Source organism: Streptomyces sp. NPDC058579 (assembly GCF_042718575.1).
Lineage (GTDB): Bacteria > Actinomycetota > Actinomycetes > Streptomycetales > Streptomycetaceae > Streptomyces.
Genome location: NZ_JBHXPI010000012.1, coordinates 1 through 113,792, shown reverse-complemented (window position 1 = coordinate 113,792; position 113,792 = coordinate 1). Strand labels below are relative to the sequence as shown.

Sequence of the window (113,792 nt, the reverse complement as noted above, 5' to 3'; positions counted from 1 at the left end):
GCATGCCGTCGATGTTCTCGTCGAGGGAGGTGGTGGCGGAGCGACGGTTCCAGGGGTGGGCGGCGAGGAGGTGCGGGGGGACGCCGCGCTCGGTGAACCAGGTGGTGAGGGGCCAGTTGCCTGCGGCGCGGGCGAGTTCTCGGATGGCGGGGAGGGGGAGCTTCTCGACGGGCTTGCCGAGCAGGCAGCCGGCGGCGCGGCCGAGCCAGGCGGCGTGCAGCCGGTCGCGGAGGGCGTGGTTTTCCCCCACCCCGCCCCTCCCCGAAACCCTGACGAGACCGGGGGCTCCGCCCCCGTACCCCTGGGGGCGCGGCGCTTCGCGCGCGGGGGTGGGGGCGGGCCGGGGTTCGGCGGGCCGCGGGGCTTCGTGCGTGGGGGCAGTGCGCGACGTCGTGGCCGGTGGGGTGGCTCCGGACGCCAGGGGGTGGGGCGGGGTGGAGGTGTGCGTCTCGTCGGGGGAGATCGGTGGCTGGTCGGCGGACTTGCCTGGGGGGAGGGCTGCCAGTTCTGTCAGGAGGGATTCCGCCAGGGGGCGGAGGTCTGGGCGGGGGATGGGGGAGGCGCCTGCTGTGGAAGGGGGTGGGGGGCCGCCTGCTGCTTGCCAGCGGGCGGCGATCGTGGTGGCGTCGCGGCCGTCCTCCGCCGCCTGGCGGAGTTCGTGGCCGACGAGGTCCTCCGGCTGGACCCAGGTGAGGCGTACGTTCATCGGACGTTCGTCAGGGTCGTGAACGCCGACTCGTGGGCCCGGCGGCGGGCCGTGTCGTGGGCGAAGACCTCGTGCGCGACCGCCGTCAGTGCCCGCGCCGGAGCGTGCAGGTCCAGGCGGCTCGCCTCCGCCACCTGCTTCGCCCAGGTGGAGGGGATCGCCGACTCGCCCGCCAGCGCGCCCACGAGCGCGCCCGCCATTGTCGCGATCGAGTCGCAGTCACGGCCGTAGTTGACCGCGCCCAGGACCGTGTGCCGGTAGTCGCCCGAGCCGACCAGCAGCATCCCGAGGGCGACGGGGAGTTCCTCGATCGCGTGCAGGCGTGACGGGCGGCGCGCGCCCAGGCCCGGCGCGCGGTACTCCGCGCCCACCGTGTCGAACGGGGTCACCGCCTTGCGCAGGGGGATCAGCGCCGACTCGAAGTCCGTGTGTCCGGAGGCCACTTCCGCCACCGCTTCGATCGCCTCGCGTGTGCCGTCCTTTGCGAGGGAGAGAGCCGTCTGCACCACCGAGTCCGGCGTCGCGCCTGGCTCGCACGCCGCCGATACCGCCGCCGCGAACACACCCGCCGCCTCACGGCCGTACGACGACTGGTGGGGCGCCGCTACGTCCAGGGCCTCCGCGTACGCGCCCCCCGGGTTCGCCGCGTTGACCAGGCCCACCGGCGCCATGTACATCGCCGCACCGCAGTTGACGATGTTTCCGCTGCCCGCCTCGCGCGGGTCCACGTGGCCGTAGTGGATGCGGGCCACCAGCCATTTCTCCGCCAGGAAGATCCGTTGGAGGGGGAGGGCCTCCGCCTCCAGTTCGGGGATCCAGACCGGGGTCGAGATCAGCTCGGGGACCAGGTGGTCCGCCACCGCGTACGCGTCGAGGTGATCGCGGACCTTCTCGTACACCCTGATCAGCGCGTGGGTCATCAAGGTGTCGTCGGTGACGTGCCCGTCGCCCTTGTGGTACGGCGCGATGGGGCGTGCCGTACGCCAGTCGTCGCCGTTCCAGGGGCCGACGATGCCCGTGACGCGGCCGCCGTGGCGTTCGACGATCTGGTCGGGGGTGTAGCCCTCGACCGGGCCGCCCAGGGCGTCGCCCACGGCGGCCCCGACGAGGCTTCCGGTGATGCGGTCATCGAGTGGTGGTGTGGGGGTCATGTCGGAATTGTCTACCCCTGGTGGTCAGTTCCGTGGCTGCGAGGAGCCCGGCGAGTTCGACCAGATCCGTGCCCGCGAGGCGGGGGAGCGCGCAGCCGGCGAGCGTGCGGCAGGCGTCGCGCCAGGTCGCGGGGAGGGAGTCGGCGCCGCCGAGGGCGCCGGTGAGCGCGCCCACGAGCGCGGGGGCGGAGTCCGCGACACGCGACAGGCACGCCGCGGCGGGCACCGCTCCGGACGCTTCGCCGCGCGCGGCGAGGGCGAGCGCGAGGGCCACCGGTACGGTCTCGGCGGCGGCGATGCCGTAGCTGTAGACGTGGTCGACGATCTGGTGCTCAAGGAGGGGGACGAGTTCGAAGGCGCTCGTCGCGTCCTGGGCCATCTTGACGGCCTGTTGGGCGTTGCGGCCGATCTCGGTGGCGGGCGGGAGTTGGGCGAGGGCCGCCTCCACGGCCTCGTCCACGTCCGCGCCGCCCAGGGCGACGGCGACGGCGGCGGCCATCGCGCGGGCGCCGTGGACGCCGTCGCCGTCCTGGGTGTACCGGGCGTCGAACTCGGCGAGTTCGGCGGCGGCGGCCGGGTCACCGGGGTGGACGAGGGCGAGGACGGCGGCTCGGACGCAGGCGGCGTCGTCGAAGTAGTGCGGGTTGTCGTGGCCGGTGGCGGGCGGGCGGAGGCCGGTGGCGAGGTTGCCGAGGCCGGCGCGTACGGAGATCCGTGCGCGGAGGGGGAGTACGGCGGACTCGACCTCGGGGGCGCGGTCGGCGGCGGCGGCGACCTGGCTCGCGAGGGAGTTCCAGGCGAGGTCGACGGCGGCACGGAGGCGGCGCTCCGGCGGGAGGGTGCCGAAGAGGGGGCCGGCGGCGGCGAGGACGGCCTCGGCGGTGAAGACCGCCCATTCGGCGTCGTCGGAGGGGCCGAGGCGGAGGGGCTCGGGGGGCTGGTTGAGGGCGATGGGGACGGGGAGGGTGGTGGTGGCGTTCTGCTCGGCGAAGGTGTCGAGTTCGCGGGTGAGGCGGCGGGTCCATTCGGGCATGCGGGCGGCGCGGTGTCTGGCGGCGGGCCAGCCTGCGGCGTCGCCTGCGGCGAGGCCGAGCAGCAGGCCCTCGACGGCCTCCCGCGGCGCGGGCCTTGGGGCGGGGCCTTGGATTCCGGGTACGGCGCCGGCCCCGTGCGCGGCCATGAGGCCCACGTGGGCGCCGGTCCTGTCCGGGGCGGGGCCCTCGGGGCGGGCGGCGGTTTCGGGGGCGGCCCCGAGGGCCGCCCTGTGCGCGGGCTCGTTGTCCCGGGCGCCCGGTCTCGTGGGCTGTGCCCACCCGTCCTGCCCTGCGGGACGATCGCCCACAGCGGTAGCGGAGGCAGGCGTGGGGCGGGAGCCCACAGCGGAGGCGGCGGGAGTGGGGCGGTCGTTGCCCGTGGTGGTGGTGGTGGCGGCGGCGGCGGTGGTGGCGGTGGTGACGGTGTCCGCCGTGGTGGAGGTGGACATGCTCGGGGCCGGGTCTGTTGCGGTCATGCGTCCGTCTCCTCGTCCGTTGTCAGCAGGTCCGCGATGTCCAGGACGTGGTAGCCGCGCATCGACGGGAGGCAGCTGCCCGTGACCGGGGCGATGGCCGTGGCCCACTCCTCCGGGATCGCCGAGACGCCCGAGGCCGCGCCCGCCAGGGCGCCCGCCACCGCGGCCGTCGTGTCGGCGTCGCGGCCCATGTTGACCGCGGTCAGGACCGCCGTACGGAAGTCGCCTCGGGCCGCCGCGAAGGCGCCGAAGGCGAGGCCCACCGCCTCCGGGGCCAGGTCCGTCCAGGGGTAACCGCCGATGACGACCGCCGAGCGGACCGTGCGTTCGCGGAGCAGTGGGTCCGGCTCCACCCGTTGCGCGGCCACCACCGCCCGGCGCATCGAGCGCGCCGTCCACGAGTCCATCGGGACCACCGAGAGGGCCGCCGCGATGACCGACGTCACCGACGCGCCGCCCATCGCCGCCGCCACGCCCGCCGCGACCGCCTGGCCGCCGTAGATGCCCTCGCCGTCGTGGCTGACCGTGCCGTCGATCGCCACCAGGCGGGCGGCCTCCGCAGGGCGGCCCGCCGCGAAGACCCCGAACGGCGCCGCCCGCATCGCCAGGCCGTCCGACCACGCGTGCCGGTGCTGGGCCGAGATCGGCGCCGCGAGCCCCCTGCGGAGGTTCTCCAGCGTGCCCCGCTCGCTGAAGCCCGCGCCCCGGAACGGGCCCTCGTCCAGGTCCGCGATCCAGTGGTGCCAGGCCCGTTCCACGTGCTGGACCGTCAGCGCCGAGCCGTGCCGGGCGAGCAGCAGCCCCGAGAAGATCGCGTACTCCGTGTCGTCCGTGCCCGCCGGACTGTCCGTCACGAAGCCCTCGATCCGGCCCCATCGGCGCCGGATCTCCGACGGGCGCATGTTCTCGGCGGGCGCCCCGAGCGCGTCACCGACCGCGAGGCCGAGGAGCGCGCCCCTCGCGCGCTCGCGCGTATCGCATGCAGTCGTTCCCGTCTCGCTCACCATCTCGCACCCCTTTCGCGGTTCCTGGATCTGTGCCACGTGGGGGAGGCGATGACGTCGAAGAAACGTCTCTGTCACCCGGCTGACACCCCGCCAGAAGTGGTTGCACACAGCAAGGTCAGCCTTAGTAAGTACGGCCTGCCTTGCTGGCGAGCCCCTTACATCGCGCGTATTTTCGAGGGTGTTGGGGGCGGCGGGTGCGACCCGGCCCGCCGGACGGAACAGGGGAGAACCATGTCCATCATCGAAGCTCAGGCGCCACTGCACGAAGCCCACCGCGACAACCACACGCACCGCGATGTGAACGGTGGCTGGCTGCGCCCCGCGGTCTTCGGCGCGATGGACGGACTCGTCTCCAACCTCGCCCTGATGACCGGTGTCGCGGGCGGCGCGGTCTCGCAGCAGACCATCGTCATCACCGGCCTCGCCGGACTCGCCGCCGGCGCCTTCTCGATGGCGGCCGGCGAGTACACCTCCGTCGCCTCGCAGCGCGAGCTCGTCCAGGCGGAACTGGACGTCGAACGTCGTCAGTTGCGCAAGCACCCGGTCGACGAGATGGAGGAGCTCGCCGCGCTGTACGTGTCGCGCGGCGTCGAGCCCGCGCTCGCCCGCGAGGTCGCGATGCAGCTCTCCCGCGACCCGGAGCAGGCTCTGGAGATCCACGCGCGCGAGGAGCTGGGCATCGACCCCGACGACCTGCCGTCGCCGACGGTCGCCGCCGTGTCGTCGTTCGCGTCCTTCGCGCTCGGCGCGCTGCTTCCCCTGCTGCCGTACCTGCTCGGTGCGAGCGCCCTGTGGCCGGCCGTGCTGCTCGCCCTCCTCGGGCTCTTCGCCTGCGGCGCGCTGGTGGCCCGGGTGACCGCCCGCAGCTGGTGGTTCAGCGGGCTGCGCCAGCTCGTCCTCGGTGGCGCCGCCGCGGCCGTCACGTACGGGCTCGGGATGCTCTTCGGCGCCGCGCTCTGACCTGCGCGGGCCCCCGGCCTGCTCTTGAAGGCCCTCGCCATGCGGCGGGGGCCTCTGAGCCGGTCCGTGCCCGGTTCGCCCACCTTCACCCTGCGCAGGGGCTCTGAGCCGGGCCCGTACCCGCTCCGAGACGCCCTCGCCCCGCCACGGGGCCTCTGAGCCGGTCTCCGTACCCGCTCCCGAGGGCCCTCGCCCCGCCAGGGGGGCCGCTCCCGCCCTGCGCCGAGCGCCTTCCGCGTGCATGCTGGCTGTGATGTATATCCCCTGGGCGGATCGGCCGGCCAGTGAGACACTATGCACAGCGCGACATATGTAGCCGTAACCCGGCGGTTTCGAAGGCTTAACCACCGGGCATGAGGCGTAAGCGCCGCGGGCAATGAGGCTCGCTCTGCGATGGGTCCTCCGACCCCCCCCTGAGATCCATAGAGATTCACCCGGATTCACCCCCAGAACCACCCTGAGATCCACCAGTTCACGCGTGAACCACCATCACCGCTCCGTGTCAGCGGTGTCCGCATGTTGGAATGAGCTATCCGCTTCGCGAGAAGCCAGCCATCATGTAACCTGCACGAAATTTCGCGGAGGGCCAACGTCGTCCCTCGGCAGCTGCATATGCCACGACGACGACGGGAGAGCCGATGCGTTCCGACGCCTGGTCGCCCATGGACGGTCGCCCCGCTCCGCAGGGGATGTACGACCCCCGTAACGAACACGACGCCTGTGGTGTCGGGTTCGTGGCCACCCTGACCGGTGTTGCCAGCCACGCACTGGTCGAGCAGGCGCTGACCGTACTGCGCAATCTCGAGCACCGCGGCGCCACCGGCTCCGAGCCCGACTCGGGAGACGGCGCCGGCATCCTGTTCCAGGTCCCCGACGCCTTCCTGCGCGAGGTCACCGACTTCGACCTCCCCGCCGCCGGCGCCTACGCCGTCGGTATCGCCTTCCTCCCTGCCGACGGCTCCGCACAGGCCGTCTCGCAGATCGAGACGATCGCGTCCGAGGAGGGTCTGAACGTCCTCGGCTGGCGCGACGTCCCCGTCGCCCCCGAGCTGCTCGGCGCCTCCGCCCGCGCCACCATGCCCGTCTTCCGCCAGCTCTTCGTCGCCGACGGCAGCAGCGAGGGCATCGCGCTCGACCGCAAGGCCTTCGTGCTGCGCAAGCGTGCCGAGCGCGAGGCCGGGACGTACTTCCCGTCGCTCTCCGCCCGCACCATCGTCTACAAGGGCATGCTGACCACCGGCCAGCTGGAGCCCTTCTTCCCGGACCTGTCGGACCGCCGCTGCGCCACCGCCGTGGCCCTGGTCCACTCCCGGTTCTCCACCAACACCTTCCCGAGCTGGCCGCTGGCCCACCCGTACCGCTTCGTCGCGCACAACGGCGAGATCAACACGGTCAAGGGCAACCGCAACTGGATGGTGGCCCGCGAGTCCCAGCTCGTCTCCGAGCTCTTCGGTGAGGGCAGCCTGGAGCGGATCTTCCCGATCTGCACGCCGGACGCCTCCGACTCCGCCTCCTTCGACGAGGTCCTGGAGCTGCTCCACCTCGGTGGGCGTTCCCTCCCGCACAGCGTCCTGATGATGGTCCCCGAGGCGTGGGAGAACCACGACTCCATGGACCCGGCCCGGCACGCCTTCTACCAGTACCACTCCACGATGATGGAGCCCTGGGACGGCCCGGCCTGCGTCACCTTCACCGACGGCGTCCAGGTCGGCGCGGTCCTCGACCGCAACGGGCTGCGCCCCGGCCGCTACTGGGTCACCGACGAGGGCCTCGTCGTCCTCTCCTCCGAGGTCGGCGTCCTCGACATCGACCCCGCCAAGGTCGTCCGCAAGGGCCGCCTCCAGCCCGGCAAGATGTTCCTCGTCGACACCGCCGAGCACCGGATCATCGAGGACGACGAGATCAAGGCCGGCCTCGCCGCCGAGAAGCCGTACGCCGAGTGGCTCGAGACCGGGGAGATCGAGCTCTCCGACCTCCCCGAGCGCGAGCACATCGTGCACACCCACGCCTCGGTCACCCGCCGCCAGCAGACCTTCGGCTACACCGAGGAAGAGCTCCGCGTCATCCTCGCCCCGATGGCCCGCACCGGCGGCGAGCCGCTCGGATCCATGGGCACGGACTCGCCGATCGCGGCCCTGTCCGAGCGCCCCCGGCTGCTCTTCGACTACTTCACCCAGCTCTTCGCGCAGGTCACCAACCCGCCGCTGGACGCGATCCGCGAGGAGCTGGTGACCAGCCTGCGCTCCTCCCTCGGCCCGTCGGGCAACCTGCTCGAGCCGACCGCCGCCTCGTGTCGCAGCGTCACCCTGCCGTTCCCGGTGATCGACAACGACGAGCTGGCCAAGCTCATCCACATCAACGCCGACGGCGACATGCCCGGCATGAAGGCCGCGACCCTCTCCGGCCTGTACCGGGTCTCCGGCGGCGGCGACGCGCTCGCCGCCCGCATCGAGGAGATCTGCGCCGAGGTCGACGCGGCGATCGAGGGCGGCGCGCACCTGCTCGTCCTCTCCGACCGGCACTCCGACGCCGAGCACGCGCCGATCCCGTCGCTGCTGCTCACCGCGGCCGTCCACCACCACCTCATCCGTACGAAGCAGCGCACCCAGGTGGGTCTGCTCGTCGAGGCCGGCGACGTCCGCGAGGTCCACCACGTGGCCCTCCTCATCGGCTACGGCGCCGCCGCCGTCAACCCGTACCTGGCGATGGAGTCCGTCGAGGACCTGGTCCGCGCCGGCACCTTCATAGACGGCCTGGAGCCCGAGCAGGCCATCCGCAACCTGATCTACGCGCTCGGCAAGGGCGTCCTCAAGGTCATGTCCAAGATGGGCATCTCGACCGTCGCCTCCTACCGCGGCGCCCAGGTCTTCGAGGCCGTCGGCCTCGACACCGCCTTCGTCGAGAAGTACTTCAACGGCACCGCCACCAAGATCGGCGGCGCCGGTCTCGACGTGGTCGCCAAGGAGGTCGCCACCCGGCACTCCAAGGCGTACCCCGCCTCCGGCGTTCCCTCCGCGCACCGCGCGCTCGACATCGGCGGCGAGTACCAGTGGCGCCGCGAGGGCGAGCCGCACCTGTTCGACCCGGAGACCGTCTTCCGCCTGCAGCACGCCACGCGCAACAAGCGGTACGACATCTTCAAGAAGTACACGGACCGGGTGAACGAGCAGTCCGAGCGCCTGATGACGCTCCGCGGCCTCTTCGGCTTCACCTCGGACCGCCCCTCGATCTCCATCGACGAGGTCGAGACGGTCGCCGACATCGTCAAGCGGTTCTCGACCGGCGCCATGTCGTACGGCTCCATCTCCCGCGAGGCGCACGAGACCCTCGCCATCGCCATGAACCAGCTGGGCGGCAAGTCCAACACCGGTGAGGGCGGCGAGGACCCGGACCGCCTCTACGACCCGGCGCGCCGCTCCTCCATCAAGCAGGTCGCCTCCGGCCGCTTCGGCGTGACGAGCGAGTACCTGGTCAACGCGGACGACATCCAGATCAAGATGGCCCAGGGCGCCAAGCCCGGCGAGGGCGGCCAGCTGCCCGGCCACAAGGTCTACCCGTGGGTCGCCAAGACCCGGCACAGCACGCCCGGTGTCGGTCTGATCTCTCCGCCGCCGCACCACGACATCTACTCCATCGAGGACCTGGCTCAGCTGATCCACGACCTCAAGAACGCCAACCCGGCCGCGCGCATCCACGTGAAGCTGGTGTCGGAGGTCGGGGTCGGGACCGTCGCGGCCGGTGTCTCCAAGGCACACGCCGACGTGGTGCTCATCTCCGGGCACGACGGCGGTACGGGCGCCTCCCCGCTCACCTCGCTGAAGCACGCGGGCGGTCCCTGGGAGCTCGGTCTCGCCGAGACCCAGCAGACGCTGCTGCTCAACGGCCTGCGCGACCGGATCGTCGTGCAGACCGACGGCCAGCTCAAGACCGGCCGTGACGTCGTCATCGCCGCGCTGCTCGGCGCCGAGGAGTTCGGTTTCGCGACCGCGCCGCTCGTCGTCTCCGGCTGCGTCATGATGCGCGTCTGCCACCTGGACACCTGCCCGGTCGGCATCGCCACCCAGAACCCGGTCCTGCGCGACCGCTTCTCCGGCAAGCCCGAGTTCGTCGTCAACTTCTTCGAGTTCATCGCCGAGGAGGTCCGCGAGATCCTCGCCGAGCTGGGCTTCCGTACGCTCGAAGAGGCCGTCGGCCACGCCGAGCTGCTCGACACCAGCCGCGCCGTCACGCACTGGAAGGCGCAGGGCCTGGACCTGGCCCCGCTCTTCTACGTCCCCGAGCTGCCCGAGGGCGCGGTCCGCCACGCCCTGATCGAGCAGGACCACGGCCTGGAGAAGGCCCTCGACAACGAGCTCATCGAGCTCGCCGCCGAGGCGCTGGGCGCGGCGACGGCCGAGGAGGCCCAGCCGGTCCGGGCACAGGTCGCGATCCGCAACATCAACCGGACGGTCGGCACCATGCTCGGCCACGAGGTGACGAAGAGGTTCGGCGGCGAGGGTCTGCCGGCCGACACCATCGACATCACCTTCACCGGCTCCGCCGGCCAGTCGTTCGGCGCCTTCCTTCCGGCCGGTGTCACGCTCCGTCTGGAGGGCGACGCCAACGACTACGTCGGCAAGGGCCTCTCCGGTGGCCGGGTCGTCGTCCGCCCGGACCGCGGCGCCGACCACCTGGCCGAGTACTCGACGATCGCCGGCAACACCATCGCGTACGGCGCGACCGGCGGCGAGCTGTTCCTGCGCGGCCGCACCGGCGAGCGCTTCTGCGTCCGCAACTCCGGCGCGCTGGTCGTCTCGGAGGGCGTGGGCGACCACGGCTGCGAGTACATGACCGGTGGCACGGCCGTCGTCCTCGGCGAGACGGGCCGCAACTTCGCGGCCGGCATGTCGGGCGGCGTCGCGTACGTCGTCGACCTCGACCGGGACAACGTCAACTCCGGGAACCTGTCCGCCGTAGAGGCGCTCGGTGACTCCGACAAGCAGTGGCTGCACGACGTCGTGCGCCGCCACCAGGAGGAGACCGGATCGACGGTCGCGGAGAAGCTCCTTGCCGACTGGGACGCGAACGCGGACCGCTTCAGCAAGATCATCCCGTCCACGTACAAGGCAGTGCTCGCCGCCAAGGACGCCGCTGAGCTCGCCGGTCTCTCCGAGGCCGAGACCACCGAGAAGATGATGGAGGCGGCGACCAATGGCTGACCCCAAGGGCTTCCTGACCACCGGTCGCGAGGTCGCCAAGACCCGTCCGGTGGGCGAGCGAGTCAAGGACTTCAACGAGGTCTACGTTCCCGGCTCCCTGCTGCCGATCATCAGCAAGCAGGCCGGCCGCTGCATGGACTGCGGCATCCCGTTCTGCCACAACGGCTGCCCGCTCGGGAACCTGATCCCCGAGTGGAACGACTACGCCTACCGCGAGGACTGGTCGCAGGCCTCCGAGCGCCTCCACGCCACGAACAACTTCCCGGAGTTCACCGGCCGCCTGTGCCCGGCTCCGTGCGAGGCGGCGTGCGTGCTCGGTATCAACCAGCCGGCCGTCACCATCAAGAACGTCGAAGTCTCCATCATCGACAAGGCCTGGGACGCCAACGACGTCAAGCCGCAGGCGCCCGAGCGGCTGTCCGGCAAGACCGTCGCCGTCATCGGCTCGGGCCCGGCGGGTCTCGCCGCGGCGCAGCAGCTGACGCGGGCGGGTCACACGGTCGCCGTCTTCGAGCGCGCGGACCGCATCGGCGGCCTGCTCCGCTACGGCATCCCCGAGTTCAAGATGGAGAAGCGGCACATCAACCGCCGCATCGAGCAGATGCGCGCGGAGGGCACCAAGTTCCGTACGGGTGTCGAGATCGGCCGCGACATCACCGCGCGGGACCTGCGCAAGCGGTACGACGCCGTGGTCATCGCCGCGGGCGCCACGACCGCGCGTGACCTGCCGGTCCCCGGCCGGGAGCTGTCCGGCATCCACCAGGCGATGGAGTACCTGCCGCTCGCCAACAAGGTCGTCGAGGGCGACTTCGTGGCCCCGCCGATCACCGCCGAGGGCAAGCACGTGGTGGTCATCGGCGGCGGTGACACGGGCGCGGACTGCGTGGGCACCGCCCACCGCCAGGGCGCGGCCTCGGTCACGCAGCTGGAGATCATGCCGCGTCCGGGCGAGGACCGGCCGGCCGGCCAGCCCTGGCCGACGTTCCCGATGCTGTACAAGGTCACCTCCGCGCACGAGGAGGGCGGCGAGCGGGTCTACTCCGTCTCCACGACCCACTTCGAGGGCGACGAGGACGGCAACGTCCAGTTCCTGCACCTGGTCGAGGTCGAGTTCGTCGAGGGCAAGCTGACGCAGAAGCCCGGCACCGAGCGGAAGATCCCGGCGCAGCTGGTGACGCTCGCGATGGGCTTCACGGGCACGGACGTGGAGAACGGTCTGGTCGCGCAGTTTGGTCTAGACCTCGACGAGCGAGGTAACATCGCTCGCGACGCGGACTTCGCCACCAACGTCGGTGGTGTGTTCGTGGCCGGTGACGCGGGTCGCGGCCAGTCGCTGATCGTCTGGGCGATCGCCGAGGGCCGCTCGGCGGCCCGAGGCGTCGACCGCTTCCTGACGGGCGCGAGCGACCTCCCGGCCCCGATCCGCCCGACGGACCGTTCCCTGACGGTCTGACCGTCCCGTCCCAAGACGTCCCGTACAACGACGTACGGAACTGAGCGCGGCGCCCCCCGAATGTCCCCGACCGGACGACTGGGCGGGCGCCGCGGTGCGTCTGACTCACGGGGCCGAGCGGTGCGAGATCGGCGGGGAGGAACGGGTCCGGACGACTGGGCGGGCGCCGCGGTGCGTCTGCCTCACGGGGCGGGGGTCACGTGCTGCTCGGGGCGATCCAGGTCACGAGCGCGGCGGCGGCCACCGCCAGCACGCCCAGCAGGCCCATCCAGCGGGCCCAGTCCGTCATGCGCCGGACCGTGATCGCGCGGTCCCTCTCGTAACGGAGGATCTGGACCGCGCCGAGGGGACGTGTCCTGCCGGGGCGTTCGTGAACCGCGGAGACCATCATCCACGAAGCGACGAGCAGCAGCAGGAACGCCCCGGCGAGCAGACCGATCACGGCCCACTTCGGACCGGGAGTCAGCTTGCTCAGGTTCTCCTGCCCCTTCAGCACGAAGATCGCCGTGAGCAGACCGGTGAGTGTGGTGAGAAAGTTGCGGTACCCCTCCGCCTGGTGGAGCGCCGCCTTCAGCTGCTGCGGCGGGGTCGCCAAGACCTCGGCCCGCGCGTCGGCATCCCTGAGCTCCTCAGGGGTGAACTCGCTCACCGTGGCAGCCCGTTGGGCGGAAAGGCGATCCAGAACCCGGCGCCGCACCCACGATCGAGGCCGTCCGGCCTGTTCACATGCCACGACGCGCAGGTGCACTTGGTGTACCAGGGGCCGTCGTCGTCATCGGGCCGCTGCCTGCGGCTGAAGGGCCCCTTGGCGGTGGTGTGCTGACCGTACGGCCACACCTTCGTCATCGGGCACCGGCACGCGGGGCACTCGCCCGTCACCTCGTATCGGCCCTCGCCGTCAGGGCGGTACTCCCAGAGGAAGTGGGCCGCGACGTCGGTGACCGGCAGGTCCCGGCCGACGTACGGGACGGTGGAACTCATGCCGGCTGGCCTCCTGAGGTCGGGGGAAGTTCGAGGGTGAAGAGGCGGGCGTAGCGTCGAAGCCGGTCCATGACGCCCGCTTCGTCGAGATCGGTCTCCTCGGCGCAGAGCACGATGTGGTCCGGGTCGACGGTGCCCGAGAGTGCGGGGGTGCGGCCGGTCAACCGGGTCGTGAGGATGATGACATCGCGCCAGTCCGGCACGATACCTGCCTCGTCGCCATCGGGTTCCGGCACGGTGACATCGAGCCCGAGGCACTGGAAGGGCGCGTAGCGCTCGTACGTCGATCCCAAGCTCCATCCGAACCGGCCCGCGACGAGGACGAGTTCGAGGGCACCGAGGGTTCCGGCTCCGAGGAGACTGGAGCCGAACGCGGCCAGGTCGAATTCGTCGGGAACGAAGTCCTTCAAGGCCTCCGCGTCCTGTCCGGCGAAGGGGCCCGGAAGGGCGGGGCCGCCGAGGGGCTGGTACGCCCGGACGTTGGCGACGGCGGCTCCGAGGGTGGGCTGGGCGGAGCCCACGCAGGTGAGCAGTTGTCTGAGGGGGAGCAAGGTCAGGAACCCCTGGCGTTCCCCGAGAGAGTCCTCTTCCTGAAGCAGGCTGACTTCGCGGTAGCTCGGGGTCAGGTCTCGGCACTCCTCAGGGAGGGCTGGAATCTCCAGCGGGAGCGGCGAGGGAGACTCCAGAAGCTGATCGAACAGCTCACCCATCGACGTACTTCGCCGCGTCGCGAGGTCCATGAGCAGAGCCGGATCGGGACCGCCGGCGTCGAGGTCCCACCGGCAGTCCCTGCTGAAGGACCACTCGGGATAGCACAGACTCAACAGGTCGAGGAGCGCAGGAGTGAGCGCCTTGGAGTGAGCGACGAGTTCGTCCTCGAGACCGGCACAGGCCGCCGAGAAGGCTCCGCAGGCCTTCATCATGGCGAGGTCGCCGTCCAGGTCCCCGCCGGACAGGGCGGAGTTCGCGCGCTGAAGGAGCGCGAGCAGCCGCCAGGGACCGATGGGGGACATGAAGGGGTCGTCGCCCATGTACTCGGGGACGAGCCACGATGGCGGGGTCCACTCCACGGCCTCGGGGGGAATCTCTGCGGTGGTCACACCCGTCACCTGAGACAGCTTGTCGATCTGAGCGACGGCAAGGCCCAGGGGAAGCCCGGTGAACGCGGCTCGGTGCACGAGTTCATGGACTTCGAGGTGGCGATCCTGGAGCAACGGCCGTCTGCCGTTGCCCCTGAGGGACAACAGACGTAGCTCCGCCCCGCGCAGCCCCCGATGGGTCAGCAACTCCGTCGACTCGGGAAGGCGGAGAGAGAAACCGAGAGGCTCGAGTGCGGTGAGCAGCTCGACCAGGCTGCCTCGCTCCTTCGGAGAGGGGGCGCGGCAGAGCAGTTCGAGCCCATTCACCTCGGACCCGCGCCAGTTCCAGTCTCCGTGGACGCTTCTGGGGCGGCGGGTTGCGACGAACAGCAGGGTCTCCGTCTCGGAGATCCTCATGTCGAGTGGGACACGCTCCAGGCCTGAGGGATCCGGCACGACCGGATTCACGAGCGCCAGCTCCCGCAGGGCCGGAAGGGCTTCCGCCGGGGCGATCCTCCGCTGGGCGGAGACGGCGAGCAGGGGTGCGTGGGCAGCTGGATGCGTGTGTCGTCCATCGGTTCGCGCACGCTCCGCGTCCTCGTACGCGAAGGAGAGATCGGCCATGACCGAGGTCGGCCGGACGGCGTGCAGGGCCCGGACGTCATCCGTCGCCGGGACGTGGATGCCCGTGATCGCGTATCGGCGCAGAGCACGTACTGCTGAGCCGAGCGACACCTCTGCCAGGGCGGCGGCCCTCGTGGGCTCCGACCACCCGCCATCAGGGAGGCCGTCGAGGAAGAGCAGCGCGTCCATCCCCTCGGGCATCGGATATCCGCTCGGCATGAACACCTGATGCCGGGTCATCAGACCGAGCACCGACCAACGCCACAGCCTGAGAAGTCGGGTTTCGCTTCCCCGCTGGTGACCGAGGCTGATGTCGCTTGCGTCGCGCAGGATCATCTGCTTGTCGAACGGCAGACAGCCGGCTCTGTGGAACGGTATGTGCGTGGATGCCAGGCTGTGCTCTTCGTGGGTGGTCTCCAGCCGACCCGTTGTCCCGTCGGGCAGCATGTCCAGCAGCTCGACCGCCAGCCGCGGCTCCTGCTCGGCCAGATCCCACAGCCACCGCAGCGACACCTTGTCCAGCCGCGGAGCCGCGTCCTGGAGGTGGCCGAAGAGCTCCTCGTCCACAGCCTCCCTGTCGTACGACAGCAGCCCGTTGCGGTCGACGGTCGGCACCGGCTGATGCTTCTCGCGCAGGTTGACGACGAAGCCGTGCACCGGGGGCGCGTTCTTGACCAGGACCCCATCGAGCAGCAACTGCCCCCTGCCCTGGACGATCCAGGCGTCTGGGCCGGCCTTCAGAGCCGGTGCGGGCCAGTCGGTCGGGGCCTGGAGCTCTCCCGGGGTCCACTCCGCCGAGCGGATCTCATTGCCGTCGCGGTCGAGTTCGACCGCCTTCACCTCGTGGTCGCTGACCCACAGCAGTGATCGCAGCGTTTCCACAAGTGATGGCGGTGCCTCGTCGTGCGCACTCAGGTAGAGCCGGACTCGGGTTCCGCCACGGCTTGGCGCGTCATCGGAGGGGCGGATCTGGAGCAGTCCCGAACCGGACTGAACAGTCGCCTGGAGGGGGCGTTCCTCGCGGGCCGGGACGCCGAAGAGGTCGACCGCGCTCGTCGACACCATGACTTCCTCGGCCAGCATGAAGTAGCCGAACACCCCGATGCCGAAACGGCTGTTGAAGGGGACGGGGTTGATTTTCGCACGACGCCAGTTGCGGCGCTCCTGGACGAAGTCGGGGTCCTGCTCGTAGCGCTTCCCCGCCCGGGCGAACATCGTGGTGAGCTTCTTCCCGCTCATGCCCGTCCCGTTGTCCTCGCACTCGATGTACGGGCGGCCCTCGTCGTCGAAGCCCTGCGTGAACCGGATCTCCGGCTGCCAGCCGATGTCCGGCCGGCCCATCCGTCCGCCGTACTCCACCCTGAGTCCCCGGTGACGGCAGGCGTCCAGTGCATTCTGGTAGAGCTCCCGTACGGCGAGCATCCTGTCGCCGTACAGCTGCGTGCCCATGAGGAGCGGACGGATCTCGTCCTCGGCGAGACGGAAGCGCTCCAGGGGTTTGGTGTACTGGCTGTCGAGCGGTTCGAGGAACTCCGTGGTCACCTGCTGTGGGACACCGCGCAGGAGGTCGGGCGGGGTGGTGCGGGCCTCCTTCCAGCGCTGGTGGAGGGCGCGTACGGAGGCGTCGGCCGTTCCCGCCAGCTCCTCCATGGCAGCGTGGAGCGCCGGGTGCGGGCACCGGAAGCTGACGGCGAGGCTGTACTCCGTGCCGGGGGGGGCGTCCGCGTCCCTGCGGACCGGCTCCAGGTCGAAGTCGGCGAGGGCGTGCACGACATGGCCCGGGTCCAGCGGCCGGTGGGCGCCCAGGTGGTCGACGAGGACGCTGGACATACGGCGCGGGTCGGCCGCGAGGAGGGACGCGAGCCAGATCAGATAGGCGAGGTCCCAGCCGCGCCATTTGTTGCCGCGGACCGTGCGGGAGTCGCTCCAGCGCGGGTCTTTGGTGTCATTGATGCGGGGGCTGCTGCCGGGGGCGACTGTCATGTGGGGCAGGACCTGGCGGAGCTGCCGGTCGATGAGGAGGGGAGTCTGGGGCGAGGGCGTGGCGAGCGCGGTGCCTTCGGCACCGGCCGCGACCGCGGCGATGACCATGTCGAGGAGGCGGTCGATCGCCGTGTAGTCGCCCGTGCGGTCCCACAGCCGGTCCCAGTCGGCGATGAAGCGGTGACGCAGCCAGTGATCGGCGGCGGTGGCCGACTCGGACATCCGGCGCCGGCGCAGAGTCTCCGCGGCGAGGCTGACCTGGGAGTGCGCCCGGCACACGTCTCGGGCCGCGTCGCACACCAGGTGGTCGTGGTCAGTGACGGCGCCCCGCCCGCGCCCTTCCTCCAGCCGGTCGAGCCGGTCCGGGCGCAGGGCCGCGAGCTCGCTGAGGGCGACGGCGACGGCGCCCTCGTGCATCAGGGGTGCGGCGAGCAGAGCGGCCGTCTCGGCGGGGGAGAGTCGTTCGTGCCCGGTCAGGGCGGCGTGTTCGACCAGGAGGCCGAGCCGGTCGACGACACGGATCGGGTACTCCGGGTCGTACCACGGGGTGGCGAGAGCGGAATCCGTGCCGAGTCGGCTCTTGGCAACCTCGCTCGCGAGGTCGCCGAGCCGGTTCTTGACCCGCTCGTGCACTGCCGGGTCTCCGGAGGTGTGGGTCCAGAGGGCGGAGCGGGTCAGGGCATCCGACCAGCGGAGGGTTTCCTGCGAGCCCTTGCACAGGACGAACTCCGCAGCCGACTCCCCACGGCCCTTCGGGTACTCCGGCTCGACGGTAGGCGCCGGCTCGGTGAGATGTGCGGTGAGCCGTCCGATGCGACTGGCGACGAAGGCGTGCACCTCGCCGAAGGTCTGCGGCGGGCTGTGCGGCGAGACGGCCTCGGAAAGCGCCAGTCCGAAGTAGCTGCCCTTGTCGGGATCGGCGTAGGCGGGTTGGCCACGGCCGCTGCTACGGAGCCACAAGACGTTCTCGTACCCGGGCCCGGTCCATTCGGTGCGCTCCTGACGATCGGCGGGAGCCGGGGTGTCGGTGCGACAGGTGTCGAGGCAGACGACGACGGTCACCCCCGCGGGCACGCCGTCGAGGAAGTCCTGTGGAGCGGTCTCGACGAGCGTCTTGGCGATGAGTGTGCCGTCTCCGGAGCGGAACTGCGCATCGGACGGGACGACGTACTCGCGGCCACGGATCGAGACCCCGTGGCAGGAGAGGTAGACGAACGCGGTGTCGCCAGGCGAGCAGGCGCGGAAGAACTCCTCCAGGGCGTGCACGATGGCACCCCGGGTGGGGTGGCGACGGTCCGCGTCGTCGTGACCGGGATGGAGGGACTCCACCTCGTACCCGGAGCCGGAGAGGGCGGAGCCCACGAGTTCGACATCGCGGGTGGCACAGGCGAGCGGGGCATAGCGGTCGGCGAGGACAGGATCCCTGGCGAGGAAGTCGGTACGGTCCACGCCGATGAGCAGCGCCCGGCGGCGACCGGGCCGGCCGGCGATCGGCATCCCGATGTCCGTCGTTCCCATGCGCCCCCGCCTCCGCCAATACGCCGTCAACCCATCCATGATTCCAGATGAGTTGACCGAATCCGTCGGCAATCGGGCATGTCCGCGTTACTGGCTGCTCATGCGGTGAGGGTGGGTCGGGTTCGTTGGGCAGGTGAAGGCTCGGTATTCGTCGCGGGACGCGCTGATGCCTGTGGGGCCGTACAGGGACGGGGGTGTCGTGCCGTCCCACGTCCTCGCCGCCTCGTCGTACGGGAGCCAGCTCGGCGCGCCGCCGCCCGAGTCGATGGTCAGCAGGAGGCGCATCTCCGTGGCGCACTCCCCGCAGAACACCCGGACCAGGTCCGTTCGGTGCCAGGAGTCCCAGCCGCCGATCTTCCAGCCGGGTGCGAGGGACAGGTCGTACTGGTAGAGCGGGGCCGCGTCTCCGGCGCGTTCCGTGAAGGCGTCCTCCCAGGCCTGGATCCGCTCGTCCAGTTCCTTCGGCAGGTAGTCACCGAAGGGGTAGTCGACGACCCGTTCCGGGGAGAGTACGCACGGGTTCGGTAGGAAGTGCTTCCGCTCCACGATCGGTGGTTCCGGCTGGTCCCGCAGACGCTCCGTCACCTCCGCCGCCTGTCGCCATACCAGCCGCGTCGACGGGCCGTAGTCGCCGTCGGGAGCGTCGTCGTGGCCCGTGAACGGGCACCACAGGACCTGGAGCAGGTCCGTCCCCGGCGGCGCGAAGGGCGCCAGGTCCGGGATGTCCCGGGCGTAGAACTGGGCGACGGCGAGCAGCGGGAGCGGGGAGCCGTCGTGGCGGTCCGGTTGGTACCCCGCGTCCGACATCTCGGCCAGCTCCGCCAACTCCGCCTCGGTGTACGGCAGACCCTCCGCGTCCGCCGGCCGCGGGCGCGCGTACGCCGCCTCGACCATCCGCTCGTACCGCCGTGCCCGCTCCGGCCGTACCCCGTACACCCGCCCGTGCGCCGTCCCGCACACCGGCCACGCCTCGTCCGCCGGCCACAGCAGCGGGCCGCCCACCGAGCTGTCCGCCGCCGTCGGCGTGCCCCGGCGCGGGTGCAGCAGGGTCGCGGTGCGGGCGTGGGCGGCCAGTTCGGGGAACGGGATCGTGATGTCGAGAGGGCGGTACGGGGTCGTGGGCCGGGCTTCGGGAGTCACCCGGCCACGTTAGCCACCCAGGCCGCCGCCCCGGCCAGCGCCTTTCCCGCTTCGGGCAGGACGCCCCGCGCCCCCAGGAAGCCGTGGAAGACCCCGGTGTGCAGCTGCACCTGGGCCTGGACCCCGGCCGAGGAGAGGCGGCGGGCGTAGGCCAGGCCCTCGTCCCGCAGGACGTCGCAGTCCGCGAGGACCACGAGGGTCGGGGGGAAGCCGGTGAGGTCGGGGGCCAGGCCCGGCGAGGCGGCGACCGGGTCGCCGGCCGGGCCCACGTACTGCTCCCAGTACCAGCGCATGTGGGCCGTCGTGTGGAAGAAGCCCTCGGCGTACGCCTCGGCGGAGGGCGTGTCCAGGCGGTGGTCCAGGGCCGGGTAGAAGAGGAGCTGGCCCGCGACCGGCGGGCCGCCCGCGTCCCGGGCGCGCAGGGCCGCACCCGCCGCGAGGTTGCCGCCGCTGGAGTCGCCCGCCAGGAACAGCGGGCCGCCGTACCGCTCGGCCGCCCACTCCACGACCGCGTACACGTCGTCCTCGGCGGCCGGGAAGCGGTGCTCGGGGGCGCGCCGGTAGTCCACGGAGACCACGGACGCGCCGGTACGGGACGCCAGTTCGCGGCAGAGGCCGTCGTGCGTGTCCAGGTCGCAGAGGACCCAGCCGCCGCCGTGTGCGAAGACGATGACGGGGGCGGGCGAGCCCTGGACGGGTCCCGGGCCGTAGAGGCGTACCCGTACGCCGTTCGCCGTCTCCTCCCGGGGCGGCGGGATCTCCCGTACCCCCGCCCGGGCCGCCGCCCGCAGCTCCTCCGGGGAGCCCGGGCCGGGGAAGCCCGCCGACATCGCCTCGCACAGGGCCCGGGCCGCCGGGGTCAGTGGATCCGTCATCCGGTCGTCAGCCCCCCGTCCACCGTGAACTCCGCGCCCGTCATGTACGAGGAGGCGTCCGAGACCAGGAAGGCGATCAGGCCCCCGACCTCCTCCGCCCGGCCCATCCGGCCGAGCGGAACGTGCGACCAGTCCCTGTCCGCGACCTCCGCCGTCATCGGCGTGTCGACGGCCCCCGGGTGCACCGAGTTGACGCGGATCCCGTACGGCGCGAGGTCAAGGGCCGAGGACCGGGTCAGGCCGCGCAGCCCGAACTTGCTCGATCCGTACGCCGCGTGACCCGGGATGCCGACCAGGCCGGCCGTCGACGACACGTTCACGATCGAGCCGCCGCCCGCCTCGCGCAGCGCCGGCACGACGGCCTGGATGCCGAGGAACGGGCCCAACAGGTTGACCCTGAGGAGGAGTTCGAAGTTCTCGTACGTCTCCGACTCCACCGGAGCCGTACGCCACAGCGCCGCGTTGTTGACCAGCGCGTCCACACGGCCGTACGCGGCCAGGCCGCGCGCGACGACCTCCCGCCAGTCCTCCGCGGAGGTCACGTCGTGGCGGACGAACACCCCCGCGTCGCCCAGCTCCGCCGCGACCGCCCGGCCCTCCTCCTCCCGTACGTCCGTGAGGACAACCCGCGCGCCCTCCGCCACCAGGAGCCGGGCCTCGGCCGCGCCCTGGCCGCGTGCCGCACCGGTGACCAGGACGACTTTGCCTGCCAGGGAGCTCACTTGGCCGCCTCCAGCGCGCGGAAGTGCGGGATGACCTTCTCGCCCCACTGCCGGATGGTCTCCATACAGACCTCCTGGGGGACCGTCCCCATCTGGATCAGGCACATCACCTCGTCGACCCCGATCTCGCGGAGCTGCTCCACGTACGCGATGGCGGTGTCGGCGTCCCCGTAGGCGTGGTCGGTGTTGTACGTGCCGGTGTCGACCGGGCGGGCCGGGATGTTCGCCTCGTGGAGGCGGGCGACCAGCTCCTCGCGGCGCCGCTCGAGGGCGCCCGTGTGGTCCTCGTCCTCCGCGTAGCCGGTCGGGGCGGGGGAGTTGCCGTACCAATGGGCGATCGACTCGGCGAAGAAGCGCTGGCCGCGCGTGCCGAGCCGGAGGGCGCGCTCGGCGTCGTCCAGGACGATCGTCGGGCAGAGCGCCGAGAAGTGGTCGTTCACCTCGGAGGAGACGAGCCGGGAGCCGTCGCGTACGGCGATGGCCTCGTCGTACACCTTCCGCATCGCGCGCACGTCGTCGGCGCCCGCGAAGCCCATCACCAGGGCGCCGATGCCGAGTTCGGCGGCGAGCTTGAGGGTGTCGTGCTTCGAGCAGGCCATGAAGAGCGGCGGGTGCGGGTCCTGCACAGGGCGGGGGAGGATCGCGCCGGGGCCGATGTCGATCGAGCCGTGCCACTCGAACCGCTCCTCGCGCCAGGCGTGCGAGAAGATCCGCAGCGCCTCCTCCATCTGCGGGTACGTGTCCTCGGGGCGCACGCCGTACATCCGCATCTCCTGCCGGGTCGCGCCCCGGCCGGCGCCGATGTCCACCCGGCCGCCGCTGAGGACGTCGAGCATCGCGGCGCGCTCGGCTACCCGCACCGGGTGCTGGTAGCCGAAGGGCATGGTGACGACGCCGTGGCCGATGCGGATGCGTTCGGTGCGGGCGGCGACCCAGGTCAGGAAGATCTCGGACGCGCTCATGTGCGCGTACTGGGTGAGGGAGTGGTGCTCGACCGCCCAGACGCGGTCGAAGCCCATCTTCTCGGCGTGGACGGCCTGTTCGACGCAGTCGTGGATGACCTGGCGCTCCCGCTCGGGGGTCGGGTCGACGAGCTGGGCCTCGAAGATCATGGAGAACTTCACGGTGGACTCCTCTCCTCTTCTATTTCTAATAGGAATACTTCTAGCAGTCATACTTGGGGCGGGGAAGGGGGCCGTAGACTTCGGTCCGTGGCGGACAAGAAGAGGGCAGGTCAGGAAGCAGGTCAGGAAGACGTTCCGGAGATCCCGGGGTTCCCGGCGACCAGCTGGGCGGTGCTCGGGTTGCTCTCCTTCGGGAAGGAGCTGTCCGGCTACGACCTGAAGAAGTGGTCCGACTGGTCGCTGCGCTTCTTCTACTGGAGCCCGTCGTTCAGCCAGATCTACAGCGAGCTGAAGCGTCTTGAGAAGGCCGGTTACGCCACCTCGCGGACGGTCGCCCAGGAGACGGGCAGCCGTGACAAGCGGGTCTACCGGATCACCGACGAGGGGATGGCCGCCGTCCGCACGTGGGCGCGGACCGCGCCCGTGGATCCGCCCGTGCTCAAGCACGGGCCGATGCTCCGGCTCTGGCTCGGGCATCTCCTCGAACCCGAGCAGCAGCGTGAAGTCCTCGCCCGGCACCGGGAGTTCGCCGAGACCATGCGGCTGCGCGCGGAGGCCGACGTGGAGGGGGCGAAGGTGGAGGAGGCGTGGGCGTACCCCACGCTCACCCTCAAGTGGGCCGAGCGGTACTACGCCTCAGAGCGCGATCTGGCGGACGCCATGCTGGCCGACATCGAGGAGTTGGAGAAGGAGCGCGCCCGTGCGGCCGCCGACTCCCCCGAGGGCAAGCGCCCGTAGGTGCGGCGGAAGTAGAGCAGCGGGCCGGTGTCCCGGTGCGCGGTCAGCGCGTCGACCCGGCCCAGCGCGATGGCGTGGTCGCCGCCGTCCAGTACCGCGTCGAGCGTGCACTCGATCGTCGCGAGCGCACCGTCGAGCAGTGGGGCGCCTGCGGCGCCGGGCCGCCAGGCCGTGCCCGCGAACTTGTCGCCGCCGGTCACCGCGAAGCGCCGGCAGAGCTCCTCCTGGTCGGCCGCGAGCACGTTCACCGCGAACCGGCCCGCCGCGCGGATCCGCGGCCAGGTCGTCGAGGTGTGCGCCGGGCAGAAGCAGACCAGGGGCGGGTCGAGCGAGACGGACGAGAAGGACTGCACCGCCATGCCGACGGGCCGTCCGTCGGCGGGGTCGCGGGCGGTGATGACGGCGACGCCCGTGCAGAAGCCCGCCAGCGCGGCCTTCATGTCGGTCGGATCCGGATCCATGGGACCTCCTGAGGAATGTTTCTACTAGGTATATGCCTAACCGAAACACCTGTGATTGGATACCGGCCACGCTCGCACGTCAAGTAGGGAGGGTCAGTGATCAGCCCCCAGCAAGTGCCACAGCAGCCATCGGGTCAACTGCCCAGCACCATCGCCGAGTTGCCCGACTGGGCGGCGGCCGCGCATGCCGATCCGGCCCTTGAGGCGCTCGTCGGAGGCGGGGCCGGCGGAGCCGACGGCGAGGTCCGCTGGGGCTTCGCGCGGCTCCGCGACGAGATCGCCGCCGCCGCGCGCGCCGCCCTCGCCCACGGCGTACGGCACGGCGAACGGGTCGCGATCTGGGCCCCCAACAGCCGCCGTTGGATCACCGCCGCACTTGGCGCGGTCGCGGTCGGCGCCGTCCTCGTACCGGTCAACACCCGCTACAAGCCAGCCGAGGCCGCCGACATCGTGCGCCGCAGCGGCGCCCGGTTCCTCCTCACCGAACACGACTTCCTCGGCACCGACTACGCCGCCGCCCTGCACGGCTCCGGGGAGGACCTCGGCGCCCTGCGCTCCACCCTCACCCTGCACGGACCCGACTGGGACGCCTACCTCGCCGCCGGGGCCACCGTCCCCGACAGTGAGCGGATCGCCCGCGCCGCCGCCGTACGCCCCGACGACTTCTGCGACATCCTCTACACCTCGGGCACCACCGGCCGCTCCAAGGGCGTGATGACCACCCACGGCCAGACCCTGCGCGTGTACGCCGACTGGGCCCGGCTCGTCGGACTGCGCGCAGGCGACCGGTATCTGCTGGTCAACCCCTTCTTCCACGCCTTCGGCTACAAGGCCGGGGTGCTCGCCTGCCTGCTGACCGGCGCGACGATGCTCCCCGAGGCCGTCTACGACGCCGACCGCGTCCTGGAGCGGATCGCCGCCGAGCGCGTCACCTGCCTCATGGGGCCGCCGACCGTCTTCCACGGCCTGATCCACCACCCGCGCCGCGCGGCGCACGACCTCTCCGCGCTCCGGCTCGCCGGGACCGGCGCGGCCACCGTGCCCGCCACGCTCGTCGAGGAGATACGGGACGAACTCGGCGCGCCCGACGTCTTCACCGCGTACGGGCTCACCGAGTCCTGCGGCGTGGTCTCCGTCTGCCCGACGGACGCCGACGCCGAGACCGTCGCCCACACCGTCGGACTGCCGCTGCCCGGCACCGAGATCCGGATCGCCTCCCCGCTCGGCGCGGTGCTCGGCCCCGGGGAGCCGGGCGAGATCCAGGTCCGCGGCCACCACGTCATGCGCGGCTACCTCGACGACCCGGCGGCCACGGCCGAGGCGGTCGTCGACGGCGGCTGGCTGCGCACCGGGGACATCGGCACCCTCGACGAGCGCGGCTACCTCGCGGTGACCGACCGGCTGAAGGACATGTACGTCGTCGGCGGCTTCAACGCGTACCCGGCCGAGATCGAGCACGTCCTGCTGCGCCACGAGGCCGTGCGCGACGCCGCCGTCGTCGGCGCGCCGGACGAGAGGCTCGGCGAGGTCGGGGTCGCGTTCGTCGTGACCGACCGAGCCCTGGACGAGGGCGAGTTGACCGCATGGGCCCGCGAGCGGCTCGCCAACTTCAAGGTCCCGCGCCGTTTCGTCGTCGTACCGGAGCTGCCGCGCAACGCCGGAGGCAAGCTCCTCAAGGGCGAACTGCGGCGCGCGGCGAGAGGAGAGGACGCATGAGGACGACACCTGAGCAGGACGAACTGCGAGCGGCGGTACGGTCCGTGCTCGACCGCCACGAGGGCGCGGCGGCCTGGGCGCCGCTGGCCGGGCAGATCGGCGTGGCGGCCCTCGCCGTACCGGAGGCGTACGGCGGGCTCGGCTGCGGGCTGCCGGAGATCGCCGTGGTGGCGGGGGAGTTGGGGCGGGCGCTCAGCCCGGTCCCGTTCCTCGGTTCCGCCGTCCTGCCCGTGACCGCCCTCCTCGCCGCGGGCGACTGGGACGCCTGCGCCCGCCTCCTCCCCGGCCTAGCCGAGGGCACCCGGTCCTGCGCGCTCGCCTGGGCGGAGGGGGGCGGCTGGGAGGCGGGGGCGGTCACGACGGTGGCGGAGGAGGGCGGCTGGGGGTCGGGGGCGGTCACGACGGTGGTGGACGTCGGCGGCCGGGAGGTGGGGGCGCTCACGGCGACGGGTGACGAGGGCGCGTACCTCACCGGCCGCAAGGAGTACGTCCTGGCCGCACCCGAGCGCCCGGACCTGTGCCTGGTCTTCGCCGTCGACTCCCGCACGGGCCGCCTGGGCCTCTACGAACTGCTCGACGAGAACTGGGAGTTCGCTCCCGCCTCCACCCTCGACCGGACCCGCCCCCTCGCCCGGATCCGGCTCGACCGGGCGCCCGCCCGGCTCCTCTCCGCCGACGGGGAGGCCGTCCTCGCCCGGGTGCGCGACGTGGCAGCGACCGTCCTCGCCGCCGAGCAGGTCGGGGGCGCCCAGCGGGCCCTGGAGGACACGGTCCGACACGTCGGCGAGCGCGTCCAGTTCGGCCGGCCCATCGGCTCCTTCCAGGCCGTCAAGCACCGCCTGGCCGACCTGTACACCACCGTCGAGTCCGCCCGCTCCCTTGCCCTGGCCGCCGCCCACGCGGACGCCGAACCCCTCGCCGCGGCGGCCGCGCGGGCGGTGTGCTCGGAGACGTACGAGACGGTCGCGGGCGAGATGATCCAGCTCCACGGCGGCATCGGCGTGACCTGGGAACACCCGGCGCACGACCACCTCAAACGCGCCCACCAGTGCGCCCGCCTCTTCGGACCGGCCGCCGCGTACCGGGGGCGTATCGCCGCCGCGCTCGGCCTCGTCCCCGCACCCTGATCACGTACGCTCGGCACTCCGGGGGGAAAGGGGTCCCCTCTTCGTAAGGGGGAGGGGAGCCGCCCGTGGGACTGAGTCTGCGCAAGGTCGAGGAGACCGCACCGGCGCTGGTGAGCCTGTACAAGTCGGCGGGGGTCTCGCTGCGCAAGCACGGGATGGACGGGCAGCGGGTGGCCGTCTACCTGGTGCTCGACTACTCGGGTTCCATGAAGCCGTACTACAAGGACGGCAGCGTCCAGGCCCTCGCCGACCGGGTGTTGGGGCTCTCGGCCAACCTGGACGACGACGGGCGGGTGCCCGTGGTCTTCTTCTCCACCGACATCGACGCCGAGACGGACATCGAACTCGCGGGCCACCAGGGGCGGATCGACCGGATCGTCGCCGGGCTCGGCCACATGGGCAAGACCAGCTACCACCTGGCGATGGACGCGGTCATCGACCACTACCTTGACAGCGGCGCGACCGCCCCCGCGCTCGTCGTCTTCCAGACGGACGGCGGACCGATCAACAAGCTCGCGGCCGAAAGGTACTTGTGCAAGGCGGCCGAGCTGCCGATCTTCTGGCAGTTCGTCGGCTTCGGCGATCCGGGCAGCCGGCAGTTCGAATTCCTGCGGAAACTGGACGAGTTGGCGGTCCCGCAGAAGCGATGCGTCGACAACGCCGGGTTCTTTCACGCCGGGATGGACCCGCGTACGGTCCCGGACGCCGAGTTGTACGACCGGATCGTCGCCGAGTTCCCGGCGTGGCTGTCCGCGGCTCGGGCGCGGTCCATCGTGGGGTCGTGACGGCGGTCGAAAACTGCTGGCCGGGCGCGGGCGGGCGGGTGATAGTGGGCCCATGGCATCTCTTGTGCGACATGTGACGATCGACTGCGCCGACGCGTACACCCTGGCGACCTTCTGGGCCGCCGCCCTGGACTCCAAGCTCGCGGACGACGACAATCCCGGTGACCCGGAGGCGCTGGTCGAGACGGCCGGGGGCGCCCTGCTCTTCATCCAGGTGCCGGACGCGAAGTCGGTCAAGAACCGCGTCCACCTCGACCTCCAGCCGCAGGACCGCAGCCGTGACGAGGAGGTCGAGCGGCTGCTCGCCCTCGGCGCCACGATCTTCGAGGACCACCGGAAGCCGGACGGCACGGGGTGGGCGACGATGGCGGACCCCGAGGGCAACGAGTTCTGCGTCGAGCGGAGCCGGGCCGAGCGGGATGCCACGGCGGCCTCGGTGGTCTCGGCAGCCTCGGAGTAATCCAGACAGAGGATGTCCGGTATCCGGTGTTCACTGGAGTCATGGGACACACCAGCACCGGATCCGGAACCTCCTGGGCGGCCTTCGCCGCCGCCGAGCCCGAACTCGCCTCGACCGTACGGGAGCGCTTCGGGCAGTTCACCCACCACGTGCTCGGCACCCTGCGGAAGGACGGCTCGCCCCGGCTCAGCGGGATCGAGGCGGACTTCCGCTGGGACGAGCTGTGGCTCGGCATGATGCCGAACTCCCGCAAGGCCCTGGACCTGCGGCGCGACCCCCGTTTCTCGCTGCTCGCCAACCCGGGCTCGGGTACGGACATGGGCGGCGGGGACGTCCGGATCTCCGGCCGGGCCGTGGAGATCTCCGAGCCGGCGGAGCTGGACCGGTACGCGGAGGCGGTCGGGATGCCGATGCCCTTCCATGTCTTCCGGGTCGAGCCGATGGAGATCGTCCGCACCTACGTCGAGGGCGACGACATGGTCATCCGCTCCTGGAGGCCGGGACGGGCGGTGCGGACGATCCGGCGCGGTACGGACGACAGCCCGCCGCGTGAGACGTCATGACCTGTCGTCGCTGTCATCGCCGTAGCCGTCGTACGTGTCCATGACCCTTGCCCGGCACCAGGACGGGGTGCCCCAGGCGTCCCGGAGCGGACGGGCCTTGCGCAGCCAGAGGGAGAGGTCGAGCTCCTCGGTGTAGCCGACGGCGCCATGGATCTGCAGGGCCGTACGGGCGGCGGTGTACGCGGCCTCGCCCGCGGCGACCTTGGCGGCGGCGAGATCGGTGCTCCGGAACGTGACCGCTGCTCCGAAGAGGAGGGGGCGGGCGAACTCCAGGGCGATCAGGGTGTCGGCGAGGCGGTGCTTGACCGCCTGGAAGGAGCCGATCTCGGTGCCGAACTGCCGGCGCTGCTTGGCGTACGCGACCGTCCGGTCGAGGAGCGTGAGCCCTACGCCGAGGGCTTGCGCGGCGGTCGCGAGCATGGCCCAGTCGCGTGCGTGCGCGGCGGCGGCGGTGACGGCGGGCCCGGACGCCAGCAGCTCCCCGCCGGGGGTGGGGCGGGCGAGGCGGCGGGCGGGGTCCGGTGAGTTGCGGACCGGCTCGTGGCCGGGGGCCAGACGGAGTTCGTCCCCCTGGACGACGAGGATCACGTCGGCGACGTCCGCGTCGAGGGCGAGCACCCCCGTTGTGGGCAGTCGTTCCGCTGGGGCGGAACGGGTGGGCACAACGGAACGGCGCCCTTGCCGGGCCCAGGCTCCCGTGCCCCCGGTCACCACGGGTGCGGCGCCGTCGTGGGTTGTGCCCACCCGTTCCGCCGTGCGGAACGCCTGCCCACAACCTGCTGGGGGATCAGGGGTGGGAACCGGCCCCCTGGGCACAGCCCCCGCGGGAACCGGCCCCATGGGCATCGTCAGGGTCGCCACCGTCTCGCCCGACGCAAGCCCCGGCAGCAGCCGTTTCGCCGGGGCCGCCTCGCCCAAGCGCGCCAGCTCCGTCAGGAGCGCCGCCACTGCCACCGTCTCCACCACCGGGCCCGGGACCCCGTGCCGGCCCAACTCCACGAAGGCCGTGGTCAGTTCGATCGGGAGGGGGCCCACGCCCTCGTGTTGTTCCGGGATCGCCAGGGCGAAGACGCCCGCGTCCGCGAGGCGGGACCACAGGGTGCGGCCGGGAGTCGGGTCGCCCGTCGCCCAGGACCGTATCGCCGTCGGCGTGTCCGCCGCCGTCAGCATCGCGGCCAGGGAGCGCGCGAAGTCGCGCTGCTCCTCCGTCTGAAGAAATCGCATCAGCGCCGCCCCTTCGGCAGGCCGAGCAGCCGCTCGGCGATGATGTCGCGCTGGATCTCGTTCGTGCCCGCGTAGATCGGGCCCGCGAGCGAGAAGACGTACCCCTCGCCCCACTCCCCGTCCGCCGGCTCCGTCTCGTCGCCCAGCAGATCGAGCGCCGTCTCGTGCAGCGCGATGTCGTACTCCGACCAGAAGACCTTGTTCAGGCTCGACTCCGCCCCGATGCTCGCCCCCGCCGCGAACCGCGACGCGCCGCCCGCCGTGAAGAGCTGGTACGCCCGCGCGCCGATCACCGCGTCCGCGACCCGGTCCCGTAGCGACGGGTCCGCGCCCGTCTCCCGCCACAGCGCCACCAGCCGGTCCGCCGCCGCCAGGAAGCGGCCCGGGGAGCGGAGCATCAGGCCGCGTTCGTTGCCGGTCGTGGACATCGCGATCCGCCAGCCCTGGCCGGGCTCACCGATCACGTCCTCGTCCGGTACGAAGACCCCGTCGAGGAAGAGCTCCGCGAACGCGGGCTTCCCGTCGAGCCGGCCGATCGGCCGGACCGTCACCCCCGGCGCCCGCAGGTCGAACATCAGGTACGTCAGCCCCCGGTGCGGCCGGGCCGGGTCCGTCTCCGGGTCGGTGCGGAAGATCCCGAAGGCCCGGTCGGCGAAGGCGGCCCGCGAGGACCAGGTCTTCTGGCCGGTCAGCAGCCAGCCGCCCTCCGTCCGTACCGCCCGCGACGAGAGCGACGCCAGGTCCGAGCCCGATTCCGGCTCCGACCAGGCCTGCGCCCAGACGACCTCCCCGGTCGCCATCGAGGGCAGTACGCGGGCCCGCTGTTCCTCCGTCGCGTGGTCGAAGAGGGTCGGGGCGAGCAGGTTGATGCCGTTCTGCGAGACCCGGCCGGGCGCCCCCGCCGCGTAGTACTCCTCCTCGAAGACCAGCCACCGGAAGATGTCGGCGCCCCGGCCCCCGTACCGCTCCGGCCAGGACACCACCGACCAGCGGTCGGCGGCGAGTTCGGCCTCCCAGGCGCGGTGCGCGGCGAAGCCCTCCCGGGTCTCCAGGGACGGCAGCGGCTCCGCCGGGACGTGGGCCCGCAGCCACTCCCTCGCCTCCGCGCGGAACTCCCGTTCCTCCCCGCTGTACGACAGGTCCATCAGACCCCCGCCTCCTTCATCGCCGCCACGTCCATCCCGCCCAGCGGGTCCGCCGCGGTCTCCGCGTTGTGGGCGTGGGCGAGATGGTGGAGCCCGAAGACCGAGTCCATCCCTGCGTGCAGGCCCTGGAGGTCCTCGGCCTGGTTCACCGCCCGCTTGGTCAGGGCCAGCCCGAGCCGGGGCATCTCGGCGATCCGGCCCGCCAACTCATCGGTTGCCGAGGACAGTTCCCTCCGTTCCACCAACCGATTCACCATGCCGATCTCGTACGCCCTGCGCGCCGTCATCCGGTCGCCCGTGAACAGGAACTCCTTCGCGATCCGGGGCGGCATCACCCACGGGTGGGCGAAGTACTCGACGCCCGGGATGCCCATCCGTACCACCGGGTCGGCGAAGAACGCGTCCTCGCTCGCCACGATCAGGTCGCAGACCCACGCCAGCATCAACCCGCCCGCCACACAGGCCCCTTGGACGGAGGCCACCACCGGCTTGGGGAGTTCGCGCCAGCGCCTGCACATGCCGAGATAGACCTCTGACTCGCGGGCGAAGCGGGACTCGGCGCCGCGCTTGTCGGAGTGGTCCCACCACAGTCTGGCGCGGCGGTCGAAGGGGAGATGGGCGTCGCGCTCGGGAGTGCCGATGTCGTGGCCCGCCGAGAAGTGCTCGCCCGCTCCGGCGAGCACGACAACCTTGACCTCGGAGTCCTCGGCCGCCCGGTAGAAGGCCTCGTCCAGGGCGTAGGTCATCGCGGAGTTCTGGGCGTTGCGGTAGCGGGGGCGGTTCATCGTCACGTACGCGACGGGGCCGCGACGCTCGTACAGCACGGGCATCTGCATCCTTCGACGCTCCTTCCCTAACAAGTGTTTGGTAGGTTAACGTACGGCCATGAGCAGCGCCATGAGCAGCGTCGAGGAGTTCCGCACCGAGGTACGGGACTGGCTACGGGCCCACCTCAGTGGCGAGTTCGCCGCCCTCAAGGGCCTCGGCGGACCGGGCCGCGAGCACGAGGCCTTCGCCGAACGCCTCGCCTGGGAACGGCACTTGGCCGCCCACGGCTGGACCTGCGTCGGCTGGCCGAAGGAGCACGGCGGGCGCGGCGCGAGCATCGAGGAGCAGATCGCCTTCCACGAGGAGTACGCCCTCGCCGACGCCCCCGCCCGCGTCAACCACATCGGCGAACAGCTCCTCGGACCCACCCTCATCGACCACGGCACCGAGGAGCAGAAGGCCCGCTTCCTGCCCCCGATCCGCGCCGTCGAGGAGCTCTGGTGCCAGGGCTACAGCGAACCCGACGCCGGCTCCGACCTCGCCGCCGTCCGCACCCGCGCCGCCCTCGACGGCGACCAGTGGGTGGTGAACGGCCAGAAGATCTGGACCTCGCTCGCCCACGAGTCCCAGTGGTGCTTCGTCGTCGCCCGCACCGAGCAGGGCTCGCGGCGGCACGCCGGGCTCTCGTACCTGCTCGTCCCCATGGACCAGCCGGGCGTCGAGGTCCGCCCGATCGTCCAGCTCACCGGCACCAGCGAGTTCAACGAGGTCTTCTTCGACGGCGCCAGGACCGACGCCGCGCACGTCGTCGGCGCGCCCGGCGACGGCTGGCGGATCGCCATGGCCACCCTCGGCTACGAACGCGGCGTCTCCACCCTCGGCCAGCAGGTCGGCTTCCGGCGCGAATGGGAGGGCCTCGTCGCGCTCGCCCGGCGCAACGGCAGCCTCGCCGACCCGCTGATCCGCGACCGGCTCGTCCGCGCCTGGACCGGGCTCCAGGCCATGCGCGCGAACGCGCTGCGCTCCACCGACCCCTCCATGGCCAAGCTCTACTGGTCGCACTGGCACCGCGACCTCGGCGAACTCGCCATGGACATCTGCGGCGCCGCCGCCACGGTCGTCGCCGCCGAACCGTACGAACTCGACGAGTGGCAGCGGCTGTTCCTCTTCTCCCGCGCCGACACCATCTACGCCGGATCCAGCGAGATCCAGCGCAACCTCATCGCCGAGCGGGTGCTCGGCCTCCCGAAGGAGCCGCGCCCATGACGCCACCCCCCTACGTCCCGGGGCACGGCCTGCTCGCCGGCCGTACCGCCGTCATCACCGCCGCCGCCGGAGCCGGCATCGGCGGCGCCACCGCCCGCCGCTTCCTGGAGGAGGGCGCCAGGGTCCTCATCAGCGACGCCCACGCCCGCCGCCTCAAGGAGAGCGAGGCCGCCCTCGCCGCCGAGTTCGGCGCCGACCGGGTCGACGCCCTGGCCTGCGACGTCACCGAGGAGAGCCAGGTCCAGGCCCTCTTCGCCACCGCCGTACGGCTCCACGGCCGCCTCGACGCCGTCGTCAACAACGCGGGCCTCGGCGGCACCGCCGCGCTCGTCGACATGACCGACGACCAGTGGGGGCGCGTCCTCGACGTCACCCTCAACGGCACCTTCCGCTGCGTCCGAGCCGCCCTGCGCCACTTCCGGGGCGCGGACCACGGCGGCGTGATCGTCAACAACGCCTCCGTCGTCGGCTGGCGCGCCCAGGCCGGGCAGGCCCACTACGCCGCCGCGAAGGCCGGCGTCATGGCCCTCACCCGCTGCGCCGCGATCGAGTCGGCGGCGTACGACGTCCGCGTCAACGCCGTCTCCCCGTCCCTCGCCATGCACCCGCACCTGGTCAAGGTCACCTCCGCCGAGCTGCTCGCCGAGCTGACCGAGCGCGAGGCCTTCGGGCGGTACGCCGAACCCTGGGAGATCGCCAACGTCATCGTCTTCCTCACCAGCGGCTACTCCTCGTACATGACCGGCGAGAACGTCTCCGTCAGCAGCCAGCACGCGTAGGACCAGAATGGACGTGTGCCGAAGACAGCCAGCAAGAAGAAGACCCCGGTGACCGCCTCGCCCGAGCGGCGCCGCGAACTCCTGGACACGGCGGCCGAGGTGTTCGCCGCCCAGGGCTACAACGCCACGACCGTCCGCAAGATCGCCGACGCCGCCGGCATGCTCGCCGGCAGCCTCTACTACCACTTCGATTCCAAGGAATCGATGCTCGACGAGATCCTCTCCACCTTCCTGACCGAGCTGTGGGAGGGGTACGACGCCGTCCTCGCCGCCGGACTCGGCCCCAGGGAGACCATCGAGGCCCTCGTCACCGAGTCCTTCCGGGAGATCGACCGGCACCGCGCCGCCGTCGCCATCTACCAGAAGGAGTCCAGGCACCTCACCGACCAGCCCCGCTTCCACTACCTCATCGACTCGCAGCAGAAGTTCGAGAAGGCGTGGCTGGGGACCCTGGAGCGGGGAGTGGAGGCCGGCACCTTCCGGGCCGACCTCGACATCCGGCTCACCTACCGCTTCGTGCGCGACACCGTCTGGGTCGCCGCGTCCTGGTACCGCCCGGGCGGACAGCACAGCCCGGAGGAGATCGCCCGCCAGTACCTGTCGATGGTCCTGGACGGTATCGCCGTACGCACCTAGCCCTGCGTTTCGCAGACGTCTGGAGGAGTTGTCATGGCCGAGGCCTACATCGTCGAAGCGGTCCGCACCCCGGTGGGCCGCCGCAAGGGAGGCCTGGCCTCCGTCCACCCGGCGGACCTCGGAGCCCATGTCCTCAAGGCCCTCGTCCAGCGCTCGGGCGTCGACCCCGCCGCCGTCGAGGACGTCGTCTTCGGCTGCCTCGACACCGTGGGCCCGCAGGCCGGCGACATCGCCCGTACGGCCTGGCTCGCCGCCGGACTCCCCGAAGAGGTCCCCGGCGTCACCATCGACCGCCAGTGCGGCTCCTCCCAGCAGGCCGTGCACTTCGCCGCGCAGGGCGTCCTCTCCGGCACCCAGGACCTCGTCGTCGCCGGCGGCACCCAGAACATGTCGATGATCCCGATCGCCTTCGCCTCCCGGCAGGCCGCCGAACCCCTCGGCCTGACCGAGGGCCCCTACGCCGGCTCCGAGGGCTGGCGGGCCCGCTACGGCGACGCGCCCGTCAACCAGTTCCACGGCGCCGAGCTGATCGCCAAGAAGTGGGGCATCACCCGCCGTGACCAGGAGGAATTCGCCCTCCGCTCGCACGAGCGCGCGCTGCGCGCGATCGACGAGGGCCGCTTCGACCGCGAGACCGAGGCCTACGGCGACGTGACCGCGGACGAGGGCCCGCGCCGGGACACCACCCTGGAGAAGATGGCCGGCCTGAAGCCCGTCGTGGAGGGCGGCACGATCACGGCGGCCTGCTCCTCCCAGGTCTCCGACGGCGCCGCCGCGATGCTCCTCGCGAGCGAGCGGGCCGTACGGGAGCACGGCCTCACCCCGCGCGCCCGGATCCACCACCTCTCGGTGCGCGGCGAGGACCCGATCCGGATGCTCTCCGCGCCGATACCGGCGACCGCGTACGCCCTGAAGAAGACCGGCATGACCATCGACGACATGGACCTCGTCGAGATCAACGAGGCCTTCGCCCCGGTCGTCCTCGCCTGGCTGAAGGAGACCGGCGCCGACCCGACGCGCGTGAACGTCAACGGCGGAGCGATCGCCCTCGGCCACCCGCTGGGCGCGACCGGCGTGAAGCTGATGACCACGCTCCTGCACGAGCTGGAGCGCACGGGCGGCCGCTACGGCCTCCAGACCATGTGTGAAGGCGGGGGCCAGGCCAACGTGACGATCATCGAGCGGCTCTGAGGCCCTACCGAGCGGTATGTGACGTGCGTCGCCGCCCTGCCCATTCGGGTGGGGCGGCATGCTAAGGTTCCCTGTGTTGCTAGTTGGTACCCATGAACTTTATGTGCGCCTGACGGGAATGTTCCTCAGGCGCAATTTTGTTTTCCGGACTCTCCGGGATGGGACCCTTACCTATTCAGGAGAAAACATGGCTACCGGAACCGTGAAGTGGTTCAACGCCGAAAAGGGCTTCGGCTTCATCGAGCAGGACGGCGGCGGCGCCGACGTCTTCGCCCACTACTCCAACATCGCGACCTCCGGCTTCCGTGAGCTGCAGGAAGGCCAGAAGGTCACCTTCGACGTCACGCAGGGCCAGAAGGGCCCGCAGGCGGAGAACATCCTCCCCGCCTGATCGCCGTACGCGATTCTCGCAGCCGGGACCCGCACCGCGCAGGTGCGGGTCCCGGCTCGCGCTGTGCTCAGGCACTCTGCTCGGGCGCTCTGCTCAGGCCAGGAAGGCATTTCCCATGACTCGCTCCGAACAGCGGCCCCGCCGGGCCGCCGAATCCCGCTCCGGAACCACGTCCGGAAATTCCCGCCGTGGCTCCGCCGCCCCCAGGGGCAACGGCAGGCCCAAGGCCGCCGGGCGCGGCCGTGGACCGGCCACGCCTCCGCCGCCGCGCGAGTTCACCCTGCCTGAGACGCTGACGCCCGCGCTCCCCTCCGTCGAGTCCTTCGACGCCCTCGACATGCCCGCCGCCCTGGTCAAGACGCTGAACGCGCAGGGCGTCACCGAGCCGTTCCCGATCCAGGGCGCCACCCTGCCGAACTCGCTCGCCGGCCGGGACATCCTCGGCCGCGGCCGCACCGGCTCCGGCAAGACCCTCGCCTTCGGCCTCGCGCTCCTCGCCCGCACCGCGGGCCGCCGCGCCGAGCCCAAGGCGCCGCTCGCCCTGGTCCTGGTGCCCACCCGCGAGCTCGCCCAGCAGGTCACCGACGCGCTCTCGCCGTACGCCACCTCGGTGCAGCTGCGGCTCGCCACCGTCGTCGGCGGTCTGTCGATCACCAAGCAGTCGAACTCCCTGCGCCGTGGCGCCGAGGTGCTCGTCGCCACGCCCGGCCGTCTCAAGGACCTCATCGAGCGCGGCGACTGCCGGCTCGACCAGGTCGCGATCACGGTCCTCGACGAGGCCGACCAGATGGCCGACATGGGCTTCATGCCGCAGGTCACCGCGCTGCTCAAGCAGGTCGAGCCGAACGGCCAGCGGATGCTGTTCTCGGCCACCCTGGACCAGAACATCGACCGGCTCGTGAAGATGTTCCTCACCGACCCGGTCGTGCACTCCGTCGACCCCTCGGCCGGCGCCGTCACGACGATGGAGCACCACGTGCTCTACATCGCCGACGAGACCGACAAGAAGGCCGTCACCACCCGCATCGCGGCGCGTGACGGGCGCACGATCCTCTTCCTGGACACCAAGCGGGCCGTGGACCGGCTCGTCAAGCGGCTCCTCGCCAGCGGCGTCCGGGCCTCCGGGCTGCACGGCGGCCGCTCGCAGCCGCAGCGCAACCGCACCCTGGACCAGTTCAAGACCGGCCAGGTCACCGTCCTGGTCGCGACCAACGTGGCGGCCCGCGGCATCCACGTCGACGACCTCGACCTGGTCGTCAACGTCGACCCGCCCATCGACCACAAGGACTACCTGCACCGCGGCGGCCGCACCGCCCGGGCCGGCGAGTCCGGCAGCGTCGTCACCCTCGTCCTGCCCGAGCAGAAGCGCGACATGAGCCGGCTGATGTCGAACGCCGGGATCAGCCCGCGCACGGCGCAGATCAAGTCGAGCGACGAGGAACTGACCCGCGTCACCGGCGCCCGCGAGCCCTCGGGCGTCCCGGTCGTCATCGAGGTCCCCCAGCCGACCCAGCCCGCGAGCGCCCGCAACGGCGGATCGCGCTCCCGCCGCGGTGGTGGCGGTGGCGGAGGCGGCAACGGTGGGGGCCGTTCCCGCTCCGGTGCCAACGCCCGTACGGGTGGTTCCGGGGCCAACGCCCGTACGGGTACGGGTGGTTCGCCCACCCGTACCCGCAGCGGAGGCGGAGGCGGCGGTCGTGGCCGCCGGTCCGGCGGCGCCGCCTAGGACTCCGGCTAGTCGACGAGCCGGTCCTGGAGCTGTGCGAGTGTGCGCGGCTCCAGGGCCAGGCCGTCGGTGAGATAGCGGAGCAGGCTGCCGTAGCGGGTCTTCGCCTCGGCCAGCGCGGTGTTCAGGTACTCGGTCCGTACCTCCTGCATCGGGATGAGCAGGTCCGGGTTCTGCATCAGCCCGGCCTGCTTCAGGCCCGCGCGGAGCTGGGCGTCGTAGGCGGCCCGGAAGGTGTTGGAGGCCAGGAAGTCCTCCACGGCGTACCGCTCGGGCACCCCGAGGACCGTCAGCAGCAGGTAACTCAGCCAGCCCGTACGGTCCTTGCCCGAGGTGCAGTGGTACAGCAGCGGTCCCGCGCCCGGGCGGGCGATGTCGCGGATCGTCGCGGCGAACCGCGCCCGGTTGTCGGCGCTGGTGACGAACGAGCGGTAGACCTCCGCCATGAACGCGGGCGCCCGGCCACCGCCCAGCATCTCCTCCTGCTTCACCGGGTCCCGGGACCCGATCGCGGCCCGGATCAGGGCGTTGAGACCGTTGTCGGTCACCGCCCGCGACACCGGGACGAGTCCGCCGGGCAGCCGGTCGGCGCCGTCGGACTGGACCTCGAGCGGGATCCGGAAGTCGACCACCGTGGCCAGGCGAAGCCCCGAGAGCGTGGTCAGGTCGGCGTCGGTGAGCTTGCCCAGGGCGTCGCCCCGGTAGACCAGGCCCTGGCGCACCCGATCGCCGGTGTACGTGAGATAGCCGCCCAGGTCGCGGACGTTGACCGCGCCCTGGAGGGGGACGTGCCGGACGGCCGAGGCGCGGAGCCGACGGCGGGGCGCCGCGACGGCCGGGGAGGCGAGCGAGACGAGGGCGGTGGCGCCGGCGGTGCTCAGCAGTGCGCGTCTCGATAGGGGCATGACTGAACTCCCAGTGCTGGAACTCCCGTAGGGGGAGAGCGGGTTCACCCTGGTGTGGGCAGGGTGCGGAGCACTTTCTCTGCCTCGGACATGACGCGCAGGACGAGTTCCTCACAGCTGGGGAGGTCCTCGATGATCCCCGCGACCTGTCCGGACGCCATGACACCGAGGTCGGTGCGGCCCTCGACCATGGACGCTTTGAGGAGCATGGGGGTGTTCGCGGCGAGCAGGACCTGGCTCCATGACAGGTCCTTGCCGTGCTTCATCGCGAGGCCGTCGCGGACCATGTCCGGCCACGAGAGCCCCGAGAGCCTGCGGAAGCCCGCCGCCCGGCGGACCGCCTGCGCCAACGCCCGTACCCGGCCCGCCCGTTCGAGGGCGGCGACCATCTCCGTACGGAGCATCCGGTGCGGCAGCCCGTCGACGGCCGTCGTCACCGTCACGTCCTTCACCGTGGCGGCGAGGTACTTCGCCTTCACGGCGTCGGGGACGGTGGAGTCGGAGGTGAGGAGGAAGCGGGTGCCCATGGCGATGCCCGCGGCCCCGTAGGAGAGCGCGGCCACCAGGCCGCGGCCGTCGTGGAAGCCGCCGGCGGCGATCACCGGGATGGAGACCGCGTCCACGACCTGCGGCAGCAGGACCGTCGTGGCCACGTCGCCGGTGTGCCCGCCGCCCTCGCCGCCCTGCACGATCACCGCGTCCGCGCCCCAGGCCGCGACCTTCTCGGCGTGCCGCCGGGCCCCGATCGAGGGGACGACGACCACGCCGGCGTCCTTCAGCTCCGCGATCAGCTCGCGGGACGGCGCGAGCGCGAAGGAGGCGACGCGTACGCCCTCGTCGACGATGATCCGCACCCGCTCCCGGGCGTCGCCCGCGTCCGCGCGCAGATTGACCCCGAAGGGCCGGTCCGTACGGGACTTCACCTCGCGGACCGCCGCGCGCAGCTCCTCGACGGTCATCGTCGCCGAGGCGAGGATGCCGAGCGCACCCGCCTCCGCGGTGGCCGAGACGAGGCGGGGCCCGGCGACCCAGCCCATGCCGGTCTGGACGATCGGGTACCGCACCCCGGTGAGCCGGGTGAGCGCCGTCTCCATCAGACCCGTACCTCCCGGTCCCGCAGCCCCTTGGGGTCGATGACCTCGCGGATCAGCCGCAGCTCCTCGGCGGTCGGCTCCCGGGTGTACGGGACGTCGTCCCCGATCACCAGGTCGAAGCCGGTGGCCTGCCGGACCTGGACCACGGTGACGCCCGGGTGCAGGGAGGCGAGCCGCATCGAGCGGTCGGGCGTCTCGAAGTCGAAGACGCCGAGGTCGGAGACGACCCGGGGGATCCGGTGGAACCGCTCCGCCCCGGCGGCCGCCGCCCGGTCGTAGCCGACGCCGCTCACCATGTCGACGCGCTCGACGAAGACCCGGGGCGAGTGCTTGGGGATCCAGTAACTGACCGGGTTGTTGAGGGTGTTGACGGGCGCGCCGCGTACGCCGAGGAGCTGGCGGGCGGGGCGGGACCAGTCGCCGATGCAGGAGATGTTCTGGTTGCCGTGCCGGTCGATCTGGCTCGCGCCCATCATGACGTGCCGCTTCCCGCCGGTGACCATCGTCAGATGGCGGCGGTACGGCAGCCAGCCCTCGGGCTCCCCGTCGAGGCCGACGAGCATCGCCTCGCCGTCGGTCAGGAGAAGGTCGGGGGCGAAGGAGCGCTTGGCGAGCCGGGCGCCGAAGGAGGAGACGGGGGCCATCGCGGCGGCGAGGACCTCGCTGTTGTCGCGCCAGGCCTCGGCGCAGGCGACGACGCAGTACTCGGCGCGGGTGACGGTTGTGGCTGTGCTCGTGGTCGCGGGCGTCGTGGTCACTGCTGCTCCTCGTGCCAGGTCCGTACGGCCTGCTGGTAGTCGTCCTCGCTCTTGCCTGAGAGGAACCGTTCGGCGAATTCGGGCCAGGGGGTGGTCGCGTACAGCTTCTGGAAGGGCTCGTCGCGGCCGTGGTCGGGGACGCAGGAGGTGAAGTGGGCGCCGTTCGGGGTCTCGACGACGCCTGTGACGCTGTGCCGGCTGACGAGCAGGGACTGCGGGGCGGTGTCGGCGTCGAACCGGTCGACGAGCCGCTCGCAGGAGACGTACGCGGTGTCGGCGGCCTCGCAGAAGAGGTCGTCGAAGTACGGGTCGGGGCCCAGGTACTGGCCGTTGCCTAGCCGGTCGGCGCGGTTGAGATGGACGAAGGCGGCGTCCATGCGCAGGGCGGGCACGGCGACGAAGGTCTCCCCGTCGTCGTACGGAGAGGTGACCGTGCGCAGCTCGGGGTTGACCGTCATGACGTCCGAGCCGAGACCTGCGCGGACGGGCATGAAGGGCAGCCGGTTGGCGGCGGCGTGCAGGCCCCACATGAACATGGCCTCGTCGAGCTCGGTGAGGGCGAGGTCGCCGCGTTCGCGGGCCGCGCGGTAGTGCGGTTCGAGGGGGATGGAGTCGAGGGTGGTGAAGGCGGCGACGAGCCGGCGGATCCGGCCGGCGGCGGCGAGGAGGCCGACGTCGGGGCCGCCGTAGGAGATCACGGTGAGATCGGTGATCTCGGACCGGAGCAGCGCTCTGACCAGGGCCATCGGCTTGCGGCGCGAGCCCCAGCCGCCGATGCCGAGGGTCATGCCGGAGCGGAGGCGGCCCACCACCTCGTCGGGGGTCATGGTCTTGTCGGTCACGGGGTGCCCTCCTTGGCCTTGTTTCCGTCCTTGGCCTCGTCACTGCCGAAGGTGTCGCGGACGCGGTCGGCGACGCCGCTGAGGTTGGCCTCGAAGGTGAAGCCCTGCTCGAAGCGGTAGCTGCGGCGCACGTCCACGGGGTCGATGCCGTTGATGGCGGCCTTGGCGAGCCGGATCAGATACCCGTCCTTGCGGGCGATCTCGCCCGCCAACTCCAGGGCCGCGTCGAGGAGTTCCGCGCGCGGTACGACCTTCCAGACCGAGCCGTGGGCGTGCAGTTCGGCGGCGGTGGCGGTGCGGGAGGTGTAGTAGAGCGCGCGCATCAGGTGCTGCGGGACGAGCCGGGCGAGGTGGGTGGCGGCGCCGAGCGCGCCCCGGTCCAGCTCGGGCAGTCCGAAGGTGGCGTCCTCGGAGGCGACGATCGCGTCCGCGTTGCCGACGAGCCCGATCCCGCCGCCCAGGCAGAAGCCGCCGACGGCCGCGACGACCGGCACCTCGCAGTCGTAGACCGCCGCGAACGCCTCCGCGCAGCCGTGGTTGGCGCCGATCAGGCTCGCGTGGCTGGGGTCCCGCTGCATCTCCTTGATGTCGACGCCGGCGTTGAAGCCGCGGCCCTCGGCGGCGAGCACGACACAGCGGGTCTCGGGATCCCGGCCGGCCGCGCGGATCGCGTCGGCGAGGTCGTACCAGCCCTGTACGGGAAGGGCGTTGACGGGTGGGAAGTCGACGGTGACAAGGGCGATGCCCTTGCCGGGGCTTGCGGTGGAGACACCCATGAGCGGATCAGCTACCTTTCCACCAAACATTTGTTAGGTGACTGCTTGGTCAGGAAAGGTAGCAGCCGATGGAGCTGGACGGGAGGGTGGCCGTCGTCACCGGTGGCACACGGGGGGTCGGCGCGGGCATCGCGCGGGCCTTCCTCAGGGCGGGCGCGCGGGTCGTCGTCTGCGCCCGCAGGCCACCGGACGAACCGGTGCGGGAGGCGGGCCGGGAGGCCGAGTTCGTCCCCGTCGACCTGCGGGATCCCGCGGCGGTCGGCGACCTCTTCGCGGGGGTCGGCGAGCGGTACGGGCGGCTCGACACCTTGGTCAACAACGCGGGCGGCACGCCGTACCGGCTGCTCGGAGAGGGCGAGGCCGAACGGCACGCGCGGGTGGTGGAGTTGAACCTGACCGCCCCGCTCACGGCCTCGCTCGCCGCCCACGGGCTGCTGCGGGACTCCCTCGGCTCGGTCGTGATGATCGGCAGCGTCAGCGCGACCCGGCCCTCGCCGGGCACGGCCGCGTACGGCGCCGCGAAGGCCGGCCTTGAGAACCTCGCCCGGTCGATGGCCGTCGAGTGGGCCCCGTACGTCCGGGTGAACACCCTGGTCCTCGGGATGGTCCGGACCGAACTCTCCCATCTGCACTACGGGAACGAGGACGGGATCGAGGCCGTCGCCAGGACCGTGCCGCTCGGCCGGCTCGCCGAGCCCTCGGACGTGGGGGAGGCGGCCGTCTTCCTCGCCTCCGACCGTGCCGGGTACGTCTCGGGGGCCGCACTGCTGGTGCACGGGGGCGGCGAGCGCCCCGCGTTTCTGGATGCCGCGACTGTCAACAAGGAGAGCTGAGATGGGACTGCGCGAGGGACTGTGCGAAGGCCGGGTCGTGATCGTGACGGGCGCGGGGCGGGGGCTCGGCCGTGCGCACGCCCGGGCCTTCGCCGCCGAGGGGGCGAAGGTGGTCGTCAACGACCTGGGGGTGGGGCTCGACGGCTCGGCCGGGTCGGGCTCGCCCGCCGAGCAGGTCGTGGAGGAGATCCGTACGGCGGGAGGCGAGGCCGTCGCGCACGGCGGCGACATCGCCACGGAGGAGGGCGCGGCCTCGCTGGTGGCCGCCGCCCTCGACACCTTCGGGCGGCTCGACACGCTGGTCAACAACGCGGGCTTCCTGCGGGACCGGATGCTCGTGAACCTCGGCGAGGACGACTGGGACGCCGTGATGCGCGTCCATGTGAAGGGCCACTTCCTGCCGCTGCGGCACGCGGCCGCGTACTGGCGGGCCGAGGCGAAGGCGGGACGCGAGCCGGTGGCCCGCGTCGTCAACACGACCTCCGGGGCGGGGCTGCTCGGCAGCGTCGGGCAGGGCAACTACGCGGCGGCGAAGGCCGGGATCGTCGGCCTCACGCTGGTCGCGGCGGCGGAGATGGGCCGGTACGGCGTCCAGGTCAACGCGATCGCCCCGGCGGCCAGGACCCGGATGACCGAGCAGGCCTTCGCGGGCCTGGAGGCCGCGCCGGAGGACGTCTCGCCGCTGGTGGTCTGGCTCGGCTCGGCGTCCTCCGCGGGTGTGACCGGCCGCGTCTTCGAGGCGGAGGGCGGCCGCATCACGGTCATGGAGGGCTGGCGGGCCGGCCCTTCGACGGACAAGGGCGCCCGCTGGACCCCGGCGGAGGCGGGGGAGGCGACGCTGAAGCTGCTGGCCGCGGCGGAGGTGCCGGGGCGGGTGTACGGGTCGACGGGCTGAGGCCCCGGGCCCCGGGGCGGGCGGGGGAGGGGGTTGGGGGGGGGGGGGGGCCCCCCCGCCCCCCCCGCGCCGCCTCTGGCGGCTACCGCCGCTACGCCTGGACCGCCGCCGACGCCGACTGCCGGCTCTGGTTCCAGATGCAGGCCGAGGCGCGCCGGCTGAACTACGAGGTCGACCGCAACGGCAACCAGTGGGCCTGGCTCGGCGACCCGTCGGCCGGTGACGCGGTCGTCACCGGCTCGCACCTGGACTCCGTACCGGACGGTGGCGCCTTCGACGGCCCGCTCGGCGTCGTCTCCGCCTTCGCCGCGCTCGACGAACTGCGCTCCCGTGGCGTCGTGTTCAAGAGGCCCTTCGCGATCACCAACTTCGGTGACGAGGAAGGCGCCCGCTTCGGCCTGGCCTGCGTCGGCTCGCGTCTCACCGCCGGCCGGCTGACGAAGGAGCAGGCGTACGAGCTCCGGGACGGCGACGGGATCACCCTCCCGCAGGCGATGGAGGCCGCCGGTCACGACCCCGAGCGCATCGGCCCGGACCCCGAGCGGCTCGCCCGGATCGGCGCCTTCGTCGAGCTGCACGTCGAGCAGGGCCGCGCGCTCGACCTCTCCGGGGACGCCGTCGGCATCGCCTCCGCGATCTGGCCGCACGGCCGCTGGCGGTACGACTTCGCGGGCGAGGCCAACCACGCGGGCACGACCCGCCTGATCGACCGCCGCGACCCGATGCTCACGTACGCGGAGACGGTCCTCGCGGCCCGGCGCGAGGCCGAACTCGCGGGCGCGGTCGCCACGTTCGGCAAGATCGCGGTCGAGCCGAACGGCGTCAACGCGATCCCGTCCCTGGTCCGGGGCTGGCTCGACGCCCGCGCCGCCGACCAGTCGGCGCTCGACACCGTGACGGCGGGCGTCGAGAGCGCGGCCCGCGACTACGCGGACCGCCACGGCATCGACCTCACGGTCGTACGGGAGTCCTTCACGCCGGTCGTGGAGTTCGCGCACGCGCTGCGGGACGAGCTGGCGTCGGTCCTGGGCGAGAAGACCCCGGTCCTCGGCACGGGCGCGGGCCACGACGCGGGCATTTTGTCCGAATCGATCCCGACCGCCATGCTGTTCGTACGGAACCCCACGGGCGTCTCGCACTCCCCGGCCGAGTTCGCGGCCGAGGACGACTGCGTCGCGGGGGTCCTCGCACTGGCCGACGTACTGGAAGGACTGGCGTGCAGGTGACGACGGGCGGGGCTGGCGTGACTGGGGCGACGGGCGCGACCGGGGCCACGTACTGGCTGGAACACGCCTGGCTGGACACCAACGTGGAGCCGGGCGTGGCGATGGACGTGGCCGGCGGCCGCATCACGGCCGTACGCCTCGGGGTGGACGCCCCGCCCCCGGGCGCCGTGGTCCTGCGCGGCCTGACGATCCCGGGCCTGGCGAACGCGCACTCGCACGCCTTCCACCGGGCCCTGCGCGGGACCGTCCAGGTCGGCTCGGGCACCTTCTGGACGTGGCGCGAGGTCATGTACCAGGTGGCGTCCGAGCTGACCCCCGAGACGTACCACGCGCTGGCCCGGGCGGTGTACGCGGAGATGGCGCTGGCCGGCATCACGTCGGTCGGCGAGTTCCACTACCTGCACCACGCTCCGGGCGGCACCCCGTACGCCGACCCCAACGCGATGGGCGAGGCCCTGATCCAGGCGGCCGCCGACGCGGGCATCCGGATCACCCTCCTCGACACGGCCTACCTCTCCTCCGGCTTCGGCGCGGCGCCGGACCGGCACCAGCTCCGCTTCTCGGACGGCACGGCGGACGCGTGGGCGGAACGCGTCTCGCTCCTGAAGGAGCGGGACGGGGTCCGGATCGGCGCGGCGATCCACTCGGTCCGGGCGGTCCCGGCGGACCAGCTGGCGACGGTGGCCGGCTGGGCGCAGTCGCGCGCGGTGCCGCTCCATGTCCACCTCTCGGAGCAGACGGCCGAGAACGACGCGTGCCAGGCCGCGCACGGCCGCACGCCGACGCAGCTCCTCGCGGACCACGGGGTCCTCGGCGCACGGACGACGGGCGTCCACAACACCCACCTGACGGACGCGGACATCTCCCTTCTGGGCTCGTCGTCGACGGGCACCTGCATGTGCCCGACGACGGAACGGGACCTGGCTGACGGCATCGGCCCGGCCGTCGCGCTCCAGCGGGCGGGCTCGCCGCTGTCGCTGGGCAGCGACAGCCACGCGGTGATCGACCTCCTGGAGGAGGCGCGGGCGATGGAGCTGAACGAACGCCTCCGCTCCCGCACGCGCGGCCACTGGACGGCCGCGGCGCTGCTGCGCGCGGCCACGGCCGACGGTCACGCGGCCCTCGGCTGGGACGGGGCGGGCACCCTGGAGGCGGGCGCGCTCGCCGACTTCACGACGATCGCGCTCGACTCGGTCAGGACAGCGGGGCCGCTGCCGCGTCTGGCAGCCGAGACGGCGGTATTCGCAGCGTCGGCCGCGGATGTGCGCCATGTGGTCGTCGGTGGCCGGGCGATCGTCCGGGACGGCGTCCACCAGTCCGTACCCGACGTGCCCCGCGCCCTGACGGAAGCGATCGCCGCGGTCCGCGGCTGAACCGACCGACCCGGCCCATCCGGCTGAAGGAGAGATCTCGCACCATGAACACCGGCCCCGCGACGAGGAACAACCCGGCGGCGATCTCCGCCCCCACGAGCGCGAACAGCGCCGTGGCGACGGCGGCCACCGCCATCGTCAACATCGCCAGTCTGGTCACGAACGATCCCTCCCTCGGTGACGGAACTCCGCTGGGTCTGATCCAGGACGCGGCCGTCGTCATCGAAGGCGACCGGGTCGTCTGGGTCGGTGGATCAAGCAAAGCACCGGCCACTGACAACCGGGTCGACGCGGGCGGCAGGGCCGTGATCCCCGGGTTCGTGGACTCCCACTCGCACCTGGTCTTCGCGGGCGACCGCACGGCCGAGTTCAACGCGCGGATGTCGGGCCAGCCGTACAAGGCGGGCGGCATCAGGACGACGGTGGCAGCGACGCGCGCGGCGAGCGACGAGGAGCTGGGCGCGAACGTGGCCCGCTTCATGCGGGAGGCGCTGCGCCAGGGCACGACGACGTTCGAGACGAAGTCCGGCTACGGCCTGACGGTGGAGGACGAGGCGAGGGCGCTGCGGATCGCGGCCGCGCACACGGACGAGGTCACGTACCTGGGCGCGCACATCGTGTCCCCGGACTACGCCGACGACCCGGCCGGTTACGTGGACCTGGTGACGGGCGAGATGCTCGACGCCTGTGCGCCGTACGCCCGTTGGGTGGACGTCTTCTGCGAGAAGGGCGCCTTCGACGGGGACCAGGCGCGGGCGATCCTCACGGCCGGCAAGGCGAAGGGCCTCCACCCGAGGGTGCACGCCAACCAGCTCTCGTACGGCCCCGGTGTCCAGCTGGCGGTGGAGCTGGACGCGGCGAGCGCGGACCACTGCACCCACCTGACGGACGCGGACGTCGACGCCCTGGCCTCGGGCGCCACGGTGGCGACCCTCCTCCCGGGGGCGGAGTTCTCCACCCGGGCGCAGTGGCCGGACGCCCGCCGGCTCCTGGACGCGGGCGTGACGGTGGCCCTGTCGACGGACTGCAACCCGGGCTCGTCGTTCACGTCCTCGGTCCCGTTCTGTATCGCGCTCGCGGTACGGGACATGGGCATGACTCCGGACGAGGCGCTGTGGTCGGCCACGGCGGGCGGCGCGCAAGCCCTGCGCCGTACGGACATCGGTCGCCTGTCCCCGGGCGCGCGGGCGGACCTCACCTTCCTGGACGCCCCGTCCCACGTCCACCTGGCCTACCGCCCGGGCGTTCCGCTGGTGTCGGAGGTCTGGCGGCAGGGGACGCGGGCGGTCTGACCGCGTTCCAAAGGGCCAGGGGGCAGAGCACCCCTGGCCCCTCAGCCGGGACAGTCCTCAGTCGAGACAGAACTCGTTGCCCTCGATGTCCTGCATGTTGAGGCACGACTCGTTGTGCTCGTCGGCGAGCAGGAGCTGCCCGCGCACCGCGCCGAGTGGGACGAGGCGTGCGCACTCCGCCTCAAGGGCGGCGAGGCGCTCCTCACCGACGAGCCCGGTGCCGACCCGGACGTCGAGGTGCACGCGGTTCTTGACGACCTTGCCCTCGGGGACGCGCTGGAAGTACATGCGCGGGCCGACACCCGAGGGATCCATGGCGACGAACCCCGCGCCCTGATGCTCGGGCGGCAGGGTGCGCTCGTACGCGTCCCAGGTGGCGAACCCTTCGGGCGCCGGCGGTACGACGTACCCCAGCACCTCGCACCAGAACCGGGCGACGCGCTCGGGTTCGGCGCAGTCGAACGTGATTTGGACCTGCTTGATCGACGCCATCGGGCCACCCTATGGGGCGCGCGTTCCTACGATCCAGGGGGGAGAAGTTCGCGGGTCAGGGTGAAGGCGGCCGAGGCGGAGGCAAGCAGGGTGTTGATCCTGCCGAGGACGCGCGTGGTCCGATCCGCGTCCTGCGCGTCGACGGCCGAGGCGAGGTCGTCGGCGTACTCCCGCGCCCGTACCGCCTCGTCGGGCGTCGCGGTGTCCGCGTCCGCGTCCGCGCGCAGGGCGTCGATCAGCCGCTGGTGCGGGATCTCAAGCGCGCCCGCCCGGTTTCCGTGGCCGCCGTGTGCCGTGGCATGAGGGCTGTTGACGTTCGCGACCAGAATGCCGTTCTGCGCGGAGATGTTCACCCCATCGCCTCCTGTCCAGATGAACTTGCTCTCGTATTCGGACCAGCCCTTGCGTGTCACGCCGTACCCGCCGAACCGCAAGCCCTTGACCTTGATCAGCTTGTGCTTGAGCGGCTCGGCCAGGATGCGCAGGGCGTCCGCCCTGTTCCATTCGCGCTCGGCGAAGTAGTCGGCCATCGCCACATGTCCGCCGGGGTGTTGGGCCCGTCGGCAGATCTCGCGGAACGCCTGCCCCTGACACATCTCCAACTGGCCCTGGGCGAGCGACGGCTGCGGCATCCGCCACCGATGTACGTATCCGCGGGTCCACAGGAAGGCCCGGTAGGTGAGCCAGCAGATCAAGCCGACCAACACGATGTGCTCGAAACCGAACGCCATGCTCAAGCCTCCCCCGAAAGCTTCAAGTCAACGCATGGTAGGTGGAGTTGACGCGTCGAGCGCCAGGAGTCGCGAAGATGGCGCGAATGGTGCGGAGGGAGCGGACGTTGCGGACGGGCCGCGCGCGGCCGGGCTGTGTGCGCCGGGTGGCACCCAGCCACCACGTCCCATTGGTCCCTTGATCACCACGAATTCCCCTCGGTCACAGAGTGGCCGGGTAGCCCTGTCCCGGAGGGATTTCGACCGGTACCGTCCTGTAGCGGCAGGACTCTGGGGGGAAGACCGGGGGGTCGGAGAGTTGAGCGCTGTCCGTGATCAGGCTGTCCGCGTGCGGGGGAAGCACGAGGGACGGCCGCGAAAAGTGCGGGTCGTGGCACCGAGGGAGCTCGGGCCGCGGGAGATCGAGGCGTGGCGGGAACTGCGGGGGAAGAGCGGGGCGCCCGAGAATCCGTTCATGGGGCCCGAGTTCGCCCTCGCCGTCGCCGCCGTGCGGCCGCGCGTGCGGGTCGCCGTGTGGTGGGAGGACGGGGAGCCCGTCGGGTTCTTCCCGTACGAGAAAGGGGCGTTCGGGCACGGGCGGGCCGTCGGGCTCGGCGTGTCCGACTGCCAGGGGGCCGTGCTGCGGCCGGGGCTCGCGCCCTCGCCCCGGGCGCTGCTCCGGCTCTGCGGGCTCTCCGCCTGGGAGTTCGACAACCTGGAGGACGGACAGGGGGCGTTCCTCGGGGGCTCCGGTGGTGCCCCCGAGGCGTTCGCCTCGCCCGTCATCGATGTCGGGCGGGGGTACGCCGCGTACGAGGAAGCCCTACGGGGCCAGTCGCCCAAGTTCCTCAAGACCACCCTCGCCAAGGAGCGCCGGCTCGGGCGGCAGGTCGGGCCGCTGCGGTTCGTCTTCGACGAGCGCGATCCGGCCGCCCTGCGCACCCTCATGGAGTGGAAGTCCGCCCAGTACCGCAGGACCGGCCGCCGTGACCGCTTCGCCAAGGAGTGGATAAACGGCCTGGTGCGGGGGCTGCACGCGCTGCGCGAGCCCGGCTGCTCCGGTGTCCTGTCCGTCCTCTACGCGGGTGAGCGGCCGATCGCCGCGCACTTCGGGCTGCGCTCCCGGACCGTCCTCTCCTGCTGGTTCCCGTCGTACGACCCCGAGTTCGCGAAGTACTCGCCCGGGCTCGTCCTCCATCTGCGGATGGCGGAGGCCGCGGCGGCCGCCGGGATCGGCATGCTCGACCTCGGCCGCGGCGCCGCCGAGTACAAGGACGCGCTCAAGACCGGTGAACTGACCGTGTACGAAGGGTCGGTGACCCGGCCGGGACTGCGCGCCGGACTCCACTGGCTCGGCCACGAGCCGACCCGCCGCGCCCACAGCTACATACGCAACCGGCCCGCGCTCGCCGCGCGCGGCCGCCGCACCCTCAACCGGCTCGCCCGCCTGCGCGGCGGCGTCGCCGGTCAGCCCTGAGCCGACAGCGGGGGAACCATGCGCTTGCGACCACGAGCCGTCGTCGACCTCGACCTCGGCTCGCCCGAAGGACCCGTCCTCTCCCTGCGCCCCGCGCCCGGCGGCCCACCGCCCGGACCCGGCGACGTCTACGCCCTCGTACGACTCCGAGGCCGCCCCGCCGCCACCGTCCTCGGACACATAGGGGAGGGCGACGACCCCGCCGAGGTACTGGCGGCGCTCGCACGGGAGCGGCTCATGGCCGCCCCGGCCGACGAGCCGCCCGCCCTCCCGCCAGTCGAGCCGTACGCCGCCCCGCCCCGCGCCTGCGTCGTCGTCGCCACCCGGGAGCGTGCCGACCAGCTCGCTCGGGCCCTGGACTCGCTCCTCGACCAGGACCATCCCGACCACGAGGTCCTCGTCGTCGACAACGCGCCGCGCACGCGGGAGACCGAGGAGCTCGTCACCCGCAAGTACGGCGAACGCGTGCGGTACGTCCGGGAGGACACCCCCGGGCTCGCCGTCGCCCACAACACCGGGCTCGCCCACGCTCGCGCGGAGGTCGTCGCCTTCACCGACGACGACGTCGTCGCCGACCCGCACTGGCTGACCGCCCTCACCACGCCCTTCGCCGCCGACCCGCGACTCGGCTGCGTCACCGGGCTCATCCTGCCCGCCCGGCTGCGGACCCCCGCCCAGATCCTCCTCGAATCCCACGGCGGCTTCGCCAAGGGCTTCGCGCCCCGGCTCTACGACCCGCTGCGCCCGCCCGCCGACGAACCGCTCTTCCCGTTCACCGCGGGCAGCTTCGGCTCCGGCGCCAACATGGCCTTCCGTACCCGGGCCCTGAAGGCCGCGGGCGGCTTCGACCCGGCCACCGGCACCGGCACGGCCGCCCGGGGCGGGGACGACCTGTACGCCTTCGTCGCCGTCCTCTCCGTCGGGTTCCGGCTCCGCTACACCGCCGACGCCCTCGTCTGGCACCACCACCGCGAGAGCCCGCAGGACCTGCGCAACCAGGCCTTCGGGTACGGCGCCGGCCTCACCGCGTACCTCACCGCCACCCTCGTCCGCCGCCCCGCCCTGCTGCCCGCGCTCCTCGCCCGGCTGCCGCGCGGCCTCGCGCACGCCAGGAACATCACCGCACGCCGGGACACCGGCGGCGACGGCGTGCCCGGCGCGCACGGCGAGCACTCCCACCCCTGGCCCCGCAGCCTCTCCCGACTGGAGCGACGCGGCATGCTCTACGGCCCCCTCGGCTACGCCAAGGCCCGCCTGCGGAAGGGGGGTTCGAGATGAGCGCACCCGCCCACACCCGTATCCCGGTCCTGCTCTACCACGCCGTCTGCGACGACCCGCCCGCCTGGATCGCCGAATTCACCGTCACGCCCAAGGAGTTCGAGGCCCAGCTCGACGCGATCGTCGACAGCGGACGGACTCCCGTCACGGTCGGCGTCCTCGCCGACCACCTCGCGCGGCGCGCCCCGCTGCCGCCCCGGCCCGTCGTCCTCACCTTCGACGACGGCTTCGCCGACCTGCCCGGGCCGACCGCCGAGGCGCTCGCCGCCCGCGAGCTGCCCGCCACCGCGTACCTGACCACCGGCGCGATCACCCCGGGCCGGGCCTGTCTGCTGCCGCCCGCGCCGATGATGGCCCTCGGCCAGGCGGCGCTCCTGGAGCAGTACGGGATGGAGGTCGGCGCCCACACCGCGACGCACCCGCAGCTCGACACGCTGCCGCCCAAGGAGCTGCGGCGCGAGCTGCGCGAGCCGAAGGCCGTCCTGGAGGACGTCCTCGGCCACCCGGTCCGGCACCTCGCCTACCCGCACGGCTACAACAGCCCGGCCGTGCGCCGGGCCGTCGCCGCCGCCGGGTACGCCTCGGCCGTCGCCGTGCGGCACGCGCTCAGCTCCGAGACCGACGAGCGGTACCGGATCGCCCGGCTCATCGTCCGCCGCGGCCACACCGTCGCCGACGTCGAGCACTGGATGGACGGCCGGGGCGCCAAGGCGGCGCCGTACCCGGACTCGCTGCCGACGGTGGGCTGGCGGCTGTACCGCAGGGCCCGTGCGCTGGTCAGGGGCCCGGAGTTCGCGGGCTGAGCGTCAGCGACCCAGAACAGGTGCAAGGACAGATCCGAAGGCAGTACGTAAGAGGCAGTACCTAGGGGGAGTGCCACCGTGCAGCAACGTGTGCCCGCGCAGGCCGAGGAGAGCGAGCAGAGCGGGGTGTCTCCGCTTCCCTCCGCCCGGCGGCCCGAGGCGGAGCCGGACGCCGGCGCCCCCGCCCCCGCCCCCGCTCCGCCGCGCCGGTGGCGCGTACCGAGCCCGGGCCCGCACGCCCTCCTCAGCGCGCTCCCGCTGCTCGTGGCCGCCGCCCTCTGGCTGCACGCGCTCCCCCGGATCGGCTTCCGCGACATCGCCGACTACGGGCTCCTCGACCGCTTCCCGCTCTCCTTCTACGCCTCCCTCGCCGTCCTGACCTGCGGCTTCCTGGTCACCCTGCGGCGGGCGGGGACGGCTCCGTGGTGGCCCGCCGCGTACAGCGTCGCGATGCTGGTGGCGCTGAAGGCGCCGCCGGCGATCCTGTACGACTCCGTCCGCTACGCCTGGGCCTCCAAGCACGACGCCGTGATCAGCCGACTGCTCGCCGAGGGCACGGTGTACCCGCAGCGCGAGCTGTCCGGCGGGATGTCCGCGTACGACCAGTGGCCCGGGTTCTTCTCGCTCGACGCGGCGCTCGTACGCGCCTTCGGCGTGGAGTCGGCGGCCTCGTTCATCAACTGGGCGCCGATCGCCCTGGGCCTCCTCACCCTCCCCGTCCTGCTGCTGATCTACCGCACGTTCAGCGACGACTGGCGGCTCGTGTGGACCGGGGTGTGGATCTTCCAGCTGGCCAACTGGGTCGGCCAGGACTACCTGTCCCCGCAGGGCTTCGCGTACCTGCTCTATCTGACCGTCTTCGCCGTCGTCGTACGGCACTTCGTGCGGCCCGGGTCTGCCGGCCGGCTGCGCGACCGTACGCTCCTCGACCCGGCCGCGGCCGCAGTGCCGCCGCCGACGACCGTGCGGCAGCGCGCGATCGCGGTGCTGATCGTCGCCCCGCTGATCGCGACCGTCAACGCCTCGCACCAGCTGACCCCGGTGATGCTGTGCGCCACGCTCTTCGCGCTCTGTCTCACCCGCCGCTACCGCAACTTCGGGCTGCTCGTCGTGACCGGCCTGATCATGCTGGCCTGGGACCTGACCATGGGCCGGGTCCTCTTCCTGGAGACCATGAGCACGTTGAAGGACTCGGCGGGCGACCTGCTCTCCAACTCCCGTGCCGGTTACGCCGGTGAGCCCACCGGGCCCGGACCCGAGCTGGTCGGCGCGGCCAACATCGTGATGGTCCTGGCGCTCGCCGCGCTCGCCGGCACGGCCGTGCTGCTGCGCCGCCGGCTCGTCCGCAGCGCGCTGCCGCTGCTGCTCGCCGCCGCCGCGCCCGTGCCGATGTTCGCCGTCAACGACTACGGCGGCGAAATGCTCTTCCGCGTCTACCTGTTCGGGCTCCCCGGCACGGCGTTCTTCGCCGCCGCCGCGCTCGTCCCGGCGGCGGGCGCGGCCGGCCGTGGCGCGAAGGCGGCCCGGCGCGTGGCCGCCGTCGCGCTGCCGCTCGCGCTCACCGCGCTGCTGGCCGGCTTCCTGCCCTCGTACTACGGCAAGGAGGGCATGCACTACGCCCCGCCCGCCGAACTCGCCCTCACCAAGCGGGCCTACGACCGGGCCCCGGACGGCGCGCTGATCCTCGCGACGACGGGCTCGTTCCCGGGCGCGTACTACCGCTACGACCACTACGAGCGCTGGTTCTTCACGGAGCAGGAAGTGCCGGAGAACCTGAAGATGCTGAAGGACCCGGCGGGTTACCTGGCCCGGGGCATCCCCGAGGGCCGCCCGACCTTCGTGATCCTCACGCCGACGCAGGAGAAAGCGGTCATCGGCGAGGGCTACCTGCCACCGGGCAGCTTCCGCACGCTCCAAGAGGACCTCAAGCGCTCACCCCTCTTCCACGTGGTGGAGGAGACCGAACACGGCCTGGTCCTGGAATACCGCCCACGGCCGGCACCGACGTCATGACCAGAGGGAGTACGTACGCCATGGCACCCGCACACCTCCGGCTCAGAATCGGTCTCGCGGCCTCCGGCTGGGTCGCGCTCGGCGCCACCGCGCTGCCGGGCGGCTCGCCTCTGCGCTGGATCCCCGTCCTCGCCTTCGTGGCGCTCGCGCCCGGTCTCGCACTGCTCCACCCGCAGCCGGCCGGGCTGCGCCCCGGCGCCCGCCTGGAGGCGCTCGCGCTCGCGGCGCCCGTCAGCCTGTCGCTCGCGGCGCTCGCGGCGACCTCGCTGTTCCTGGTGGAGGGTTTCTCCACGACCGCGTTCATGGTCTCGCTCGCCGCCTTCGTGACCGTCGTAGCCGCCCTGCCGGGCGTCCCGCTGCCGGCGGCGACGCGGGGCGCGGTGGAGCGGGAGCGCTCGGGCGTGCGGGTCAAACGGAAGCCCGGTGGCGCGCGATGAGCCGAGGTCATGCCGCGGCGCCGCCGCGTAGGTCGCCGATGACGGCGATAGCCCTCGCGGCGGTCGGCGCGCTCGCCGCCGCGATCGGGGTGTGGAGCACCCAGGACTCGAACGACCGCTGCGCCCCGGACCGCAAGCTCGTCCTGCCGTGCGAGGGCGCGTGGTGGGGCGCGTACATCCCGTACGACGAGGACAGCTCGCTGACGAAGCCGGTGTACGCCTTCGAGAAGAAGATCGGCCGCAAGCTGGATGTGATCTACACCTACCACGACATGTCGGGGAACCCGGCGGACGGCGAACTCCTCACCCCCGACGAGGTGGAACTGGGCGAGGACCGGCTGCTGATGCTGGCCTGGGAGTCCACGGTGTGGAAGGAGAAGCACCACGCGGGCTGGAGCGAGACGCAGCTCGGCTGGAAGAACATCGCGTCGGGCAAGTACGACGCCTCGATCATCGACCCGCAGGCCCGCCGCCTGAAGGCGTACGGCAAGCGGGTCTTCTTCTCCTTCGACCAGGAGACGGACATGCGCATCAAGGAGGGCGCGGGCACCCCCGAGGAGTACGTCGCCGCCTACCGCCACCTCCGCGACCGCTTCGAGCGCCTGGGTGTCCGCAACGTCGTGTGGGTATGGACGGTCTCCGGCTACCTGGGCAACGCCGACACGATGAAGGCGCTGTACCCGGGGGACGCGTACGTCGACTGGATCGGCATGGACCAGTACAACTACTACCAGTGCCACAAGTCCCCCAACTGGCTGGACTTCGAGGCGAGCCAGCGCCCGACGTACGAGTGGCTCCGCAAGACCATCTCCGCGAACAAACCGATCATGCTCTCGGAGTTCGCCACCGCCCCCGACCCGACCCGCCCGACCCGCCAACGCGACTGGTACGCCGAGATCCCACGGGTCGCCCCCACCCTCCCCAGGGCCAAGGCCTACGTCCACTGGAACCGCCCGGTCCCAGGCGGCCCAGCCTGCGACCTGACGGTCAACTCAGGTCCGGCGCTTGAGGGTTATCGCTCCGCCGGCTTGGATCCGTACTTCAGCCGGTGAGGTTGCTCAAGGCCGCCGAGCCGGTCAGGTCCGGCCCCGCAGGCCCCGTACCGCGAGGGCCGTCATCGTGGCGCCGGACATGCCCAGGAGGATGGGCAACGGGGCCTCGGCGAAGGTGTGTTGGGCTGCCCAGCCTGCCCAGGTGAGGATCCAGACCGTGCAGGCCGTCACGCGGACGGTTGTGCCGAGGGCGCGGAGGAGGACGGCCGCCAGGGCCAGGCAGAGGGCCTGGAGGGCGATCGGGAGGACCGTCAGGGCTTCGGCGGGGACGAAGGCGGGGGTCAGGGTCGTGCCGGGGCCCGTTGCCGTCTCCGGGGTGAGGCCCAGTAGGGGTGGCGCGATGTGCAGGGCCAGGAACGTGGTGGCCAGGACCGTCGCGGTGTAGAGGCGCCGCACCTGGCGGCGCGCCACCGCCGCCGCGTGCAGCGCGACCAGCAGGATGCCGGCGCCGAGCGTGACCGGCGGGAGCGCGGCGATCAGTTCCGTACCGGAGAGGCGGTCCGCGGCGACCGCGTCCGTGTGGGCGAGCGGCAGCCAGAAGAGGGCCGTGGCCAGGGCAAGGAGGAGCCACAGCACCGTGCCGGGGCGGTCCTCCCGGCCGTCGCTGTCGCCGTCGACGGTGTCGGCGTCGCGCGGAGCGCTCGCCTTGCGCGGTACGTACACCGGCAGGCCCAGCGTCGACGCCTCCCGCGGCGCCCACTCCTGCTCCGCCGCCCGCCGCGCCCAGCTCGTGCCGTACTCGACCTCCGTACGGCCGCCCTTCAGGGCCGCGCGCAGTCCGGGCGCCGAGGCCGCCGCCATCAGCGTCATCGAGCCGAGCATCGCGAGCCCGGCCCCCGAGATCCCGACCGGGCCGAGGAGCAGGGCCGCGCTGCCGAGGACGAGCACGCACATCGCGCCCTGGAGCGCGGCCAGCGCGCCCGTACGCCCCTGGACCCGCAGCACCCCGATGTACAGCTCCACGGCCACCCGCGGCAGCGCGGCCGCGGCCAGCAGACGCAGCACCGTCGTGCCGTGATCGGCGTAGTCCGGGCCGAACGGCGCGAGGATGTACGGCGCGAAGACGACGAGGAAGACGACCACGGGGACCAGCAGCAGCGCCATCCGCCGCAGCGCCCCCCGCACACCCTCGGCCAGCGACTCCGGGCTGTGCGAGGCGTGCGCGGTGAGGGAGGAGGCCATGTTGATGGCCATGAACTCCATCGTGCCGCCGACGGTGTACGCCGTGTAGAAGAAGGCGTTGTGCGCCGCGTCGAAGCGGACCGCCACCATCACCGGCAGCAGGTTGATCATGGCGAGGCTGAACATCGCCCCGACGGAGTCCCCGGCCATGAAGCGGCCGATCTCCCGCATCGCGGGCGGCTCGCGATCGCGGTCGGCGCGGGCCTGCCGGGGGATCAGCCGGCGGAAGACGAGCCAGCCGAGCGGTACGACGGACAGCGCGATCGCCGCCGACCAGGACACGAAGACGCCGAGCACCGGCATGGTCGTGGCGAAGGCGGCGAGCAGGAGCAGCTTGCCGATGGAGAAGCCGGCGTTGCCGACGGGCACCCAGAAGGCGCGCCTGAGCCCGGTGAGGACACCGTCCTGGAGGGTGAGGAGCGCCCAGCCGACGCAGGACGCGGTGAAGAAGAGACCGGCGGAGAGCGAGCCGAGCGGCGCGTACGACGGGCCCCACCAGTCGATGGTGAGGAGGAAGACACCGCAGGCCAGGGCGACCACGATCGAGCTGACCAGGTAGACCCGGCCCACCAGCGGGCCCGTGGCGCGGCCGGCCCGGGGGACGTAGCGGACGACCGCGCCGATCATCGTCGTCGCGGTGATGGAGGCGAGCAGCCGCTGCGCGGCGATGGCGGCGGAGCCCTGCCCGACGGCCTCCTCGGAGTAGTAGCGGGCGGCGACCAGCCAGAAGCCGAGCCCGAGCGCGGCCGAGACGCCGGTGGAGAGCATGAGGGCGTACGCGTTCCGGAACATCGAGTCCCCGCCGGACTCGGACGCGTCGGAGTTCGGTGGCGATTCCGGGTTCTCCCGCGCCCGCTCCTGTGGCTCCCCATCCGGCTTGTGCAGCCGGACGGACTCAGCCACGGTCGCTGCCGCCGTCGCCGTTGCCGCCGTCGCCGTACCGCACCGGCCGGACCCCCGCCGCGTCCAGCACCCCGATCACCTCGGCGGCCCGCCTCGGGTCCACCGGCAGGGCGTGCCGAGCGAACCAGGACGCCGGTTCCGGGGCGGCGGAGGGGTCGGTGAAGACTTCGCCCGCGTACGTGTCGAGCGGGGGATCGTAGAGGTAGCCCGTGACGATCCGGCGGCGGGCGAGCGCCGCCACCGCCGCGTCCCGGTCGTCGACCAGCAGCGGGACCCGGAACAGCGGCTGGATCCCGGCTCTCTCGGAGCACGTGCCCCACTCGCTCGCCGCGAGCCGCTCCGTACCCGCCCGGTGGACGGCGAGCGTGGTGTCCAGGCGGGACAGGAGGCGTTCCGTACGGCGCAGCCGGATCGCGCCCGCGCCCAGGCGGTAGTCGTGCATGTCGACGCGGACCCACGGGTGGAAGGGCGCGAGGCCCGGCGCGGCGGCGAGCGCCTGCTTCAACCCGTCCGCCCGCAGCGGCATCCGGATCTCCTCGCGCTCCTGCCGTCCGAGCAGCCGCAGCGTGGCGTGCGCGGCCTTCACGAGCCGCAGCGCGCGGACGGTGGCCTCGGCGTACGGCCGTACGAGATAGGCCAGTTCGGCGGTCGTACGGGAAGGGTGCAGCAACTCGTCCCGTGCGGCGGCCAGTTCGGCCCGCTGCGTCGGATCGGCGATCGACAGGAAGCCGCCGGTCTTCGCTCCGGTGTGCTTGGAGAGGCTGAACACGGACGCCTCGCCCCAGGTGCCGACCGGGCGGCCGCCGACCCGCGAGCCGATGGCGTGGGCCGCGTCCTCCAGGAGCGGGATGCCCAACGCGTCGCAGCGGGCGCGCAGTTCGGGAGCCGGGTCGGGGTTCCCGTACAGATTGGTGGTCAGGACGGCGGAGAGCCCGCGCCAGACGGACTCGGGTACGGCGGCGACGTCGATCGAGCCGTCGCGCGGGTCCAGCGGCGCCTGGACCGGGCGCAGCCCGGCGGCCAGGACCACGAAGAAGATCACGTCGTCGTTGACCGGCGACATCAGGACCCGGCCGCCGGGCGCGCACCAGTGGCGCAGCGCGAGATAGAGACCGAAGCGGCACGACGGCACATGGAGGCACTCTCTGCCCCCGAGCCGGCCGCGCATGCGCTCTTCCAGTTCCGCGTACGCAGAAACCATGCGATTCCCCCCTGAACCCCGGCCCAATGTGTCCCATTCCGGGCGACCCGTCAATAACGCGGAAGGGCCTGTCCGGTGAAGAACAGGCCCTTTCCACAGGTCACTTGGGGTGCCCGGAACGGGGTTGCGCCGGAGCGCGGGGGAGAGCCCTCCCGCTGGGGTAGCTCCCCCCGGAGGGTCACTCCTCCAGGAGTCACTCCTCCAGGGTCAGCCCCTTGCGCAGTCGCGTCAGCGTCCGCGAAAGGAGACGGGAGACGTGCATCTGGGAGATGCCCAGCTCCTCGCCGATCTCCGACTGGGTCATGCCGGCGACGAACCGCAGGGAGAGGATGAGCCGGTCGCGCGGCGGCAGCGAGGCGATCATCGGCTTGAGGGACTCGACGTACTCGATGCCCTCGATGCCGTGGTCCTCGTAGCCGATGCGGTCGGCGAGCGCTCCCTCGCCCTCGTCCTCCTCGGGCTGGGCGTCCAGCGAGCTCGCGGTGTACGCGTTGCTCGCGGCCATGCCCTCGACGACCTCGTCGCGGCTCAGGTCGAGCTCCTCGGCGAGTTCGCCGACCGTGGGGGCGCGGTCGAAGCGCTGGGACAGTTCGTCCCCGGCCTTGGCGAGGTCGAGGCGGAGTTCCTGGAGCCTTCGGGGAACGCGCACGGACCACGAGGTGTCGCGGAAGAAGCGCTTGATCTCGCCGACGATCGTCGGCATCGCGAAGGTGGGGAACTCGACGCCACGGGCCAGGTCGAAGCGGTCGATCGCCTTGATGAGGCCGATCGTGCCGACCTGGATGATGTCCTCCATCGGCTCGCTGCGGGAGCGGAACCGGGAGGCGGCGAACTTGACCAGGGCCAGGTTGAGTTCGACCAGGGTGTTGCGGACGTAGGCGTACTCGTGCGTGCCCTCTTCGAGGGCGTCGAGACGGGCGAAGAGCGTCTTCGAGAGCGCCCGCGCGTCCAGCGGGTCGACCTGGTCGAAGGGACCGATCGCGGAGATCTCGTCGATCCCGGTGATCCCGTGAAAGTCTTCGGGGGTGGGGGTGGGAGCGTAGGTGGGGGTGTGGGTGGGGGGCTGAGGTGTTGCTGCCGACGGCGCGTCGTGGGTACGCGGAGCGTCGAGCCGGGGTGACATGGTCTCCTCCATCGTTTCTTCCTGCTGCGGTTTGTGGCGCCTCCAAGCCGGCTGTGTGCGAACGTTCCCTACTAGCCCTACCTGCTCGGCGCATACGGTGGCAAGTGTCAATTGTCCGGTTTGCGGGAGTATGTTGTGGTGTTCGGGTGCAAGCCTTGACGCCGCGCTTGTATGGTTCGAGGCACGTCATCCGTCATCCGGCATCCGCGAGAGCGAGAAGAGGCACGGGCATGGACCGCCAGCACATCGGCAGCGCGCAGCCAGGACGGCTGCGGGTCGAGGTCCGCACCGTGGGGGCGAGCGAGGTGCTCACCCCCGTGGGTGAGCTCGATCACCACACGGCCGAGGTGTTGCGTGCGCCACTCGACCGCGCGCTCGAAGCGGGACGGTCACGGCTCGTCGTCGACTGCTCACGACTCGACTTCTGCGACTCCACCGGTCTCAACGTGCTCCTCGGAGCCCGGCTGAAGGCCGACGCCGCGGGGGGCGGGGTTCATCTCACGGGGATGCGGCCGATGGTGGCCAGGGTCTTCGAGATCACCGGTGCGGACGTCGTCTTCACCGTGCACGAAACGCTCGCCGCCGCACTGCCCGACTAGCACGCGACTGGAACGCGACTAGTGGGCGGCGGGTGTCGTCGGGAGATGACCGGGCAGGAGAGCCCCGGTTTCGTCCGTTGTCTGGTGAATCTTTCTGGTGGATTCGGTGAGGTGAAGCGCTGATGGACACTGCTGCCGGTGGCAGGAAGGTCGAGGAGTCGGTGGGTTCCGTCGTGGACGCCGCCGTTCTCGACGTACGCACGCTCGCGCTCGGCGCCACCAGCGGGACCGTACCGCTCGCCCGCGACTTCACCAGGACCGCGCTGTACGACTGGGGCTGGCTGCCGGCCGCGACCGCCGACGCAAGGGCGGCCGCCGAGGACGTCCTGCTCGTCGTCTCCGAGCTGGTGACCAACGCCTGTCTGCACGCCGAGGGCCCCGAGACGCTGCGCGTGCTGCGCCGGGCCAAGGTGCTGCGCCTCGAAGTCACCGACGTGGGCGCGGGGCACCCCGCGCCGCGCACCCCGCACCGGGCCGCGCGGCCCGGCGGGCACGGCATGTTCATCGTCCAGCGGCTCTGTCTCGACTGGGGCATCGACCGCACGGCGGGCACCCCCGGCAAGACCGTCTGGGCCGAACTCGCCGCGCCCTCCTAGCGCTTGACCCCTCGTACGGCGGCGTCCGGGCAGCGTGCGAGCGGCGTCCGGGCGGCGTACCGCGATCGGCCGTGACGCGCGACCGGTGTGATCGAGCCCACTTTCGGTCCTCCTCTTGTCTTCCCTCCGCAAGGCCCCAGGCGTACCTTGACGCGCAATCTGATGTGCCGTCAGTAACTTCGCGGTGAGGGGTGCTTGGATCGTGCCGTACCGAAGGAGAACAGCGTTCGCGCTGGCGGCGGCGGCCGCGGGCTCGGCGGTCCTGGCCTCGGCCCCCGCCGCGCACGCCACCGTCGTCGACGTGAACTACGCCTGCGAGACGAAGATCGGCCCCAAGAGCGCGGTCTCGCCCGTCGACATCAAGGCCGAGAAGAGCGGCTCCGGTTACACCGTCACCATGTCCTTCGAGAAGGGCGTCTCGGACAGCCCGATCGAGCTGCCCAAAGGGGTCATGACCCCGCGCGCCGAACTCAAGCTCGGCGGCGCCGACTCGGGCACGCTCAAGGTCAAGGGCACGCCGAACACCGAGGCCATCCCGCCCAACACCCCCATCAAGATCGGGCAGTTGACGGGCACGTACACGCCGAAGAAGAGCGGCAAGGTCACCTTCACGGCCGGCCTGCTCACCGTCCACGCGCTCGGCATGGACGCGGCCGTCTGTACGCCGAAGAACAACCCGGCGCCCGCGCTCGAACTCGACGTCACGGCCGCGGGCGGCTCCTCGGACTCCGGCGGCGGCTCCGACGACTCGGGCGGCGGCCAGTCCCCGAGCGGCGGCGAACTGCCCAGGACCGGCCCGCTCGACTCCGCCACGGCGCTCGGCACGCTCGGCGGCACAGTGCTCCTGACCGGCGCGGCCGGTGTGCTCTGGCTCACCCGGCGCACGGCTCGCTGATGCGGGGGGCGTGGGCCGGGACCGCGACCGCCGTCACCGCGCTGCTCGGAGCGGTGGCGGCGGCGCCCGCGCCCCCACCGGCCTCCGGGTGGACGGCGGGTGCGGCCGGGGCGACCGAACAGCGGCCGTACGCCTACCTCGAAGGCGCGGCCGGCAGCGTCCTCCAGGACACCCTCTCGGTGAGCAACCCGGGTGCGCGACCGCTCACCGTACGGCTCAGCGGGCAGGGCACCCCGCTCGCCTTCGCCGCGCGGACGGTGACCGTGCCGGCGCGGACGCGGGCGGACGTGCCGTTCGCGGTGACCGTGACCGCCGACACCGCCCCCGGCGACCACCGGGGCACGGTCACCGTGGCGGCCGGCGGGCGCGAGGTGCGGGTGCCGGTGCACCTGCGGGTCAGCGGGCCGAGCCTCGCGGCGCTCACGGTCGAGGACGTGACGCTCGACGCCTCGGGCACCCTGACGTACACCCTGGTCAACCGGGGCAGCACGGTCCTCACGCCGAGGCTCTCCGTCCGCGCGGAGGGCGTCTTCGGCACGGTCCTCGACCGCCCGTCCCGCGCCCTGCCGCTCACGCTGCGCCCCGGCGAGCGCGCCACCCGCGCCGAACCCTGGCCCGACCCGCCCGCCCTCGACTCGGTCACCGTCCACGTCCGCGCGACCGCGCCCGGCGCGACGGCGACGGCGGCGGAGGCCCGCGCCGAGCGCGCCTTCGTGTCGACGGGCGCGGCCGCCGCCGGCGCGGGCGCCCTGCTGGTGGCGGCGGTCGCGGCGGGCCTCGTCCTCCGAAGACGCCGCGCCCGGGCCGTCGAAGAGGCCGTGGAGGAGGCGGTCGAGGAGCCGGTCAGAGAGCCCGAGATCCCGGTGGAACAAGCCCAGTTGGCGGACGTGACGGCAGGAGCGGACCGATGAGAACGAGCGGTACGGGACGGCGCGCGGGCGCGTTCGCCGGGGCGGTGCTTGCCGCCCTGCTCCTGGCCCTCCTGCCGTCTTTCGCCCAGGCGCGGGCGTCCGGGCCGACCGTCGCGCTGTCGCAGACCGAGGGCGGCAAGGGCGGCGAGATCACCGTGAGCGGCGCCGGGTGGAAACCGGGCGCGCTGCTCATGCTCCTGATCTGCGGCCAGGGCGAGCCCGGGAAGGGCGTCGTCGGCGGCACCAACTCCTGCGCCAACACCCAGGGCCGCGCGGCCACGGTGGACGCCAAGGGCGCCTTCAGTCAGAAGATGCCGGTCGCCGAGCCGCCCAAGCCCTGCCCGTGCGTGGTGCACGTCGCCGGGGTCACCGGCCAACAGGACGTCGTGGACGTGGCGTTCACGGTCGCGGGCCACCCGACCGCCCCGCTGCCCGAGGCCACCGGCACGGGCAGGCTCGCCGTCCTCGCCTCCGTACGCCTCGAAGGCTCCAGCGGCGTCCTCGTCTGGTTCGGCGCGCCGGCCCGCCGCGAGGTCGTCTTCACCGTCGGCAACCTCGGTCAGACCCCCGTCAAGGACCCGGTCTTCCACGTCGGCACCAGCCACGGCGTCTTCTCGCCGCAGTACGAGGAACGGCAGTGGCGGGGCACGATCCAGCCCGGCAAGAAGGCCCAGATCAAGCTGCCCGTCGAACTGTCGGCGGGCGCGCACGGCGACTACGAGGTCTCGGTGAAGTACGCCGGGAAGGTCCTGGTCGACCAGCCGTGGGGGGTCGGCAGGCCCTGGGGCGTGACGCTCTTCTGGCTGCTGCTCGCCGTGGTCGTCCCGGCGGCGCTCTTCCGGATCGGGATGGTGGTGGTGGACCGGGTCCGCCCGGGCGGCGCCGCCGGGTCCCGCTCCTCCGGCCATCGAGGCCGTCGCCGCACTCTCGTACGTACCCCTCTCGTGCGTACCACCGAACTCCGCCCCGCGCCCGAGCGGGACGAATCCACAGCCACCACGGTTCTGCCGTGGTTCACCCCGGACTCCGCACCGTCCGCACCGTCAGAGATCAGCCCGACGACGAAGGGACATCAGTGAGCACGCAACGGAGGATGAGCGCGGCGGGAGTCGCGCTGATGCTCGGCGGCGCGGGGATCATGCTGGCCGCCAGCCCCGCGCAGGCGGCCGAGGTCTCGTACAAGACCGAGTGCATTCCGCCGTCCATCTCCGGTCTCCCACCGGTGCAGGGCACCACGAAGGTGGAGATCACCGCACCGGCGGAGGCGAAGGTCGGCGACGAGGTCGAGATCGTCTGGAAGACGGTCGAGGCCGCGTCCAAGAACCCCGACGTCCTCGACCTGGAGAAGGACACGGTCAAGCCGACCGGTGAGATCAAGATCGGCGGCGCGGCGAGCGGCACGCTCGCCATGGAGGGGCCGCGCTCGAACCCCGCGATCCCGAAGAACAGCCCGATGAAGCTGCCGGACATGAAGGGCAAGCTGAAGCTGGACAAGGCCGGCGAGATCACGCTGACGCCGGACAAGTACAACATCAACGTCTCCAAGCCGCTGTCGACGGACACGAAGTGCGCGCCGAAGGAGGCGGTGCCGGTCGGCGCGAAGATCAAGGTGACGGAGGGCGGCGGAGGCACGACGACGTCCGGCGGTACGACGACCACGTCGGGCGGCACGACGACGTCCGGCGGTACGACCACCACCTCCGGTGGGAGTACCTCCGGCGGCACCACCTCCGGCAGCACGTCCGGCGGAGGCGGCGGGCAGACCGACTTCCCGGGCAAGGAGGTGGCGGTCCAGTTCGCCTGCCAGTCGCCTGGCCCGGCGAACATCACCTCCAAGGTCACCATCAACGCCAAGAAGAGCGGCGGGAACTACGAACTCACCGTCAAGACCGCCAAGGGCGTCATGAACAGCCCGGCCCCGCTGCCCGCGGGCGCGCTCAAGCCGTCGATGGCGATCAAGCTCGGCGGCGCCGACAGCGGCACGGTCAAGGTCGAGGGCCCGGCGAACGCCGCCCCGCTGGAGCAGGGCAAGCCGGTCGACCTGCCGGACATGAAGGGCACGTACAAGCCCGGTGCGAACGGCAAGTCGACGCTCAGCCCCGGCACGCTGACCATCAACGTCTCGCTCGGCGGCTCGCCGATCGTGATCCCGTGCCAGGTCAAGGGCTCGGTCCAGGCCTCCCTCGAACTCGACACGTCGAAGGTGGACGGCGGCGCGGTGGGCGGCGGTGACGCGGCCGTCGGCGGCGGCTCCGCGGACGGCGGCTCCGGCGGCCTCGCCAACACCGGCGCCGAGGACGACGGCGCCCTGCGCGCACTCGCCCTTGTCGCCGGCACGGTGATCCTCCTCGGCGGCGCGGTGTTCACGTTCACACCGTGGGCGCGGCTGAGGAGGTGACGTAGCGAAGGTGACGACTCACGGACGCGGACGCTCAGATGTTCCTCAGATCTCCCGGTAACGTCTTGTGGCGACAGGGACGCACGTGGTTTCTTCTGAGCGTTCGCCGAAGTGAAGGCACGCCATGCACAAACCTGCTTGACCAGCAGGTGAACGATGTATCGGGCCCCCTCGTGGGGGCCTGGTGCAAAGAAAGGAACGCACATGCGCTGGGGGAAGAAGTTCGCCGCGGGAGCACTCTCCGTGATGCTGAGTGCCGCAGGGGCCGGTCTTGTCACCGCCGCTCCGGCCCAGGCGGCCGGCAAGTACACCTGCAAGGCGTACGCGAGCATGGACAAGCTGGGCCGTCCCACGGCCTACTCGACCTGCAAGGCCGGCAGCGGCAAGGCGGTCAAGCAGCACCGCGTGGTCATCAAGTGCGACCAGGTGCAGGGGGCCCGTGAGCACGTGATGCCGTGGACGCTCTACGGCCCCTGGGTCGGGCCGGGACAGAAGTCGGACGTCCGGTGCGGCACGAAGAACTTCCTGCGCGGCTTCAGCGCGCAGACGAAGTAGCGCGGCGGCGCGGGCCACGGCCCGGCGCCCCGACGGAAAGGGTCTGGCCCGGCACACGGAGTGTGTGCCGGGCCAGACCCTTTGCTTGACGAGGCGTCAGCGCACGTCGCCCATGAGGGCGCGGATCTTCTTGCCCGCCGTCATGAACGCGAGGCCTGCGGCGACGGCGACGACCGCCCACAGGGAGTAGTACAGGGCGTCGCCCAGCGGCTCGTTGAGCTTGGTGGTCCAGCCGTTCAGGGCGTTGCCCGTCGCGGTCGCCAGGAACCACAGGCCCATGATCTGGCCGACGAACTGCTTCGGGGCCAGCTTCGTCGACAGCGACAGACCGACCGGCGAGAGGCACATCTCGCCGAGGGTCTGGACGAGGTAGACGCTCAGCAGCCAGAAGACGGTGACCTTGCCGGTCTCGCTGTTGGCCGCGGCGGCACCCGCGAGGCCCATGATGGCGAACGAGCCACCGATCAGGAGCATCGCGAGGGCGAACTTCATCGGGGCGCTGGGCTCGCGGTTGCGCTTGGCCAGCTTGACCCACAGCGCGGCGAAGAGCGGCGCCAGGACGATGACCATCGCCGGGTTGACCGACTGGTACCAGGAGGCCGGGAACTCCCAGCCGCCGATGAGACGGTCGGTCTTGTTGTCCGCGAAGAGCGTGAGCAGCGAGCCCGACTGGTCGTAGATCATCCAGAACAGGACGGCCGTGGCGAAGAACCACATGAACGCCTTGATCTTGGGCTTGTCCACGGCGGTCAGCGCCGGGTTGCGGTACATCGCGATGAAGTACAGCACCGGGACGACGATGCCCAGGATCGCGAGGACGTTGACGATGTGCTCGATGTCGTACGTGCCGAGCACGATGTCCGCCAGCAGCGCGGCGACGGCCAGGCCACCCCACAGCAGGACCTTGCGCAGCGCGCTCCGCTTCTCCTCGGGCGTCGCCGGCGTGCCCGGGTACTTCCCGACGTCACCGAGGTGACGCGAGCCGATCACGTACTGCGCGACGGCGAGCGTCATACCGAGACCCGCGACGGCGAAGCCGAGGTGCCAGTTGACGTTCTCGCCCAGGTAGCCGACGACCAGCGGAGCGGCCATGCCGCCGATGTTGATCGCCATGTAGAAGAGCGTGAAGCCGGCGTCACGACGGGCGCTCGGCTGGCCCTCGTAGAGACCGCCGACCATGGCCGAGATGTTCGGCTTCAGCAGACCCGTACCGGCGGCGATGAGCGCGAGGCCCACGAAGAACGCCGTGTCGGAGGGGATGGCCAGGGTGAAGTGGCCCAGGGCGATGACGATGCCGCCGACGAGGACGGCCTTGCGCGCGCCCCAGAGTCGGTCGGCCACCCAGCCACCGGGCATCGCGGCCATGTAGACGACCGCGTTGTACACGCCGTAGATGGAGGCGGCCAGCGCCTCACGCCCCTCCAGGGGGCCGTCGAGAACGCCCGCGACCAGGTAGAGGACGAGGATGCCGCGCATTCCGTACCAGGAGAAGCGCTCCCACATCTCGGTCATGAAGAGAGTGGCCAGGCCGCGGGGGTGGCCGAAGAAGGTCTTCTCTTCGGAACCAGGGGTTCCGGGGGAATCCTTCGTCAGGCTGGACGCCATGTCGATCCTTGCTCTGTCGGGACGCGCGCCTTGTGAGCGTGGTGCGCCCGGTGGGGGAGGCCGGCACCGGGGGGAGCTCGGTCGCACCCCGCCGGGATCCACGCCCCGGTCCGCGTCATCGCGTACCGGAACCCGGCCCACAGGTCATTCACTGTCTCAAGGTTGGCGATGCCGACCTCGTGCAGAAAAGAGACCCTTGGCGTGATTAGCGAGCCAAAGGTCCCCGTTTACCGCTACATACGTCTCGACACCTTACGACACCACAGTGGCTGAATTGGAAGCACTTGAGAGATGGATCACAGGTGACGAAGGAACCAACAGCCGCCAATCGAAGGTCATGCGCAGGATATCCACCCTGATCCGCAGGGGCCGACCCAAGCCTGTGGATCATGCCCCGGGGCGTCGGCGGCGCGGACTACCATCACCCCATGACCCGTGTACTGCTCGCCGAGGACGACGCATCCATCTCGGAGCCGCTGGCCCGCGCGCTGCGCAGAGAGGGATACGAGGTCGAGGTGCGCGAGGACGGACCGACCGCCCTCGACGCCGGACTCCAGGGCGGCGTCGACCTCGTGGTGCTCGACCTCGGACTCCCGGGCATGGACGGCCTCGAGGTCGCGCGGCGGCTGCGCTCCGAGGGGCACACGGTTCCGATCCTGGTCCTGACCGCCCGCGCCGACGAGGTCGACACGGTGGTCGGGCTCGACGCGGGCGCCGACGACTACGTGACGAAGCCCTTCCGGCTCGCCGAACTCCTCGCCCGGGTCCGGGCCCTGCTCCGGCGCGGCGCCACCGAGCCGGCCGTCGCCCCCGCCACCCACGGCGTGCGGATCGACGTCGAGTCGCACCGCGCCTGGATGGGCGACGAGGAGCTCCAGCTCACCGCCAAGGAGTTCGACCTCCTGCGCGTCCTCGTCCGCGACGCCGGCCGGGTCGTCACCCGCGACCAGCTGATGCGCGAGGTCTGGGACACCACGTGGTGGTCCTCCACGAAGACCCTCGACATGCATATCTCCTGGCTGCGGAAGAAGCTGGGCGATGACGCGGCGAACCCGCGGTACATCGCGACGGTCCGCGGCGTCGGCTTCCGCTTCGAGAAGAGCTGACGCGCCGAGCCGACGCGAGAAGAGAGCCGAGGTGGCGGGCAACCGCCGCAGCGGCCCCGCCCGGTGCGGCGAGAACCACCACTGCCCCGCCCGGTGCGGCGAGAACCACCACTGCCCCGCCCGGTGCGGTGAGAGCCACCGCCGCCCCGCCCGCCCCGGAAGGCCCCCGTGCGTCGCCGTCTGATCAACTCCACGCTCGCCGTGGTCCTCGTCGTCATCGCCGTCTTCGGCGTCTCGCTCGTCATCGTCGAGACCCGCACGATCTCCTCCAGCGCCCAGGACAGCGTGGACTCCGAGGCCGTGCGTCTCGTCTCCATCGTCGACAGCCGGCTCATCGGTGGGGAGCCCGTCAACCCCGACATCCTCGCCGAGCAGAGCGGCGCCAAGCGGTACGCCCTGATCGAGATCCCCGGCCGCGCCCCCATCGAGATCGGCGACCGCCCCGAGGGCAGCGTCATCCGCGGCACCGCCGAGGGCGAGCGCGGCGAGACCGTGACCGTCGAGGAATCGCGCTCCACGATCACCAGCGAGGTCGGCCGCACCCTCCTGATCATCGGAGCCGTGGCCCTGCTCGCCGTGGTGGCCGCCGTCCTCCTCGCCGTACGGCAGGCCAACAAGCTGACGTCCCCGCTCACCGACCTCGCCGAGACCGCCGAACGCCTCGGCTCAGGCGATCCGCGCCCCCGCCACAAGCGGTACGGGGTGCCGGAACTCGACCGGGTCGCCGACGTCCTGGACGCCTCCGCCGAGCGGATCGCCCGGATGCTCACCGCCGAGCGCCGGCTCGCCGCCGACGCCTCGCACCAGCTCCGTACGCCCCTCACGGCGCTCTCCATGCGCCTGGAGGAGGTCGCCGTCGCCGACGACCTCGACACGGTCAAGGAGGAGGCGACGATCGCGCTCACGCAGGTCGAGCGGCTCACGGAGGTCGTCGAGCGGCTGCTCACGAACTCCCGCGACCCTCGCACCGGCTCCGCCCTCGCCTTCGACCTCGACGAGGTCATCAAGCAGCAGATCGAGGAGTGGCGCCCGGCCTACCGCAGCGGGGGCCGCGCCATCGTCCACTCGGGCAAGCAGGGCATGCGCGCGGTGGGCACCCCCGGGGCCGTGGCCCAGGTGCTCGCCGCGCTGATCGAGAACTCCCTCATGCACGGCGGCGGCACGGTCGCCCTGCGGACCCGGGTCACCGGCAACCAGTCCGTGATCGAGGTCACCGACGAGGGCCCCGGCGTCCCCGCCGACCTCGGCGCGCGGATCTTCGAACGGGCGATCAGCGGACGCAGCTCCACGGGCATCGGCCTCGCGGTCGCCCGCGACCTCGCGGAGGCGGACGGCGGCCGTCTGGAGCTGCTCCAGCAGCACCCCCCGGTCTTCGCGCTCTTCCTGAGCCGCGAGGTCAGGAGCAGCCGCACGGACGAGGAGCGGGAACGCCCGGTCCGGTAGTCCTGTACGGGGCTGCTAGCGCACCCGGTCCGGCTGCTGCCGCGCCGTCTGCTTCGGGGCCTGCTCCAGGAACGATTCGGCGGTCTGCACGGCCTCCCGGGCCGGCAGCGTACGGAACACCCAGGTGCGGTACGACCAGAAGCGGAACAGTGTCGCGACGCCGATCCCGAGGAACTTGAAGACGTTGCTCTGCAGCGGGGTGTCCCAGCCGAAGCCGTACGTCGCCGCGTACAGGATGCCGTTCTGGATGATCAGCCCCGCCACGCTGAACAGCAGGAAGAGCGTCAGCTCCTTCGTCCGCTGGCTCTTGTCGCGGTCCCGGTACGTGAAGTACCGGAAGCCCAGGTAGTTGAAGCCGATCGCCACGACCGTGGCGATGACACTCGCCCGGACCACGGGCAGCTCCGTCAGATGGCGCACCAGGTTGAAGACCCCGAGGTCCACCAGCAGGCCGATACCGCCGACCGCGCCGAACTTGGCGAACTCACGCGTGAGCCGGTCAAGCCGCACACGCAGTGCGCTTCGTTCACTCATGGTGATGGTCCAGCCCCGTCCGATCGGTTTCGTCAACCCAGCCATGCTAACCAGCCCACCTGTGACCCGCCCGGGGACATTGCAAACATCGGAAAATCCGGTTCCGCTGTCGTAAACCACAGGCGGGGGAGGCTCCGCGCATCGTGCGGATACCCTAAGAGGGTGACGTTCCCGGTAGTCGGCATGGTCGGTGGCGGTCAGCTCGCCCGTATGACCCACGAGGCGGGCATCCCCCTCGGCATCAAGTTCAAGCTGCTCAGTGACACCCCGCAGGATTCGGCGGCGCAGGTGGTGAGCGAGGTCGTCATCGGCGACTATCGCGACCTGACTACGCTCCGTGACTTCGCGCGCGGCTGTGACGTGATCACCTTCGATCACGAACACGTCCCCGCCGGTCATCTGCGCGCCCTGGAGGAGGACGGCGTCGTCGTCCGCCCCGGGCTCGCCGCGCTGGTGCACGCCCAGGACAAGGGGGTGATGCGCGCCAAGCTCGACGAGATCGGCGCGCCCAGCCCCCGCCACCGCATCGTCGCCGACCCGGCGGACGCGGCGGCCTTCGCGAGAGAGATCTGCGGCGCGGAGCGCCTCGATGAGGGGCGGTGGCCGGGCGACGGGCGGGGGGGCGGCTTCCCGATCATCCTGAAGACCGTGAGCGGCGGCTACGACGGCAAGGGCGTCTGGTTCGTCCGTACGGAGGAGGACGCCCACGACCCGTTCCGGGCGGGCGTCCGGGTCCTCGCCGAGGAGAAGGTCGACTTCACGCGCGAGCTCGCCGCGAACATCGTCCGCTCCCCGCACGGCCAGGCCGTCGCCTACCCGGTCGTCGAGTCCCAGCAGGTCGACGGCGTCTGCGACACGGTGATCGCGCCCGCGCCGAACCTGTCGGGCGAGCTGGCGGGCCAGGCCCAGGAGCTGGCGCTGCGCATCGCCAAGGAGCTCGACGTCGTCGGTCACCTGGCCGTGGAGCTGTTCGAGACGCGCGACGGCCGGATCCTCGTCAACGAGCTCGCCATGCGCCCGCACAACTCCGGCCACTGGACCCAGGACGGCGCGATCACCTCGCAGTTCGCCAACCACGTCCGCGCCGTCCTCGACCTCCCGCTGGGCGACCCCCGTCCCCGCGCGCCGTGGACGGTCATGTGCAATGTGCTGGGCGGCGACTACCCGGACATGTACTACGCGTACCTGCACTGCATGGCCAGGGACCCGCAGCTCAAGATCCACATGTACGGCAAGGACGTGAAGCCCGGCCGCAAGGTCGGTCACGTCAACACCTACGGCGACGACCTCGACGACGTGCTGGAGCGCGCCCGTCACGCCGCCGGCTACCTGCGAGGAACGATCACCGAATGACTGCTGTGAGCCCCGTCGTCGGCATCGTCATGGGATCCGACTCCGACTGGCCCGTCATGGAGGCCGCGGCCCAGGCCCTGGACGAGTTCGAGATCGCGTACGAGGTGGACGTCGTCTCCGCCCACCGGATGCCGCGCGAGATGATCGCGTACGGCGAGCAGGCCGCGGACCGCGGCCTCAAGGCGATCATCGCGGGCGCCGGCGGCGCAGCCCACCTCCCGGGCATGCTCGCCTCGGTGACCCCGCTGCCGGTCATCGGCGTGCCGGTCCCGCTGAAGTACCTCGACGGCATGGACTCGCTGCTCTCCATCGTGCAGATGCCGGCCGGTGTGCCGGTGGCCACGGTCTCGGTCGGCGGCGCGCGCAACGCGGGCCTGCTCGCCGCCCGCATCCTCGCCGCCCACGACGCCGAACTCCTCGTCCGCATGCGGGAGTTCCAGCAGGAGCTGAACGACCAGGCGACCGACAAGGGCAAGCGGCTGCGCGCCAAGGTCGAGGGCTCGGAGTCGTTCGGCTTCGCGAAGTGAGCGCCGAGGTGAGCACCGGCACCAACGCGGGCACCCCCACGGGCGTCATCGACCGCCTCGCCGAGGCGCGCGAACTCCTCGCCGCAACGCCCGTCGTCGACGGCCACAACGACCTCCCCTGGGCGCTGCGCAAGCACGTCGGCTACGACCTGGACCGGCTGGACATCGCCGCCGACCAGACCGGCGCGCTCCACACCGACCTCGCCCGGCTGCGCGCCGGCGGGGTCGGCGCCCAGTTCTGGTCGGTGTACGTCTCCACCGAGCTGACCGGCGACGACGCGGTGAGCGCCACCCTGGAGCAGATCGACATCGTCGACCAGCTCCTGGAGCGGTACCCGGCCGATCTCGCCCCCGCCCTGACCGCGGACGACATGGAGGCGGCGCGCCGCCAGGGCCGTATCGCCTCGCTCAAGGGCGCCGAGGGCGGCCACTCCATCAACAACTCCCTGGCCACGCTGCGCGCGCTGCACACCCTGGGCGTGCGCTACATGACGCTCACGCACAACGACAACACCGCGTGGGCGGACTCGGCGACCGACGAGCCGGGCGTCGGCGGGCTCTCGCCCTTCGGCCACGAGGTCGTCCGGGAGATGAACCGGGTCGGCATGCTCGTCGACCTCAGCCACGTCGCGGCGACGACGATGCGGGACGCGCTCGCGACCTCCGTCGCGCCGGTGATCTTCTCGCACTCCTCGTCCCTCGCGGTCTGCGATCACCCGAGGAACGTCCCGGACGACGTGCTCGCCCAACTGCCCGCGAACGGCGGGGTCGCGATGGCCACGTTCGTACCGAAGTTCATCCTGCCCGCCGCGGTGGAGTGGACGGCCCGGGCCGACGAGAACCTGCGCGCGCACGGCTTCCACCACCTCGACACGACCGCGGCGGCGATGAAGCTGCACCGCGCCTTCGAGGCCGAGAACCCGCGCCCGATCGCCACGGCGGCGACGGTGGCGGACCACCTCGACCACATGCGCGAGGTGGCCGGCGTCGACCACATCGGCATCGGCGGCGACTACGACGGTACGGCGTTCACCCCGGCCGGCCTCGACGACGTCGCGGGCTACCCGAACCTGATCGCCGAGCTCCTCCACCGCGGCTGGTCCCACGCCGACCTGGCCAAGCTGACCTGGTCCAACGCGGTGCGCGCGCTGCGGGACGCGGAGGCCGTCTCCCGCGACCTGAGCGCCCGCCGGGGCCCCTCGAATGCGACGCTCGACTCCCTGGACACGCCCGGCTCCTGACGGCCCGTCACTGCCTGCGCGACGGAAGGGTCCCGCCTCCCTCACGGGTGGCGGGACCCTTCCTTCCTTACGAGTACTTACGCGCGCGGGCGCCCCATCGCGCGGTACACCCAGCCCGCCTCGCGCCAGCGGGCGGCGTCCAGGGCGTTGCGGCCGTCCAGGATCACGCGGGAGGTCACCGCGGGCGCCAGCTCCGCCGGGTCGAGCTCGTCGCGGAACTCGCGCCACTCGGTGAGGTGCAGCACCACGTCCGCGCCGCGCACCGCCTCGAGGGCCGTCGGGGCGTACCCGAGGGTCGGGAAGAGCCTGCGGGCGTTCTCCATGCCCTTCGGGTCGTAGACCGTGACCTGTCCGCCCTGGAGATGGATCTGGCCCGCCACGTTCAGCGCGGGGGAGTCCCGTACGTCGTCCGAGTCCGGCTTGAAGGTCGCGCCGAGCACCGCGACGCGCTTGCCGAGGAACGAGTCGCCGCCGACCGCGTCCCGGGCCATCTCGACCATCTGGCCGCGCCGCCGCATGTTGATGGAGTCGATCTCGCGCAGGAAGGTCAGCGCCTGGTCCGCGCCCAGCTCGCCCGCCCGTGCCATGAACGCGCGGATGTCCTTCGGCAGGCAGCCGCCGCCGAAGCCGATCCCGGCGCGCAGGAACTTGGACCCGATCCGCTCGTCATAGCCGATCGCCTCGGCCAGCTTCGCGACGTCGCCGCCCGCGGCCTCGCAGACCTCCGCCATCGCGTTGATGAAGGAGATCTTGGTCGCGAGGAAGGAGTTGGCGGCGGTCTTCACCAGCTCGGCCGTCGGGAAGTCGGTCACCACGAAGGGCGTGCCCTCCGCGATCGGACCGGCGTACACCTCGCGCAGCAGCTTCTCGGCCCGCTCGCTCGTCACACCCGCGACCACCCGGTCCGGGTGCAGGGTGTCGTTCACGGCGAAGCCCTCGCGCAGGAACTCCGGGTTCCAGGCCAGCTCCACGCCCTCCGGTAGCAGCTCCACGAGCCGCTCGGCCGAGCCGACCGGGACCGTCGACTTGCCGACGACCAGCGCGCCCTCGCGCACCACGGCCGCCAGCGAGCCGAAGGCGGCGTCGACGTAGCTCATGTCACACGCGTACTCGCCGTGCTTCTGCGGAGTGTTCACGCAGACGAAGTGGACGTCGCCGAAGGCGCCGACCTCCTCCCAGGAGGAGGTGAAGCGCAGCCGCCCGGTCGACCCCTCGATCCCGGCGACGTGCCGGGAGAGCAGCTCCTCCAGGCCGGGCTCGTACATCGGTACGCGACCGGTGGACAGCAGCTCGATCTTCTCGGGCACGACATCGAGGCCGAGGACCTCGAAGCCGAGCTCCGCCATGGCCGCTGCGTGCGTGGCGCCGAGGTAGCCGGTGCCGATCACCGTGATCTTGAGGGCCATACGGGACTCCAGGGAGGTCGGGCGGAATGCCTGCCCGAGCATAGTCGTGCGCTCTCGTGCCCTGGTCCGGGGCCCGGAAGGGCCCCGTCCGCCGGGTCAGCGGTTCGCCGGGTCAGCGGTACCGGGTCAGCGGTTCGACGTCACCGTGACCGGCTCGTCGTTCTGGATCTGCGAGACCAGCTGCTTCACCTTGGGCATGTCCCACTTCAGGGAGCCCTGCGGCGCGCTGCCGGAGATCGGGATGTTCATCGACTTCCCGTCGCCGCCGTTGATGCCCTTCATCGCGAAGAACATCTTGCCGAGGTCGTACAGCGACATGTCCTTGTCCACGATCAGCGTGTCCAGGCCGGCACCCAGCGTCGGGTACAGCTTGAACGGGTTGAGGATCGTGCCCGGCGTCGCCGCCTGGTTGGCCAGGGCGGAGAGGAACTTCTGCTGGTTCTTCGTCCGCGCGAGGTCCGACTCGGCGAAGGCGTACCGGGTACGGACGAAGGCGAGGGCCTGCTCGCCGTTGAGGGTCTGCTCGCCCGCCTGGAAGTCGGCGCCGGACTTCTTGTCCTTGAAGCCCTTCTCGATGTTCAGGTCGACACCACCGAGCGCGTCCACGATGTTCGCGAAGCCGGCGAAGCCGATCTCCGCGTAGTGGTCGATGCGAAGGCCGGTGTTGAACTCGACCGTGCGGACCAGCAGCTCCGGTCCGTCCATCGCGTACGCCGCGTTGAGCTTGGAGCCGCCGCGCGCCCCGAACTTCTTGCCGGACTCCGAGCCGACGAAGGACGGGATGGTGACCCAGGAGTCACGGGGGAGGGAGACCATCGTGTTCCCGCTGGAGCAGGCCGCGAGGATCATCATCGAGTCGGTCCGCTTGCCCTCGGCGGAGCCGGTGTGCAGCTTCTTCTTCTCCTCGGCCGACATGCCCTCACGGCTGTCGGAGCCGACGATCAGGTACGTCGTACAGTCGCCCGCGGCCGGCCGCTCGATGACCCTGGCGAGATCGACCTCGTTGCGCATCTGGGAGCTGGCCCAGGCGTACGTGCCGACGCTCCAGGCGAGCACGCCGACGACGACCACGATGGAGCCGATCTTGACCCGGCGGCGCCAGTCGGGCGCGGGACGGCCGGGCTGCGGCTGCGGCACGTACCGGGGGTCGTGCTGCGGCGGCACGGTGCCACGGCCGCCGCCCTGCGGGCCGCCGTAGACCTGGCCGTTGCTGTAGCCGCTGTCGTAGCCGGAGGCCTGCTGCTGGGTGAAGTTCGGGTTGTACTGCTGGCCCTGGTCGTAGCCCTGGTCGTACTGCGGCTGCTGCTGGGGCACCTGCGGGCGCTGCACGTGGCGCATCCGGCGGGGTCCGTCGGGCTGCGAGTTCGGCCAGTCATTCATACGGACCATCTTGCAGGCCGCCCCTCGGGGGCCGACAGGGCGGGTGGGGATTCGGGGCGGCGCTGTTGCCAAGCTGATGCAAAGAGGACCGGACCGGGACCCGGCATAAGGTGGAGGGCATGACAGATCAGGGCGATATCCCGGGCAAGCCCACCTCCGCGTCCCGCACCACCCTCAGCCACATCATGACGAGCCACGACACCAACCTCCTGGGTACGGTGCACGGCGGCGTGATCATGAAGCTGGTGGACGACGCGGCGGGCGCCGTCGCGGGCCGCCACTCGGGCGGACCGGCGGTGACCGCGTCCATGGACGAGATGGCGTTCCTGGAGCCGGTCCGGGTCGGCGACCTGCTGCACGTGAAGGCCCAGGTCAACTGGACCGGCCGGTCCTCCATGGAGGTCGGCGTCCGGGTCATGGCCGAACGCTGGAACGAGTCCACGCCCGCCCAGCAGGTCGGCTCGGCGTACCTGGTCTTCGCCGCGGTCGACGCCGACGGCAAGCCCCGCGTGGTGCCCCCGATCGTCCCGGAGACGGAGAAGGACAAGCGCCGCTACCAGGAAGCCCAGATCCGCCGCACCCACCGCCTGGCCCGCCGCCGAGCGATCATGGAACTCCGCGAACAGCGAGTGGCAGAGGGCTACGAGGACTAGTACGAGGACCAAGGGGCTGCGGCTAAACGTTTCCGCCCGCCACCCCCTAGGGGAGGGCCGCCGCCTACGGGCAGACCACCTGGTCCCCCGACACCGCCTCGAACGGCCCCGACTCCGGCTCGTCCGCCCGGACCCGTGTGACGGCCTTGAAGTCGAGGCCCGCCACCACCCGCAGCGTCCTGCCCCGCCCCTTCACCGCCTTCAGCTCCACCCCCGGCAGCGCAGCCGCCAAGGACTTCGCCGAGCGGTCCCAGCGCGGGTCGTACTCCACCAGCGTCCGCCGCCGCTCCGGCCCCTCCCCGGTGCGCGGCGCCCGCGTCGTGTCGAAGCCCGTGGCCCGCAGGCCGTCGTCCACCTTGCGGCCCAGGCCGTCCGTCCGGGTCCCGTTGTAGACCTGCACCCGGATCGTCTTCGGGGCCACGTCCACCACCACCGGCTTCGGCCGCCCCTTCGCGTCCGCGGTCTCCGCGCGCCGCGGGGCGAGCGGCCGGTCCTCGCGCAGGGCCTGGAACAGCGTCTGCGCCTTGGGCGCGTCCCACTTCACCGTCGAGCCGATGCCCGGCACGGGGAAGCTCCAGTCCCCGACCGGTACGGAGACGAACTCCGACGACGCCGGGGTGAACCCCTGCATCGCCTTGGCGAGGGACAGCAGCTGCTCCGTACCGAAGCCCGCGTCCGCCCGCACCGAGTTCAGCATCGTCGTCGCCACCTCACGGAACCGCACCGGGTTCAGCAGCACCCCGCCGCTCGACATCCGGTCGATGAGCGCCGCGAGGAAGCGCTGCTGCCGCTGCATCCGGCCGATGTCGGCCGCGCCGTCGACATGGCGCGAGCGCACGTACTGCAGCGCCTGCCCACCGTTCAGCTCGTGCGGCCCGGCCGCCAGGTCGAGGCCTGTGTACTTGTCCTTCATCGGCCGGGGCGTACAGATCTCCACCCCGCCGACCGCGTCGACCGTCTTCATGAAGCTGGTGAAGTCGACCTCCAGATAGTGGTCGATCTTCACCCCCGTCAGGTTCTCGACCGTCCGCACGGTCAGCCCGGGCCCGCCCTCGGCGTACGCGGCGTTCAGCTTCACCGGGTGCGCCTGGTGCCGCTTCCCCGTGGTCGCGTCGGTGTGCTCGGGCATCTCGGCGTACGAGTCGCGGGGGAGGCTCACCACACTCGCCCGGTCCCGCTTCTCGCTGATGTGCACCAGCATCACGGTGTCCGTGCAGTGGCAGGGAGCCCCGCCCAGCCGGTACGCCTTCCGCTGCTCGGGCGTGATGCTGTCGCGCCCGTCCGTGCCCACGACCAGCACGTTCATGCCGTCCCCTGCCCGGGGGCGGTTCTTCATGTCCTTGAACGGGTCGACCCGGTTGATCCCGGTGTCCAGGCCGGTGACCAGCGCGTGCCCGATGCCGCCGGCCCCGAGGACGACGACGGAGAGGGTGGTCGCCATCCGCATGCCCCACCGGGGCCGCGCGGCCCGTCTGCCGCGGCGCGCCGGTACGGGACGGGCGGTCGGCCGGGGACGGGGCGTGCGGGGCGGTGTGGGCACCGGGGGACACCTCCGCGGGTGTGACGAGGGGAACCGTGAGCACCGTAGGCCCATACGATCAGCGCAAGGGTGCGGCGCTCGCCGTGACGCGCTTCCTGTCCCCCATTCGCGGTAACGTGGCCGGCAATGAACGCCACGCCCCCCGTCTCCGTGATCATGCCGGTCCTCAACGAGGAGCGGCACCTGCGCAACTCGGTCCGTCACATCCTCGAGCAGGAGTACGACGGCGAGATGGAGGTGGTGATCGCGCTCGGCCCGTCCACGGACCGCACCGACGAGATCGCCGCCGAACTCGTCGCAGAGGACCCGCGCGTCCACACCGTGCCCAACCCCACCGGCCGCACGCCCGCCGCCCTCAACGCGGCGATCAAGGCCTCGCGCCACCCGATCGTGGTGCGGGTCGACGGTCACGGCATGCTGTCGCCCAACTACATCGCCACCGCCGTCCGCCTCCTGGAGGAGACGGGCGCGCAGAACGTCGGCGGCATCATGCACGCCGAGGGCGAGAACGACTGGGAGCACGCGGTCGCCGCCGCGATGACCTCGAAGATCGGCGTCGGCAACGCGGCCTTCCACACCGGCGGCCAGGCGGGCCCGGCCGAGACCGTGTACCTGGGTGTCTTCCGCCGCGAGGCGCTTGAGCAGCAGGACGGCTACAACATCGAGTTCATCCGCGCCCAGGACTGGGAGCTGAACTTCCGTATCCGCGAGGCGGGCGGCCTGATCTGGTTCTCGCCCGAGCTGCGCGTCCAGTACCGCCCGCGGCCCAGCGTCCGCGCGCTGGCGAAGCAGTACAAGGACTACGGCCGTTGGCGCCACGTCGTGGCCCGCTACCACCAGGGCTCGATCAACCTCCGCTACCTCGCCCCGCCGACCGCCGTCTGCGCGATCGCGGCCGGTGTCGTGGTCGGCGCGGCGCTCACCCCGCTCGGCTTCCTGATCCCGGCCGGCTACCTGGCCGCGATCGCCGCGGGCTCGGTCCCGGCGGGCAAGGGCCTCCCGCTCAAGGCCCGCCTGCAGATCCCGGTGGCCCTCGCGACGATGCACATGTCCTGGGGCTACGGCTTCCTGACGAGCCCGCGCGCGCTCGCGAAGAAGGTCATCGCGAGCCGCCGCCCGGCGGTGACGACGAGCGCGAAGGTCTGACACCTCGTACGAACACGGCGAACGGCCGGGTCCCCTCGGGGCCCGGCCGTTCGCCGTATGTGGACGTCGTCAGCGGGTCAGCTCTTGCCGTCCCACTTGTAGACGCTGTAGACCTCCATGCACTTCACCTTGTCGTCCGCGCCCTCGGGCAGGTCGCCCGCCTCGGACTTCGGCTTCTTGTACGTGGCGCCCTCGCGCCAGTCCGCGCCGATGACCAGGGTGATGTTCTGCGCCGTCGCGTCCGCGCGGACCGCCGTGTCGGGCAGACCGAGCGCCTTGGCCACGGACAGCGCGTCCGCCTTGCCCTGATCGCCGCCGGACTTCGGGTACTTGACGACGGTGTCCTTGCGGGGCTCGGCGCTCCGCGAGGCGTCCGCCTGCGTGAACCCCTTGCCCTTCAGGGTCTCGGCCATCGTGCCGGCCCGGCCCTCCGTGGGCGCCGCGCCGTCGCCGGCCGTGCCGTTGACGACCGTGACGGCGAGCGTCCCGGGCGCGGCGGCCGTCGGGCCCTGCGGCTTCGGCTTCGCGGACGCGGTCGGCTTGGCGCCGGCCGGGTCGCCGTTCTTGTCGAGGGCGACGTCGTCGCGGAGCATCGACCAGATCTTGTCGGCGGCGGTCGGCACCATGACGAGCTTGTTCCGGTCCTGGGACCACTCGGTGGTGGGGATCGTCGCCGTCGTGAGGCGGTCCAGCTTCACGTTCTTCAGCTGCATCGAGAGATCGAAGAGCTTCGACACGGAACGGATCTCGTCGGAGACCTGGAGCGCCTTGGTGGCGGTCTCGGCCAGGCCCATGAGACGTCCGGTGTCGGTCCAGGCGTTCTGGCTCTGGAGCTTCTCCATCATGCCGTTCATGTACATGTGCTGGGCCTTGGCGCGGTTCTGGTCGCTGCCGAACGCGTGCCGGGTGCGCAGCCACTGGAGCGCCTGCTCACCCTTGACCTCGGTGGTCCCCGCCTTCAGCTTCAGGCCGGAACCGCCCTTCACCTGCCGGGTCGACTTGTCCCAGACACCGGTGTCCACGCAGACCGGGACGCCGCCGACCTCGTCCGCCATGGAGACCACACCGGCGAAGTCGACCATCATCCAGTGGTCGATGTAGACCCCGGTGATGCTCTCCCAGGTGGTCAGCGTGCAGCCGGGACCGCCGCGGGCCAGGGTCTCGTTGATGGGGCTGGTGGTCGTCTCGGCGTACTGCTTGCCGGCCTCGTCCTTGCACTGCGGGATCTTGACGATCGTGTCGCGCGGGATCGAGATGATGTTGGCGTTCTTGCGGTCCGCGGAGATGTGCAGCAGCATCTGCACGTCGGCGAGCGCCTTGCGGTCCCGCTCGTTCTTTCCGCCGCCCAGCGCCACGTTCTTCTCGTCGGCGCGGCTGTCGGAGCCGATGAGCAGGATGTTGAGCGGGGTGTCGCCGAGCGCGTTCGGCGCGGCCTTCTTCACACCGCTGTCGCCACCGGCGCGGCTGCCACCGCGGATGTTGTTGTTGAGGTGCTGGTAGTACAGGTATCCGGCGGCGGCCGTCCCAAGTATCAGGAACGACAGGGTCGCCGCGACCCAGCGCAGCACCTTGCGTTTGCCGCTCTTCTTGGCGCGCCTGCGCGGCCCTTTGCGCCGGTGGCTCGCACGGCCTTCGCCGGCGCTCCGCCCGGGACCGCTCTTGTCCCCGTCGCCGGAAGCCCCGTCGCCGGAAGCCCCGTCGCCGGAAGCCGCGGCGCCCGAAGTCCCGTCACCCGCGGACCGGTTGCCCGAAGCGCGGTCGCCCGAAGCCCGGTCGCCCGGGCCCCGTTCGCCGTCGTCCCCGTAGAGACTCTCGTCCCAGCCCAATTCGCGGGCGTGCGGAACGCGACCCCTGGTCCCCTCCCCACGCACGCTGTTCTGTCCCACCCCTGGTCCCCCTCCTCAGGAGCGCGCCGAAGCCCGGTGTTTCCGGGTCACTCGGCGCACACCTTCTTGTCTGCGGTCTGAGCACCCTCCGGCGCCTTCGCCGGACCGGTGATGGGCACCCCCGCGCCCTTGAAGTCGGAACCGAGGACGAGCGTCATGGGTGCGAGCGCCTCGGCGTTCTGCGTGCCCGGCTTGAGCGCCGTGGCGGGCAGGCCCATCATGTCCGCGAGCTTGCGGGCCTGATCGGCCTGGTTCGGTGCGTATTCGAGCGTGGTCTTCGCCGCCTTCTCGGGGGCGTTGCTCTTGTTCGTGGACCTGCTGACGCCCTGCTCGTTCTGGAGCCAGTTGATCGTCGACTGCGCGGCGCCCGTGATGCCGCTGCCGTTGTAGACGTCGACGCGCACCTCGCGCGCGGTGGAGCGGGCGCCCTTCAACAGGGCGGCCTGGGCGTTCTTGGCGTCCTGCTGCTTCTTCTTCACCTCGGTGAGCGAGGTGTCGGACTTCATCATCGCGAAGAGCTGCGGCGCCTTGGTCGGGTCGGGCACGACCGTCGCCTTGATCTTCTCGGCGGGGTTGTCTATGACCGGCAGCGTCGTGAACGTGATGTTCTTCGTGTCGATCTTGGCGAGTTCCTCGCCGAGGGACTTGAGCTTCCCGATGCTGCCTATGCCGGAGTCGACGGTCAGCGCGTTCGTGGCCGCCTCGGCGAGGTCGAGCAGCTTGCTCGGACTGGTCAGGGTCTCGTCCGACTTCATCTGCCGGATCATCGAGGAGAGGAACTGCTGCTGGATCTTGATCCGGTCGAGGTCGCTCTCGTTGCCGAAGCTGTGGCGCGTACGGACGAAGGCGAGGGCCTGCTCGCCCTGGATGGTCGACTCGCCGGCCGGCAGGTTGAGCTTGGAGTCCTTGTCCTTGACCGGCTTGACCAGACAGACCTTCACGCCGCCGACGGCCGTCGTCATCTCCTTGACGGCGTTGAAGTCGGCCATCATGAAGTGGTCGACGGTCAGCCCGGTGAGCTCCTTGACCGTACGCATCGTGCAGCCCGGGTCGCGGTCGGACTGGCCGAGGCTGACGTTGAACCGCTCGTCGGCCTGGCCCGGGATCGTCTTGATCGTCCCGTCCGGCATCTTCGTCTGGCACTCGGGGATCTCGGTCTTCAGGTCGCGCGGGATGGACATCGCCGTGGCGTTCGTCCGGTCCTTGGAGACGTGGAAGAGGATCGTGGTGTCGGCGTGGCCGGGGCTGTTCTTGTCGCCGTAGCCCTCGTTGCCGTCGCCGGTCCGCTTGTCCGTGCCGATCAGCAGGATGTTGACGGCCTGGTCCTTCTTGAAGCCCGTGCTCTGCGCGCCGACCACGTCGACCTTGTTGATGTTCCCGTTGAGGTGGTCGTAGTACGCGTACGCGCCCACGGCACCGCCCACGAGCACGAGGGCCATCGTCCCGCCGGTCCACAGCAGGACCTTCTTCTTGCGGGAGTTCGCGGGCTTGCGCTTGCGCCGGCCCTGCTGCGGGACGCCGCCCGCGGGCCCCTCGGGGGCGCGGCGGCGGCGCTGGCCGGGGACGGGCGCCTCGGCGGGCGCGCCGGTCGGCGTGCCGGTCGTACGGGAGCGCTGGCCGGAGCGGGACCCCTCGGGCGTTCTCGGACCCGGAGGCGTCGCCCCGCGAGGGCGGGACTTCGACGGCGACTGCGGCTGGGACTGCCCAGCGGAGTGGTTCAGTCGCAGTTCGTAGTTGCCTGTCTGCGGGTTGAGGACCCACTGGTCGGCGGGGTCGATCTCATCCGCCTGTCCACGGCTGTGCGCGTCCACGGTTACTTGAATCCTCCGTCGGTGCCACGCGAGGCGCCTCCCCCGGCAGGCGCTCGGTCGTTCGATCCGTTGAGTGCGCGACCACGCGGTCGGACGCACCGGATCGCGTCACACTATCCGCCCAGTTCAGCGTGGGGCGACGTCCGTGACAAATTCCACGCCCCTTACAACTGGGCAATTTGCCCAAACCTCTTCCGCCACCGTCCTCCCCCCGAACTCCTTGGACTCCCTTTTACTCACCGGTCACTTTTCCGCCACTCATCCACCCCTAGGAACACGCTCCCTCCGCCGCGCTGCGCCCCGTGAAAGTCGGCGCCGGTGTCGTACTCGGAGAGCTCGCGGCGTCCGGCTTCCCGTCGCTGACCTGGTCCGGGTCCGGGCTCGCGGCCGGGCTCGCGCCGCCTCCGCCCCCGCCCGCGGACGGCGAGGGTTCGGCGCCCGGAGCGACGGTGACGGGCTTGTCCTCCCGTAGCCGCTTGAAGAGTTGACCCGCTTCGGGTTGTACGAGTTCGTCCCGGTTCGCGTCGTACGAATACGGCCGCCGGGGCACCGTGAGGAACTGCACCTTCTCCGTGGGGATCGCCCGCATCGACCGCGCCAGGTCGTACAGGTCCCGCAGCGAGTCGAGCCCCGGGTCGGTCGTGATCGACTTCGTCGCCGCGTCCAGGACCGGGTAGAGCCGGGTCGGATTCAGCAGCACGCCGTTGCTCTGCACCTTGTTGACCAGCGCGCCCAGGAACTGCTGCTGGCGGTCCATGCGTTCCGTGTCGCTGCCGTTGCCCAGCGTCTTGCGGGCCCGTACGAAGCCCAGCGCCTGCTCCCCGCGGAGCGTCTGGCGCCCGGCCGGCAGCTTCAGCTTGGCGTCCTTGTCGTCGATCGGCTCCTTCAGGCAGATCTCCACGCCGTCGACGGCGTCGACCATCTTCTTGAAGCCCCGGAAGTCGATCACCATGTGGTGGTCGATCCGGATCGCGGTCAGCCGCTCGACGGTACGGATCGTGCACGCCGTGCCGCCGATCTCGAAGGCGGAATTGAACTGGGCGAACATTTCCCCGGTCCGCGTTCCGTCCTTCGCCTTGCAACTCGGCATGTTCACCATCAGGTCACGCGGAATCGACACGGCCGTCGCACTCGACCGCCCCGCCGCGATGTGCAGCAGGATCGTGGTGTCCGAGCGCTGGGTGCCCTTGTCCTTCCCGTACTTGGCGTTGCCCGCCCCCGTCCGGGTGTCGGAGCCGATGAGCAGGATGTTCTGCGCGCCCATCGCGACCGCGGTCGGCCGCTCCTTGTCGTACGCGCGCAGTTCGGCCGCGGCGTCGGTGTCGGTGGTGATGTTGTTGTCGAGCTTGCGGTAGAGCCACCAGCCGGTACCCGCCGCGGCGAGGACGACCACCGAGCACCCGAGAGCCGTCCAGCGCAACCAGTGACGCTTGCGCGGGACCTCGGGTTCGGTCTCCGGTTCCGCCTCCGGTTCGGCGGGCGTGCCGGCACTGTCCGTCACGTCTGAGTCCATCCTTCACGGCGTCGGCGGCGCGCCCGGGAGCCGCCGTTCGAAGAGTGGGACGGCCGAACCGGACGCATGGTTGTGCGGGAGGGGTGCGTACCCGCCGATCATGTACCGGAGTTGACGCACGGACCCGGGGACTCGGCGAGTCGGTGCGCCATATGGGTGGAACGAGTGGAATGGGTGGAACGTCAGCGGGTGGTCACACGGCGGTCGCTCGTCACGCGGCCGTCGCTCGTCACACGGCGGTCGCGGTGACGCGCTCGCTCTCCACCCGCTTGTCGAGCGACTCGGGGGCCAGCTGGTCCAGGTTCCGGCACAGGACGACGGACGCCCCGGCCGCCAGCGGCGCGTACAGCCCCGCGGAGAGCCCGTCCCAGCCGTCGTACGGCTGGCCGGAGAGCAGCCGCGCCCCGGGGGCGAGGCCCAGGGCCTCGGCGTCCGCGCGGGCCCGCTCCACGAGCTGGGCGCCCGTCAGCTCCGTACCGCCGACGAGGAGCGCGGGCGCGCCGGCGTCCACCGGGACGAACGGGGCGAACCGGTCACCCTGGCTCGGTACCTCCACCGCGTAGTCCGCGTACCCGGCGGGCGCGGCGGGGAAGCGGCGGCCCAGCGGGGCGAGGGAGAGCGCGATCCGGTCCCCGGAGCAGGCGAGCCCGGCGTCGAGACCGTCCGGTCCCGCGACGACGTAGTCGGCGTCCGCCGGGTCGCCGCCGACCTCGGCGACCACGCCGACCGAGGAGCAGGCCAGCAGCCACACGGCGGTCTGCCAGTGCGCGGGCAGCAGGAGCGCGAGCCGGTCGCCGGGGGAGGCGGACAGCTCGCCCTGGAGCAGATTGGCCGTCTTCGCCACCCAATTGGCGAAGGTGGCCACGGACAATTCGACGCGCTCACCGGTGGCGTCGTCGTAGAAGGTGACCAAGGGGCGGGCGGGGTCCGCGGCGAGCGCGGATCGCAGCAGGTCGGCGGGGGTGCGGTCGCTGGCGTTCACGCGGGCAAGGGTACGCGGGGAGGGATGCGGGGACCCGCCGTACCGGTGACGCCGTCCTCCGGTCGGACCGACGCGCCGTCAGTTTCCGGCCGCGATCCCGGCGCGCGGAACACGCCCGGGGTACGGACGATCCTTTACATGCGTGCCTACCTCGCCTCCTCGGTCGCCGTCACGTGTGCGGCGGCGCTCGCCCTGCCGTTGTCCCTCGCGACGCCGGCGGCGTCGCACAAGCCGGCCGCGTACAGCGCGAGACCGGACGTGGAAGTCGCCGGGTCCACCCAGTCCCTGCCCCTCGCCCCCCTGGGGGACGGCCGCCGGGCCGTCGGCTCGCCCGGCACCGCCGGCGCGGCGCAGGGGCTGACCCGAAGGGACGTCAGACCCTTCTCCCTCGTCGGCGTCGTCTGGGACGACGCCCAGGCCCACCTGCACGGCTCGGTCCAGGTCCGCACCCGGGCGACCGGGAGCGGGACCTGGTCGGAGTGGCAGGAGCTGGAGACCCACAACGACGACCACGGCGCCGATCCCGGTACCGCGGAGGCCGCGTCGGGAGCGGTCCGCGGGGCCACCGCGCCGCTGTGGGTCGGCGACTCGGACGGCGTCGAGATCCGCGTACGGCCGACGGACGACACCGGTACGGACCGAGGGCCGACGGAACCGCTCCCCACGGGCCTCCGCCTGGAACTGGTGGACCCGGGGGAGGAGCGGTCGCCGGAGGAGTCACCGGCCCAGTGGCCGGGGCTCGGCGCACTGGACGACAAGGCCCCCGCGACCCACGGCAGGTCCCTGTCCCAGACCACACACACGGCCCACCGCGGCCCGACGATCGAGGAGGCGGCGGCGTTCTCCGTGAACGCGCAGCTCGCCCCGGTCGGTTCGGCCGTGATCCCGGCGGCCGCCGCGGCGAGGCCGTACATCGGGCCGCGCCCGAAGATCATCACGCGCAAGGGCTGGGGGGCGAACGAGAAGCTGCGCGAGCGGGGCTTCGTCTACACCAAGTCGATCAAGGCCGCCTTCGTCCATCACAGCGCGACCGGCAACAACTACACCTGCAAGCAGGCGCCCTCCGTCCTGCGCAGTATCTACCGCTACCACACCCAGAGCAGTGGCTGGCGCGACATCGGCTACAACTTCGCCGTCGACAAGTGCGGAAACATCTACGAAGGCCGCGCCGGGGGAGTGGGCAAGCCGGTCCTCGGCGCCCACACGCTCGGTTTCAACACCAACAGCATGGGCATCGCCGTCCTCGGCACCTTCAGTTCGAAGACTCCGCCGGCCGCCGTGACGACGGCGATCGCGCGGCTGACCGCATGGAAGCTGGGGCTGTACGGGGCGAATCCGAAGGGGAAGTCGACGCTCACCTCGGGCGGAGGGAACCGGTACAAGAAGGGCACGAGGGTCAAGTTCAACGCCATCGCCGGACACCGTGACGGTTACGCCACGGCCTGCCCCGGAGCCCGCCTCTACGGGAAGCTCGGCAGCGCCCGTACCGCCTCCGCGAAGTACCAGGGGCGGCCGTGATGCGGCCGCCGGTCCGACCATCTGCATAAACTGACCGGTCATATCGCCCAGACGAGCGAAACGAGCCCAGACGGGCGATGAGACCGGACCCGGACAGGAAGCAGAGACGACAGGTGACAGAAGCGATCCTCCTGGTCGGTGGCAAGGGCACACGGCTACGGCCCCTGACGGTGAACACACCGAAGCCGATGGTCCCGGCGGCGGGCGTGCCGTTCCTGACGCACCAACTGGCAAGGGCCAAGGCGGCGGGCGTGGACCACGTGGTCCTGGCCACCTCGTACCTCGCGGAGGTCTTCGAACCCCACTTCGGTGACGGTTCGTCGCTGGGGCTCAGCCTGGAGTACGTCACCGAGGAGGAGCCGCTCGGCACCGGCGGCGCGATCCGCAACGTCGCCTCGCGCCTGCGCTCGGGCCCGGACGACCCGGTCCTCGTCTTCAACGGCGACATCCTGACCGGCCTGGACATCCGGGCCCTCGTCGCCACGCACGACGCCTCGGGCGCGGACGTCTCGCTGCACCTGACGCGGGTCGAGGACCCGAGGGCGTTCGGCCTGGTCCCGACGGACCCGACCGGGCGGGTGACGGCGTTCCTGGAGAAGCCGCAGACGCCCGAGGAGATCGTGACCGACCAGATCAACGCGGGGGCGTACGTCTTCCGCCGCTCGGTCATCGACACGATCCCGACGGGCCGCCCGGTCTCGGTGGAACGAGAAACGTTCCCGGAGCTGCTGGCTGCCGGGGCCCACCTCCAGGGCTTGGTGGACTCCACCTACTGGCTGGACCTGGGCACCCCCCAGGCCTTCGTCCGCGGCTCCGCCGACCTGGTCCTGGGCCACGCCCCGTCCCCGGCGGTTCCGGGCCGCTGCGGCGACCGCCTGGTCCTGCCGACGGCCCGCGTGGCCCCGGACGCCAAGCTCACGGGCGGCACGGTCGTCGGCGCGGGCGCGGTGGTGGGCGAAGGCGCCCGCATCACGGGCTCGACGCTGCACGAGGGCGCGGTGGTCGAACCGGGCGCGGTCATCACCGACTCCCTGATCGGCGCGGGCGCCCGCATCGGAGCCCGTACGGTCCTCACGGGCGCGGTCATCGGCGACGGCGCGCACGTGGGCGAGGACAACGAACTCCGCGAAGGCATCCGAGTCTGGTGCAACACCACCCTCCCCCCGGGCGCGATCCGCTTCTCCTCGGACCAGTAGCGACGAGCCGCAGGGCGGCGCGCCTCGCGCGTCGCCGCCCGCCGACGGCACCGTGCCGCGCGCTTCCGCGCGCCGAGCAACCACGCGGGACCCGCACCTCTGCTCCTTCCCACCGGCTGCCCGCAGCCGCCGACGGCGCGCAACCGCCCACGGGACCCGCACCACTGCTTCTTTCCACCCGCTAGCCGCAGCCGCCGGCGGCGGGCAACCGCCCACGGGAAGACCCGCACCTCTGTCCTCTCAGCTGCACGGGTGGTGCGGGTGGGAATCCAAGCCCGGCCGGAGGCCGGGCGCACCACCCCGCCGGGCGGCACCCGCCCGGCTACGCTCATACACATGGCCGGCCGCTTCGCACCCCGTACCCCCACGACCCGCACCACCGTGCGCGGCGGCCACATCCCCGTACCCACCACGAGGACGCCCGCGCCCACTTCCGGGGCGACCCGCCGCTGGACCCCCACTGCCCCCACGGACCTAGGCCTCACCCTGGGCCCCCTCCGCAGAGGCGTCGGCGACCCCACCTTCCGCACCACCCCCGACGGCTCCGTCTGGCGAGCCACCCGCACCCCGGAAGGCCCCGGCACCCTTCGCGTCGCCCTCCGCAGGAGCGAGGGCCAGGCAGAGGCCGAAGCGTGGGGCCCAGGCGCGCAGTGGCTCCTCGACCGCCTCCCCCAACTCCTCGGCGCCGACGACGACCCCACCGCCTTCGTCCCCCGCCACCGCCTCCTCGCCGCCACGCACCGCCGCCGCCCAGGCCTCCGGCTGACCCGCACGGGCCTGGTGATGGAGTCGCTGATCCCCTCGATCCTGGAGCAGAAGGTCACCACGACGGAGGCCTACCGAGCCTGGCGCCTGCTCGTACGCAAGTACGGAGAACCGGCCCCCGGCCCCGGCCCCACCCCCGGCCCCACCCCCGGCCCCACCCCCGGCGAGCAACACCGCCTCCACGTCATGCCCGACCCCCGCACCTGGTCCCTGATCCCGTCCTGGGAATGGCACCGCGCCGGCGTCGACGACAAACGCGCCGCCACCGTCCTCCGCGCCACCAAGGTCGCCGCCCGCATGGAGGAAGCCGCGACCATGGACCCCGAACAGGCCCAGCAGCGCCTGGAGTTGATCCCCGGCATCGGCCCCTGGACCTCCGCCGAGACGATCCAGCGCAGCAACGGCGCCCCGGACGCGGTGACCGTAGGCGACTACCACCTGCCCGGCATCGTCGGCTACGCCCTCGCGGGCGACCGCACCACCGACGACGCGGCCATGCTCGAACTGCTGGCCCCGTACGCGGGCCAACGCCACCGCGCGGCCCGCCTCATCCTCCTCAGCGGCCAGACCCCACCGCGCAGGGCCCCGCGCATGACCCCGGGCAACATCGCGGCCCTCTGAGGGGCGACGGACGCCACAGACTCACCGCACCTCGATGAACCGCCCAGCCTGCCGCTCCACCCGCTCCTTCGGCGCCACCGCCGCGTGACCGACCGCGACCGCGCCCATCGGGTCCCAGTCCTCCGGGATCCCGAGGACCTCCCGTACGACCTCACGGCAGAACATCGTCGAGGACACCCACGCCGACCCCAGCCGCTCGCCCGCGAGCGCGACCAGGAAGTTCTGCACGCCCGCGCCCGCCGCGACCACGAACATCTCGCGCTCGGCGGCGTCCCGGCGCGGGTCGCCGTAGTGGTGCGAGCCGTCCATGACCAGACACGGCACCACCAGGTACGGCGCGTTCCGCAGCACGTCCCCGCGGCGCACCCGCTTGGCGATGGACTCCTCCGACCTGCCGTCCCGCCGCAGGTCCGCGATCCACGCGTCCCGCATCGCGTCGAGCAGCCGGACCCGCGAGGCCTCCGACTCCAGCAGCACGAACCGCCACGGCGTCGTGTGGTGCGGCGCAGGGGCCGTGACGGCGGCGGCGACCGCGCGCCGTACGGCGCCGGGGTCCACGGCCTCGTCGGTGAACTCCCGGACGGTACGCCGCAGGGTCACCGCCTCCCGTACCGCCTCCGACGTCCCGAGCCGGAACATGTCGTCGGCCGCCCCGCGCACCATCGCCCGGGCGCCCTCCTCGAAGGAACCGTCCACGACGTGCGGCAGCCCGCGCACGACGGCGACCGGCAGCCCGCTCGCCTTCCCCTTCACGAGGTCACCGGCGGCGGCCAGTTCGTCCGCCGTGGCGACGACCGTGGCGCTGAGCGGATTGCCGTACGCGTCCGTCCCACCGCGCAGGTCGTCGAGGACGCGCACTCCGGCGGCGCCGATGGCCACGTCGGTGAGTCCGTTGCGCCAGGGCCGGCCGAAGGTGTCCGTGACGACGACCCCGACGTCGACGCCGAGGGCGTCCCGCAGCCCGTCCCGGATCGCGCGGGCCGAGGCGTCCGGGTCGACGGGCAGCAACAGGACTGTCCCGGCGGGGGTGTTGGAGGCGTCGACCCCGGCGGCGGCCATCACCAGACCTTGCCGGTTCTCGACGATCCGGAGCGTGCCGCGCCGTGCCACGACCCGTACGGTCTCGGCGTCGATCGCCTCCTCGCGGTCGTCGGCGGCGATCACCCGCCCCTCGGCCTTGCTCACGATCTTGGAGGTCACGAGCAGGACGTCCCCGTCCTGGAGCCCGGGCGAGACGGAGGCGATCAACTTGGCGAGATCGTCCCCAGCCCTGACCTCGGGCAACCCAGAGAGAGCCCAGACCCGAAACCCAGGCACACCCCCACTGCCCAAGCCCTCCGAAGCCCCACCCAGGCCCTCCGAAGCACCGCCCAAGCCGCCCGAGCCCCCGGTCTCACCCGAGCCACCGCCCAAGCCCCCGGTCTCACCCGAGCCACCGCCCAAGCCCCCGGTCTCACCCGAGCCACCGCCCAAGCCCTCCGAAGCACCGTCAGAGCCGCCTACGGCGGCATCCGCAGCCCCCCTCATCCCCGGACCTCCTCCGCCAGCGCCAGCGCCTCGCGCGCCATCGCCGTCGTCGCGTCCAGGTCCGTCATCATCAGCGGCACCGCCCGGCAGCGGATCCCCGCCGACTCGACCTCCGCCACCGAGCCCGCGTCGACCGTGTCGACCAGCCAGCCGTCGAGCAGCCCCGAGCCGTAGTGCAGGGCCACCGCCGAGGCCGTGGACTCCACGCCCACCGCCGCGAGGACCTTGTCCGCCATGCCCCGTACCGGCGCGTCGCCGACGATGGGGGAGAGGCCGACCACCGGCACGTCCGCCTCGGCGATCGCCTCGCGGATGCCCGGCACGGACAGGATCGTGCCGACCGACACGACCGGGTTGGACGGCGGGAACAGGATGACGTCCGCATCGGCGATCGCCTCCAGGACGCCCGGCGCCGGCTTCGACGCCTCCGCGCCGACCGCGACCACGGCCTGGGCGTCCACGGACGCCCGCAGCCGCACCCAGTACTCCTGGAAGTGCACCGCCCGCGACTCGCCGTCGACCTCGATCGCGACGTGCGTCTCGACACGGTCGTCGGACATCGGCAGCAGCCGCACGCCCGGCTGCCAGCGCGCGCACAGCGCCTCGGTGACAGCGCTCAGCGGATAGCCCGCGGCCAGCATCTGCGTACGGACGATGTGCGTAGCGAAGTCGCGGTCGCCGAGGCCGAACCACTCCGGCCCCACCCCGTACGCCGCGAGCTCCTCCTTCACCGTGAAGGACTCGTCCTCACGGCCCCAGCCCTGTTCCTCGTTGATGCCACCGCCGAGGGTGTACATCACCGTGTCGAGGTCCGGGCAGACCTTGAGCCCGAAGAGATGGATGTCGTCACCGGTGTTGCCGACGACCGTGATCTCCGCGTCCGGCGCGGCCTGCTTGAGGCCGCGAAGGAAGCGGGCACCACCGATGCCACCGGCCAGAACCACAATGCGCATGTGGTGCAGTTTGTCAGGCCGGTACGACACCGTGGGCGGTCGGGGCAGCCGCGGCGGCCTGGGCGGCGACCGGGGCGCACTGAGCGCGCAGCGACTCGTGCATGGGCATCGACGTCAGGCCCGGGTAGTAGACGTGCAGGCTGACCGCCGGTTCGAGGGAGTCGTTGACGACCTCGTGGACGTACCCCGGCGCGAAGACCCGGGTCGCGCCCCCGTCGAGCTTCCGTACGCCCCGCTCCGTACGCTCCGTCAGTTCGCCCTGGAGGACGGTCAGTACGCCGGACGAGGCGCCGTGGTCGTGCAGGCCGCTGCCCTGTCCGGGCACCCAGGAGAGCAGCCAGACCTCGTAGCCGGGGCCGGTGCGCAGCCGGTGGTACCAGCGGGTGGTGGCGTCGTACTCGACGTGCGGGGCCCACTGCGCGCGGTCGGCGGCGATGGAGCGGGCGAGGCCGACGAACTCGGCCACGGTGGCGGGGTGCTCGCGGGCGGGCTGCAGGAGGTGGGGGACCTCGAGGATGTCGCCGGCGATCTGAAGGTCGCTGTCGCTGTTCATGGGTGCGGTGGTTCCTCGGCAGTAACAGAAGTCGTGCAGGGGGGTCACACAGGAGTCGTGCAAGGGGTCACGCGGGGCAACGCGGGTGACGTGCGGAGAAGGCGCTGGAGCTCGGGGGCATCAACAGCTTGAACAGCAACAGCAACAGCGCGCCTGGACAGCGCTGCGGTACCCACGGGCGTGGGTCGCGGAGGGCGCTGAGGTCGCTGACATGGCATCAAAGGTGCCGGGCGGGTCACCCGACTGTCAACTCAATGCCCGTTTTGGGTGGAATGTTTCACCTCATCCGGTTACATCGCCTGGAGAAAGGTTTGTTCAGGCGCCGAGCAGGAGACATCGCGCAACATCCGAGCCCGTAAACGCGGGTGGCATCTCGTGATCAGACTGTGATCCGGATCGCTTCCGTGGCTGGATCGCAACAAGATCCACGCTCCGGACGTCTCTCTCTGCGAGAGGAGCGGTGCGGCCAGGCCAGTGGCATGTGTCAGGTTTTTGGTGATTTGAACACTTTCCGCATAGCCTTGGTTCCGCAGAGTGAATACCGGGCCCAATAGCAGATTCCGGCTTGACTCGCACAGAGCACGAACTTGTAATTTCACTCGTGTCGTTCGGCCGGAATCGGTGACGGCAACATCACGGGGACGCGAAGACAGACGAGGGGCGCACATGACCGAGTTGTTCCAGGAACTGCTGGTCGAGGACGCGGACGAGGAACTCGGCTGGCAGGAGCGCGCGCTGTGCGCCCAGACCGATCCCGAGTCCTTCTTCCCCGAGAAGGGCGGCTCGACCCGCGAGGCCAAGAAGGTCTGCCTCGCCTGTGAGGTCCGCTCCGAATGCCTGGAGTACGCCCTCCAGAACGACGAACGGTTCGGGATCTGGGGCGGTCTGTCCGAAAGAGAACGTCGCCGCCTGAAGAAGGCCGCCGTCTGACCCGACGGCTTCGGCACCACGGACACCGCCGGCACCACGGGCACCGCCGACCGGTACGACCCACCGGGCGCGGCCCACACGGCACGACCCACCCGCCGAACCACCCACACCCGTACACATCGAACGGTCCGCCCCCTGTGCTCTGTCCACAGGGGGCGGACCCTTTTCTTGCCAGCCGTTAGTGTGGGGCCCCGTCCGAGACGCACCCACGCCCCTCGCGGGCGACCCCCCCCGGCCGGAGGGCCCGTACCTCGATGTCCTCAACTCCTGAGTTCCCACGACACGTCGTCACCGCCGTGCTCGTCGCCCACGACGGCGCCCGCTGGCTGCCGGACGCCCTCGCCGGGCTGCTCGCGCAGGAACGCCCCGTGCAGAACGTCGTCGCCGCCGACACCGGCAGCGCCGACGACTCCGCGCGGCTGCTCGCCGAGTCGATCGGCGCCGACCGGGTGCTGCACCTGGCCCGCCGTACGGGCTTCGGTGCCGCCGTCGAGGAGGCCGCCCGCACCGCGCCCGTGCTCGGCCCCGAGGAACTCACGTACCTGAAGCGCCCCAGCGGCTGGGACCCGGTCACCAGGACCTGGAGCGACGAGGCCTACGACCTGCCCGAACTCCCGCACGGCGAGCCCGTGCAGTGGCTCTGGCTGCTCCACGACGACTGCGCCCCCGAGCCGGACGCCCTCGCCGAACTCCTGCGCGTCGCCGACGCGGACGCGTACGCCGCCGTCGTCGGCCCCAAGCTTCGCGGCTGGTACGACCGCAGGCAGCTGCTCGAAGCCGGCGTCTCCATCGCCCGCAGCGGCCGCCGCTGGACCGGCCTCGACCGCCGCGAGCAGGACCAGGGCCAGCACGACCAGGTCCGCTCCGTCCTCTCCGTCTCCAGCGCCGGCATGCTCATCCGCCGCGACGTCTTCGAGGAGCTCGGCGGCTTCGACCGCCGCCTGCCCCTCATGCGCGACGACGTCGACCTGTGCTGGCGCGCCCACGCCGCAGGACACAGCGTCCTCGTCGCCCCCGACGCCGTCCTGCGGCACGCCGAGGCCTCCGCCCGCGAACGCCGCACCGTCGACTGCGCCGGCCGCTCGGTCGCCAACCCGCACCGCGTCGACAAGGCCGGCGCCGTCTACACCCTGCTCGCCAACAGCCGCGGCGCGACCCTGCCGTACGTCCTGCTCCGGCTGGTCGTCGGCACGCTCCTGCGCACCCTCGCCTACCTCGTCGGCAAGGTCCCCGGCCAGGCCGTCGACGAGGTCATGGGCCTCTTCGCCACCCTGCTGCGCCCCGAGAAGATCCTCGCCGCGCGCAAGCGCCGCAAGAATCCGGCCGTCGCCGCGAGCGAACTCCGCCCGCTCTTCCCGCCGCCCGGCGCCACGATCCGCGCCGCCGCCGAACAGGTCGTCGCGAACTTCGGCGGCTCCGACGCCGATTCCGGCGGCTCGCGCCACGGCGCCGTCGAGACCGGCCCCGGCGGCGACGACGCCGAGTTCCTCGAGATCGAGCAGTTCGCCCGGCTGAAGAAGATCGCCCGCAGGCCCGGGCCCGTCCTCTTCGCCCTCCTCCTCGTCATCTCCGTCGTCGCCTGCCGTGGCCTGTTCGGCGGCGGCTCCCTCGCCGGCGGCGCCCTGCTGCCCGCCCCCGACACGGTCTCCGAGCTCTGGGGGCGGTACGCCGACAGCTGGCACGCCCTCGGCACCGGCGGCACCCAGACCGCGCCGCCGTACCTCGCCGTGCTCGCCGGACTCTCCACGCTCTTCCTCGGCTCCACCTCCTTCGCGCTCACCGTGCTGCTCGTCTGCTCGGTCCCGCTGGCCGGCTTCACCGCCTACTTCGCCGCCCGCCCGATCGTCGAGTCCGCGCTGCTGCGCGCCTGGGGCGCCATCGCGTACGCCTTCCTGCCCGCCGCCACCGGCGCCCTCGCCGCCGGCCGCCTCGGCACCGCCGTCCTCGCGATCCTGCTCCCGCTCATCGCCCGCGCCGCCGTCGCCGCCCACGGCTTCGGTGGCCAGGGGGGCCGCGGCAGCTGGCGCGCCACCTGGGCGTACACCTTCCTGCTGACGTTCACGACGGCGTTCACGCCGATCGTCTGGCCGATCGCCGTCGTCCTCGGCATCGCCGTGCTCGTCCTGCGCCGCGACGACATCGCCGCCTACGGCCTGCGCTTCCTCGCCACCGTCGGCACCCCGATCCTCGTTCTCGCCCCCTGGTCGCTCTCCCTCCTGACCAGCCCCTCCGCCTTCCTGCGCGAGGCCGGCCTCGACATCCGTACGGGCACGGCCTCCGCCCTCGACCTGCTCGGGATCAGCCCCGGCGGCCCGGGCACCACCGGCGGCCTCCTCCTCATCGGCATCGTCCTCGCCGCCCTGGCCGGACTGTTGCGCGAGGAGCGCCGGTTCGCCGTCCTCGCCGCCTGGGCCGCGGCCCTCGTCGGCCTCCTCTTCGCCGCGCTCTCCAACGGCGCGGGCGGCACCGGCTGGGCAGGCCCCGCCACCCTCGTCTACGGCACGGCGCTGCTCGTCGCCGGCATGATCGGCGCCGAGTACGGCCGTACCCGCGTCGCCGCGCACGGCTTCGGCTGGCGCCAGCCGGTCGCCGCGCTCATCGCGCTCGCCGCCGCGCTCGGCCCGGTCGTGGCCGCCGGCGGCTGGATGATCGGCGGCGCCGACGGCCCGCTGACCCGGCGCGACCCCGTCCAGGTCCCGGCGTTCGTCGCCGAGGAGAGCGACACCCGCGACCAGCCCCGCACCCTCGTCCTCGGCGGCAGCTCGCCCGGTGAGGTCTCGTACACCCTGGTCCGCGGCTCCGGCGGCCGCCTCGGAGACGCCGAACTGGCCGCGACGGGCGGCGGCGACACCCGCCTGGACAAGGTCGTCGCGCACCTGGTGGCGGGCTCCGGCGCCGACCAGACCGAAGAGCTCAGCGGCTTCGCGATCCGCTACGTCCTCGTACGGGACGGGGCGCCGCGCCAGATGGGCCGCGTCCTCGACGCCACCCCCGGCCTCAGCAGGCTGAGCCAGCTCGACGGCAGCGCGCTCTGGCGCGTCGACCGCGAGGTCGCCCGCGCGATGATCGTCCCCGCGCCGAAGAGCGGCGAGGCGAAGACGGCCGAGCAGACGGCCGAGCAGGCGGCCGAGCCGGTCGCCGTCGCGGCCGGACCCGTCGAGGTACACACGGAGGTCCCCGCAGGACCGGCCGGCCGCGTCCTGCGCATCGCCGACCGCGCCGACGAGGGCTGGACCGCCACCCTCGACGGCAAGGCGCTGGAGAAGACCACCGTCGACGGCTGGGCCCAGGGCTTCCAGCTGCCCGCCGACGGCGGCCGGCTCGACGTCACGTACGACCAGCCGTTCACGCACACCCTGTGGATCTGGACCCAGGTCGGCCTCGCCGTCGTCCTGCTCGTGCTCGCCCTGCCCGGGCGGCGCCGCGAGATCGACGACGACCTGCCCGAGGAGGAGGTCGTCATCCCCGCCCAGGCGATGGAGGGCGACGGCCGCCGGGCCCGTCGCCTCCGCGCGGCGGCGGAGGCGGAAGCCGCCCAGGAGCAGGAGCAGGAGCAGGACCAGCACGAGGACCAGGGAGAGGGCTACGAAGCTCAGCCCGAGCCCGTCCCCGCACCCCAGGAGCAGCCGTACGCGGCCGCCGACTGGCAGCAGCAGGAGCAGTACGCGCAGCAGGGGTACTACCAGCAGCCCCAGCAGTACGCCGAGTACGGCACCGATCCGTACCAGCAGCAGCAGTACGACCCGTACGCCCAGCAGGGCTACGACCCGCAGCAACAGCAACAGCAGCAGCAGGACCAGCAGCAGTACGAGCAGTACCCGCAGCAGGGCTACGACCAGCAGCAGGCCTACGACCCGTACGCGTACGGGTACGAGACCGAGCAGCGTCCCGACGGGAGCAGCAACCAGTGAAGCGCACCACCCTCTCCCTGATCGCGGTCGCCACCGCCCTCGCCGCCGTCACCGGCTTCGCCGCCCTGACCGCCCCCGACGGCTCCGCCGCCCCCGAGGCCAAGGCGCCGACCACGCTGCCCGTGGAGCGCTCCAGCCTGCTGTGCCCGGCGCCCAGCAGCTCCGAGGTGGCCGAGACGGACTACGTCTCGTACACCCCGGCAGCGGGCTCGTCGGCCACCGGCTCCGCCGCTCCCGCCGCCAAGGCCGAGCTCAAGGCCGCCGCGTCCGCCGCCACCCCCGGCGGCACCACGGCGAAGAAGCCCGGCGCCGCCAAGGCCCCGGCCACCGTCAGCCAGCCCGGCAAGCCCGTCGCCGCCGAGGCGAACGGGCCCACCGCCCCCGCCCTGACGGGCGCGGCCACCGGCGGCCTCGCCCCCGGCTGGACCGTCCAGCAGACCACCGTCGTCACGGCGGGCGGCGCACGCGGCCTGCTCGGCGTCGCCTGCGGCGCGCCCGACACGGACTTCTGGTTCCCGGCCGCCTCCACGGCCAAGGAGCGCCAGGACTACGTCCACCTCACCAACCCCGACGACAGCGCCGCCGTCGCCGACATCCAGCTGTACGGCCCCGAGGGCGAGCTGAAGTCGCAGCTGACCGAGGGCATCCCCGTCCCGGCCCACTCCAGCGTCCCCGTCCTGCTCTCCACGCTCACCGGCCAGGCCCCCACGGCCGACCTGACCGTGCACGTCACGACCCGCAGCGGCCGCGTCGGCGCGGTCGTCGGCGCCGCCGACGACAAGCTCGGCAGCGACTGGCTCCCCGCCTCCGCCGACCCGGCCGGCACCGCCGTCCTGCCCGGCATCCCCGCCGACGCGACCTCGGTGCGCCTGGTGGCGTACGCGCCCGGCGAGAACGACGCCGAGCTGAAGATCCAGCTGGTCGGCGAGACGGGCACGATCGTCCCGGCGAGCGCGCAGTCCCTGCACGTGAAGTCGGGGATGACCGCCTCCGTCGACCTCCCGGACCTCACCCGCGGCGAGACCGGCTCCCTGCTGCTCACCCCGTCCGACCCGAAGAAGTCGACCCCGTTCGTGGCGGCGCTGCGGGTCACGCGGGGCAAGGGCGACAAGCAGGAGGTCGCGTTCATCCCGGCCACGGCCGCGATCGGCGCCCGCGCGACCGTCGCCGACAACCGCGCGGCGGGCTCGACGCTCTCGCTGGCCGCGCCCGGCGAGGCGGCCCAGGTCAAGATCACCGCCTCGGCCGGTACGGGCGGCGGCACACCGGTCTCCAAGACCGTCACGGTCAAGGCGGGCACGACGGCGAAGGTCACCGACCTGGTCCCGGCCGGCCTCAAGGGCTCCTACGCCCTGACCGTCGAGCGGGTCTCCGGCGGACCGGTCCACGCCTCGCGCCTGCTGGCCGTCCCGGAGGACGGGATCCCGATGTTCACGGTCCAGAGCCTGGTGGACGACCGGGGCACGGTCGAGGTCCCCACGGCGAAGCAGGACCTGGGGGTCCTGGACGACTGAGGCGGCTGAAGAAAGCCGTCTCAGTCCTGCCCGTACCGAGGATCGACGGACTCGGGGGAGAGCCCGAGCAGCTCCGCCACCTGCTCCACCACGACCTCGTGGACGAGCAGCGCCCGTTCGTCGCGGCTCTTGGAACGGATCTCGACGGGCCGGCGATAGACGATCACGCGGGCCGGGTCGTCCTTCGCCGCCGGGACGGAGCCGCCCAGCGGCACCGCCTCGCCGGGCGCGGAGGGCGGCACGTCGAGCACCAGGAACTCGACGTCCGCCAGCTGCGGCCAGCGCCGCTCAAGGCGCTCCACGGAGTCCAGGACGAGATCGCGGAAGCCGTCCGCGCGGCTCGCGGACAACGGCACCTGCGGCGGGGCGACCGGCCCCCGCATCCCGCGGCCATGACGGTCACGACGGCGCGTCCGGGGCTCCACCGGAGCCGGGCGCGCCTCGGCGGAGCCGGACTCGCCCGCGCGGGACTCACCCGGGAGGGGTTCGCCCGAGCGGGGCTCGTTCACCGGGGAATCGCCCGTACGGGACTCGGCCGGACGGGACGAGGGGCGCGGCGGCACAGGACTGTCCATCACTGACGCAGCGTAACTCTCCTCGGTGTCACACGACCGTGGCGCACACGTGCCACCTGGGGGTCGCCCCACCCCTCCTGTCGATAGTTGAACATTCCAGCCAAGCGCGGGCTCGATTCCATAGGTTCAAGCGATCGGCCATCTGGCCGTCCTTGACCGGATTCCTGTCGGACGATGTCCGGATCGACCGCCGTCCCCACCCCCGTTCCCCTCCTTACGCGCAGGTCAGGACGGTCGCCCGAAGAGGGCCCGTGTCAGAGGTCACAGCGCGACACGGGCGAGTGACCTGGTGGAGAGTCGTCGCGGCCCGCTCAAGAGTGCGGTACCGTCCAACGTCGTGAGCCCTGTACGTCGCTGTTCGCGCACCGCGTGCGGCCGCCCTGCCGTCGCGACACTGACGTACGTCTATGCCGACTCGACTGCGGTCCTCGGCCCGCTCGCCACCTACGCCGAGCCCCACTGCTACGACCTGTGCGCCGAGCACAGCGAGCGCCTCACCGCGCCGCGCGGCTGGGAGGTGGTCCGACTAGCCGATCCCTCCGCCCCCGCGCGCCCCAGCGGCGACGACCTCGAAGCCCTCGCCAACGCGGTACGGGAGGCGGCCCGCCCCCAGGAACGCGCGGCGGAGGCCGGCGGCAAGGGCGGCGGCGGTCGCGGCGGGGACCCCATGGAGGTCGGCCGCCGAGGCCACCTGCGCGTCCTGCGCTCCCCGGACAACTGATTCCCGGCTACGCGGCCAGTTCTGGCTACGCCAGTTTCTGACTACGCCGCTTCTGACTACGCCGCTTCTGATCCACGCCGCTTCTGTCCACGCCGCCAATTCCGGCCCCGCCGACAAGGCGCTCTGCCCTCCCGCGCACGGCCCCCGGTAGGTTGGGCCTCCGTACACGCGCCGCACACGCGTGCCGACGCAGGCGTATTCAGGAGGGTTGTTCCGTGGCTGCTGATCTGTCGCAGATCGTGAAGGCGTACGACGTCCGCGGGGTGGTGCCGGATCAGTGGGACGAGACGCTCGCGGAGCTGTTCGGCGCCGCGTTCGTCCAGGTGACGGCCGCGGACGCGATCGTGATCGGCCATGACATGCGGCCCTCCTCGCCGGGCCTGTCGGGCGCCTTCGCCCGTGGCGCGGCCCGGTTCGGCGCCGACGTCACCCTGATCGGGCTCTGCTCGACGGACCAGCTCTACTTCGCCTCCGGCAGCCTGAACCTGCCGGGCGCGATGTTCACCGCCTCCCACAACCCGGCCCAGTACAACGGCATCAAGATGTGCCGCGCCGGCGCCGCCCCCGTGGGCCAGGACACCGGCCTCTCCGAGATCCGCGCCCTGGTGGAGCGGTGGTCGCGGGAGGGCGCCCCGGAGGCGGCCGCCACGACCGGCACGATCACCGAGCGGGACACGCTGAAGGAGTACGCCGCCCACCTGACGGCACTGGTCGACCTCGCCGAGATCCGCCCCCTGAAGGTCGTCGTGGACGCCGGCAACGGCATGGGCGGCCACACCGTCCCCACCGTCTTCGAGGGCCTTCCACTGACCCTCGTACCGATGTACTTCGAGCTCGACGGCACGTTCCCGAACCACGAGGCCAACCCGCTCGACCCGGCCAACATCGTCGACCTCCAGGCCCGCGTCCGCGCCGAGGGCGCCGACCTGGGCCTCGCCTTCGACGGCGACGCCGACCGCTGCTTCGTCGTCGACGAGCGCGGCGAGGCGGTCTCCCCGTCCGCGATCACGGCGCTCGTCGCCGCCCGCGAGCTGGCGAAGACCCCCGGCGGCACGGTCATCCACAACCTGATCACCTCCTGGTCGGTCCCCGAGGTCGTGCGCGAGAACGGCGGCGTGCCGGTCCGCACCCGCGTCGGCCACTCCTTCATCAAGGAGGAGATGGCGAAGACGGGCGCGATCTTCGGCGGCGAGCACTCCGCGCACTACTACTTCAAGGACTTCTGGAACGCCGATACGGGCATGCTCGCGGCGCTCCACGTCCTGGCCGCCCTCGGGGGCCAGGAGGGCCCGCTGTCGGAGCTGGTCTCCTCGTACGACCGCTACGCGGGCTCGGGCGAGATCAACTCCACGGTCGCCGACCAGGCGGCCCGCGCGGCGGCCGTCAGGGCGGCGTACGCGGACCGGGACGGCATCACCCTCGACGAGCTGGACGGCCTGACCGTGGCGGCGGCGGACTGGTGGTTCAACCTCCGCCCCTCGAACACCGAGCCCCTCCTCCGCCTGAACGTCGAGGCCCGCGACGAGGCGACGATGGCCAAGATCCGCGACGAGGTCCTGGAGCTCGTCCGCGCGACGGCCTGACCGGGCCGTCCCGGCCGGGGGACGGGGGCGGGCGGCGTCCCCCGGCGGTAGGCTGACCTGGCCCAAAGGGCAGCACCACCATTCGTTTGCTCGAAGGGAAAACCCATGCCGCTCGAAGCTGGCCTCCTGGAGATCCTGGCCTGCCCGGCGTGCCACGCGCCGCTGAACGACCGCACGGCGGCCGACGCCCCCGAACTGATCTGCACCAGCCCCGACTGCGCCCTCGCCTACCCGGTCCGCGACGGCATCCCGGTCCTCCTGGTGGACGAGGCCCGCCGCCCGCAGTAGAGGGCCGGCCGCCGACGGCGGACAGGTCCTACGGACGGTTCGCCGCCGACGGCGAGTCACCACCCACGGGAAGACCCGCACCTCTGTCTTCCCAGTTGTACGGGTGGTGCGGGTGGGAAGAACCAAGCCCGGCCGAAGGCCGGGCGCACCCCAGCCCGCACGGCCCGCACCCGCACGGCCCGCACGAGCCCACGAGCCCGCACCCGCCCCGCCCGTACCCGGAGGCCACATGCTCGACGAGACCCTCCTCGACGCCCCGGACGCCCTCGCCCTCGCAGACCGCCGCAGCCTCCTCCGCGGCGCCGCCGAGGCCGGCGCACGGGTGCGGACCGCGGCCCGGCACGCCACCGAAGCCGGAATCGCCGAGCTCAGCCCCGAGGGCCGCCCCCGCGCCGTCCTCGTCGCCGGCCCCGGCACCGCCGCCGCCGGCGTCGCGGACCTGGTCGGCGCCCTCGCAGGCGCCGCCGCCCCGGTGATCCGCCTCCAGCCCACCGGCGTCGCCCCCGCCCCCGGCGCCCTGCGCTGGGGCCTGCCCGGCTGGGCGGGCTCCGTGGACCTCCTCCTCATCCCGACCATCGACGGCTCCGAGCCCGGCCTCGCGCTCCTCGCCGAGCAGGCGTACCGGCGCGGCATCACCGTCGTCGCCGTCGCCCCGAAGACCTCCCCGCTCGCCGAGACCGTCAGCGCGCCCCGCGGACTGCTCGTACCGATGGCGATGGCCCCGCACGAGAGCCCCCACGAGTACGAGGAGACCCTCGCCGCGGGCCCCGGCGCCCTGTGGGCCCTGTTCACCCCGCTCCTCGCGCTGCTCGACCGCGTCGGCCTGGTCGAGGCCCCGTCCGAGACGCTGGAGAAGGTCGCCGACCGCCTGGACCGTACGGCCGAGCGCTGCGGCCCGGCCATCGCCACGTACAGCAACCCGGCCAAGACGCTCGCCGCCGAACTCGCCGACTCCCTCCCGCTGATCTGGACCGAGGGCGACGCCGCAGGCCCCGTGGGCCGCCGCTTCGCCGCGGTCCTCGCCGAACTGGCCGGCCTGCCCGCGCTCGCCGCCGAACTCCCCGAGGCCCTGCCCGCCCACGGCGTGCTGCTCGCGGGCGACTACGCGGCCGGCGCCGACCCCGACGACTTCTTCCGTGACCGCGTCGACGAGCAGCAGGCCCTGCGCGCACGGGTCGTGCTGCTGCGCGACCGCCCGACCGACGCGGGCGGCCTGACCGCCGCACCCGCGGCCCGCGAACTGGCCCTCAGCCACGGCACGGCCATCAGCGAACTGGAGCCGCTGGCTTCGGAAGAGACCCCGGGCGAGGCGGGCGAACTCCTGGAGACCCTGGCCGAACTCGTCGCCGTCACCGACTTCGCCGCCATCTACCTCTCCCTGGCCTCGGCGGGCATCGCACCCCCGCCACCCCCGACGTAAACCACCCCGTCACACAGCCGCCACGTCCCAGACGCCCCATCCCACTTCCATCAGCACGATCGCACCACCGCACCAAGGAAAGCTGGAAGGCTCATGGACCGCCTCGTCAACACCGTCCGCCCCTACGCCTGGGGCTCCACCACGGCCATCCCGGAACTCCTGGGAACCCCGCCCACCGGCGAACCCCAGGCCGAGATGTGGATGGGCGCCCACCCCGGCGCCCCCTCCCGCACGGAGCGCGGACCGCTCAACGAGGTCATCGACGCCGATCCCGTACGCGAACTGGGCGCGCCGGCCGTCGAGAAGTTCGGCCCGCGCCTGCCGTTCCTCCTCAAGCTGCTCGCCGCCGGCGCCCCGCTCTCCCTCCAGGTCCACCCCGACCTCGCCCAGGCGAAGGCCGGATTCGCCGCCGAGGAGGCGGCCGGCGTCCCGATCGACGCGCCCCACCGCAACTACAAGGACGCCAACCACAAGCCCGAACTGCTCTGCGCCCTCACGCCGTTCAACGGCCTGTGCGGTTTCCGCGACCCGGTCGAGGCCGCCGACGCGCTCTCCGCGCTCGGCGTCGACTCCCTCAAGCCGTACGTCGACCTCCTGCACGCCCACCCCGAAGAGGCCGCGCTGCGCGAGGTCCTGACGGCCCTGCTGACCGCCGACCCGGCGGAGATGGCGCACACCGTCACCGAGGCCGCGGCCGCCGCCGAACGCCTGGGCGGCGCCCACGCCCCGTACGCCGCGCTCGCCCACCACTACCCGAGCGACCCCGGCGTCATCGCCGCCATGCTGCTCAACTTCGTCCAACTCCAGCCCGGCGAAGCCCTCCACCTCGGCGCCGGCGTCCCGCACGCCTACCTCGACGGCCTCGGCGTCGAGATCATGGCCAACTCCGACAACGTGCTCCGCTGCGGCCTCACCCCGAAGCACGTCGACGTCCCGGAGCTGCTCAAGATCGTCCGCTTCGAGCCGACCGACCCGGGCGTCCTGCGCCCCGAGGCGTCCCCGTCGGGCGAGGAGGTCTACGACACCCCCATCGACGAATTCCGCCTCTCCCGCTTCGTACGGGCCGAGGGTGCGGCCCCCACCGACGTCACCGCCACCACTCCGCAGATCCTGCTGGCGGTCGCGGGCCGCCCGAAAGCGGGCGAAGTGACCCTGGCCCCCGGCGAGTCCGTCTTCGTACCCGCAGGGGAATCGACCGAACTGTCCGGTACGGGAACGGTCTTCCGCGCCACCGTCGTCGCCTGATGCAACAATGACCGGCCGAACGGCGGCAGCAGTGCCGGAGTACCGACGAAGGGAACACGTACACCCATGAGCGCGTCAGGCGGAACCAAGGCGATCGTGGCGGCGCTCGCCGCGAACCTCGCGATCGCGGTAGCCAAGTTCGTGGCGTTCCTCTTCAGCGGTTCGTCCTCGATGCTGGCCGAGAGCGTCCACTCGATGGCCGACTCCGGCAACCAGGGCCTGCTGCTGCTCGGCGGCAAGAAGGCCAAGCGCGAGGCGACCCCGCAACACCCCTTCGGCTACGGCCGCGAGCGGTACATCTACGCCTTCCTCGTCTCGATCGTCCTCTTCTCCGTCGGTGGCATGTTCGCCATCTACGAGGGCTACGAGAAGATCAAGCACCCGCACCCGATCGAGGACTGGTACTGGCCGATCGGCGTTCTCGTCTTCGCGATCATCGCCGAGACCTTCTCCTTCCGCACGGCCATCCAGGAGTCGAACGCGATCCGCGGTGGCCAGTCCTGGACGGAGTTCGTCCGCCGCGCGAAGGCCCCCGAACTCCCCGTCGTCCTCCTGGAGGACCTCGGCGCGCTCGTCGGCCTCTTCCTCGCCCTCGGCGGCGTCGGCATCGCGCTCCTGACCGGTGACGGCATCTGGGACGGCATCGGCACCCTCTGCATCGGCATCCTGCTCATCGTCATCGCGATCGTCCTCGCGGCGGAGACCAAGTCGCTGCTGCTCGGCGAGGCGGCCGGCGTCGACCAGGTGAAGAAGATCGAGGAGGCTGTCGTCGACGGCGAGACCGTCACCCGCCTCATCCACATGCGCACGCTCCACCTCGGCCCGGAGGAGCTCCTGGTCGCCGCCAAGGTGGCCGTACGCCACGACGAGACGGCCACCCAGGTGGCCAACGCCATCAACGCGGCCGAAGAGCGCATCCGCACGGCTGTCCCGATCGCCCGAGTCATCTACCTGGAACCGGACGTCTACAGCGAAGCGGCAGCAGCCGCAGGCGAAAACCCGGCGAAGACCCCGGGCGGCAACACGCACTGACGCCCGCTGACGGCCCGACGGCCTGACGCCCACCGTTGGTGGCAGATCGCCCGCTGACGCCCACCGTTGAGGAGATCGCTCCGCAGACGCCCACCGTTGTGGGCAATCGTTCCGCAGGGCGGAACGGGTGGGCACAACCCACAAGAGCGGCGCCGCTTCAAGCCCCGCACCACAAGGGCCCGAGGTCACCATGACCCCGGGCCCTTGTCGCTTGGCGCGCAAGCGCGCCAGGGAGCTACTCGACCTCCCCCAGCACCCGCAGTACCGCCACCTCATCGACCGCCGAGAGCAACCGCTCCCGGAACCCCGGATCCATAAGCTTCCGCGACAACATCGCCAGGATCCGCAGATGCTCGTCCCCCGCCGCCGCCTCCGGCACCGTGATCATGAAGATCAGCCGCGCCTTCGTCCCGTCCAGGGAGCCCCACTCCACACCCTCGGCCGACCGTGCGAAGCCGACGATCGGTGCCGTCACGGCATCGGTCTTGGCGTGCGGGATGGCGATCTCCTCACCGAGCCCGGTCGTGCCCTGGGCCTCCCGCGCGAACGCCGCCCGCACGAGCCCGTCGAGGTCCGCGACCTTCCCGGTGGTGGCGAGCATCGCGGCCATCTCACGGATGGCGGAGTCCTTGTCGCCGGCGTCCAGCCGTACGTTCACGGTGGCACCCGTCAGATACCCGGAGAGCACGGCTTCGCGGGGTCCCGGTGCAGCACCACCGGACCCACCCACACCCGCACCGACAAGCGCAGGCGCAGACGCAGGCTCAGCAACAACCCCAAGCCCAGGAACCCCAGCAACGGCAACAGCAGGCACCAGCGCCCCCGCACCACCCCGGTTCCGCCGCTCCCGAATGTCGATCAGCGCGTTCGTGGTGAGCGCGGTGACGACCGTGCCGACCGCCACGGCGAGGAAGAACATCGGCACACCGCCCACCGCGCCGAGGACGGCCACGATCGGTCCGCCGTGCGGCACCGCGTCCGTCACGCCGGCCATGCCCGCGATCGCACCGGCGACCGCGCCACCGAGCATGTTCGCCGGGATCACCTGCGCCGGCCGCGCCGCCGCGAACGGGATCGCACCCTCCGAGATGCCGAACATGCCCATGAAGAGCGAGGCCATCCCGGTCTCCCGCTCCTGCTCCGAGTACAGCTTGCGGCGCATCAGCGTCGCCAGGCCCTGACCGAGCGGCATCACGGGGATCGCCGCGGCGCACATGCCCATGACGCTCATGTTGCCCGTGGCGATGAGCCCCGCGCCGAAGAGGAACGCCGTCTTGTTGACCGGCCCGCCCATGTCGAACGCGATCATCAGGCCGAGAATCGCGCCCAACAGAATGGCGCTCGTCCCCGTCATCCCGCCGAGCCAGCTCGTCAGATGCTCGAAGACCCAGGAGATCGGCTGCCCGATCACGTAGATGAAGAAGAGCCCCAAGGCCGTGGTCGCCACGATCGGGATCACGATGATCGGCATGATGGGCTGGACGAACTTCGGCACCCGGACCTTCTTGATCCACAGCACCAGATACCCGGCGAGGAAGCCGGTCACGATCGCCCCGATGAAGCCCGCGCCCGCCTCGGAGTGGTACAGCGAACCGTCGGCGGCGATCCAGCCGCCGATCATGCCCGGCACGAGCGCGGGCCGGTCGCCGATCGCGTAGGCGATGTAGCCGGACAGGATCGGCACCATCAGCTTGAAGCCGATGACACCGATGTTGTTGACGTCCATCCAGAAGGAGTCCTTCGGGATGACGAGACCGTCGGGGGTCGCGTGCCCGCCGATCGCGAGCGAGATCGCGATCAGCAGCCCGCCGACCACGACGAACGGAATCATGTACGAGACACCGTTCATCAGCGCCTTGTACGCGACACTCCGCTCCTTCCCACCCCCGGCACCGCCCTCGGACCTACCGGCTCCGTCGGCGCCGTCACCCCCGCCCGCTCCCTGCACGGGCGCACTCCGCACCTGCTCGATCAGCCGCTCCGGATGGTGGATGCCCTCGGCCACTCCGACGGTCAGCACCCGCTTCCCCGCGAAACGACTGCGGTCCACGTCCTTGTCGGCGGCGATGATGATGCCGTCCGCCTGCTTGACATCGTTGTCACTGAGCACATTCTCGGCCCCGATGGATCCCTGGGTCTCCACCTTGATCTCGACGCCGAGCGCCTGCGCGGCCTGCGCCAGCTTCTCCGCCGCCATATACGTGTGGGCGATACCGGTCGGACAGGCCGTGACCGCGAGCAGCCTCACCTTCCGCCCCTCACTCGCTGGACTGGTCACGGGCTTCTCCTCGTACTCGCTGGTGGTTCCCCAGCATCGTGCCTCAGATGGCAACGCTGTCAAAAGTGCGTAAGGCCCCGGATGACCGGGCCACAGGGCCCTATGTCGAGGCCGGATCCGGCCGAATCCCCGCCCTGGGCGGGCTGTGGATCGTCGAGGCGATCGGTGTAGATTCGTGACCAGCCAGACGTCGCTGCTGATGGCGGTCGGGCGGCCCCTTCGGGGACCGGCCGAGGGAGAGAGGGCCTCCGACGACTGCACCGCGTGAGTACCCGGGCATTCGTATGCCCGCGCCACCTCATGTCGCGGTGTCAGGCATGCCCCGACCGACCCTCGAACCCGATCGAACCCGATCGTGAGGAGCAGCCCAGTCATGACGACTGCCGCCACCCAGCAGGACTTCAAGGTCGCCGACCTGTCCCTGGCCACCTTCGGCCGCAAGGAGATCACCCTCGCCGAGCACGAGATGCCCGGCCTGATGTCGATCCGCCGCGAGTACGCCGAGCAGCAGCCGCTCGCCGGCGCCCGGATCACCGGCTCCCTGCACATGACCGTGCAGACCGCCGTCCTGATCGAGACCCTGGTCGCCCTCGGCGCCGAGGTCCGCTGGGCGTCCTGCAACATCTTCTCCACCCAGGACCACGCCGCCGCGGCCATCGCCGTCGGCCCCACCGGCACCCCCGACGCCCCCGCCGGCGTCCCGGTCTTCGCCTGGAAGGGCGAGACCCTGGAGGAGTACTGGTGGTGCACGGAGCAGGCCCTGACCTGGCCGAACACGCCCACCGGCGGCCCGAACATGATCCTCGACGACGGTGGTGACGCCACCCTCCTCGTCCACAAGGGCGTCGAGTTCGAGAAGGCCGGCTCCGCCCCGGACCCGTCGACCGCGGACAGCGAGGAGTACGGCTACATCCTCCGCGTCCTCAACCGCACCCTCGGCGAGAGCCCGCAGAAGTGGACCCAGCTCGCGTCCGAGGTCCGCGGTGTCACCGAGGAGACCACGACCGGCGTCCACCGCCTGTACGAGATGCAGCAGGCCGGCTCCCTCCTCTTCCCGGCGATCAACGTGAACGACGCCGTGACGAAGTCGAAGTTCGACAACAAGTACGGCTGCCGCCACTCGCTCATCGACGGCATCAACCGCGCCACCGACGTCCTCATCGGCGGCAAGACCGCCGTCGTCTGCGGCTACGGCGACGTCGGCAAGGGCTGCGCCGAGTCCCTGCGAGGCCAGGGCGCCCGCGTCATCATCACCGAGATCGACCCGATCTGCGCGCTCCAGGCGGCGATGGACGGCTACCAGGTCGCGACCCTGGACGACGTCGTCGAGACGGCCGACATCTTCATCACCACCACGGGCAACAAGGACATCATCATGGCGTCCGACATCGCCAAGATGAAGCACCAGGCCATCGTCGGAAACATCGGTCACTTCGACAACGAGATCGACATGGCCGGCCTGGCCGCGACCCCCGGCATCGTCAAGGACGAGGTCAAGCCGCAGGTCCACACCTGGACCTACCCCGACGGCAAGGTCGTCATCGTCCTCTCCGAGGGCCGCCTGCTGAACCTGGGCAACGCGACCGGCCACCCCTCCTTCGTGATGTCGAACTCCTTCGCGGACCAGACCCTGGCCCAGATCGAGCTCTTCACCAAGCCGCAGGAGTACCCGACCGACGTCTACGTCCTCCCGAAGCACCTGGACGAGAAGGTCGCCCGCCTGCACCTCGCCTCGCTCGGCGTGCGGCTCACGACCCTCCGCCCCGAGCAGGCCGCCTACATCGGCGTCGACGTCGAGGGCCCGTACAAGCCGGACCACTACCGCTACTGATGCCGGCACGGGCGTGCGCCAGTGCACTGACGCACGCCCGTCACCCGCACCCGTAGAGGAATCAGGCAGGCCCCCGCACCCCCGTGCCGGGGGCCTGCCTCGTCCGACGGGCCCGCACCCGGGCCCTACCGCCCCACGAAGCTCCCCGAGGATTCGGATCCATGCCCCGCGGCCGTTATTCGCTCCATGACCCGCACGATCACACCCCCCTCGGCGAAGAACACTTCAACTGCGCGCCCGGCCCCTCCGGCTGGCGCTACGTCTCCCAGACCACCACCCCCTCCGGCGACCACGCCGGCTCCGTCGACCTGGCCATCGACGAACTCGGCCGCCCCATCCGACTCGAACTCCACGCCGCGAGCTGGCAGGTCCGCGGCGCCGCCCTCGACGGCGTCACCTGGGTCCGTACGGACCCCACCGGAACCCACGCCACCGAAGGCAATGTGCGCGCCCACGCCTTCACCGGCACGTCCCCGGCGTTCCTCGTCGCGATCACTCGACTGCTGCGTCTCACCCCCGCTTCCCCCGCGACCCGCATCCGGCTCGTCGCCTTCACGGATCCCGTGCTCGCCCCCCTCACGATCGACCAGTCCTGGGCCCTGCTGAACAGTGAAGCGCACGCCACTGACAACGGCCGTCTGATCGTGGACGAGTACCAGGTCAACGCCCTGGACACGGGCGAACAGCACACGGTTCACGTCACCGGAGACGTGGTCCTGTCAGCCCCCGGCATCGAACTGGAATCCCTCGACACCCCGCCGTCCGTCTTCCCCGACACCGCGACCTAGGCCGGCGGCGCGAACCCGGTGGAACGCGGCGCCTCAGCGGCAGCCGGAGCGGGAGCCTGAGCCGGCGGAACACCCCCGCCGGAGGGAACACCCCCGCCGGAGGGAACAGCCCCGCCGGAGGGAACAGCCCCGCCGGAGGGAACAGCCCCGCCCGGACCGCCACCAGCCGGCTCGGATCGAACGCCTCCCACCCCTGACACGGGTGACACCCCCGGAACCCCCGCCTCCATCCGCACAGGGGAGAACGCCCGCCGGGCGTCGCGGGCCTGCCGCTCGCCGACGACACCGGCCAGATAGGCGGCCGCGGGCACACCGGCGGGCGGCGGAGTCCCCGTCCGCGCGACCAGCTCGTCCGCCAGCCGCTCGGCGATCCGCTGCCCCACCGCAGGATCCAGCTGCCGCATCCGCGTCAGGTACTGCCGTATCTCCCGCCAGAGCCCGTCCGGCACGCTGGAGAGATCCAGCTCGGTGAAGCGCCCCACGAGCCACGGCGGGGGAGGCGGTACGAACGCGCTCCGCGCCGCAGGCACCCGCTCCCGCACGACGAGGGTTCCCGCGAAGACATCACCGAGCCGCCGCCCCCGGGCGGACACCAGCGAGGCGATACAGGCGACGACCCCGAACGTCATCAGGATCTCCACGACCGCCATCGCACCCCGCACCAGCGCGTGCCGGAACCGGATCGGCCCGCCGTCGTCCCGCACCACCCGCAACCCGCAGGCCAGCTTCCCCAGCGACCGCCCGTGCGACAGCGTCTCCACCGCGATGGGCGCTCCCACCAGCACGAGGATGAAGCAGGCGATTTTCACCGCCATCTGCGCGGCTTCGTCGAGGGAAGCCGTGGCCATCGTGAGCCCGACCGTGACGAGCAGATAGGCCGCCCAGACGACCACCAGATCAAGGAAGAGCGCCAGAGCCCGGCTGGGCAGCCGCGCCGGCTGCAGCCCCAATACGACGGCGTCCCCCGTAACCACCCCGCTCAAGGCGCCCACCCTCTTCCGACCTAGCCCGACCCGTGGATACGACAGTCTGCCAAGCTGACCCGCAGCGCGCCGCAGTAGTAGGGACCCGTACGCACCACCCAGTGCCTGGAGCAGCAGCCGATCATGGACCTTGACGTCTTCGTCACCGCCCACCGCGCCGAGTGGGACCGCCTCGACCGCCTCCTGCGCCGCGGCGGCAAGCTCACCGGTGCCGAGGCCGACGAACTCGTGGCCCTGTACCAGCGGACGGCCACCCATCTCTCCCTGATCCAGTCCAGCGCCCCGGACCCCATGCTCACGGCCCGGCTCACCCAGCTCGTCGCCCGAGCCCGAGCCACGGTCACCGGCACCCGCCGCTCCTCCTGGCGCGACGCGGTCACGTTCCTGACGGCGGGCTTCCCGGCCGCCGTCTACCGCTCACGCCACTGGTGGATACCGACGGCCGTCCTCTCCCTCCTCCTCGCGGCGATCATCGGTTGGTGGATCGGCACGCACCCCGAGGTCCAGTCCGCCATCGGCGCCCCGGCGGAGCTCCGCGAGATGACCCGCCCGGGCGGCCAGTACGAGACGTACTACTCGAGCAACCCGGCGGGCTCCTTCGCGGCCCAGGTCTGGACGAACAACGCCCAGGCCGCCGCCATGTGCCTGGTCCTGGGAGCGTTCCTGGGCATCCCGGTGATCTGGATCCTCTTCTTCAACATGCTGAACGTCGGAGTGGCCATCGGCCTCATGTCCGCGGCCGGCCGCCTCGACATCATGCTGGGCCTTCTCCTCCCGCACGGCCTTCTCGAACTGACCGCCGTCTTCGTCGCCGCCGGCACCGGCCTCAAGCTCGGCTGGACGGTCATCGACCCCGGCCCGCGGACCCGCAGGGCGGCGCTGGCCACCCAGGGCCGCGCGGCCGTCGGAATGGCCATCGGCCTCGCCGTCGTCCTCTTCATCTCGGGTTTGATCGAAGGCTTCGTGACCCCGTCGGGCCTCCCTACCTGGGCACGCATCACCATCGGCGTCACCGCCGAGCTGGCATTCCTCGCCTACGTCTACGTCCTGGGCGGTCGCGCGGCCCGCGCGGGCGAGACCGGCGACCTCGCCGACGCCGACCGCAGCGCCGAGCTGCCGACCGCCGCCTGATGTGCGCACGGCCTCGCTGACCTGCTAGTCTCCTCTTCGCCCACAAAAACCGTTGACACGGCGAGCGTGGGGAGGTAGATTCAAACGGTTGCCTCGAACTGGACAAGTTCGGTGGCGGCCAAGTAGTATCTCTCTCGCTCCGGTCGGGATTCGATTTCCACGGAGCCACCCCGATTCCTTATTCGAATCACGAAAGCCACCGATTAGGTCGGCCGGAATGAATCTGATAAAGTCGGAATCGCCGGAAAGGGAAACGCGAAAGCGAAGAACAGCCCGGCAGCCCGCTCCAGCGGGTGGCAGAAACGGGAAATCGGATCTGCTAAGCTGGAAACACGAAAGACCGAAGGGAAAAGCCCGGAGGAAAGCCCGAGAGGGTGAGTACGAAGGAAGCGTCCGTTCCTTGAGAACTCAACAGCGTGCCAAAAATCAACGCCAGATTAGTTGATACCCCGTCCATCTTCGGATGGTCGAGGTTCCTTTGAAAAAGTCCACCCCTTGGGGTGGCACACAGCGAGGACGCTGTGAACGACCGGTCCTATTCCGACCGATCGTTCCGCTCTCGTGTGTGTAAACCGGATTACCGGTAAACATTCACGGAGAGTTTGATCCTGGCTCAGGACGAACGCTGGCGGCGTGCTTAACACATGCAAGTCGAACGATGAAGCCCTTCGGGGTGG

95 protein-coding genes and 1 rRNA gene (1 of these 96 running past the window's edge) are annotated in these 113,792 nt (G+C 71.8%); 56 read left to right on the top strand and 40 right to left on the bottom strand.

Annotated features, from left to right (window positions below):
- The 4 genes in view from ACFWRO_RS17265 to ACFWRO_RS17250 are tightly spaced (each overlapping or abutting the next) and all read right to left on the bottom strand, a layout consistent with a single transcriptional unit that may run on beyond the window.
- A protein-coding gene (locus ACFWRO_RS17265; RefSeq protein ID WP_384510751.1) for an ADP-ribosylglycohydrolase family protein crosses the window boundary here: on the bottom strand, positions 1–706 show its beginning. Its footprint begins 821 nt before the window's first position; 706 of the gene's 1,527 nt are visible here — the first part of the coding sequence; it begins with the start codon at positions 704–706; its stop codon lies off the left edge, out of view.
- Positions 703–1,857, bottom strand: a complete 1,155-nt coding sequence (locus ACFWRO_RS17260) for an ADP-ribosylglycohydrolase family protein (RefSeq protein ID WP_384510748.1) — start codon at positions 1,855–1,857, stop codon at positions 703–705. Before ACFWRO_RS17260 ends, ACFWRO_RS17265 begins: the two co-directional genes overlap by 4 nt.
- Entirely contained in the window at positions 1,832–3,367 is a 1,536-nt protein-coding gene (locus tag ACFWRO_RS17255; RefSeq protein WP_384510745.1) for an ADP-ribosylglycohydrolase family protein, read from the bottom strand. The genes ACFWRO_RS17260 and ACFWRO_RS17255 overlap by 26 nt, the downstream gene beginning before the upstream one ends.
- Entirely contained in the window at positions 3,364–4,374 is a 1,011-nt protein-coding gene (locus ACFWRO_RS17250; protein ID WP_384510743.1) for an ADP-ribosylglycohydrolase family protein, read from the bottom strand. Before ACFWRO_RS17250 ends, ACFWRO_RS17255 begins: the two co-directional genes overlap by 4 nt.
- Before the next feature lie 231 nt (positions 4,375–4,605).
- Here ACFWRO_RS17250 and ACFWRO_RS17245 point away from each other — a divergent pair, with 231 nt between their 5' ends.
- The 3 genes from ACFWRO_RS17245 to ACFWRO_RS17235 all read left to right on the top strand — a co-directional run bounded on the left by ACFWRO_RS17245 (position 4,606) and on the right by ACFWRO_RS17235 (position 11,985).
- Positions 4,606–5,334, top strand: a complete 729-nt coding sequence (locus tag ACFWRO_RS17245) for a VIT1/CCC1 transporter family protein (RefSeq protein WP_384510740.1) — start codon at positions 4,606–4,608, stop codon at positions 5,332–5,334.
- 638 nt (positions 5,335–5,972) lie between these two features.
- On the top strand, positions 5,973–10,532 hold the full coding sequence (gene gltB / locus ACFWRO_RS17240) for a glutamate synthase large subunit (protein ID WP_384510738.1): 4,560 nt from the start codon (positions 5,973–5,975) through the stop codon (positions 10,530–10,532).
- Complete coding sequence (locus ACFWRO_RS17235) at positions 10,525–11,985, top strand: glutamate synthase subunit beta (RefSeq protein ID WP_384510735.1); 1,461 nt, start codon at positions 10,525–10,527, stop codon at positions 11,983–11,985. Before gltB ends, ACFWRO_RS17235 begins: the two co-directional genes overlap by 8 nt.
- 196 nt (positions 11,986–12,181) lie before the next feature.
- Here the strand turns inward: ACFWRO_RS17235 and ACFWRO_RS17230 are convergent, their stop codons facing one another.
- From ACFWRO_RS17230 to ACFWRO_RS17200, 7 genes are all read right to left on the bottom strand, one after another.
- On the bottom strand, positions 12,182–12,634 hold the full coding sequence (locus ACFWRO_RS17230) for a hypothetical protein (RefSeq protein WP_384510732.1): 453 nt from the start codon (positions 12,632–12,634) through the stop codon (positions 12,182–12,184).
- A complete protein-coding gene (locus tag ACFWRO_RS17225; RefSeq protein ID WP_384510729.1) occupies positions 12,631–12,966 on the bottom strand; it encodes a hypothetical protein in 336 nt (111 codons plus the stop codon). The genes ACFWRO_RS17230 and ACFWRO_RS17225 overlap by 4 nt, the downstream gene beginning before the upstream one ends.
- Positions 12,963–18,170 carry a caspase family protein gene (locus tag ACFWRO_RS17220; RefSeq protein ID WP_384510726.1) on the bottom strand — a complete coding sequence of 1,736 codons (5,208 nt, stop codon included), beginning with the start codon at positions 18,168–18,170 and terminating at the stop codon, positions 12,963–12,965. The genes ACFWRO_RS17225 and ACFWRO_RS17220 overlap by 4 nt, the downstream gene beginning before the upstream one ends.
- Before the next feature lie 87 nt (positions 18,171–18,257).
- On the bottom strand, positions 18,258–19,310 hold the full coding sequence (locus ACFWRO_RS17215; protein ID WP_384510723.1) for a hypothetical protein: 1,053 nt from the start codon (positions 19,308–19,310) through the stop codon (positions 18,258–18,260).
- A complete protein-coding gene (locus ACFWRO_RS17210; protein ID WP_384510720.1) occupies positions 19,307–20,185 on the bottom strand; it encodes an alpha/beta hydrolase in 879 nt (292 codons plus the stop codon). Before ACFWRO_RS17210 ends, ACFWRO_RS17215 begins: the two co-directional genes overlap by 4 nt.
- On the bottom strand, positions 20,182–20,907 hold the full coding sequence (locus ACFWRO_RS17205) for a glucose 1-dehydrogenase (RefSeq protein WP_384510717.1): 726 nt from the start codon (positions 20,905–20,907) through the stop codon (positions 20,182–20,184). The genes ACFWRO_RS17210 and ACFWRO_RS17205 overlap by 4 nt, the downstream gene beginning before the upstream one ends.
- On the bottom strand, positions 20,904–22,031 hold the full coding sequence (locus ACFWRO_RS17200; protein WP_384510715.1) for an LLM class flavin-dependent oxidoreductase: 1,128 nt from the start codon (positions 22,029–22,031) through the stop codon (positions 20,904–20,906). The genes ACFWRO_RS17205 and ACFWRO_RS17200 overlap by 4 nt, the downstream gene beginning before the upstream one ends.
- Before the next feature lie 87 nt (positions 22,032–22,118).
- Between ACFWRO_RS17200 and ACFWRO_RS17195 the strand changes: the two genes are divergently transcribed.
- Positions 22,119–22,769 carry a helix-turn-helix transcriptional regulator gene (locus ACFWRO_RS17195; protein ID WP_384510712.1) on the top strand — a complete coding sequence of 217 codons (651 nt, stop codon included), beginning with the start codon at positions 22,119–22,121 and terminating at the stop codon, positions 22,767–22,769.
- Here ACFWRO_RS17195 and ACFWRO_RS17190 read toward each other — a convergent pair.
- Positions 22,661–23,230 carry a flavin reductase family protein gene (locus tag ACFWRO_RS17190; protein ID WP_384510710.1) on the bottom strand — a complete coding sequence of 190 codons (570 nt, stop codon included), beginning with the start codon at positions 23,228–23,230 and terminating at the stop codon, positions 22,661–22,663. The genes ACFWRO_RS17195 and ACFWRO_RS17190 overlap by 109 nt on opposite strands.
- 114 nt (positions 23,231–23,344) lie before the next feature.
- Between ACFWRO_RS17190 and ACFWRO_RS17185 the strand changes: the two genes are divergently transcribed.
- From ACFWRO_RS17185 to ACFWRO_RS17165, 5 genes are all read left to right on the top strand, one after another.
- The gene (locus tag ACFWRO_RS17185; protein WP_384510707.1) at positions 23,345–24,946 is read left to right on the top strand and encodes a FadD3 family acyl-CoA ligase; all 1,602 of its coding nucleotides are present in this window, start codon (positions 23,345–23,347) and stop codon (positions 24,944–24,946) included.
- On the top strand, positions 24,943–26,073 hold the full coding sequence (locus ACFWRO_RS17180) for an acyl-CoA dehydrogenase family protein (protein WP_384510704.1): 1,131 nt from the start codon (positions 24,943–24,945) through the stop codon (positions 26,071–26,073). The genes ACFWRO_RS17185 and ACFWRO_RS17180 overlap by 4 nt, the downstream gene beginning before the upstream one ends.
- Positions 26,074–26,138: 65 nt before the next feature.
- Entirely contained in the window at positions 26,139–26,858 is a 720-nt protein-coding gene (locus tag ACFWRO_RS17175; protein ID WP_384510702.1) for a VWA domain-containing protein, read from the top strand.
- A gap of 52 nt (positions 26,859–26,910) precedes the next feature.
- Complete coding sequence (locus tag ACFWRO_RS17170; protein WP_384510699.1) at positions 26,911–27,318, top strand: VOC family protein; 408 nt, start codon at positions 26,911–26,913, stop codon at positions 27,316–27,318.
- A 41-nt stretch (positions 27,319–27,359) separates the two neighbouring features.
- On the top strand, positions 27,360–27,881 hold the full coding sequence (locus tag ACFWRO_RS17165; protein ID WP_384510697.1) for a pyridoxamine 5'-phosphate oxidase family protein: 522 nt from the start codon (positions 27,360–27,362) through the stop codon (positions 27,879–27,881).
- Here ACFWRO_RS17165 and ACFWRO_RS17160 read toward each other — a convergent pair.
- From ACFWRO_RS17160 to ACFWRO_RS17150, 3 genes are read right to left on the bottom strand one after another with little or no spacing between them, the layout of a single operon-like run.
- On the bottom strand, positions 27,876–29,105 hold the full coding sequence (locus ACFWRO_RS17160; protein ID WP_384510695.1) for an acyl-CoA dehydrogenase family protein: 1,230 nt from the start codon (positions 29,103–29,105) through the stop codon (positions 27,876–27,878). The two genes, ACFWRO_RS17165 and ACFWRO_RS17160, sit on opposite strands and share 6 nt — an antisense overlap.
- The gene (locus ACFWRO_RS17155; protein ID WP_384510693.1) at positions 29,105–30,250 is read right to left on the bottom strand and encodes an acyl-CoA dehydrogenase family protein; all 1,146 of its coding nucleotides are present in this window, start codon (positions 30,248–30,250) and stop codon (positions 29,105–29,107) included. Before ACFWRO_RS17155 ends, ACFWRO_RS17160 begins: the two co-directional genes overlap by 1 nt.
- Positions 30,250–31,086 (bottom strand): enoyl-CoA hydratase, encoded by an 837-nt coding sequence (locus tag ACFWRO_RS17150; RefSeq protein ID WP_384510691.1) that lies wholly within the window; start codon positions 31,084–31,086, stop codon positions 30,250–30,252. The genes ACFWRO_RS17155 and ACFWRO_RS17150 overlap by 1 nt, the downstream gene beginning before the upstream one ends.
- 61 nt (positions 31,087–31,147) lie before the next feature.
- Between ACFWRO_RS17150 and ACFWRO_RS17145 the strand changes: the two genes are divergently transcribed.
- From ACFWRO_RS17145 to ACFWRO_RS17120, 6 genes are all read left to right on the top strand, one after another.
- The gene (locus tag ACFWRO_RS17145) at positions 31,148–32,284 is read left to right on the top strand and encodes an acyl-CoA dehydrogenase family protein (RefSeq protein ID WP_384510910.1); all 1,137 of its coding nucleotides are present in this window, start codon (positions 31,148–31,150) and stop codon (positions 32,282–32,284) included.
- A complete protein-coding gene (locus ACFWRO_RS17140) occupies positions 32,281–33,063 on the top strand; it encodes an SDR family oxidoreductase (RefSeq protein WP_384510689.1) in 783 nt (260 codons plus the stop codon). The genes ACFWRO_RS17145 and ACFWRO_RS17140 overlap by 4 nt, the downstream gene beginning before the upstream one ends.
- Before the next feature lie 15 nt (positions 33,064–33,078).
- Positions 33,079–33,699, top strand: a complete 621-nt coding sequence (locus ACFWRO_RS17135) for a TetR/AcrR family transcriptional regulator (protein WP_384510687.1) — start codon at positions 33,079–33,081, stop codon at positions 33,697–33,699.
- 33 nt (positions 33,700–33,732) lie between these two features.
- Positions 33,733–34,890 (top strand): acetyl-CoA C-acetyltransferase, encoded by a 1,158-nt coding sequence (locus ACFWRO_RS17130; protein WP_384510685.1) that lies wholly within the window; start codon positions 33,733–33,735, stop codon positions 34,888–34,890.
- Positions 34,891–35,077: 187 nt separating this feature from the next.
- The gene (locus tag ACFWRO_RS17125) at positions 35,078–35,281 is read left to right on the top strand and encodes a cold-shock protein (protein WP_290114082.1); all 204 of its coding nucleotides are present in this window, start codon (positions 35,078–35,080) and stop codon (positions 35,279–35,281) included.
- Between the two features lie 115 nt (positions 35,282–35,396).
- The gene (locus ACFWRO_RS17120; RefSeq protein ID WP_384510682.1) at positions 35,397–37,007 is read left to right on the top strand and encodes a DEAD/DEAH box helicase; all 1,611 of its coding nucleotides are present in this window, start codon (positions 35,397–35,399) and stop codon (positions 37,005–37,007) included.
- Positions 37,008–37,015: 8 nt separating this feature from the next.
- Here ACFWRO_RS17120 and ACFWRO_RS17115 read toward each other — a convergent pair whose 3' ends face one another.
- From ACFWRO_RS17115 to ACFWRO_RS17095, 5 genes are read right to left on the bottom strand one after another with little or no spacing between them, the layout of a single operon-like run.
- Positions 37,016–37,912, bottom strand: coding sequence for a tyrosine-protein phosphatase (locus ACFWRO_RS17115; RefSeq protein ID WP_384510679.1), 897 nt, complete (start codon positions 37,910–37,912; stop codon positions 37,016–37,018).
- Between the two features lie 44 nt (positions 37,913–37,956).
- A complete protein-coding gene (locus tag ACFWRO_RS17110; protein ID WP_384510676.1) occupies positions 37,957–39,006 on the bottom strand; it encodes an NAD(P)H-dependent flavin oxidoreductase in 1,050 nt (349 codons plus the stop codon).
- Complete coding sequence (locus ACFWRO_RS17105) at positions 39,006–39,764, bottom strand: CoA-transferase subunit beta (RefSeq protein WP_384510674.1); 759 nt, start codon at positions 39,762–39,764, stop codon at positions 39,006–39,008. The genes ACFWRO_RS17110 and ACFWRO_RS17105 overlap by 1 nt, the downstream gene beginning before the upstream one ends.
- On the bottom strand, positions 39,761–40,606 hold the full coding sequence (locus ACFWRO_RS17100; protein WP_384510671.1) for a CoA transferase subunit A: 846 nt from the start codon (positions 40,604–40,606) through the stop codon (positions 39,761–39,763). The genes ACFWRO_RS17105 and ACFWRO_RS17100 overlap by 4 nt, the downstream gene beginning before the upstream one ends.
- The gene (locus ACFWRO_RS17095) at positions 40,603–41,382 is read right to left on the bottom strand and encodes an enoyl-CoA hydratase family protein (protein WP_384510668.1); all 780 of its coding nucleotides are present in this window, start codon (positions 41,380–41,382) and stop codon (positions 40,603–40,605) included. The genes ACFWRO_RS17100 and ACFWRO_RS17095 overlap by 4 nt, the downstream gene beginning before the upstream one ends.
- Before the next feature lie 68 nt (positions 41,383–41,450).
- Here ACFWRO_RS17095 and ACFWRO_RS17090 point away from each other — a divergent pair, with 68 nt between their 5' ends.
- Genes ACFWRO_RS17090 through hutI form a run of 5 tightly spaced genes read left to right on the top strand, consistent with a single transcriptional unit; the run spans position 41,451 to position 47,001 of the window.
- Positions 41,451–42,215, top strand: a complete 765-nt coding sequence (locus tag ACFWRO_RS17090; RefSeq protein ID WP_384510666.1) for an SDR family oxidoreductase — start codon at positions 41,451–41,453, stop codon at positions 42,213–42,215.
- Position 42,216: 1 nt separating this feature from the next.
- Positions 42,217–43,110 (top strand): SDR family oxidoreductase, encoded by an 894-nt coding sequence (locus ACFWRO_RS17085; protein ID WP_384510663.1) that lies wholly within the window; start codon positions 42,217–42,219, stop codon positions 43,108–43,110.
- Positions 43,023–44,336 (top strand): allantoate amidohydrolase, encoded by a 1,314-nt coding sequence (locus ACFWRO_RS17080; protein ID WP_384510907.1) that lies wholly within the window; start codon positions 43,023–43,025, stop codon positions 44,334–44,336. The genes ACFWRO_RS17085 and ACFWRO_RS17080 overlap by 88 nt, the downstream gene beginning before the upstream one ends.
- Positions 44,337–44,353: 17 nt before the next feature.
- Positions 44,354–45,709: a formimidoylglutamate deiminase gene (locus ACFWRO_RS17075; protein ID WP_384510660.1), complete on the top strand. Its 1,356-nt coding sequence runs from the start codon at positions 44,354–44,356 to the stop codon at positions 45,707–45,709.
- 44 nt (positions 45,710–45,753) lie between these two features.
- Positions 45,754–47,001: an imidazolonepropionase gene (gene hutI, locus ACFWRO_RS17070; protein ID WP_384510657.1), complete on the top strand. Its 1,248-nt coding sequence runs from the start codon at positions 45,754–45,756 to the stop codon at positions 46,999–47,001.
- A 57-nt stretch (positions 47,002–47,058) separates the two neighbouring features.
- Here hutI and ACFWRO_RS17065 read toward each other — a convergent pair whose 3' ends face one another.
- Complete coding sequence (locus tag ACFWRO_RS17065; RefSeq protein WP_384510654.1) at positions 47,059–47,493, bottom strand: VOC family protein; 435 nt, start codon at positions 47,491–47,493, stop codon at positions 47,059–47,061.
- Between the two features lie 26 nt (positions 47,494–47,519).
- The gene (locus ACFWRO_RS17060; RefSeq protein ID WP_384510651.1) at positions 47,520–48,224 is read right to left on the bottom strand and encodes a hypothetical protein; all 705 of its coding nucleotides are present in this window, start codon (positions 48,222–48,224) and stop codon (positions 47,520–47,522) included.
- A 361-nt stretch (positions 48,225–48,585) separates the two neighbouring features.
- Here ACFWRO_RS17060 and ACFWRO_RS17055 point away from each other — a divergent pair, with 361 nt between their 5' ends.
- The 6 genes from ACFWRO_RS17055 (at position 48,586) to ACFWRO_RS17030 (ending at position 55,263) form a co-directional block, all read left to right on the top strand.
- Complete coding sequence (locus ACFWRO_RS17055) at positions 48,586–49,680, top strand: GNAT family N-acetyltransferase (RefSeq protein WP_384510648.1); 1,095 nt, start codon at positions 48,586–48,588, stop codon at positions 49,678–49,680.
- Positions 49,681–49,698: 18 nt separating this feature from the next.
- Positions 49,699–50,958: a glycosyltransferase gene (locus tag ACFWRO_RS17050; RefSeq protein WP_384510645.1), complete on the top strand. Its 1,260-nt coding sequence runs from the start codon at positions 49,699–49,701 to the stop codon at positions 50,956–50,958.
- Positions 50,955–51,761: a polysaccharide deacetylase family protein gene (locus ACFWRO_RS17045; protein WP_384510643.1), complete on the top strand. Its 807-nt coding sequence runs from the start codon at positions 50,955–50,957 to the stop codon at positions 51,759–51,761. The genes ACFWRO_RS17050 and ACFWRO_RS17045 overlap by 4 nt, the downstream gene beginning before the upstream one ends.
- Before the next feature lie 78 nt (positions 51,762–51,839).
- Entirely contained in the window at positions 51,840–53,774 is a 1,935-nt protein-coding gene (locus ACFWRO_RS17040; protein WP_384510640.1) for a hypothetical protein, read from the top strand.
- 20 nt (positions 53,775–53,794) lie between these two features.
- A complete protein-coding gene (locus ACFWRO_RS17035) occupies positions 53,795–54,211 on the top strand; it encodes a hypothetical protein (RefSeq protein WP_384510638.1) in 417 nt (138 codons plus the stop codon).
- A gap of 38 nt (positions 54,212–54,249) precedes the next feature.
- Positions 54,250–55,263 carry a glycoside hydrolase family 26 protein gene (locus tag ACFWRO_RS17030; RefSeq protein ID WP_384510635.1) on the top strand — a complete coding sequence of 338 codons (1,014 nt, stop codon included), beginning with the start codon at positions 54,250–54,252 and terminating at the stop codon, positions 55,261–55,263.
- A 24-nt stretch (positions 55,264–55,287) separates the two neighbouring features.
- Here the strand turns inward: ACFWRO_RS17030 and ACFWRO_RS17025 are convergent, their stop codons facing one another.
- The 3 genes from ACFWRO_RS17025 to ACFWRO_RS17015 all read right to left on the bottom strand — a co-directional run bounded on the left by ACFWRO_RS17025 (position 55,288) and on the right by ACFWRO_RS17015 (position 59,684).
- Positions 55,288–57,348, bottom strand: coding sequence for a lipopolysaccharide biosynthesis protein (locus tag ACFWRO_RS17025; RefSeq protein WP_384510632.1), 2,061 nt, complete (start codon positions 57,346–57,348; stop codon positions 55,288–55,290).
- Positions 57,341–58,549, bottom strand: a complete 1,209-nt coding sequence (locus ACFWRO_RS17020) for a DegT/DnrJ/EryC1/StrS family aminotransferase (protein WP_384510629.1) — start codon at positions 58,547–58,549, stop codon at positions 57,341–57,343. The genes ACFWRO_RS17025 and ACFWRO_RS17020 overlap by 8 nt, the downstream gene beginning before the upstream one ends.
- Before the next feature lie 193 nt (positions 58,550–58,742).
- A complete protein-coding gene (locus ACFWRO_RS17015) occupies positions 58,743–59,684 on the bottom strand; it encodes an RNA polymerase sigma factor SigF (protein ID WP_384510626.1) in 942 nt (313 codons plus the stop codon).
- Between the two features lie 218 nt (positions 59,685–59,902).
- Between ACFWRO_RS17015 and ACFWRO_RS17010 the strand changes: the two genes are divergently transcribed.
- From ACFWRO_RS17010 to ACFWRO_RS16980, 7 genes are all read left to right on the top strand, one after another.
- Positions 59,903–60,271 carry an STAS domain-containing protein gene (locus ACFWRO_RS17010; RefSeq protein ID WP_384510623.1) on the top strand — a complete coding sequence of 123 codons (369 nt, stop codon included), beginning with the start codon at positions 59,903–59,905 and terminating at the stop codon, positions 60,269–60,271.
- A gap of 122 nt (positions 60,272–60,393) precedes the next feature.
- Positions 60,394–60,867: an ATP-binding protein gene (locus ACFWRO_RS17005; protein ID WP_384510620.1), complete on the top strand. Its 474-nt coding sequence runs from the start codon at positions 60,394–60,396 to the stop codon at positions 60,865–60,867.
- A 202-nt stretch (positions 60,868–61,069) separates the two neighbouring features.
- Complete coding sequence (locus ACFWRO_RS17000; RefSeq protein WP_384510617.1) at positions 61,070–61,762, top strand: peptidase; 693 nt, start codon at positions 61,070–61,072, stop codon at positions 61,760–61,762.
- Positions 61,762–62,673 carry a hypothetical protein gene (locus ACFWRO_RS16995; protein WP_384510615.1) on the top strand — a complete coding sequence of 304 codons (912 nt, stop codon included), beginning with the start codon at positions 61,762–61,764 and terminating at the stop codon, positions 62,671–62,673. The genes ACFWRO_RS17000 and ACFWRO_RS16995 overlap by 1 nt, the downstream gene beginning before the upstream one ends.
- Positions 62,670–63,752, top strand: a complete 1,083-nt coding sequence (locus tag ACFWRO_RS16990; RefSeq protein WP_384510613.1) for a hypothetical protein — start codon at positions 62,670–62,672, stop codon at positions 63,750–63,752. Before ACFWRO_RS16995 ends, ACFWRO_RS16990 begins: the two co-directional genes overlap by 4 nt.
- Before the next feature lie 14 nt (positions 63,753–63,766).
- Positions 63,767–65,071, top strand: coding sequence for a hypothetical protein (locus ACFWRO_RS16985; RefSeq protein WP_384510610.1), 1,305 nt, complete (start codon positions 63,767–63,769; stop codon positions 65,069–65,071).
- A 204-nt stretch (positions 65,072–65,275) separates the two neighbouring features.
- Positions 65,276–65,626 carry a hypothetical protein gene (locus tag ACFWRO_RS16980; RefSeq protein ID WP_384510607.1) on the top strand — a complete coding sequence of 117 codons (351 nt, stop codon included), beginning with the start codon at positions 65,276–65,278 and terminating at the stop codon, positions 65,624–65,626.
- A gap of 96 nt (positions 65,627–65,722) precedes the next feature.
- Here ACFWRO_RS16980 and ACFWRO_RS16975 read toward each other — a convergent pair whose 3' ends face one another.
- Positions 65,723–67,231, bottom strand: a complete 1,509-nt coding sequence (locus tag ACFWRO_RS16975) for a peptide MFS transporter (protein ID WP_384510604.1) — start codon at positions 67,229–67,231, stop codon at positions 65,723–65,725.
- Positions 67,232–67,659: 428 nt separating this feature from the next.
- On the opposite strand from ACFWRO_RS16975, the gene ACFWRO_RS16970 reads away from it, so the two are divergent.
- Both ACFWRO_RS16970 and ACFWRO_RS16965 read left to right on the top strand, forming a co-directional pair.
- On the top strand, positions 67,660–68,337 hold the full coding sequence (locus ACFWRO_RS16970; RefSeq protein ID WP_189602000.1) for a response regulator transcription factor: 678 nt from the start codon (positions 67,660–67,662) through the stop codon (positions 68,335–68,337).
- Positions 68,338–68,505: 168 nt separating this feature from the next.
- Positions 68,506–69,780 (top strand): ATP-binding protein, encoded by a 1,275-nt coding sequence (locus ACFWRO_RS16965; RefSeq protein WP_384510601.1) that lies wholly within the window; start codon positions 68,506–68,508, stop codon positions 69,778–69,780.
- A 15-nt stretch (positions 69,781–69,795) separates the two neighbouring features.
- Here the strand turns inward: ACFWRO_RS16965 and ACFWRO_RS16960 are convergent, their stop codons facing one another.
- A complete protein-coding gene (locus ACFWRO_RS16960; RefSeq protein WP_384510598.1) occupies positions 69,796–70,314 on the bottom strand; it encodes a GtrA family protein in 519 nt (172 codons plus the stop codon).
- Positions 70,315–70,497: 183 nt separating this feature from the next.
- Here ACFWRO_RS16960 and ACFWRO_RS16955 point away from each other — a divergent pair, with 183 nt between their 5' ends.
- From ACFWRO_RS16955 to ACFWRO_RS16945, 3 genes are read left to right on the top strand one after another with little or no spacing between them, the layout of a single operon-like run.
- Positions 70,498–71,667 carry a 5-(carboxyamino)imidazole ribonucleotide synthase gene (locus tag ACFWRO_RS16955; RefSeq protein ID WP_384510904.1) on the top strand — a complete coding sequence of 390 codons (1,170 nt, stop codon included), beginning with the start codon at positions 70,498–70,500 and terminating at the stop codon, positions 71,665–71,667.
- Entirely contained in the window at positions 71,664–72,194 is a 531-nt protein-coding gene (gene purE, locus ACFWRO_RS16950) for a 5-(carboxyamino)imidazole ribonucleotide mutase (RefSeq protein WP_384510596.1), read from the top strand. Before ACFWRO_RS16955 ends, purE begins: the two co-directional genes overlap by 4 nt.
- A 47-nt stretch (positions 72,195–72,241) precedes the next feature.
- Entirely contained in the window at positions 72,242–73,435 is a 1,194-nt protein-coding gene (locus ACFWRO_RS16945; protein ID WP_384510901.1) for a dipeptidase, read from the top strand.
- 77 nt (positions 73,436–73,512) lie between these two features.
- Here the strand turns inward: ACFWRO_RS16945 and ACFWRO_RS16940 are convergent, their stop codons facing one another.
- Both ACFWRO_RS16940 and ACFWRO_RS16935 read right to left on the bottom strand, forming a co-directional pair.
- On the bottom strand, positions 73,513–74,841 hold the full coding sequence (locus ACFWRO_RS16940) for a UDP-glucose dehydrogenase family protein (protein ID WP_384510593.1): 1,329 nt from the start codon (positions 74,839–74,841) through the stop codon (positions 73,513–73,515).
- Between the two features lie 126 nt (positions 74,842–74,967).
- The gene (locus ACFWRO_RS16935; protein ID WP_384510590.1) at positions 74,968–76,221 is read right to left on the bottom strand and encodes an LCP family protein; all 1,254 of its coding nucleotides are present in this window, start codon (positions 76,219–76,221) and stop codon (positions 74,968–74,970) included.
- A gap of 119 nt (positions 76,222–76,340) precedes the next feature.
- Between ACFWRO_RS16935 and ACFWRO_RS16930 the strand changes: the two genes are divergently transcribed.
- Positions 76,341–76,874, top strand: coding sequence for an acyl-CoA thioesterase (locus tag ACFWRO_RS16930; protein WP_384510587.1), 534 nt, complete (start codon positions 76,341–76,343; stop codon positions 76,872–76,874).
- 64 nt (positions 76,875–76,938) lie between these two features.
- On the opposite strand, the gene ACFWRO_RS16925 is transcribed toward ACFWRO_RS16930, so the two are convergent.
- Positions 76,939–78,321, bottom strand: coding sequence for an LCP family protein (locus ACFWRO_RS16925; RefSeq protein WP_384510899.1), 1,383 nt, complete (start codon positions 78,319–78,321; stop codon positions 76,939–76,941).
- Between the two features lie 219 nt (positions 78,322–78,540).
- On the opposite strand from ACFWRO_RS16925, the gene ACFWRO_RS16920 reads away from it, so the two are divergent.
- On the top strand, positions 78,541–79,560 hold the full coding sequence (locus ACFWRO_RS16920; protein ID WP_384510584.1) for a glycosyltransferase family 2 protein: 1,020 nt from the start codon (positions 78,541–78,543) through the stop codon (positions 79,558–79,560).
- 77 nt (positions 79,561–79,637) lie between these two features.
- On the opposite strand, the gene ACFWRO_RS16915 is transcribed toward ACFWRO_RS16920, so the two are convergent.
- From ACFWRO_RS16915 to ACFWRO_RS16900, 4 genes are all read right to left on the bottom strand, one after another.
- On the bottom strand, positions 79,638–81,446 hold the full coding sequence (locus ACFWRO_RS16915) for an LCP family protein (protein WP_384510581.1): 1,809 nt from the start codon (positions 81,444–81,446) through the stop codon (positions 79,638–79,640).
- A gap of 47 nt (positions 81,447–81,493) precedes the next feature.
- Positions 81,494–83,257: an LCP family protein gene (locus ACFWRO_RS16910; RefSeq protein ID WP_384510578.1), complete on the bottom strand. Its 1,764-nt coding sequence runs from the start codon at positions 83,255–83,257 to the stop codon at positions 81,494–81,496.
- Positions 83,258–83,525: 268 nt separating this feature from the next.
- Positions 83,526–84,770 (bottom strand): LCP family protein, encoded by a 1,245-nt coding sequence (locus ACFWRO_RS16905; RefSeq protein WP_384510575.1) that lies wholly within the window; start codon positions 84,768–84,770, stop codon positions 83,526–83,528.
- Positions 84,771–84,999: 229 nt separating this feature from the next.
- Positions 85,000–85,752: a TIGR03089 family protein gene (locus ACFWRO_RS16900; protein WP_384510572.1), complete on the bottom strand. Its 753-nt coding sequence runs from the start codon at positions 85,750–85,752 to the stop codon at positions 85,000–85,002.
- Between the two features lie 138 nt (positions 85,753–85,890).
- Between ACFWRO_RS16900 and ACFWRO_RS16895 the strand changes: the two genes are divergently transcribed.
- The 3 genes from ACFWRO_RS16895 (at position 85,891) to ACFWRO_RS16885 (ending at position 89,852) form a co-directional block, all read left to right on the top strand.
- The gene (locus ACFWRO_RS16895; protein WP_384510569.1) at positions 85,891–87,270 is read left to right on the top strand and encodes a peptidoglycan recognition protein; all 1,380 of its coding nucleotides are present in this window, start codon (positions 85,891–85,893) and stop codon (positions 87,268–87,270) included.
- A gap of 113 nt (positions 87,271–87,383) precedes the next feature.
- Positions 87,384–88,466, top strand: a complete 1,083-nt coding sequence (locus tag ACFWRO_RS16890) for a sugar phosphate nucleotidyltransferase (RefSeq protein ID WP_384510567.1) — start codon at positions 87,384–87,386, stop codon at positions 88,464–88,466.
- A 336-nt stretch (positions 88,467–88,802) separates the two neighbouring features.
- The gene (locus ACFWRO_RS16885; protein ID WP_384510565.1) at positions 88,803–89,852 is read left to right on the top strand and encodes a DNA-3-methyladenine glycosylase family protein; all 1,050 of its coding nucleotides are present in this window, start codon (positions 88,803–88,805) and stop codon (positions 89,850–89,852) included.
- Positions 89,853–89,873: 21 nt separating this feature from the next.
- On the opposite strand, the gene ACFWRO_RS16880 is transcribed toward ACFWRO_RS16885, so the two are convergent.
- The 3 genes from ACFWRO_RS16880 to ACFWRO_RS16870 form a co-directional block, all read right to left on the bottom strand.
- The gene (locus tag ACFWRO_RS16880; protein WP_384510896.1) at positions 89,874–91,205 is read right to left on the bottom strand and encodes a coenzyme F420-0:L-glutamate ligase; all 1,332 of its coding nucleotides are present in this window, start codon (positions 91,203–91,205) and stop codon (positions 89,874–89,876) included.
- A 170-nt stretch (positions 91,206–91,375) separates the two neighbouring features.
- Positions 91,376–92,332 carry a 2-phospho-L-lactate transferase gene (cofD, locus tag ACFWRO_RS16875; RefSeq protein WP_384510563.1) on the bottom strand — a complete coding sequence of 319 codons (957 nt, stop codon included), beginning with the start codon at positions 92,330–92,332 and terminating at the stop codon, positions 91,376–91,378.
- A gap of 13 nt (positions 92,333–92,345) precedes the next feature.
- Entirely contained in the window at positions 92,346–92,885 is a 540-nt protein-coding gene (locus tag ACFWRO_RS16870; RefSeq protein ID WP_384510560.1) for a cysteine dioxygenase, read from the bottom strand.
- A gap of 666 nt (positions 92,886–93,551) precedes the next feature.
- Here ACFWRO_RS16870 and ACFWRO_RS16865 point away from each other — a divergent pair.
- The 3 genes from ACFWRO_RS16865 to ACFWRO_RS16855 all read left to right on the top strand — a co-directional run bounded on the left by ACFWRO_RS16865 (position 93,552) and on the right by ACFWRO_RS16855 (position 99,240).
- Positions 93,552–93,815 (top strand): WhiB family transcriptional regulator, encoded by a 264-nt coding sequence (locus tag ACFWRO_RS16865; protein ID WP_015033978.1) that lies wholly within the window; start codon positions 93,552–93,554, stop codon positions 93,813–93,815.
- A 254-nt stretch (positions 93,816–94,069) separates the two neighbouring features.
- On the top strand, positions 94,070–97,726 hold the full coding sequence (locus ACFWRO_RS16860) for a glycosyltransferase family 2 protein (RefSeq protein WP_384510557.1): 3,657 nt from the start codon (positions 94,070–94,072) through the stop codon (positions 97,724–97,726).
- Positions 97,723–99,240, top strand: a complete 1,518-nt coding sequence (locus ACFWRO_RS16855) for a DUF5719 family protein (protein ID WP_384510554.1) — start codon at positions 97,723–97,725, stop codon at positions 99,238–99,240. Before ACFWRO_RS16860 ends, ACFWRO_RS16855 begins: the two co-directional genes overlap by 4 nt.
- Before the next feature lie 20 nt (positions 99,241–99,260).
- On the opposite strand, the gene ACFWRO_RS16850 is transcribed toward ACFWRO_RS16855, so the two are convergent.
- Entirely contained in the window at positions 99,261–99,665 is a 405-nt protein-coding gene (locus ACFWRO_RS16850; RefSeq protein ID WP_384510894.1) for a metallopeptidase family protein, read from the bottom strand.
- A gap of 439 nt (positions 99,666–100,104) precedes the next feature.
- On the opposite strand from ACFWRO_RS16850, the gene ACFWRO_RS16845 reads away from it, so the two are divergent.
- The 6 genes from ACFWRO_RS16845 to ACFWRO_RS16820 all read left to right on the top strand — a co-directional run bounded on the left by ACFWRO_RS16845 (position 100,105) and on the right by ACFWRO_RS16820 (position 106,104).
- Positions 100,105–100,536, top strand: a complete 432-nt coding sequence (locus ACFWRO_RS16845; protein WP_384510551.1) for a DUF3499 domain-containing protein — start codon at positions 100,105–100,107, stop codon at positions 100,534–100,536.
- A gap of 215 nt (positions 100,537–100,751) precedes the next feature.
- Positions 100,752–102,119, top strand: coding sequence for a phosphomannomutase/phosphoglucomutase (locus tag ACFWRO_RS16840; protein WP_384510549.1), 1,368 nt, complete (start codon positions 100,752–100,754; stop codon positions 102,117–102,119).
- A 105-nt stretch (positions 102,120–102,224) separates the two neighbouring features.
- Positions 102,225–102,407, top strand: a complete 183-nt coding sequence (locus ACFWRO_RS16835) for a Trm112 family protein (RefSeq protein WP_384510545.1) — start codon at positions 102,225–102,227, stop codon at positions 102,405–102,407.
- Positions 102,408–102,636: 229 nt separating this feature from the next.
- The gene (locus ACFWRO_RS16830) at positions 102,637–103,827 is read left to right on the top strand and encodes an SIS domain-containing protein (protein ID WP_384510542.1); all 1,191 of its coding nucleotides are present in this window, start codon (positions 102,637–102,639) and stop codon (positions 103,825–103,827) included.
- Between the two features lie 93 nt (positions 103,828–103,920).
- Positions 103,921–105,072, top strand: coding sequence for a mannose-6-phosphate isomerase, class I (gene manA, locus ACFWRO_RS16825; RefSeq protein ID WP_384510540.1), 1,152 nt, complete (start codon positions 103,921–103,923; stop codon positions 105,070–105,072).
- A 66-nt stretch (positions 105,073–105,138) separates the two neighbouring features.
- Positions 105,139–106,104 (top strand): cation diffusion facilitator family transporter, encoded by a 966-nt coding sequence (locus ACFWRO_RS16820; protein ID WP_384510537.1) that lies wholly within the window; start codon positions 105,139–105,141, stop codon positions 106,102–106,104.
- Between the two features lie 235 nt (positions 106,105–106,339).
- On the opposite strand, the gene ACFWRO_RS16815 is transcribed toward ACFWRO_RS16820, so the two are convergent.
- Entirely contained in the window at positions 106,340–108,382 is a 2,043-nt protein-coding gene (locus ACFWRO_RS16815; protein ID WP_384510534.1) for a fructose-specific PTS transporter subunit EIIC, read from the bottom strand.
- A gap of 373 nt (positions 108,383–108,755) precedes the next feature.
- On the opposite strand from ACFWRO_RS16815, the gene ahcY reads away from it, so the two are divergent.
- Together ahcY and ACFWRO_RS16805 are read left to right on the top strand one after the other, a co-directional pair.
- Positions 108,756–110,213, top strand: coding sequence for an adenosylhomocysteinase (ahcY, locus tag ACFWRO_RS16810; RefSeq protein ID WP_384510532.1), 1,458 nt, complete (start codon positions 108,756–108,758; stop codon positions 110,211–110,213).
- 161 nt (positions 110,214–110,374) lie between these two features.
- On the top strand, positions 110,375–111,001 hold the full coding sequence (locus ACFWRO_RS16805; RefSeq protein WP_384510529.1) for a hypothetical protein: 627 nt from the start codon (positions 110,375–110,377) through the stop codon (positions 110,999–111,001).
- Here ACFWRO_RS16805 and ACFWRO_RS16800 read toward each other — a convergent pair.
- Entirely contained in the window at positions 110,998–111,984 is a 987-nt protein-coding gene (locus ACFWRO_RS16800; RefSeq protein WP_384510526.1) for an RDD family protein, read from the bottom strand. The genes ACFWRO_RS16805 and ACFWRO_RS16800 overlap by 4 nt on opposite strands.
- Before the next feature lie 123 nt (positions 111,985–112,107).
- Here ACFWRO_RS16800 and ACFWRO_RS16795 point away from each other — a divergent pair, with 123 nt between their 5' ends.
- Both ACFWRO_RS16795 and ACFWRO_RS16790 read left to right on the top strand, forming a co-directional pair.
- Positions 112,108–113,115 carry a stage II sporulation protein M gene (locus tag ACFWRO_RS16795; RefSeq protein ID WP_384510524.1) on the top strand — a complete coding sequence of 336 codons (1,008 nt, stop codon included), beginning with the start codon at positions 112,108–112,110 and terminating at the stop codon, positions 113,113–113,115.
- A gap of 590 nt (positions 113,116–113,705) precedes the next feature.
- Positions 113,706–113,792 (top strand): 16S ribosomal RNA (locus ACFWRO_RS16790); the annotation flags it as partial.

Excerpts from the sequence above, each read along its gene's own strand:
- ACFWRO_RS17130 (WP_384510685.1), top strand. The coding sequence starts at position 33,733 with ATGGCCGAGGCCTACATCGTCGAAGCGGTCCGCACCCCGGTGGGCCGC.
- ACFWRO_RS17060 (WP_384510651.1), bottom strand. The coding sequence starts at position 48,224 with ATGGCGTTCGGTTTCGAGCACATCGTGTTGGTCGGCTTGATCTGCTGG.
- ACFWRO_RS17010 (WP_384510623.1), top strand. The coding sequence starts at position 59,903 with ATGGACCGCCAGCACATCGGCAGCGCGCAGCCAGGACGGCTGCGGGTC.
- ACFWRO_RS16835 (WP_384510545.1), top strand. The coding sequence starts at position 102,225 with ATGCCGCTCGAAGCTGGCCTCCTGGAGATCCTGGCCTGCCCGGCGTGC.
- ACFWRO_RS17015 (WP_384510626.1), bottom strand. The coding sequence starts at position 59,684 with ATGGAGGAGACCATGTCACCCCGGCTCGACGCTCCGCGTACCCACGAC.
- ACFWRO_RS17115 (WP_384510679.1), bottom strand. The coding sequence starts at position 37,912 with ATGCCCCTATCGAGACGCGCACTGCTGAGCACCGCCGGCGCCACCGCC.
- ACFWRO_RS17065 (WP_384510654.1), bottom strand. The coding sequence starts at position 47,493 with ATGGCGTCGATCAAGCAGGTCCAAATCACGTTCGACTGCGCCGAACCC.
- hutI (WP_384510657.1), top strand. The coding sequence starts at position 45,754 with ATGAACACCGGCCCCGCGACGAGGAACAACCCGGCGGCGATCTCCGCC.
- ACFWRO_RS17255 (WP_384510745.1), bottom strand. The coding sequence starts at position 3,367 with ATGACCGCAACAGACCCGGCCCCGAGCATGTCCACCTCCACCACGGCG.
- ACFWRO_RS17170 (WP_384510699.1), top strand. The coding sequence starts at position 26,911 with ATGGCATCTCTTGTGCGACATGTGACGATCGACTGCGCCGACGCGTAC.
- ACFWRO_RS17140 (WP_384510689.1), top strand. The coding sequence starts at position 32,281 with ATGACGCCACCCCCCTACGTCCCGGGGCACGGCCTGCTCGCCGGCCGT.
- ACFWRO_RS16960 (WP_384510598.1), bottom strand. The coding sequence starts at position 70,314 with ATGAGTGAACGAAGCGCACTGCGTGTGCGGCTTGACCGGCTCACGCGT.
- ACFWRO_RS17155 (WP_384510693.1), bottom strand. The coding sequence starts at position 30,250 with ATGGACCTGTCGTACAGCGGGGAGGAACGGGAGTTCCGCGCGGAGGCG.
- ACFWRO_RS16985 (WP_384510610.1), top strand. The coding sequence starts at position 63,767 with ATGAGCGCGGCGGGAGTCGCGCTGATGCTCGGCGGCGCGGGGATCATG.
- ACFWRO_RS17160 (WP_384510695.1), bottom strand. The coding sequence starts at position 29,105 with ATGCGATTTCTTCAGACGGAGGAGCAGCGCGACTTCGCGCGCTCCCTG.
- ACFWRO_RS17220 (WP_384510726.1), bottom strand. The coding sequence starts at position 18,170 with ATGGGAACGACGGACATCGGGATGCCGATCGCCGGCCGGCCCGGTCGC.
- ACFWRO_RS17210 (WP_384510720.1), bottom strand. The coding sequence starts at position 20,185 with ATGACGGATCCACTGACCCCGGCGGCCCGGGCCCTGTGCGAGGCGATG.
- ACFWRO_RS17120 (WP_384510682.1), top strand. The coding sequence starts at position 35,397 with ATGACTCGCTCCGAACAGCGGCCCCGCCGGGCCGCCGAATCCCGCTCC.
- ACFWRO_RS17085 (WP_384510663.1), top strand. The coding sequence starts at position 42,217 with ATGGGACTGCGCGAGGGACTGTGCGAAGGCCGGGTCGTGATCGTGACG.
- ACFWRO_RS16980 (WP_384510607.1), top strand. The coding sequence starts at position 65,276 with ATGCGCTGGGGGAAGAAGTTCGCCGCGGGAGCACTCTCCGTGATGCTG.
- ACFWRO_RS17095 (WP_384510668.1), bottom strand. The coding sequence starts at position 41,382 with ATGGGTGTCTCCACCGCAAGCCCCGGCAAGGGCATCGCCCTTGTCACC.
- ACFWRO_RS17235 (WP_384510735.1), top strand. The coding sequence starts at position 10,525 with ATGGCTGACCCCAAGGGCTTCCTGACCACCGGTCGCGAGGTCGCCAAG.
- manA (WP_384510540.1), top strand. The coding sequence starts at position 103,921 with ATGGACCGCCTCGTCAACACCGTCCGCCCCTACGCCTGGGGCTCCACC.
- ACFWRO_RS17150 (WP_384510691.1), bottom strand. The coding sequence starts at position 31,086 with ATGCAGATGCCCGTGCTGTACGAGCGTCGCGGCCCCGTCGCGTACGTG.
- ACFWRO_RS17180 (WP_384510704.1), top strand. The coding sequence starts at position 24,943 with ATGAGGACGACACCTGAGCAGGACGAACTGCGAGCGGCGGTACGGTCC.
- ACFWRO_RS17250 (WP_384510743.1), bottom strand. The coding sequence starts at position 4,374 with ATGGTGAGCGAGACGGGAACGACTGCATGCGATACGCGCGAGCGCGCG.
- ACFWRO_RS16920 (WP_384510584.1), top strand. The coding sequence starts at position 78,541 with ATGAACGCCACGCCCCCCGTCTCCGTGATCATGCCGGTCCTCAACGAG.
- ACFWRO_RS16925 (WP_384510899.1), bottom strand. The coding sequence starts at position 78,321 with ATGCGGATGGCGACCACCCTCTCCGTCGTCGTCCTCGGGGCCGGCGGC.
- ACFWRO_RS16970 (WP_189602000.1), top strand. The coding sequence starts at position 67,660 with ATGACCCGTGTACTGCTCGCCGAGGACGACGCATCCATCTCGGAGCCG.
- ACFWRO_RS17260 (WP_384510748.1), bottom strand. The coding sequence starts at position 1,857 with ATGACCCCCACACCACCACTCGATGACCGCATCACCGGAAGCCTCGTC.
- ACFWRO_RS16860 (WP_384510557.1), top strand. The coding sequence starts at position 94,070 with ATGTCCTCAACTCCTGAGTTCCCACGACACGTCGTCACCGCCGTGCTC.
- ACFWRO_RS17165 (WP_384510697.1), top strand. The coding sequence starts at position 27,360 with ATGGGACACACCAGCACCGGATCCGGAACCTCCTGGGCGGCCTTCGCC.
- ACFWRO_RS16830 (WP_384510542.1), top strand. The coding sequence starts at position 102,637 with ATGCTCGACGAGACCCTCCTCGACGCCCCGGACGCCCTCGCCCTCGCA.
- ACFWRO_RS17050 (WP_384510645.1), top strand. The coding sequence starts at position 49,699 with ATGCGCTTGCGACCACGAGCCGTCGTCGACCTCGACCTCGGCTCGCCC.
- gltB (WP_384510738.1), top strand. The coding sequence starts at position 5,973 with ATGCGTTCCGACGCCTGGTCGCCCATGGACGGTCGCCCCGCTCCGCAG.
- ACFWRO_RS16955 (WP_384510904.1), top strand. The coding sequence starts at position 70,498 with ATGGTCGGTGGCGGTCAGCTCGCCCGTATGACCCACGAGGCGGGCATC.
- ACFWRO_RS17225 (WP_384510729.1), bottom strand. The coding sequence starts at position 12,966 with ATGAGTTCCACCGTCCCGTACGTCGGCCGGGACCTGCCGGTCACCGAC.
- ACFWRO_RS17145 (WP_384510910.1), top strand. The coding sequence starts at position 31,148 with ATGAGCAGCGTCGAGGAGTTCCGCACCGAGGTACGGGACTGGCTACGG.
- ACFWRO_RS17110 (WP_384510676.1), bottom strand. The coding sequence starts at position 39,006 with ATGGAGACGGCGCTCACCCGGCTCACCGGGGTGCGGTACCCGATCGTC.
- ACFWRO_RS16975 (WP_384510604.1), bottom strand. The coding sequence starts at position 67,231 with ATGGCGTCCAGCCTGACGAAGGATTCCCCCGGAACCCCTGGTTCCGAA.
- ACFWRO_RS16995 (WP_384510615.1), top strand. The coding sequence starts at position 61,762 with ATGCGGGGGGCGTGGGCCGGGACCGCGACCGCCGTCACCGCGCTGCTC.
- ACFWRO_RS17190 (WP_384510710.1), bottom strand. The coding sequence starts at position 23,230 with ATGGATCCGGATCCGACCGACATGAAGGCCGCGCTGGCGGGCTTCTGC.
- ACFWRO_RS16865 (WP_015033978.1), top strand. The coding sequence starts at position 93,552 with ATGACCGAGTTGTTCCAGGAACTGCTGGTCGAGGACGCGGACGAGGAA.
- ACFWRO_RS16870 (WP_384510560.1), bottom strand. The coding sequence starts at position 92,885 with ATGAACAGCGACAGCGACCTTCAGATCGCCGGCGACATCCTCGAGGTC.
- ACFWRO_RS16820 (WP_384510537.1), top strand. The coding sequence starts at position 105,139 with ATGAGCGCGTCAGGCGGAACCAAGGCGATCGTGGCGGCGCTCGCCGCG.
- ACFWRO_RS16935 (WP_384510590.1), bottom strand. The coding sequence starts at position 76,221 with ATGAATGACTGGCCGAACTCGCAGCCCGACGGACCCCGCCGGATGCGC.
- ahcY (WP_384510532.1), top strand. The coding sequence starts at position 108,756 with ATGACGACTGCCGCCACCCAGCAGGACTTCAAGGTCGCCGACCTGTCC.
- ACFWRO_RS16905 (WP_384510575.1), bottom strand. The coding sequence starts at position 84,770 with ATGGACTCAGACGTGACGGACAGTGCCGGCACGCCCGCCGAACCGGAG.
- ACFWRO_RS16895 (WP_384510569.1), top strand. The coding sequence starts at position 85,891 with ATGCGTGCCTACCTCGCCTCCTCGGTCGCCGTCACGTGTGCGGCGGCG.
- ACFWRO_RS16930 (WP_384510587.1), top strand. The coding sequence starts at position 76,341 with ATGACAGATCAGGGCGATATCCCGGGCAAGCCCACCTCCGCGTCCCGC.
- purE (WP_384510596.1), top strand. The coding sequence starts at position 71,664 with ATGACTGCTGTGAGCCCCGTCGTCGGCATCGTCATGGGATCCGACTCC.
- ACFWRO_RS16805 (WP_384510529.1), top strand. The coding sequence starts at position 110,375 with ATGCCCCGCGGCCGTTATTCGCTCCATGACCCGCACGATCACACCCCC.
- ACFWRO_RS17125 (WP_290114082.1), top strand. The coding sequence starts at position 35,078 with ATGGCTACCGGAACCGTGAAGTGGTTCAACGCCGAAAAGGGCTTCGGC.
- ACFWRO_RS17020 (WP_384510629.1), bottom strand. The coding sequence starts at position 58,549 with ATGGTTTCTGCGTACGCGGAACTGGAAGAGCGCATGCGCGGCCGGCTC.
- ACFWRO_RS17030 (WP_384510635.1), top strand. The coding sequence starts at position 54,250 with ATGACGGCGATAGCCCTCGCGGCGGTCGGCGCGCTCGCCGCCGCGATC.
- ACFWRO_RS17035 (WP_384510638.1), top strand. The coding sequence starts at position 53,795 with ATGGCACCCGCACACCTCCGGCTCAGAATCGGTCTCGCGGCCTCCGGC.
- ACFWRO_RS17005 (WP_384510620.1), top strand. The coding sequence starts at position 60,394 with ATGGACACTGCTGCCGGTGGCAGGAAGGTCGAGGAGTCGGTGGGTTCC.
- ACFWRO_RS16990 (WP_384510613.1), top strand. The coding sequence starts at position 62,670 with ATGAGAACGAGCGGTACGGGACGGCGCGCGGGCGCGTTCGCCGGGGCG.
- ACFWRO_RS17045 (WP_384510643.1), top strand. The coding sequence starts at position 50,955 with ATGAGCGCACCCGCCCACACCCGTATCCCGGTCCTGCTCTACCACGCC.
- cofD (WP_384510563.1), bottom strand. The coding sequence starts at position 92,332 with ATGCGCATTGTGGTTCTGGCCGGTGGCATCGGTGGTGCCCGCTTCCTT.
- ACFWRO_RS17090 (WP_384510666.1), top strand. The coding sequence starts at position 41,451 with ATGGAGCTGGACGGGAGGGTGGCCGTCGTCACCGGTGGCACACGGGGG.
- ACFWRO_RS17245 (WP_384510740.1), top strand. The coding sequence starts at position 4,606 with ATGTCCATCATCGAAGCTCAGGCGCCACTGCACGAAGCCCACCGCGAC.
- ACFWRO_RS16795 (WP_384510524.1), top strand. The coding sequence starts at position 112,108 with ATGGACCTTGACGTCTTCGTCACCGCCCACCGCGCCGAGTGGGACCGC.
- ACFWRO_RS16885 (WP_384510565.1), top strand. The coding sequence starts at position 88,803 with ATGGCCGGCCGCTTCGCACCCCGTACCCCCACGACCCGCACCACCGTG.
- ACFWRO_RS16940 (WP_384510593.1), bottom strand. The coding sequence starts at position 74,841 with ATGGCCCTCAAGATCACGGTGATCGGCACCGGCTACCTCGGCGCCACG.